Origin of the sequence: Dyadobacter sp. CY327 (assembly GCF_021390415.1) — a bacterium.
Classification (GTDB): domain Bacteria; phylum Bacteroidota; class Bacteroidia; order Cytophagales; family Spirosomataceae; genus Dyadobacter; species Dyadobacter chenhuakuii.
Window position 1 is genome coordinate 230,686 of record NZ_JAJUXJ010000005.1, and the last position, 115,343, is coordinate 346,028.

Sequence of the window (115,343 nt, forward strand, 5' to 3'; positions counted from 1 at the left end):
TTCTATTTTACGCTGCAGAATCGGGTTGAAGCTTTCCTCCCACTCGGTTTCGAGAAATGGTATGACATTGCCACCCAACGACAAGATTTTCCCCTCCACATGCTGGCTCACTTCATGATCTTCGTCATCAAGCAAGGATATCAGTGCTTTAATTTCTCTCTGGTTCATTTTCCTCAAATCTGCATTTAACAACCAACGGATAAATAAAAACATTTTTTTTTTATGGACATCAAATTTTCTACTTTTGCCCGGAAAAAAAGCTGGCTAACGGAGCAGATTTTGAATGTTCAGATTCTATTTTTCCACCATCTATACCACAATATTTTTTTTAATTAAGCAAAGAGCACATGAAAATTCTTGTTACGGGAGGAGCCGGCTTTATTGGTTCTCACACTGTTGTTGAACTAGATAAAGCAGGATTTGAGCCAGTCATCGTCGACAATCTCTACAATTCAAATCTCGGCGTTCTGGAAGGGATAAAAAAAATTACCGGCAAGGATTTTCCGTTTTATGAAATCGATTGCAATGATTCTGAAAAGATCAAGGCGCTGTTTGAAAAAGAGAAATTTGACGGCATCATTCACTTTGCTGCTTATAAGGCCGTTGGTGAGTCGGTTGAAAAGCCGCTTAATTATTACGAAAACAACCTGATTTCCCTGCTTGTTCTATTGCGTGCGGCTCAGGAATTTAAAGTGCCCAATTTCGTATTCTCTTCATCGTGTACAGTTTACGGTCAGCCAGATGCGATCCCGGTAACTGAAAACACGCCCCGCAAACCTGCCAATTCACCTTACGGTAACACCAAGGCAATCGGAGAAGACATTATCCGCGATTATGTGTATGCCAAATCCGGTGTAAAAGCAATCTCACTTCGTTATTTCAATCCCATCGGCGCGCATGAATCATCCTTGATCGGCGAGCTTCCGAATGGTGTTCCGAGCAATCTGGTGCCGTTTATTACGCAAACTGCCGCCGGACTTCGCAAGTCACTTACCGTTTTTGGAAATGATTACGACACGGCGGACGGAACTTGCATCCGCGATTTTATCCATGTTGTAGATCTTGCAAAAGCGCACGTGAAAGCACTTGAACTTTTGGATGAACAACAAGAAACAGACTACTATGATGTCTTCAATGTTGGAACAGGAGAAGGTTACACGGTTCTTGATCTGATCAACACATTTGAAGAAGTGAATGGTGTGAAACTGAATTATACCATCGGGCCACGCCGCGAAGGAGATGTTGAAAAAATCTACGCGCAGTCTGATAAAGTGAATAATGTAATGAAATGGCATGCCGAAAAAACCATGGCGGATGCTTTGAAAGACGCATGGAATTGGCAACTAAAAATAACAGCTCAACAATGAAAAAGATCTTAATCACAGGTGGTGCAGGTTTTATTGGTTCACACGTAGTGCGCCGTTTTGTAAACTTTCATCCGGATTATCATATATACAACCTCGACGCCCTGACCTACGCGGGTAACCTTGAAAATATAAAAGACATTGAAAATGCGCCTAACTACACATTTGTAAAAGGCGACATTGTTGATGCTGAATTCATTGACAAGCTCATTAGTGAAAATGATTTTCATGGCATTGTTCACTTAGCGGCTGAATCACATGTGGACCGGTCTATTTCCGATCCGATGTCATTTGTTATGACCAATGTGGTGGGAACCGTAAATCTTTTGAATGCGGCCAAAAAAGCATGGAAAGATGATTTCACAGACCGTCGTTTTTACCATGTCTCTACGGACGAAGTTTATGGTGAATTGCACGATCCGGGCACATTCTTTACTGAAACAACAAGTTACGATCCGCGTTCGCCTTATTCGGCCTCGAAGGCTTCTTCGGACCATTTTGTAAGGGCTTACCACAATACTTATAAATTGCCGGTTGTTATTTCCAATTGCTCCAACAACTACGGACCAAACCATTTCCCAGAGAAGCTGATCCCGCTGATGATCCACAACATTATTCAGCAAAAACCACTTCCTGTTTATGGAAAAGGCGAAAATATCCGCGATTGGCTTTTTGTAGAAGACCACGCCATTGCTATTGACGTGATTTTCCATGATGGCAAAAACGGCGAAACCTACAACATCGGCGGCCATAACGAATGGAAAAACCTGGACCTTGTCCTGTTGCTTTGCAGCATTATGGATCAGAAACTGGGCCGCGAGAAAGGGGAAACCGAAAAATTGATCACTTACGTGACAGACCGCGCCGGCCATGACCTGCGCTACGCGATCGACGCCACCAAACTCTCTAACGAACTTGGCTGGAAACCTTCGCTGCAATTTGAAGAAGGACTTGAAAGGACCGTAGATTGGTATCTGAGCAACCAGGAATGGCTCAATAACGTCACTTCGGGCAATTACCAGAAATATTACACCGAAATGTATTCGGACAGATAGTTCACCCAGACGCGTAGTCAGCAGGGACAACTCATTAATTTACGCTTACCAACGATCTCATAATGAAAGGAATTATTCTGGCCGGTGGATCCGGGACCCGTTTGCACCCATTGACATTGGCAGTTAGTAAACAGCTTATGCCTGTTTATGATAAACCAATGATATACTATCCGTTATCAATTTTGATGTTGGCGGGGATCCGTGAAATACTGATCATTTCAACACCCCACGATCTGCCGCATTTTGAGAAATTATTAGGAGATGGCAGCCGCCTGGGTTGCGAATTTACCTATGCCGTGCAGCCAAGCCCGGACGGACTTGCTCAGGCATTCATTATCGGTGAAGATTTTATTGGAAATGATAAAGTTGCCCTGATTTTGGGCGACAACATATTTTACGGTTCAGGACTTTCACAGTTGCTTCAATCCAACAATGACCCGGATGGCGGCGTGATTTTCGCTTACCAGGTGCATGATCCTGAGCGCTATGGCGTTGTGGAATTTGATAAGGCCAATAATGTGCTTTCGATCGAAGAAAAACCGGAAGCTCCTAAATCCAATTACGCGGTTCCGGGCCTTTATTTCTATGATAATGATGTGGTGGAAATCGCCAAAACGATCCCTCCTTCCCCACGTGGCGAGCTGGAAATTACAGACGTTAACCGGGTTTACCTGGAACGCGGCAAATTGAAAGTTGGCGTTTTGAACCGCGGGACTGCCTGGCTCGATACGGGAACATTCCAGTCATTGATGCAAGCCGGACAGTTCGTCCAGGTGATCGAAGAGCGCCAGGGCTTGAAAGTGGGCTGCATTGAGGAGATCGCTTACCGGATGGGCTTTATCAATGCAGAACAATTGCGTGAAATCGCCAAACCATTGGTTAAAAGTGGTTATGGAACCTATCTGGAGCGCATTGTTGCCAATGTCTGATTTCACGGTCACATTGCGTTTAGTCAAGCATTAAGATAAGATGAAGTTTCTGGCAGAGGAAATTGAGGCGTATTCCCTAGCACATACGGAGGATGAGAGTGCATTGCTGAAGTCTTTGAATCGGGAGACGCATGCAAACATTCTAAATCCGCGTATGCTGTCCGGGCATCTTCAAGGCAGGTTTTTGTCGATGATATCCCGGATGATCCGTCCGGACAACATTCTCGAGATCGGTACTTATACAGGATATTCTGCGTTATGTCTCTGCGAAGGACTGAATGCAGGCGGTAAGCTGATCACCATCGACATTAATGAAGAGCTGGAAACTTTCACGCGCCGCTTTTTCGCCCATTCTCCTTTCGCCGATTCGATTGATTACCAGATTGGTAAAGCAACCGACATTATACCAACACTGAACGGGACTTTTGACCTGGTCTTTATCGACGCCGACAAGATCAACTACACGAATTACTTCAATCTTTGCATAGAAAAAGTGCGGACTGGAGGTTTTTTAATTGCCGATAACGTACTTTGGAGCGGCAAGGTAATTCAGGACGATATCAAAATTGACAAGGATACTCAAGCGTTACTGGACTTCAACAAGATGGTTCACGACGGCAGCCGCGTTTCCAACATTCTGCTTCCTATCCGGGATGGGTTGATGATTCTCCAGAAATTATAATTCACAAAACACATTCAGCCAAGCATTTACAATTTATGGCCAGGACTTTCATGAATAACATCAAGTACATTACAGTTGCCTGGATGCTGCTGCTTATTGCCAACAGCAACGTCATTGCCCAAGCTTACCCGGAGATTCCTTCCAGCATTTCGTTTGGTGGAATTAATGTTAAGCTGGACAGGAGTGCCCAGGACATTATTGAAGAAGATGTAAAAAACCTGATGTCCAATAAGAAGTTTTGGGAAGAAAAAATGGACCGCGCCGTGCTTCATTTTCCTATCGTCGAGGGCATATTAATGGATGAAGAAGTTCCTATTGACTTTAAATATCTGGCCGTTCAGGAAAGTTCTTTCCGCCCGGACGTTGTGTCTTCTTCCAATGCGGTGGGTTACTGGCAATTCAAGCCGGAGACAGCGAGGGAGTTGAATTTGCGGGTTGATAATGATGTAGATGAAAGGAAAAACATCAGCGCTTCCACACACGCGGCAGCCTGGTATCTGAAAAAGAATAATCAGCAATTTAACAACTGGGTTACAACACTTTACTCCTATTATCAGGGAGCAGGCGGTGTAAAAAAGGTGGTTCCGGCGGACTGGGCGTATGCTCGGGAAGTGACATTGACAGGGAAAACAGACCGCTATATGCTGAGATTTTTTGCACATAAAATCGCGTTGGAAGCTGGTATTGAGAAATATAAAACAGCTAACAAACTAGTGCTTCTCGAAGCGGATTATGGCAAGGGTAAAACACTTGATGATATTTCTGCATCATTGGGCGTCTCTTCTACTGATCTAAAAAATTTCAACAGGTGGCTGACGGACGATAAAATCCCCAACGACCGCCAATATCTGGTAACCATCCCGGTTCCGGCCGATCAGCTTGCTTCGGTTCGTGAAAAATTATCATTGCCACCTCAGCAAACCGCTGTTGCGTCTGTTTATGAAGACACCGGCTACCCTGTTTTGAAAAAAATGCCTGCAAATTCATCTGATCCTAATGGTCCGGATTTGTATGAAATTAATGGTTTAGCCGGAGCACAGGCACGCGCCGGTGACAAGCCCAAAACATTGGCAAAAGCTGGCAGAATGAGCGCACCTAAGTTTATGCGCTTCAATGATATGGTTGCCGAAATGCAGCTGATTCCTGGTCAGGTTTATTATTTGGCCAAAAAACACAAAAAGGCATCCACACCATTTCATACAGCCAGACCCGGCGACACCTGGCACAGCGTATCCCAGCAATACGGTATCCGTCTGGTAAGCCTTTTAAAATACAACCGCACAACAAGCCGCAACTATCCGATCCAGACCGGTCAGGTTTTGTTTTTGACCAAAAAGAGACCTAAAAAACAGCCGATAGAGATCATTGCACCTCCACAACCATCACCTGGCAAGAGGGATTCGGTTATTGCTAAAAGAGAGGATGTTATCGCCGCCGCGCCAGCAGCTAATACTAATGTAATTCCTGACAAACCCTCGGGACGGAAAAAATATACGCCTGTGTTGGTTGAAAAGAAAGAAGAAACGGCCAGCGCACCAGCCACAGCGAATCCTCCGGTAACGAATGCGCCGGTTGCAGCTGCCACGCCTGCTGCTGCCAACATTCAGACGAATCCAACCGTAAAAACCGCTACGAACGTGCCTGCGTCAGTTCCTACCGAGCCGGTGAGCCAGCAAGCGGGTGATCGCGTTGTGATTATTACGCAGGACAATGCGGATACATCTTTCAAATCGGCCGAGGAAAGGCCTGTGGCTACTTCCTCGTCTCCTTCGAAAGTGGTGACGCCCAACGATACGCGTGCTACTTCCGAAACTTCGGTTTATATGAAACAAAGGGCTGCGGCAGAGGAAAGAGCTGCGAGAGAAGCCGCTGCGGAGACAAAAACGGCTGCACCGGAAAAGCCGGCTGCAACAGAAAAGGCTTCGTTCCATACCGTGCAATCGGGCGATACGTATTTTAGCATTGCCAGCAAATACAACCTGACATTAAGAGAGCTCATCGCTTTGAATAAAAATACACCGGGCAGATTGGTCGTTGGCCAGCGGCTCAATGTAAGCAAGGGGGCGCCTGCGGAAACAGCTAGCGCTGCGCCAACAAGAGAAACGCCTGCCAAAACCACCCAGGAGCCTGAGAAAATCACAGTCGTGCGCACAGAGCCAGCTGAAACATTCAAAACACCCGAAGAGATCAAGCACGAAACCCGCACAGCGGCCAGTTCGGGAAGTGAATATCATGTGGTGCAGGGCGGACAAACCTATTACAGCATTTCGAAGGCTTACGGCTTGTCTGTGAAAGAATTATATGACCTTAATGATCTGAATGGCGCTTCTCCGTTGAAGTCAGGACAGCGTTTAAGAGTTAGAAGAACGGATTCAGAAGCGCCTGCTGCTGTTGCTCCATCGTCAGGCTCGCGTTCCTCGGGAACACAAACGCATACGGTGGCTGCCGGTGAAACACTCTTCCGCATTTCCCAAACTTACCACACAAACGTGGAAGACATTAAGCGACTAAACAATATGTCTGGAAATAGTGTTATGGTGGGACAAAAGCTAAAAATCCCGCAACAATAATTGATATGATACTCATTGACAATACATGTATTAGTGATGACATTGAAGACCAGCTGTTTGTCTGCAATCTGGACAAATGCAAAGGTGCTTGCTGTGTGGAGGGAGATTCGGGTGCGCCGCTGGACGAAGATGAGCTTGCTATCCTCGATGAGATCTACCCGCACGTTGAGCCCTATCTGACACAGGCAGGCAAAGATGTCATTGCGAAAGAAGGTACATATACCAAGGATTGGGACGGCGACTATGTAACGCCTATCATTAATGGAAAGGAATGTGCTTATGCCCTATATGACGAAAGAGGCATTTTAAAATGCGGCATCGAACAGGCTTATAACGATGGGAAAATTGCTTACAAAAAGCCCATCTCCTGCCATCTGTACCCGATAAGGGTTACTAAATACGAACAATATCACGCGCTGAATTACGATCGCTGGGAAATATGCAGTCCTGCGTGCACCTTGGGTGCGGAACTGGGTGTTCCGGTTTATAAGTTTCTTAAAGATCCGCTCATCCGCGCTTATGGGCCGAAATGGTACAATCAGCTTACGCAGGAAATAGAGGAGCGCAGAGAAAGCCGACTAAGAGAGCATGAAGCAGGGAAATGATTTTTTCACTGATGTTTACGATGTAGTAAGGCAAATTCCGGCTGGCCGAGCTACCTCCTATGGTGCAATTGCCGCTTACCTCGGCTCCAAACGCGGCGCCAGAATGGTGGGCTGGGCCATGAGCAGCGGATATACCGAACACGGGCTTCCTGCTCACCGGGTTGTGAACAAGCAAGGGGAATTAAGCGCGCGGCACCTTTTTGAGACGCCTACCACTATGCAGGAGCGACTGGAAAGTGAGGGCGTGGAAGTGAAGGATGGCCGCATTCAGCACTGGGAAAAATACTTTTGGGATCCTGAAAAGGAACTTAGTTAACAAAAGAAAGGCTCTTCATCCATTTCGGACAAAGAGCCTTTTCTATTTTGAACCTTATGTTATTGCAGGGAGATCAGTTTCTCGCTGGTGCTCTTGATTTGCACTTCTTTTACCAGTTTTTCTTTGTTATAAAACAATTCAAAGTAGTAAACTCCGTCATTCATTTCTTCCAGATCAAATACGCGGCGGTATTTTGCATCATTGTTATCAAAAACTTCGGAGTAGAAGACGTTTCCGCCTTTGTCCTTCAAGATGATTCTCAGTGTTTCGTCAGCTGCTTTGTTTACCGAAAGTTTAACCTTGTTTGTCTCTCTTACTTTGTAAAGAGCAGCGTCAAAAGCCACTGCATTTGCAGCAGTCTTTTCTTCATTATTTTTCTTTTTGTCTGTTGTAAATGATGCAAGAGACAAAGTGAGCGCCAGTGCGCAGAACAAATTTGAAATGTTTGAAATTTTCATGGCTAATATAGTTTTCTTGTTATGACCGTACATCTGCACAGTTGAACTATATATAAAAAAGGATGTGCCAGGTCCATTTTCAAAGAAAACTTCACTGGCACATCCTTAATATAAGCACCTATATTTCAGACACTTAAAATAAGTTCTAAAAATATCACAAGTCCATTCCCAACTTTTAAAGCTGTTCATAACCGAACATTACCAGGTAAAACCGAACGGTTTAGAAGTTATACAAAACCAAGATTATATGGTTTACCCTGATTTAGAACAACGTTTAAATCTCTTATCTCACAAGAGGATTTGGGGTGTATCGTTTCGCTTTGGGATCATGCAGCAGCCACAGGCCGATGAATGTAATCAAGCCATTGATGATAAGCCGTTCAAAACCGAATTTATAACCATTAAACCACTCAGCAGAGTGATCATTGATAATGTAGGTAATAATGGGTGCTAAAATGCAAACCAGCGGAACCCATTTGTCTTTGACAGGTCTTTTTAGAAATGCGCCGAAAGAGAATAATCCCAGCAAAGGTCCATAAGTGTAACCTGCCAGATCAAACACCGCGGTGATCACTTCCTTGCTGTTAAGCTTATTGAAAATCAGGATAACCAGGTAAAATACTACCGAAAATCCGACATGCACCCAGAATTTAATGGTCGAGCGCTGCTCTTCCGGCCTTTTTTCAATGTTCATGAAATCGATGCAGAATGCTGTGGTCAACGCAGTCAATGCAGAGTCGGAGCTGGCATAGGTCGCTGCCGTAATGCCAAGCAAGAATGTGATGCCAACAACCAGACCTAAGTGGTTCAGGGCCAACATCGGATAGAAATCATCCGATTTGGCAGGTGCCGGAATTCCTTGCGCTTCCGCATATACGTAAAGCAGCGCACCGAGTGACAGGAACAAAAAGTTGACGATCACGAGCACAATCGTGAACCAGAACATGTTCTTCTGCGCCTCACCAATGTTCTTACAAGTCAGGTTTTTCTGCATCAGATCCTGATCCAGACCTGTCATAACAATGGCAATGAAGACCCCGGCAAAGAACTGTTTGAAAAAGTTCTTTGGATCATTCGTGTCCCAATAGAATATCTTGGAATAACCGCTCGTCTGAACGCGGTTCCAGATGTCGCCGAAACCATCCAGATTAAGCTCGCTGGAAACGAGCATAATGGTCAGAATAACGGCTGTTATTAGGAAAAAGGTCTGTAATGTATCTGTAACAATAATGGTTTTGACACCGCCTTTGAATGTGTAGATCCAGATCAGGAAGATGGTTATCGCCACAGCCACTTCAAACGGAATCCCTAATGGCTTGAACAATGCGAGCTGCAAAACTTGTGCTGCAACATAAAGCCTTACTGCTGAGCCAACTGTACGAGAAAGTAAAAAGAATCCCGAGCCTGTTTTATAAGACCAGAAACCAAACCGCTGTTCGAGATAGGAATAAATGGATATGAGGTTCAACCTGTAATAGAGCGGCATCAGCACTGTCCCTATCACCAGATAACCCAGAATGTAGCCTATAACAACTTGGAAATACGAGAATTGAATGTTCACAACCGCCCCCGGAACCGAAACAAACGTCACGCCGGACAAAGAGGTCCCGATCATTCCGAAAGCCACCAGATACCACGGCGACTGCCTGTTTGCGGTAAAAAATGTATTGGTATCCGCCCCTCTGGATGTGTAAATGGAAACTGTTATAAGCATCCTGAAATACGCAACCAGGATGGCCAGAGATATATATGGATTCATTAAAGCGGCTTATAGTGGGTTATTTGTGAATTTTAGCAGCTGATTAAAAGGTCCTTAAAACTTCCGATAATCTGCGTTTTTGTTTAGATTTGCTAATCAAACAGAAATTTGGTTGTTATGCAAGCGCTTACAGACACTGAGGTAGAAATTCTGGATAAAACTGTTGAAACGGATGTTCAGAAATTAGTTATCTACAACGACGATGTAAATACATTTGATTGGGTGATAGATACTTTGATGGAAGTTTGTGGCCATACCAATGAACAAGCCGAACAATGCACGCTGATCATTCATTATAAAGGCAAATGCTCCGTAAAAGAGGGCGCTTTTGAAGAATTGACCGGCATGCGCAATGAAATCTGCCGCCGCGGAATCTCCGCAGAAATCCACTAGTCTCACTCAACTTTTCACATGAATTATCCCTCACGTCTTATTGAGGAAGCCGTAAGTGAAATCTCCCGTTTGCCGGGTATAGGAAAAAAAACAGCGCTGCGTCTGGCATTACATTTGCTTAAAAGAGAGGAGGAACAAACCAGATCCCTTTCCGAGGCGCTGATCAACATGCGTACCAAAACTTCGTATTGCAAAAAGTGCCACAATATTGCCGATGACCGGCTATGCAACATTTGCAGCAGCCCCAGGCGTGACCATTCGATCATTTGCGTGGTTGTAGATACGCGAGATGTGCTGGCAATCGAGTCAACCAACCAATATAAGGGGCTTTATCATGTTTTAGGGGGAATTATTTCTCCGTTGGAAGGAATTGGCCCTTCGGACCTGCAAATTGATTCTTTAATAAAAAGAATAGAACATCCGGAAGATTCAGAACCTGTAAAGGAGATCATTCTGGCCCTAAGTCCTACGATGGAAGGCGATACGACTGCTTTTTATTTACAGAAAAAACTGAAATCGACGGGTGTAAAGATGAGTACGATTGCCCGGGGCATCCCTATCGGCGGAGACCTCGAATATGCGGATGAAATCACCCTTGGGCGCAGCATCGTGAGCCGGGTGGCATACGATTAAGAACTAAACACTTTACCAAAAGACTGTTATGAATAGAACCGACTTCCTAAAAACATTAGCAGGCAGTTCATTGGCTATGAGCGCATTGTCCAGCCAGGCATTTGCAAAATCAGAAGAAGGCCTGCAAGCTGAAATGGCACCATTCAAACAAGCTCCACTACCGTACGATTTTGGTGCTTTGGAACCGAGCATTGATAAGCAAACCATGGAAATCCATTACGGCAAACACCATGCGGCATATGTGAAAAACCTGAACGACGCTGTAAAAGGAACGGAATACGAGAAAAAATCGCTCGATGATATCATTAAATCCATCGGCAAAGCACCAGCAGCGATTCGCAATAATGGCGGAGGTCACTGGAACCATACTTTTTTCTGGGAAGTAATGGGACCTAAAAAGGCTGCTGCACCAGCCGGCCCGGTTGCTGATGCAATCAATGGTCAGTTTGGGTCTATGGATAAATTTAAAGAAGAATTTGCGAAAGCAGCAACAACGCGTTTTGGTTCCGGATGGGCTTGGCTGGTGGTGAAAGATGGCAAACTTGCGATCGGCTCGACTCCAAACCAGGATAACCCATTGATGGATGTATCTGACTTTAAAGGAACGCCTATCCTGGGTTTGGACGTTTGGGAACATGCTTATTATCTGCATTATCAAAACAAACGCCCGGACTACATTAAAGCATTCTGGGATGTGGTAAACTGGGATAAAGTGGCTGAAAAAATGAAGAAGGCTTAATATTAGTACATTATATTATAAAGAAGGGGTTACCGATCAATGATAGGTAACCCCTTCTTATTTGCTTACAAAATTACTAATTGCAGTAACTGCTGATCACTTTATATGCCTGCTGGTAACCCAGCTCCCCTGCCCTGCTCAGGTCCAGACAGCCATCATTAATCTCACCAAGGCTGTTTTTCAGGATTCCTCTCAAATAATATGCTTCCGGATAATCTGAACGCAATTTGATTGAGCTGGAAAAATCCATGACGGCGCCCATCTGGTCACCCGTTGCGGAACGGATCATTGCGCGTGAGAAAAATGCTGTGCTATAAGTAGGGTTAAGCTCAACAGCCGTCGTCAGATCCTGAATAGCGCCCTTCGTCTCGCCCACCTTCGCCTTGTTTATGCCCCGGACAAAGTATGCCTGGGCCCTGTCATCGCTTAAATGTTCTATCTTAATGTTCTGCTGAACCTGATCTCTTAATCCGTCCAGCGCTTCGCGGTTAATTTTACCAGCGTAGGCTATCTTTTTAGGATCGCCTATATAGCTGTTTTTCAAATCAATAGATGTTGAAAGATCTGATATTGCGCCACGTGTATCATTGAGTTTGCCCTTGGCATAACCTCTTCCATAAAATGCCTGATAGTTTTCAGGATTTAATTGAATGGTTTTGTCAAAATCAATGATGGCGCCCTGATAATCCTCAATTTTATTTTTGGCAAAACCGCGCTTTTCGTAAAATTCGCTCTCATTAGGACTCAGTTCAATGGCACGCGTAAAATCTGCTGCTGCACCCTGAAAATCGCCTAATTCAATTTTTGCTAACCCCCGGCCTGCATAAGCGCCTGTTCTTTTAGGGCTCAATTCTATCACCCGTGTAAAATCGGCCAGGCTGCCCGCATACTCCTGCAAATCCTGCTTGCAATTTCCCCTTGCATATAAAGCCGCAAGTTCATCGGGGTTGAGCGACAATGCGCGATCGAGATCTGTAAGTGCGCTTCTGTGCTTTTTCAATTTGGCATAGCTCACGCCTCTGTTGTAGTAGATCTTCGGATCTTCGGCATTCAATTCCAATGCTTTAGAATAATCTTCAATGGCCGAAGAAAAATCATCCTGCAAGCTTTTGCTTACGCCGCGGCTCTGGTAATAAAGTGCTTCTTTGGGATTGAGCTCAATGGCGCGGTTGTAGTCCTGAACAGCCCCGCGGTAATCTTTCAGATTTGCCTTCGCCAGCCCGCGATTAAAATAGCTCGGCGCATGTTCAGGACTCATGGAAATTACTGTGGAATAGGCTTGCATAGCGCCGTTGAAATCCCCTGTTCCGGCTCTTGTATTCCCTTCTTCAAAAAATTCCGCAGCCGATCGTTGAGCAAAAGTGGAGCCAGGTAAAAGGATTGCAATGAAGGTAATCAGACCAAAAAATAAAACTTTCATGAATGTAAAGCGTTTCCTCAAATCAGATATGTTTTTTATTATCCTATAAAAGTATTCAAATTCCTACTACGCATCAAAAAAACAAATGCCCTATTTTTCGAACGTGGTTTTTGAGGAAGGTTATTGAGAATATGGCTACTTTTAACGGACCAATTGCAGTTTTGGAAACTCATTTTTCATTTATTCCACACCATTATGACCGCTAATTCAAGGAAATTTTTTCTCATCGTCCTGCTCATCGTCGCAGCTGCCGCCGTTTATTATTCATTTGTTAAACCCATTGATAACAAGGAAGCTAACGTAGAAAGCGCTGCACCCGGACAAGCAGAAACAGCCTCCGTATACTTGTCGGAACTGCGAGATCTGGAAGGTAAACCGGTGGCTATGGATGAAGATAAGCTGGTGTTTGTGAATGTATGGGCAACCTGGTGCGGCCCTTGTAACATGGAGATGCCGGGCATTCAAAAACTGTATGATAAATACAAAGCCCACGAAAAGGTCGCATTCTACATTATCTCAGACGAAGATGCTGAAACAGTGAATCCGTTCATTGCGCGTAAAGGTTATAAGCTGCCGTTTTATCAGTTTGCGGGAGCATACCCACCTGCCCTGGACGGCAATGCGATCCCCCGGACTTACATTATTTATAAAGGCAAAATATTGGTCGAAGAAGTAGGCGCTTCACAATGGGACCGCCCTGAAATCACGGATCTGATCGATAAGCAACTGGCTGAAATATAGATCTTACTGGACGCAAAAAAAGCGCTGATCATCATGACCAGCGCTTTTTTTGTGTTAATCTATTCCTTATTCAACGATGAAAGTACCTTTCATCAATGCATAGTGACCTGGGAAACTGCATATGTAAGTATATGTTCCTTTTGCAGGTGCAGTAAATTCAACTGTGTCGCTTTCGCCGCCACCAACAAGTTTGGTATGCGCAAGGATACTTGCTTTTTCTGATGCAGGAATGTATTCCGTTTCTCTTGCAGCAGCCGCTTTTGAACCGAATGCAGCAACGTCAGTTCCTGGCTTCAACAAAACCCAGTTGTGGCCCATTGCAGCCTTAGCAAGTTTTCCGGAGTGTGTCAAAGTAAGCTTCACTTTTTGTCCGGCTTTCACTTTGATCTCTTTCAGGTCAAACTGCATTGCGTCACTTCCTTTTATTACGATGGTTTTAGCTTGTTTCACATCGCTAACAACTGCTTTGGCAGGCAATTTAGCCTCAGCAGTGTTCATTGTAACCGCTCCGAAAGCCAAAACTGAGGCAAGAAGCATTACGCCATACTTCGTCGTTTTCATATTAAGAGTATTAGTAAACTTGATTGTTTGATAATTAACTGGTGCAATTTACGACGCGGTATTTAAAAAAAACAATCCATTAACATTTGTTTGATAAATAGATCTTAAAACAGGATTTTATATTGATCGCGCGCCGCTCTTCCTACGCAAATCACGGACAGCACCATCATATAATGGTTAATATCGACGGGATCCATCGGAATGGGAAGCTTTCCGGATTTCGTAGATAAAGCGAGCAGCATCATTGAAAATATCACCCATAGCGCACTTTTCTGACGGCTCGCCAGCCCTACACAGGATATCAGCAATGTGATCAGGATGGCCAGCGATTTGATAATGAGGCCAACATATTCTACACGAAACCAGGTGATGCAATACATAAGGAGTAATCCCAGCCCAATGGTGGACGCGAAAAAGTAAGTCCCGGCCCGATAGCGCATAATGAGGCACCAGGATGCGGAAACGAGGCAGAATGCGCCTAATGTCATTTCACCTGCCGTGATGACCCCGTACAATTTTTCGAAACTTTCTACGCCCACGTACACAAGCAAGTCGGTGAGGGCAACGAGCGCAGTGAAAAACAGAAATATGCCCCAAAGCCACCTGCTGATAAACGGCTGTGTCCGGAAATACCGGGAGAAAATAAATATGCTGGTAAAACTTAAAACCAAGTTAGAAAATATATGTGGACTGCTGAGTATCTGCATAAACCTGCTTAATATTGTCAGAAAAGCAATTTACAAATTCTGGCTACATTTTGCTACTTCGTGCTTTTCGTTCTACTTTTACCAAAAAAACTGATTTACCAACATGAGCGTTTTAGTTAATAAAAATTCTAAGATTATAGTTCAGGGATTTACCGGATCGGAGGGCTCTTTTCATGCCCAGCAAATGATCGAGTACGGTACTAATGTCGTAGGTGGCGTAACTCCGGGCAAAGGCGGCCTTTCTCACTTGGAAAGACCTGTTTTCAACACCGTTGACCAGGCTGTGCGTGCTACCGGCGCTGATGTATCTATCATTTTCGTTCCGCCGGCTTTTGCTGCTGATGCTATAATGGAAGCTGCTGATGCTGGAATTGGCGTTATCGTTTGTATTACCGAAGGTATTCCTACCAAGGACATGATGCAGGCAAAAGAATATATCAAAAACAAAAATTGCCGCCTGATCGGACCTAACTGCCCGGGTGTTATTACCGCGGAAGAATGTAAAGTGGGCATTATGCCAGGCTTTATTTTCAAGAAAGGAACCATCGGCATCGTGTCAAAATCAGGAACGCTTACTTACGAAGCGGTTGACCAGCTGACGCGCGCCGGACTTGGACAAACAACTGCAATCGGGATCGGTGGTGACCCAATCATTGGAACTACAACCAAAGAAGCAGTTGAGTTACTAATGAACGATCCTGAAACAGAAGCAATTGTAATGATCGGTGAAATTGGTGGAAGTATGGAAGCGGATGCAGCCAACTACATCAAATCTACTGGAAACAAAAAACCTGTTGTTGGTTTCATCGCCGGACAAACTGCTCCAAAAGGACGCAGAATGGGCCACGCTGGTGCGATCATCGGCGGTGCTGACGATACGGCTGAGGCTAAAATCAGGATTATGAAGGAGTCGGGTATTTTTGTAGCCGAGTCACCTGCATTGATTGGCGAAACCATGCTGATCGCACTTGGAAGAAAATAGTAATCTGCTTACATATCACTTGATAAGAGGGCTGGGGAAACCCCGCCCTTTTTTATAACAATGAAGTCCATATCTTTTACGCTTTTTTGGGCTTTTCTAATAGCTTTTTCCATTTCCGGGACATTCGCTTCCGGTGCGGCCAAGGTCAATCCTCCCGAACAATATTTCCCGGTTTACGATTACCAGAACGACTGGCTGGTTTACAATCCCCAATACAAGAACTACGTCCATTTCTCCCAGGGCGTAAATGAAGGCGCGCGCTATGTGAGCCTGTATGTTGATCTGGTGAAGAACCGCCGTTATGTCCTGCTTTTAAAAGCGGAAACGGAGAGTTACTTATTCCTGGAAGGATCACTTCAAAACAAAATTAACAGAAATGAGTGGCAGGAACTGAACATTGACAGCGTCTATAAAATCTACAAAAAGGACGAATTGCTGCTCACTATTTACGGCAGTGCAGGGATCGGAGATAAATCTGTGCTGCTTTGTAACAAAAAGAAATTAAATGACCCCACGACGATTGAACAGGCTGGGCGGAATTTTATCAATATCAAACCCATCACATTTACACCGTTCGGTAACTTTGCTGCAATTTCTCTGATTCTGATCCTGATACTCAGCGTGTGGATTTACAATGCTAATCCCCTGTCCTTTATACGTTTGATTAATCCTATTGAGTTTTTCAACAATGACCCAAGGGACCAGCTTTCAAAGATTAACAAGCCTTATAGCAACACGGTAGTTTTCTTTGTCATCATCACATCCATGCTGATGAGCTTCATAGTCGTTTTCTTTTCGGCCAATAAGCTTAATGTATTTTCTGTCAGCACGATATTGTCTGAAAAGTCTAATACACTAGAAATTCTTGGTGACTTCTTTATCCTTTCCGCGATCTTCTTTCTGCTTACTTATGTCAAATACATCTGCATGGTGATGGCAGGAAATATGCTGAATCTGGATAAGCAGGTTGACATTATCTTTCTTAAAATAATACAATCCTCTTACCTCTTTTATGCAGCATTGTTTCTGTTCGTTTTCACGCTCAGTTTCAACCACATAAACTGGCTGACCGAGATGCGAATGTATGTTCTGGCCCCATTTTTGCTATTCTATTCCGCGAGATTCCTGGCCTTGTACATTGTCACCAAGCCGCCGGGCTCGTTGATTAATCTGTATTTATTTTCGTACCTTTGCGTCATTGAAATAATCCCGCTCATTGTCGGCATAAAGTTTGCTTTGTAATTGCAGAGAGTGAAACGGAACTTAAACTAATGAGGATTATACATGAGTGATACCATCAATTTTGATCAGGAGCGGCTTAAAAAAGTAACCAGTCTTTTAGTTAGTCAATCCAGACCAGCCGACGAGAATTCACCTTATTATGAATTGGCCAAAAAGTATAACATCAAAGTAGATTTCAGGCCGTTTATACAAATCGACGGAGTTTCTTACAAAGACTTCCGTAAACAAAAAATCAACATTCTGGATCATACTGCGGTCATTTTCACAAGCCGTAACGCCATTGATCATTTTTTCCGGATTTGTAACGAGGGAAGAGTTGAGGTGCCGGCAACAATGAAATATTTCTGCATCTCAGAACAGACTGCCAATTATCTTCAGAAATACATTGTCATTCGCAAAAGAAAGATCTTTACAGGCACCAAGACGGCTGCCGAACTGATCGAGCTGATGCGGAAACACAAGAAAGAGAAATTCCTATATCCATGTTCGGACGTGCGTAAAAACGATATTCCGGAGTTTGCAGATACGGAGGAGTTCCACTTCACTGAGGCTACCATGTATCAAACAGGCTCAGCCGATCTTTCTGACCTGGAAGATGTTTACTACGACATTATAGCGTTTTTTAGTCCGTCCGGGATCAAATCATTATACGACAACTTCCCTGACTTCAAGCAAAATTATACCAGAATTGCGGCTTTCGGCCCTACAACGGCAAAAGCGGTTACAGATGCAGGACTTTTTCTGGACATTCAGGCACCTTTGCCAAATGCCCCATCCATGACCGGCGCGCTTGACCTTTATATCAGGCAAGCGAACAATGTTTAGACCGAATTTCGTCCAAAAAAGCCCCGGAAAATTTCCGGGGCTTTTTTGTTATTTTATCAATTTTTTTAAGCAATATGCGTTATAAATAAAATCCGAAAACTCCCAGCGTGTTCCTTAACCAAACCCACAGGCATGACTTTGACTTTTATTATTCGAAGTATTAAATATATCCGGCTGCTTGCAATAATACTCCTGACCACCAGCGGTGCGATGGCACAGAAAGACGCACAATTCAGCTTATTTTCTCTTAACCAGCTTTACCTTAATCCAGCAGCTGCCGGCGCAGACGGGCTTACGAAGTTTCAGCTCACGCACAGAACGCAATATGCTGGCTATCAGGGAACAAATATTTCGGATGAAGGCGGTGCATTGTCAACGCAACTTTTCTCATTCAGTATGCCTATCAAGAATTTCGGGATAGGCTTTTATGCGCTGAATGACCGCAGCGGCCCGCGTACGGATCAGGATTTCAAATTGTCAGCAGCATATAAGATTCCGGCTTTTGGTGGCAATTTTCAGGTTGGGGCTAGCGCAGGATTATTCAGGCAATCAATCGATTACAGCAAATTAAGATATCAGGACTTGGATGATCCGTTGATCCCAACCGGAAACATTTCAGAAATCAATCCTGATTTTTCTGTTGGGGCTCGTTTTGAGAATGAAACATTCTATGCAGGCGTATCTTTAAATCACTTACTGGAACCAAAATATCAGCTCGGATCAACAACAGCGACTAACCCATTACCGAAGACATTATACTTCAATGCAGGTCTAAATATCGAATTGGGTTACCTTCTTGATATACAGCCAATTGTTTTATTAAAGTCCGACATCAGCACGTTCTCTGCCGAGGGCGGCGCAACGGTTACCTATAACAAACGTTACTGGATCGGCGGAACTTACAGACAGCAGGACACCTATTTTATCGTGATGGGGGGGATTTATCTGCTACCGGATCAATCGCTTAGGCTATCCGGAGCGTATGATCTTGTATTAGGAGGAAATGATTCCAAAGCACCGTCGTCTTTCGAAGTGATGTTGTCGTACGCGCTGCCATCTCCGAAGTTTGGCAAGAAGACAATCATCCGGACGCCGCGTTTCAGGTTTTGACATCACTGTTGACAGGCTCCGTATATAGTACTATGGAATCCGGAAATTATTTAAAATACCGTGGATTTTGGCAATTATTAAACGGTTTTTGTAAACCAGCAGGTAATTGAAAGTGATCAGTTTGCGAAACTTTAATTTATATTTGTAAAATAATCTTGCCTTATACCATTTATCTTATTCTTACGTTTACTCGATAAATGCAGGCTTGGTGATCGATTGGGGAGGTTCACAATATAATTTCTCCCAGATTTTGCTGAGCGTGAGATTGTTATTTTTGTTTTTATTTCAAGTATACTATATATCACCAGTCGACGTTTTTAGGCTAACATTTTATTATTCAAATTTTACAAAAACACTATGAATGTGAAAGTGTTCTATCGGGATGGAGTCAAAAGCCTGCTTTTGGTAGCCGCTCTTATGCTGATGCAAAGTTGCGGGTTTATTAAGAGTAAGTTTGGCAAGGGAGGACAAGAAGAAAGCGGGATTCAAAACGGGGAAATTACAGCGACAGCCCGTAAAGGTTACAAGCAGACAACTCCGGCTGGAATGGTGGTAATCCCATCAGGTTCCTTTGTAATGGGACAGGCCGATGAAGATATAGCTTCTTCCATGAACAACATGAACCGGCGCGTGACGATCAGCTCATTCTTTATGGATGATACGGAGATCACAAACAACGAATATCGCCAGTTTGTGAATGCCTTGCTGGTTGACTCGGTTTCAGTTTTGGGAGAAGAAGAAATTATGTCCAAATACTATCCTGATACAACAGCATGGAAAAAAGACTTTGCATATTCTAACGGTGACCCGTTTGTTGAATATTACTATCAACATCCAGGATTCGATACTTACCCGGTTGTAGGTGTTAGCTGGCAAGGTGCTCAGTACTTCTCTAAATGGCGTACTAACCTTTTGCATGACTTTCAGAACAAAGAAGGACAGTTCAACTCGACAGGTTTCCGTCTTCCGACAGAGGCAGAATGGGAATGGGCAGCAAGAGGCGGACGTGCAGTTGCAAAATATCCATGGGGTAATCCTTACACTATGAATGCAAAAGGATGCTTCCTGGCGAACTTCAAACCACAACGCGGAAACTATGATGCGGATGGCTATCCTTACACAGGCCCTGCAAATGCATACAATCCAAATGACTTCGGCCTTTATAACATGGCAGGAAACGTTGCTGAATGGACTTCGGACGCTTACACAGACAATGCAACAGCGATTGTCTGGGATATGAACCCAAGATATGACAATCCAGACGAACCCCGCAAGGTGGTTAAAGGAGGTTCATGGAAAGACATTGCTTACTACCTACAGACCGGCACAAGAACGTTCGAATACGAAACTGAGCGTCGTGCATTTATCGGCTTCCGCTGCGTAATGGATAATGTTAATGACCGCGGAGGTGCCCGTGCACGCCGTCGCTAGATAGAATCTCTTCGAAAAAGAAGCAGCGTTTCAAACACTGCTTCTTTTTTACGACCTTTTCAAAACACTTTTCTTTATCAATATCTAATTTTTTCACTGTAACTGATTTCAATAAGTATGGCTAAGAATAGCGGACCTAATTTTTTTTGGGATAAACTGGTACCAACAATATATAGCGCAGGTGCTGCCGTTGTTATTTTGGGAGCGTTAGCGAAAATTCAACACTGGGACTTCGGCGGCCCTTTACTTACTGCCGGTTTGGGAACTGAGGTTCTTATTTTCTTACTTTATGCACTTCAAACACTAACACAATCTTCTGACCGCGATCCGGATTGGACCCGCGTTTACCCTGAGCTTGCTGACGATTACAATGGCCCGGCAATCACGCGTGGTTCTACATCTTCAAGCGGTGTTACTGCTAAGCTGGATAACATGCTTGACAATGCTAAGCTCGGTCCTGAAGTTTTCGACAGCCTTGGAAAAGGTTTCAGAAACCTGTCTGAAACAGTTGGTAAAATAAGCGATCTGACCGATGCAACCGTTGCTACTAATGATTACGCAAGAAATGTGAAAAGTGCGTCAACTGCGATCAATGATATGAATAAATCTTATGGAGTTGCTATCAGCGCGATGAGTTCTATGGCTGATGCTACCAAGGATGCACAATCATATCGTGAGCAGTTTCAGCAGATCACTAAGAACATGGGCGCGCTGAATGCAGTTTATGAGCTGGAATTGCAAGACACAACCAAGCATTTGAAAGCAATGAATGCGTTCTATGGCAACCTTACTACTGCGATGGAAAACATGGCTGACGCTACCAAAGAATCACAAGTGTTTAAAAATGAAATGTCCAGACTAACGAACAACATCTCGTCTCTGAATGGCATTTATGGTAATATGCTGACTGCCATGCGTGGTGGCAATGCATAATAAATTATTCAATCACTGATAACTGATTTCTGAATATATGGCAGGTGGAAAAGAAACACCCCGTCAAAAGATGATTGGCATGATGTACCTGGTACTTACTGCAATGCTCGCGTTGCAGGTAAGCTCAGCCATCATAGAAAAATTCATTCTTCTGAACAATTCTTTGGAACTATCCTCCGGAGCAGCTAATAAAATAAACCAGGAAACTGTACTTAAAATAAAAGCGGCAGTTGAAAAAGCGGGAAACCGTTCAGCTGACGTTGCCGTAATTAAACAAGCCGAGGAGGTTCGTAAGTTTACAGCAGACATTACCAACCAAATCAATGCTTTAAAGCAAGAGATCATTAACAAAGCAGGTGGCGGATTTAATGAGGAAGGTGGAATTAAAAATCCTCAGGAAGAAGCTAAGGTTGCCGAATTGATGATTGCACAAGGTAAAAGAGGTAAAGCATATGGCTTGAAGCAAACGCTTAATGCTTACACTGCTCAGCTTAACCAGTTGTCGCCAAACAAGTTTCAAATGCTTGCGATGGACGGCAGAGAAGATCCGAGTGTGAAAGGAAATAAAGACCAACGCAATAAGGATTTTGCTGAACTAAATTTTGAATCGACTCCTGTTGCAGCTGCATTGGCGGTTTTGAGTCAGAAACAAACAGACATTCGCCGCATGGAAGGTGAAGTCTTGAATTACCTTGCAAGCAAGGTTGGTGCAGCAGACGTTAAATTTGACCGCGTTCTGGCAATGGTTAGCGCTGATGCAAAAACCGTTGTTGCAGGTACGAAATTCAAAGGACAAATGTTCATCGCAGCTTCTGCTTCTGGAATAACACCGCGTATGAGCTTGAACGGCTCACCTGTAAAGGTTGAAAACGGCGTTGGTATGATCGAATTTACTGCGCAAGGCGGCGGCTATAATGCAGAGGGCGTTGTACGGAAAGAACTGCAAGCTCGCATTACTATCCCTACTCCATCAGGACGGGATACAACTTATACAATGAACCAGGAATACTTCGTTGTGAAACCTTCCTACCAGATTGAAACAGGAACACTTCCTCCTTTGTACCTGGGTTGTGCTAATAAACTAAGTATCCAGAGCCCGGCATTGGGACCACTTTGGGCACCAAGCTTCTCAACTGACGGTGGAGAAATTATCCAGAGCGGACAAAAAGGAAAGTTCACGATCGTTCCTAACAAAGCGCAGTTGAATATTACGGTCAGCAATGCTGGCAATGTTCTGGGTTCCGAGCCATTCAGAGTTAATAAAGTGCCTAAGCCTTCGCTTGAAGTGAGAGTTAATGGTGCAGTATTTGACGAACGTAAAGGAGCACCTGCTTCGGGAGCACGCAGCATTCAAGTGATTGCTGTTCCAGATGAAAGTTTTAAAAACTTCTCGCCGGAAGATGCGAAATTCAGAGTGTCTCAGGTTGAGGTTTCTCTGGCCAGAGGAAACAGAAGAATTGGTGGAGTTACATTGAACGGCGGTGGCGGATCAATATCGTCATTGGCACAACAAGCGCAACCTGGCGATCGTTATGTGATCTCAATCCTTAAAGTAGAGCGTCAGAATTTCAAAGGCGCTGTGAATGAAGTTGAAATGGGTAACCAATACAGACAGGTAACCTTATACTAATACGTCAATTTTAATCGTTGATTGGGCAATACAACCTTATGTATGTTATGAGAAGAATGAACGGAAAAACGATTGCATGGTCATTACTTTCTTTGTCTTTGGGCACAGGCGCTGCTTTTGCTCAGGAAAAAGAAGATTCCACAGCGAATCAGTTTTCATCACGCCCGATTGCTGACGGCGATGTCCTGATGAAAAGGACGCTTTGGAGAAGAGTCGATCTTAAAGAGAAACAAAATGTTTCAATGTTCTCTAAAAATAATGAGATCACACGTTACCTGTTGGAGGCTGCAAAAGCAGGTTTAATTGACGCTTATACAAATGACTCATGTGCTACTAAAATTGATGGTGAAGAGTTACACAAACGTATATTAATCCCAAATCAAACTGCTGGGTTATCTGCTGAGGAAATAGCAGCTGGCTTTGGTGAGCCTGCAAAAACGGACGATGGCTGGGGTGCTAAACCAAAGGCAGATCCAACTAAGACCGCGGCAGCCGCTGATGACGGATGGGGTAACACCAAAAAGGAAACCAAAACTGAAGCAGCAGCGGAAGATGATGGCTGGGGTCCTCCAAAGAAAAAATCAAGCAAAAAAGGTGCTAAAACAGAGGTTGCAAAAGCAGAGGAACCCGTTGTTGAGCAGCCTAAGGTTGATAGCAGCTTCCAAACCCAGATTGCCTCTACTGAGGAAGAGTATTTCCCTGAGCAGTTGAGCATTTTGGAAATTAAGGAAGATTGGACATTTGACAAAAAAAGATCACGCTTGTACAATGACATTCAAACATTGACGATCATTCTTCCTTCGGAGCAAACTGCTACGGGTCTTGAATTGCCAGTTGCGTCTTTCCGTTACAAAGATGTGGAAAGACTGTTTAGAAGCGATCCTAAGAAATATATCTGGTATAACACCCATAATACTGCTCAGAATAAGAACCTTGCGGATGCTTTCGATTTGCGCCTTTTCTACGGCCGTATCACCAAGTATTCCAATGCGAACGACAGAGCGTTTCTTGACATCTACAATGGAGAAAAAGAAGCACTTATCAAGTCTCTGAACTACGAGCAAGAATTAATGGAACTTGAACACGGACTTTGGGAATATTAATCTCATAAGTTCATAGTAACAAAAAAAGGTTATCCGCGCTGGATAACCTTTTTTTGTTTGCTTCGTATCCTACTTTCTGGAAAGCTTGAATTGTAGCGTTTTTCCTAGCTTCGTTTTGTCTTCTGTCAAAGCTAAGGCTGCGATTGTCTTTTCGTAACTTTTGAGAACCTCGGCACTCATTCTTCCAGCCGTGATGCCAGGAATGATCACAACACGCACGTCCTGAAATGATCTGTCCGGAGCAGTTTTGATATTTTCCTCAGACCAGCCTCTCTGAAATATATCTACGAAAAATGTGCCTTCCTGAATCCCATGCACAAAAGTAAATTCGCTAGCTGTGCTCGTTGTTCCGGTTCCAAAAACAACCACTCCTGGCAATGGCCAGTATACATTTTGAGATTTGATATAAACCAAAATTGCAGAAGATTGAAAGAGGCTATCTTCCTCAGGCGTCAGATCATTGTAGCCTATACTGAAACTTCCACTTGTATCCGTTTTGACTGCACCAGAGGAGATAATAAATGCCCCCCCACCTGAGCCCGTGCCGTTCTGCCCAGCCGGTCCCGCTGGCCCAGCTGGTCCTGCCGGGCCGGCTACGCCTGCATCGCCCTTAGGCCCTACATCACCCTGCTCGCCTTTGCAGCCAACCATAAATGCCATTGACCCGATCCAGGCAAATAGTAATAATTTTTTGAACATAACTTGCAATGTTTAGAATGTGAATTAAAAATAAGAAAGAAAAATGTTAGAGCTTATTACGCTGGCCGATTCAATATGACGAGAACAAGGGCGTTTTTTCCATAAATTATACAAAAAAAATTATTAATCCTTCTCGCTGTCAAAAGATTGCAAAACCGGCATGATACTATTGCCTAAATATGATAAAAAGTGATGTGTACAAACTGCTGATATGTAAATTCGCGACGAAATAACATTGAATCAAAAGCGCTTGAATGTCTGAAAGCCAACAGAAATACCTGATCATCATTGCCGGCCCTACGGCAGTTGGAAAAACCGCATTGTCCATTCAAATAGCCAAAGCGCTTAATACGGAGATCATATCCGCCGACTCGCGGCAATTTTTTAGAGAACTTAACATTGGCACAGCGAAGCCAACAAACGAAGAGCTTTCGCAAGTCAAGCACCATTTTATCAACTCGCATTCTATTTCAGAAATTTACAGCGCCGGGGATTTCGAACGCGATGTATTGACATTACTGGAAACGCTTTTTGAGACGCACGATTACGTCGTGATGACCGGAGGTTCGGGTTTTTATGTGAAGGCTGTTTCAGAAGGCTTAGACGACCTGCCCGCACCCTTGCCGGGCCTGCGAGATTCTTTGACCCAAAAGCTTAATGAAAAAGGACTTGAGGTGTTGCAGCAAGAGATTCGTGAAATAGATCCGGCGTTCGCTGTTACGGCAGAAATTAACAATCCTCAACGCGTAGTGCGGGCATTGGAGGTATTTTACACAAGCGGCACGCCAATCAGTCAATATCATTTAAAAAACATCACTAAGCGGCCCTTTCAGCAGATCTTGATCACTATGGACAGAGATCGTTCCGAACTGTATCAACGCATTGACGACCGGATGGACATAATGCTTGCAGAAGGGCTTGTTGACGAGGCGACAGCATTGCTTCCATACAAATCCCACCATGCGCTTCAAACGGTCGGGTACAAGGAAGTTTATGGTTATCTCGACAATGCGTATGACGAAAAGGAAATGATCCGGCTACTGAAACAGAATTCAAGGCGGTATGCCAAGCGGCAACTGACCTGGTTCCGTAATCAAGGGAAATTCGAATGGTTCCAGGCCGACGAATATGAAAAAATCCTGGCCTACATTCAGGCCAGGATTCAGGATAATAATACTTTGTAGGAAGATGTTACTCCAACTCACGATAGGCAAGAATCCCGCCCAACACGTTCCTAACATTTGAAAAACCCTGTGATTCCAGGAAACGGGCCGCTTTTCCGCTTCTTGCTCCCGAACGGCAGTGAATAATGATCTCCTCATCTTTCAGAGATTCAAGCTCGTCCAGATGATCGGGCAACTCACCCAATGGAATCAGTTTCGCGCCCAGATTGTCTTCTTCGAACTCGTGTTCTTCCCGAACGTCATAAAAATGCAGGTCTTCCCCTTTATCTAAACGTTCTTTCAGTTCTTGCACTGTAATATCCATAGTGTCTTCTTTTTGTTATTAATAAGATTATTGGACAAATAACATCTTTTGTGTAAATGATCGTTTCCCATCCGACGATTTAACAACATAAATTCCTTCACTCAACTGAACCACGGCGGAACGCTGGTCCTTTTCTGGAACAATGGTTTGAACCAAATGTCCCTGCATTGCGTAAATTTCGATTCTTTTTATAGAAGCATTCTCCCAGTTGATAACGCCTTTGTTCGGATTTGGGAAAAAGCGAATGTCGGTAGTCGCAACCGGTTCATTTCCTGTCACCACGCCCGCTGCTTTTTTTCCCAGATAAGGCCGGATCATGATACTGCCCTTCAACGCAGTTTCCTTGGCCCACTCGGTTCCTAAATTATAGAAAACCGCGTTCCTACCCAACATGGAGTTCCGGTCAAATCCTACTGTAACCGGCTGCTCGTTCAGTTGGAGCCAGCCCACATAAAATGTATCGGGGACAGCAACTGGTGTGCTGAATGCATAATCAATAAACCCGTTTCGTAAGGCTGGATATCTTGCTCCCACAGATCTTTGCGCGATCAGCTTGTCCGGTTTGCCGTTTTTGTTATCAAAGATCTGAATCGTAAATCCCTGTCCCGAAACATCTTTGTTAAACTGGACCATAGCAAGCCTTACGCCGCCAATTGTATCAGGCTTCGCCAATGTGTACTGGACAGCCACGCGTCCCAGCTTCTGATTTACCTGCACGCCATATTCTGCACTTCCATCGTCATATGCATAATAATCCGTCAAATCTACCCGCGAAGTGATGGAATCATTGGTCTTCAAATTAACTCCCGGAATGGTATCCGTGGTAGTTACCCAAAATTTAGTAATCAATTTCAAACTATCCAGATTGCTATTAATAGCCAGCGGAGCCGTCTTGACTGCCAAAGATTTAGATTTGAGCGACTCGACGTAAATCGACCTCTGAACATTCCGAAACAATTCAGTGCCCTTAGTCGCATCCCGGATGGTAAATGTGCTGGTCAGAATGTTGAAATTGTTGAAGTTATTCGCAACATCGGTCTTCACCGAATCCGAAATAGCAGCCTGGGGATTGACGCGATATTGCCGGAGCGGCATAGCGGTATATTTTTTCAAAAACGGAGAGATGGCTTTTCTCACCGCAACATCAAAAATGTAAGGTTGTCTTACTGACCGTTTTGTATTTAAATAAACATAATCCAAATGCCAGGTGTCGTAATAACCCGAATTACGCCCATAGGCCCGAAACCGGAACTGAAATGCATTATGAAAATAGTCTGGATCAGTAATCTTCACAAACTGATTCTTATAAACCGTATCTAGCTTGTAACCAACCTGCCGCCAGGCCGTAACCCAGCCATTGGTTTTACTCAAAAATTCAAGCTGGAAATAGTCACTGGAATCCGGCAGTTCACCCAAACCCTTTGCCAGCCACTGAAAACTAATGTATAGTGAATCCGAAGCCTTCTTTCCGGCCAGGTCAATGGGCTGAGAAGTTAATGTATCAGTAAAATTCTGAGTAAGCGGATTGACGAGATTATACGGGATTCCCGTTGCATTCAAGCCCTCAAAAGTCGCAATGTTGAGCGAGGGCTGCAAGCTGGAAAGTGTATTGTTAATGTAAACCCCACTTCCAGGAAGCCAGTTTGCCGTGTTTGGACTGGCCGTTTTGGTGGTTGAAAAATCATCAAAAAAAGGCAGGTTCAACGTTGCCCCGGTCCGCAATGTGCTTTGTGATCCGGCCTCCTCATCGGCATAGGAGCCGTTGATAGGAACGAGCTTTAATTGGGCGTATAGCAACTGACACTGAAAAAGCGCGAGGAGCAATGTCAGGATTATACGTTTCTTATTATCAAAATAAAATTTACTGTTCCGGTAATATATTCTCATTCCCAGTTGATTCAACTGCTTGTGGTGTGATCCAGAGATCGATTACATCTCCTATTCTTACATTATTTCCAGCGTCCGGGTTCTGTCTTACCACCGTGCCCGCTGCTTGTCCTTCCTCCGCCGGTATTTCCATCTGTTGCCCAACTTTAAGCCCCGCTCCTATCAGCGCAATTTTCGCTTCGTCCAACGGCAAGCCTAAAACGGACGGCGCTTCAAATTGTGCTGTTCCAAGTCCTTCCCCCAATTCCAGATCTACTTTCGAGCCCTTCGGAATTGCTTGTCCGGGTAAAATCTCTTTCCCGTTATACATTTGCCTCAAAACCGCATTCTGCGCCATATCCGGCACATAGGATATATTTCCTTCTTCAAGACCAACACTTTTCAGCAACATTTGCGCGCTGCGGTGCGTCATATCCGTCAGCTTCGGCATCTTGATCAACGGCGCGGTGCGTGATGAAACGGTCACATATATTTTCCGGCCTTCTTTTACTTTGGCTCCCGGCAATGGATATTGTGAAATGATGGTCAGCGGCGGCACATTAGCAACGAAAGTGCAATCTACTTCGTAACGCAGGTCGCGGCTCTCAAGAAATTCTTCAAGCTCGGCAACATTCTTTTTCTTCAAATCCGGTATGGTTACAGCCTCGCCATGATTGGTCGTAAAAGGCAGATAAACGAAGAAAAAACCCAGAAAAAGGACCAAAAGCAATGAAACTATAATTCCGATATGAATGAAAAGATCCGTTCTGGACTGAGTACTTATTTTGGCCATGTATTGTTAAAGCTCGAAATGTATAGACGGGTAAAAATAAACGTAATATTTCAGGATGCCAATATACTATGCGGTATATGACCCAAGAATTCTTTTAATGTACTTTCCTAGAATATCAAATTCAAGATTGACACGGTCACCTGCTTTCAGGCTATGGAAATTAGTAAATTCATAGGTGTAAGGGATGATTGCAACCCGGAACGAACTGGTTTCAGAATTAAAAACGGTAAGACTCACGCCATTGATACATATGGAGCCCTTTTCTACCGTCAGATTTCCGGTGGAGGCATCATATTCAAAATCAAAAAGCCAGCTGCCGTCTCGTGCTTCCACGGATGTGCACACAGCCGTCTGGTCCACGTGCCCCTGCACAATATGTCCGTCGAACCTGCCATTGGCCGGCATACAACGTTCCAGATTGACCTTATCCTGAATAGTCAGGTCACCCAGATTGGTTTTCAGCAATGTTTCCTCAATGGCGGTGACTTTATAGGTGTCTCCTTCCACGGCAACAACGGTCAGGCAAACCCCATTATGGCTGATACTCTGATCGATTTTAAACTCCGAAGCAATGGGTGATTGAAACGAAAAAGTTTTGTTAGTGCCTTCTGAATCCACTTTTAAAAGCGTTGCAACGGATTCTACTATTCCTGTAAACATTATCTTAGACGAAATTTTAAACACAAAGTTACGATTTATAACGTCTCTTTGCAGTACGAAAGGCGCTATTGATGTGGGTAAATCTTTTCAAATCCACATAGTTTGCGAACTTTGCACGAACGCAGGAAACCAGCATTCCTTTTGCCTAACATATCCTTTATAACATTAATGAAAAAAGTCTTATTTATTGATCGCGACGGAACGATCATCGTTGAACCGCCCACTGATTTTCAGGTAGACTCATTAGAAAAACTCGAATTTTTACCCAAAGCAATATCCGCACTCCGCAAAATTGCAGAAGAAACTGATTATGAGCTGGTAATGGTAACCAATCAGGATGGCTTGGGAACGGATTCTTTTCCTGAACCCACCTTCTGGCCGGCGCAAAATAAGATGCTGCAAACCTTAGCGGGAGAAAATATACATTTCACAAACATTCACGTGGACCGCAGTTTCCCGGAAGATAACCTTCCTACCAGAAAACCAGGCACCGGAATGTTAACCTCCTACTTTTCAGAAGAATACGATTTGCCTAACAGTTACGTGATCGGCGACCGCCTTACCGATGTGCAATTGGCTGTAAACCTGGGAGCTAAGGCCATTTTATTTCTGGATCAAACCCCTGAAACGGGAATGTCCGAAGAAATGCAGAAAGCTACCAGCTATGTTTCAAGGGATTGGGATGCAATCTATGAACATTTGAAGCTGCCTTCCAGAACTGCGTCTGTTGAACGCAATACAAAAGAAACACAGATTAAAGTCGAGCTGAACCTGGATGGAAGCGGCAGATCTGACATTCATACAGGACTCGGCTTTTTCGACCATATGCTGGATCAACTGGCCAGACATTCCGGCGCCGACCTCTCGATCCATGTCGAAGGTGACCTGCATATTGACGAACACCACACCATTGAAGACACCGCGCTGGCGCTGGGTGAAGCTTACCGACAAGCCATTGGCGATAAGCGCGGGATTAGCAGATATGGGTTTTTGCTTCCTATGGATGAAGCGCTTGCCCAGGTTGCTATTGATTTTTCAGGCCGTCCGTGGATTGTTTGGGATGCAGAATTCAAAAGAGAGAAAATTGGTGAGATGCCGACGGAAATGTTTTTTCACTTTTTCAAATCATTTTCAGACACGTCGCTCTCTAATTTAAATATTCAGGTAAGCGGTGACAATGAGCATCATAAGATCGAATCGATTTTTAAAGCGTTCGCCAAGGCAATAAAAATGGCCGTCAGACGTGATTTAAAAGCACTCGACTTTATGCCTTCAACCAAAGGGGTCCTTTAAATTTTTAATTTATTGAACGGTTAAAGACATTTTTAGTTAATTTTGCTAACGTTAAGTAGTGTATAAATTGCTTTTTTATGGAAATGACAATCATAATGATCGTTTTTTATGTGGTTCTTCTTGGTTCTGCGTTCCTTGTAGGACGCTGGCTGGAAAACAATGAAAAACAATGGAAAGCCAAGTAAGCGTTATTAATTAATCGTATCACAAGTTGCTCAAATCGCTCTGTCTCATATTACTTACGGCCTTCCTCATCTGTAAAGCCACAGATGTCGCCAGTCTCTTGCTGGCCAAGGAAAAGTCATCTGTGGTTTGCGATACCGGCACTTGTGATAATGAAAAAACAGAAGTTGAGAAAATCAGCGACGACCAGTTGTTGATTTCTCATTCCCTACATTTTGATAAATCCCCTTTATCATTCCCCCTTTCGAAGTCTTTCTCCTTCTCTGCCGGATTTCCAAATGAAATCTCGCTGAAGCTGCTCTCGCCGCCCCCCGAACTGATCTGATTTTCTTGCATTTATTTATTCTGTGAGCATGGTGCTCCTGCGGATGTGTACATTTTACATTCGGCCAGGCGCATTGTCCAGATTCTCCTATTCTATAATTTATATTCAAAAAAAATCATGATCAAGTCGTATAACCAACTGTTTGAAAACAATAAAAAATGGGTCGATGCAACTAACGAGGAAGACCCTGAATTTTTCAACAGACTAGCAAACGGACAAAGCCCAAAGTTTCTATGGATCGGATGTTCTGACAGCCGCGTTCCCGCCAATGCATTAACCGGAACAATGCCTGGTGATATTTTCGTGCACCGCAACATTGCCAACATGGTCATTCACACGGATATGAGCATGCTGAGTGTGCTCGATTACTCTGTTAATGTGCTTAATGTGCAGCATATCATCGTTTGTGGACACTATGGTTGCGGCGGTGTTGCAGCAGCAATGGGCAACAAACAAGTAGGCCTTATCGACAACTGGCTGAGACATATTAAAGATGTGTACCGACTGCACCAGGAAGAACTGAACGCCATTGAGGACACTCAGAAAAGGACCGACCGGTTTGTTGAGCTCAATGTGATCGAGCAGGTGATGGACCTTGCCAAAACTTCCATCGTACAAAATGCCTGGGCTAACAAAAAGCCTTTGCAAGTGCACGGTGTCGTGTACGCAGTCGGCACCGGCGTTCTTCAGGATCTCGGCATTACAATGGACAGTGCAGACGATATGGAGAATGTATATCGGATGGACGTTCCGGTTATCGCCTGACATTAAGCAGCCCTCATTTAATATTAGACTCTTAGCGATAATCGTATGTCAGCAGATAAAAAAAGTTTGTTTTCCAACCTGAAGTACGATGTCCCGGCCGGACTCGTCGTTTATCTGGTTGCTTTACCATTATGTCTTGGTGTGGCGCTGGCCTCGACAGGACGCTCTGATCTCCTGTTTTCCGGAATCATTGCCGGGATCATTGGTGGAATCGTGGTTGGTTCCATTAGCGGCTCGCCCTTAGGTGTGGCTGGCCCGGCCGCTGGTCTGGTTGTGATCGTGCTCAATGCGCTGGATACGCTCGGGAGTTTCGAAGCATTCCTGCTTGCAGTGGTTTTGGCGGGGGTAATCCAGGTGATTGCTGGTTTCTTGAAGGCCGGGATCATTGGCTATTATTTCCCGTCGTCTGTGATCAAAGGAATGCTTGCTGCCATTGGTATAACCCTCATTTTGAAGGAAATACCGCACGCATTCGGGTATGACGCCGACTTTATGGGCGACGAAGCATTCAATCAGAAAGACGGACAAAACACCTTTACGGAGCTTTTTAACGCAGTAAAATACAGCAGCACGGGAGCCATCATTATTTCTGTGATTTCGCTCGGATTGCTGATGTTGTTCGACCGCCCGTTCATGAAGCGCGTTTCGCTTTTCCGGTTTATCCCGGGTGCATTGTTTGTAGTGGTCAGCGGAATCCTGCTGAACCTTCTCTTTTCAAAGGTGATGCCTGCCTGGACATTGGGCGGTGATCATTTGGTGCAGCTGCCAGTGGCGAGCAATGCGCAGGAATTTTTCAGTTTTTTCAAAACACCTGATTTTTCTGCAATTACCCGCGTTGAAACTTACACCATCGCTGTAACATTAGCGATCGTAGCGAGCCTTGAAACGCTTTTATGCGTGGAAGCAACGGATAAGCTGGATCCCTACAAACGCAATACGCCCACAAACCGGGAGCTGGTTGCGCAGGGTATCGGTAACATAACATCCGGGTTAATCGGTGGGTTGCCTATCACGCAGGTGATCGTGCGCAGCTCTGCCAACATTGATTCAGGTGGCCGGACCAAGATGAGCACCATTACGCATGGGTCTATTATGCTGCTTTCGGCTTTGTTTATTCCTACATTGCTGAACTACATTCCGTTGGCTTCGCTGGCGGCGGTGTTGCTGATGGTGGGTTATAAGCTTTCCAAGTTTTCGCTTTACCAGGGCATGTATAAACTCGGCAAAGAGCAGTTTATCCCGTTCATTGTGACCATTATCGCCATTCTGAGCACGGATTTGTTGAAAGGAATTGCCATCGGAATGGTTGTGGCGATTTATTTTATCCTTCGCAAAAACTACAAGCACTCTTATCATTATGTGAAAGAGAAACACCGCGATGGGGATGTGATCACGCTTATCTTGTCTGAGGAAGTTACATTCCTGAACAAAGGCAGCATCAGCGCAACACTGGACGACCTGCCCGACAGCTCAACAGTTGTCATCGACGGCAGCCGCTCCATGAACATAGATTACGATGTGCTGGAAATTATCCAGGATTTCAAAAAACATGCAGCACCGCTGCGTAACATTACGGTTGAAACCAAAGGAATTGAAGGCGTAGAAGTGGTCGGTGGCCACTGACATTGCTGAGATTCTGTAATTATATACGAAATAGCCGGCACCACGCCGGCTATTTTTTTGCACAAAAAATCCCACAACCGACGAGTGCCAGTGTGGGATAACGATTTGTAATAAGCCGATAAGCCGGTCAAAAATCCTTTAAGTCCTTATTTGTTCTTAAGGCGTTGGATAAGCATATCATTGAATGTACGTTCCGCCTTATATAATTCGATCACTTGGCTTGCCGTAATTACCTTTAAAAAGCGATTCTGATATTCTTTTTCAAGGTCCAGCTCCTTCTGACGCAAGTCCTGCACTTCTTTCAGGTTACCAAGCACTTGCTCGTCATTCTGCCCTTCTGCTTTTTTATCATTGATGATCTTCCTTTGCGCACGGTGAATTTCTCGGCGTTTTTGGGAATATTCATTGTAAACCGGCCAGAATCCTGTTGACTGCTCCGGCGTTAAATTCAGCCGGTTGGTAATAATAGCCACTTTCGCATCCTGAATCCGTTTTATTTCTTCCTCCGATTTCCGTTGCGCGCTTGCCGTAGTGATGGAAAGCATTGCTATGAAGAGGAGGGTTAACAGGTTTCGGTGTCTGGTAATAAGTTGTAAGTTCATTTTATAATTATTGTTAGGGTCAAATCGTCTCAGTGCCTGAAACTGATTCCTGTAATTGCTGGCGAAGAATGTCATCTTCTAATCCATCCAGGTAAAAAAGTACAGTAGAATCTGTGTCAAACGCCTTCTGAACAACTTTATGCTCGCTCAAATCGTAGTAACTGATATCCTGATCTTCGAGGTAACTCACTATGGATGCATTACTGATGCCGCTCAATGGCTCCTGCCCAAGTGATCCCTGGCGTTCGGGAACGGTTACCCATACCAGCACTAAAATCAAAGCCATAGCCGACACAAGCGCCAATGAACGCTGCCACGACCAGCCTATAACCGGCTTACGAACAGGTTCCGACGGGATTCTTGATTGGATCATCTGAGGCAATTTGTCAAAATAGTCCTCCGGAACCTGGAAAGGAACTTCCTTTTTCAGATCATCCAGTCGTATGCGCTTATTATCCATGATTATTTATATTTCCACTCTTGTAAATGTTTGACCAAACTAGTTTGCAATGGTTTAATCTGTCTCATTTAAATAATCCTCAATTTTTTTTGAAGCCCAATGATATGAAGCTTTTAGCGCACCCACCGACGTCCCGGTGATCTCCGAAATCTCCTCATAGGGCAGCTCTTCAAAATATTTAAGGTTAAAAACCAGCCTTTGCTTTTCTGGTAATTTTAATAATGCCTTTTGCAGTTTTAGCTGAATGGCATCGCCGCTCACCAGCGGATCCGCTTCCAGCTTTTCGCTCAGCTCACTTTCCACGTCATTGATTGAAATGAAAAAGCGTTTTCTTTTTTTGTTGAGAAAATTAATGGCTTCATTGCTCGCAATGCGGTAAAGCCAGGTGTAGAATTTGGAATCGCCACGGAAATTTTCCAGCGCCGTCCAGGCTTTGATGAACACATCCTGTGTAATGTCATTCGCATCATCATGGTCTACAACCATTTTCCTTACCAGCCAATATACTTTTTGCTGATACTTCCGCACCAGCTGACTGAAAGCGTTCCGGCGCGTTTCGGGATTTTCAAAAAGGGATAATAATTCTTCGTCAGACATTTAATCAATACTAATTCCCGAATCAACACAAGTCAATAATAGTTCATTTTTTGGTTCAGGGCAAATAAAATTTGAGTCCTGCAAAAAGTAAAACAGCGTTTCAACCTTTCGCAAGACTCAATGATTTCCGGCCGCAAAAAGCTGGCCGGGGACTTCAATAATCTATTTTTTTCTCTCGATAGCACGCTTAGCAGCTTCCACAATGTGCTTCGCTGTCAGGCCGTATTTCTCCATTAATTGTGTAGGCGTTCCGCTTTCTCCGAAGCTGTCGTTCACCGCCACGTATTCCTGAGGAACCAGTTTGTTTTTAACCAAAACCTGCGCCACGCTGTCGCCCAAACCACCAATGCGGTTGTGTTCCTCAGCAGTCACCACGCAACCTGTTTTCTCAATAGATTTCAGGATCGCTTCTTCATCCAAAGGCTTAATGGTATGAATGTTGATGATCTCCGCATTGATGCCTTCTGCTTCCAGAAGTTCACCAGCCTGGATTGCCTCCCAAACCATATGGCCCGTTGCGAAAATGCTCACATCCGTTCCTTCATTCACCATCCAAGCCTTACCGATCTCGAATTTCTGATCCGCATCCGTAAAGACAGGGATTACCGGACGTCCGAAACGCAGGTAAACCGGACCTTCGTAATCAGCGATCGCGATCGTTGCTGCTTTCGTCTGGTTATAGTCGCAAGGATTGATAACGGTCATGCCCGGCAACATTTTCATCATGCCAAGGTCTTCCAGGATCTGGTGCGTAGCGCCGTCCTCACCTAATGTAAGGCCCGCGTGTGAAGCACAGATTTTTACATTTTTATTGGAATAAGCAACGCTCTGACGGATCTGGTCATAAACACGGCCCGTAGCAAAGTTCGCAAATGTAGTAGCAAAAGGAATTTTACCGCCAATGGTCAAACCGGCAGAAACACCGATCATATTCGCTTCCGAAATACCGCATTGGATAAAACGGTCCGGATTTTCTTTTATAAATGGTTCGAGTTTCAGCGAACCAACCAGGTCAGCACAAAGTGCCACAACGTTTGGATTCTGCTGTCCCAACACATGCATTCCGGCCCCAAAGCCCGAACGTGTATCTTTCTTCTCAGTGAAGGTGTATTTTTTCATTGTATATAATTAATAGTCTCCCATAGTTTCTTCCAACTGGCCCAGCGCTGCCGCAAGTTGCTCATCATTAGGCGCTACGCCGTGCCATTTGTGGCTGCCCATCATGAAATCAACACCATAACCCATTCCGGTGTGCAGCAAAACCATAATTGGTCTGCCGTGTCCCATCCTGCTTTTTGCTTCGTAAAGACCTTTCAGCACAGAAGCCATATCGTTGCCTTCTTCGATAGAAATCACTTCCCAGCCGAATGCTTCGTATTTAGCACCCAGGTCGCGATTGTTCATTACTTTCACTGTCGGGCCGTCGATTTGCTGGCCGTTGAGGTCGATGAATGCCACGAGGTTGTCGATCTGGTGGTGCGGCGCGAATGTGGCTGCTTCCCAAACCTGGCCTTCCTGCTGCTCACCATCGCCCATGAGCACGTAAACATGTCCTTTATCACCGTTCAGTTTCTTCGCCATTGCAGCGCCGATCGCCACGGACATTCCTTGTCCTAATGATCCCGACGCTATGCGGATGCCTTCCAGGTGCTCGTGCGTGGTCGGGTGACCTTGCAGACGCGAATCCAGCTTGCGGAATGTTGCCATTTCTTCCACCGGAAAATATCCCTTGCGTGCAAGTGTGCTATACCAAACCGGTGAAATATGTCCATTGGAAAGGAAAAACAAATCTTCGTCCTTACCATTCATGTCAAAAACTGGCTTACCGTCCTGTTCTTTCAATTGCATACGCTCAAAATAAAGCGCCACAAGTAATTCTGTACAGCCCAGTGAACCTCCCGGGTGTCCCGACTGGCAGCCATGCACCATACGGACAATGTCCCTGCGAACTTGTGAGGCAACTTTCTCTAATTGTTCAACTTCCATGTTTATCGATTTTCTATTTATCAAATACGTTCTTTGAGCGTCCATTTTCTGCACGTAAATGTCCTATTATTACGGCTTTGAGAATGACTCTTTATTATTCACTTTTGTTAAGAATTTGATCAGTGTGATTCTTTGTATTCACTTTTTGAACAACTTCTTCAATGATCCCATTTTCATCAATGACGAATGTTGTGCGGACAATGCCCATATATTCGTGGCCAAAAGTTTTTTTCAAAGCCCAGACACCATAATCATTCACTATTTTCTGGTCAGTATCAGCGAGTAGCGGAAAAGGCAGGTTGAATTTCTTAATGAATTTCTGATGCGATTTCTCATCATCTGCACTTACACCCAAAACTTTGTAGTTCTTTTTCAAAAGCACATCGTAGTTGTCGCGGAGGTTACAGGCCTGAGCTGTGCAACTGGGCGTATCGTCTTTTGGATAAAAGTAAAGAATGACTTTTTCTCCTTTAAAATCAGAAAGTTTCACTTCATTACCATCCTGATCCTTAGCAGAAAACGCTGGGGCGGAATCGCCAACTTGAAGTCCCATACTTTTACTTTTTTCGTTTTTTCGTTTTTTTCCGCGCAACCGGCAGATCTTTCAATTCGGTTTGCAAGATAGTACTATTTCCTGCCCTATCGGTCACTTCAAGCGTTAGTTCGCCTTCAAATGGCACCGTTGGATCCATCTTTTCAGACCAGATATAGCCTTTTTTGGAATCAAAATTCATCAGCACCCATTCCCCGTTGACCAATGCTTTATAATGATCCACGCCGGATGTGGCATCGCCAATAAATCCGCGGATTCTGTCCTTACTATGCTCCACAAGCCGGATCTTAGGTGGAACGGTGTCTGCCTGGATAACAAATGTTCCGAGCTCCCGGGTTTCAAATTTGATCTCGTCATCCGCCCAGGCACCTCCCAAAAACCGATAGTAACCATCAATATAGCGGTAAACGCGCGTTCTTTCCTTGTTTTCAGGGACAGTTTCCGGCTTGAATGATACGGATATATAATCTTTGAGCGCTGTTCCCCGGTTGTTAATGGTCAGCGCATTGAAATTCTGCTGCCCGGTTAGGAATAAGGTGTCAAAAATACTCGTGTTGCGAAAATCCACCGACCATTTCTCAGCCTTATAACTGGATGCAACTGCGGGAAAAATCTGGCTTCGCAGAAAAGTTTTCACCGTCGTTTTGCCTATTTTGACTGAGTCAGGCATGTATTTCCTTAAATCTGTCAAAAAGACGGCCGATTCATCCGCATACAAATCGGGCTCTTTTTTCACTTCCTTACCATTGGAATACAAGGTTGCAAAAGGGATCGCGCTGCGGTAATATTTTGCTTTAATGACCAATGTATTTTCCTGCACATCGGTCTGAATGTATTCCGGATTTATTTCTACGTCGTAAACCGGAAGTGGCGGATTTTGCGGTTCACCTTTGATGACGAAAACGAGCTCGGACGCATTCTCGTAGGAATCGGTGATTTTAATGCGCACTTCATGAAGCAGTGTATCAGTAATGTTCAGCTTGCCGTTAATCGCATTGGTTTTGTATAAATTGAAATTATTACCGTCCGGAACGTAGCATTTGAGATAACGCTGCCCGGTTTTTTGCTCCGTTTCGTAGTCGATGAGGTTGTTATAATCCCTTGTAGCGGTGTTGGGGAAAATCTCAATGTTATAGGAAAAAACTTCATTTCCATCCATTTTAATCTCAATGCATTGCAAACCATAGCGAAACCCTGTGCCCGTCATCTGGTCATGCGCCACCATATCAATGCCCAATATTCCCGTTGCTGAAACCGTGTCGGCAAGCCTGTAAGAACCATCTTTCAGCTTAACCGGCGAGTAAACCTTCCGACCAAACTGACCGTTAAGCCGTCCATTAATGTCCAGCGGCCGGATCGCCAGATTGACAAATTTCGGAGGCGTAACATCCTTGATTTCATTAAATCCAAAATACAAAGGATTCAGAAAATTGTCCTTGGAATCGCGGATCTCAAAATGCAAATGTGGCCCCGCAGAACCACCCGTGTTGCCGGAAAGCGCTATGATTTCACCTTTTTTGAAGCTGAATTTTCCCGCCTCCGGAAAGAGGTCGATTTCGAATGTCTGTTTTTTATACTGCTCTTCGCGCACATAGGTCGCCAAAGGATCACTGAATTTCAATAAATGCCCGTAAACCGTTGTCTGACCATTGGGATGCCGCAAATAGATCACATTGCCGTAACCACTCCGCTGAACGGCCACTTTGTAAACATAGCCTTCCGCAGCCGCGTACACATTCAGGCCTTCGCGCTGCTCGGTACGAATGTCCAGCCCGGCGTGAAAGTGATTGCTGCGCAGGTCACCGAGCCCGCCGGCAAGCGAATTGGAAAGCCCCGGCCGGATCGGAAATTGGTAATAACCTTTTGGATACGTTTGTGTTTGGGCAAAAGAAGTCAGGCATAAGCCCATGAAGCCCGACAATAACAAACCAATACGGACCATTGCCCGAAAATGATAATGCATGAAAACGAAGTGTATGGATGAACGACCCTGCAACCGAATAGAAGATCAAGGTTTACCTAACGAATAATTCAAGCATCTTCTTGCCCTCAATGGACGCAGTAAGCTTGTCGCCGATTTGCACAGGCCCAACGCCTTTGGGTGTTCCGGTAAAAATCAGGTCGCCTTTTTTGAGCATAAAATATTTGGAGACAAAGGAGATCAGGTAATTAATGCGGTAAAGCATCATGGACGAGTTGCCGTTCTGGCGCTCTTCACCATTCACATCGAGGCTAAAATTCAGGTTTTGAATGTCTTCATAATCCGAGATCGGAACGAATTCAGAGACCGGTGCCGAACCATTGAATGCTTTTGCCAATTCCCACGGCAAGCCTTTGGCCTTTAATTCAGACTGCAAATCCCTGGCGGTGAAGTCGATGCCTACGCCTATCTCGTCGTAATATTTATGTGCAAACCGCTCTTCAATGTTCTTTCCTACGCGGTTTATTTTCACCACGAGCTCGACTTCGTAATGTACATCCTTTGAAAAATCGGGATAAAAGAAGGGTTCTCCGGCCCGCACCTGCGCCGTTTCGGGCTTCAAAAAAATTACGGGAGCGTCGGGTTTTTCGTTATTTAATTCAGCTATATGCTCGGTATAATTCCTGCCTACACAAATAATTTTCATTAGGAGCAAATAAAATTTGGAATGAGTAAAAACACAACAAAACTACCGTTATTCGCCAAATCTGCTTCGGAAATGTTTAATATTTTTGAGGAAAGTATCGTTATTAACAGAAAGCTTGCGCATGAAGATCCAAATTTCCCGACAACCTTATTTCTTAATCTGCACACTCGCATTAACCTTATTTCTAACTGCCTGCGACACGCTTCGGAAAACGCCGGAAAGATCGAATTCTTCAAGATATTCCCCGTCAAAATCGTCCCGATCGCGTGGCACCGTCGCACGAAGACCACCCGCAAGGACGCCGGCCAGAAAACCTGCAACATCTACGAAACCAACATATAGCAAGCCAGGCGATTTTCCTCCAACAGCGGTTCCGCAAGTGGTTGAGGTGGCGCGGACTTACGCGGGAACGCCCTACCGCTCAGGTGGAAATGATAAAAACGGTATTGATTGTTCCGGCCTGATCTGCTCCGTTTATTCCGAAATCGGTGTAAAAGTGCCTCGCATTTCCTGGCAGCAATCTGAGTTTGGCCGGGAAGTGAGCAGCATCAAGGACATTAAGCCGGGCGACTGGCTGTTTTTTGTACCCGAAGCCGGAAAAGAAGGTTATGTCTCTCACGCCGGCATTGTTACCGATGTCCGTAACCAGGAAGAAATTATGTTTATACACGCTTCCACATCGCGCGGCGTGCGGGAGGACAATCTTTTTTCCAATTATTTCAAAGGCAGGTTTGTAAAAGCGATGCGGCCGTTTTGATCCAATTTACTGGCCGTTCGATATTTTTCCATACACATAGGGGTAAAGTACTGGCTGACTGTCTTTTTTGCAACAATAATCAAAGCCAAAATCCTTTTCGCAACCTATGGAAACTACTATGGGCCCTCCGCCAGCCATCGGAGGCCGCGTCGTCCCGCTTCATGCAGCTCCGGACATTCCTGTTTACATTTACGCCACTGTTTTTGCTTCTTTTTGCGTCATAACCGGCCTCATCTGGGACATTTGCTGGCACATAAGCATCGGCCGCGACGGACTGCTATCTCCGCCTCACCTGGTTATTTATCTGGGCGCTGTGGTTGCAGGATTATTCTCGGGATATGAAATTTTACGTAAAACATTCTGGGGCAGCGATTTGGAAAAAGCCGCCAGTGTCAAGATATGGGGCTTTTTTTATAGCTCACTCGGCTCTTTATTCTGCGTTTGGGGTGCATTAGCCATGCTCACTTCCGCCCCGTTCGACGACTGGTGGCATAACACTTACGGGTTGGATGTTACGATTCTGTCCCCACCGCACACTGTGCTGCTTTTGGGCATGATAGGCATTCAGTTTGGTGCCCTAATCAGCGTTATCGCAGTCAAGAACCAATTGAAGCTCAGGCTTGCGCATTCTTTTGAAAAAACAAAATCTTGGGACAAAAGACTTTTCTGGCTTTTCGCATTGTCTGCGGGCTTTCTGCTCACCATTTGGTATACATTGCTTTCTGAAAGTCTGGGCCGGATGTGGATGCACCATTCCAGCCTTTACCAATGTGTTGGCGCAGGATTTCCGCTTTTTTTAATGGCTATCGGAAAAGCGGTAAAGCACAAATGGGCGATTACCGCCGCGACGGCCGTTTACACAATATTAATGTTGATGACCCTTTGGATCATTCCACTCTTTCCCGCCGAACCCAAGCTAGGCCCGATCCTGAATCACATTGATCACTATCAGGGATTCCAATTTCCACTTCTGCTTATTATTCCAGCCATAACCATTGATCTTTTGCGTAATCGCTTCGGTTATATGAATGATTGGAAGCTTACATTGCTTCTGGGAAGCGCCTTTATCATTGTTTTTTCTGTATTTCAATGGTTTTTCGGATCATTCCTGATGGAATCGCCCTATGCCAGGAACTGGTTTTTTGGCAGCCATTACTGGTATTTCGGCAACAGCCCCGACTGGGAGTATCGCTACAAATTTGGCCCGTGGCTGGAAACGACATCTGAACTGCTGCAAGGACTAGGCATTGCATTGATCGCCAGTTTGATTTCAACACGTATTGGTTTGGCCTGGGGTAATTGGATGCATAAAATTCAACGATGAAAAATCTTATCTTAATCATCATGCTTTTGGCTGTTGGTATGACAGCAAAAGCGCACGTCGGAAGTGCTGGTGTGCAAATGCAGGGACAGGCGGGCCCCTATAAAGTGCTTGTGAGCGTGGAGCCGCCCGATGTGATTCCAGGGACTGCAAAAATCACGGTTTTTATCGAAAATGGCATTGCTAAAAAAGTGCTTGCAAGGCCCATTTACTTTTATTCCGGGGACAAAGGCGCTCCATCACCCGACGAACTGGCACAGGTTGCAGGGCAAACCGGACAATTTCAGGGTGCCGTTTGGCTGATGGAATGGGGATCGTCCTCCGCCCAGATCCAGGTTGAAGGCGAACAGGGAAAAGGTGAGCTGATCGTTCCTATTGTCGCAGTGTCCACGGCGGAACGGGAAATGCCGAAACATTTAGGGATTGGTTTGAGCATTCTGGGAGTGTTGCTGTTTTTGTTAATGATCACCACCATTGGCGCCAGCGTCAGCGACGGCATTTTAAGGCCAGGCGAGACATTGACATTTGCGCAAAAAAGAAAGCGCTGGGTGAATATGGGGATTGCAACCGTGCTATGTTCAGTCATTTTATACGGCGGAAGCAGCTGGTGGGATAGCTGGGCGGAAGAATACAAGCAATGGCTTTACCGGCCGATCCAGGGAAACGCGGCCATTTCAGAGAACGGTGATCAAAGGGTTTTTCAGTTAAAAATTGACACAACAGGCTTTCACTCGCAGCGTCGTGGCAGTATGCTCAGCACATTGATCCCGGATCATGGCAAGCTCATGCATACTTTTCTCGTGCGCACGCCTGGAATGGACGCTTTCGCCCACATTCACCCGGAACGCAAGGATAGCACGACATTTGAAGCCTATTTACCCAAATTACCAGGCGGGAAGTATCTTGTTTACAGTGACATTGTACAACGATCGGGTTTCGCGGAAACCATTGTAGACACCATCGACATTCCGGAGCAGCAAGCAAAAAGCAACCCGCTTCAAGTGACCGCAGAGGAAGACACTTATGTCGTGACCGATCCGATCGACTCTCCGGGAGCAGTGCCATTGGATGAGAATGTAGTAGTTTGCGGCAAGCCCGGCACAAAAACGGTCTTTAAAGATGGCTCCTATGCCGTTTGGGAAGGCAAACCTGACAAGCCGCTGGACGCAGGAAAGCCGTATCAGCTGACATTTGAATTTTTCAATCCCGATGGAAGCGCCTGTTATCCCGAGCCATATCTTGGCATGACTGGCCACGTGGCGGTTGTTCGTACGGATGGCTCCGTATACATTCACCTGCATCCGACCGGCACATTTGCGATGGCGGCTGAAAAGTCATTCAAGGACCGCATGGCCGATACCGCAACTACGGTTAAAGCCCCCGCGCCCGCCATTTTCCGGGATAGCATTGACCGTTACCTGGCTAAATTAAAGGCTATGCCCATGGAAGAAAGAGAAGTGTTCCTGATGACCGAAATGGGAATGTATGATGTTAAGGACGGCGCAATGTCCGGCATGGATCATGGCAACCGCATTTCATTTCCCTATTCCTTTCCTAAGGCAGGACGTTACAGGATATTTTTGCAATTGAAAAGAAATGCAAAAGTGCTCACAGGCGTGTACGATGTAAAAGTGAAAGACGCTGTTACATTATAAGCACTTATAACAGCCTTTTCAGAACAAGTCCTGAATTTGCTGAAAAGACATCTCCCTGTAATTTTCTATATAGAGGTTGCAGGGAGGTAACTCTTCCTTCGTATGCGAGCTCAGGACGCCTACCACACGCATTCCCGCGTTGATCGCAGCCGAAACACCGGAAAAAGAATCTTCAAAAACAACACATTGATCCGGTTCCACGCCCAGATTTTTAGCGCTGGTAAGATAGACTTCGGGATCCGGTTTATGCTTCCTGACATTTTCACTGGCCATTATAGAGCCTAAATACGCCCTGATAGGCACTTTGCTCAGGATCAGGTCCAGGTTTGCCAGCGGCGCCGACGTCGCTACGCCAAGTTTCGCACCATTACTTTTCAAGTCGTTGATAAAAGCGACAATTCCTTCGATGGGATCAATGTAAGGCTCGTAGATCTGGCGGAACAAGCTTTCCTTTTCATCTTCCATTTTTAGAAGCTCGTCTCCTTCTACCACCCTGTTTAAAAAGTGGCTGAGAATGTAGCTGTTGCTTTTCCCAAACATATGTGCCGCAAATTCTTCGTCTGTCGGAGCCAGGTCGCGCTTTGAAAAAAATTCGCGGAACGCCATGGAGTGGTAAGGGTTGGTATGGCAAATCACGCCATCCATATCAAAAATGACTGCTATTTCCTTTTTCATCGCGCAAAGATAAACAATCAACAATTTCTGAATGTGAATCGAATCACTTTTCGGGCAACGTCGTATTTATTCTTTATAATATAGCTTGGTAAACCGCGAAACGAGACCGATATTTAACGCAACGGAACATTACACTTGACATATTTAACAGCAGTTCGGCTTCTTTTTATGTCACCGATTGCATTTTATAAGGTTATTCTGTTAAATTTACTATACCAACCTCCCGCTATTTGCAAGAATAGCAAGCTAGATTTGCCGGATCATTATACAGTTGGCTTTTCTTGCAATAATAATATGACAATGTATGAGTGAGTTAGAACCAATCAAAAATGGAGTGGACCGCCAGTCAGTTGCAAGACGAAGCGAGAACATGACTTCGCTGGAAGCGTATGATAAATATGGTGCAATGGCTTATGGCATCATTTTGCAAATTTTGCCGCAGGTCCATTTGGCTCAGGAAGTGTTGGTAAGTGTATTTTCCTCACCCCAATTACAGGCTTGCAACAGTTACCCTTTCAGCTTTGTTGCTTGTGTTATCAAGCTGGCCCGGGCCAAGGCTGTGGAAGCCAAGCGCAAGGTAACGGCGATTGCACCGATATCTGATCCTTCTAACACGTCGGATACATCACCTGCGAAAATTTTTGATCTTTCATTCTGCCAGGGTTTTACGCCGGAAGAGGTTGCACAAAAACTCAATATATCGAAATCCGAAGTTCTTCGTTCTTTTCATGAATATTTCAAATTATACCGTAACGCTTAATCATCAGGGCATATAGTGGAAATACAGGATTTTATTGAGAGCGGAATCTTAGAGGCACACTTGTTGGGATTGACCAATAAAGAAGAGAAAGAACTCGTACAATATATGGTACAGGAAAATCAGGAGATCCAGGATCATCTGGTTGATATCGAGAAGGATCTGACCCGTTATTTTAATGGTTCGGCGACGACGCCTCCTACTGCAATACGCGAAATAATTCATCTGAGAAGTACGCAAGACCACTTCCGGAAGGAAAAACATACATTCAAAAACAAGGCAGCTAACGAAGACAACAACACGAAATTCCTTGATGTGGAGGTAAATGACACCCATATCAAAGTCCACAAATTCTGGCGTCCAGCCTTTATCGCCGTATTTATTTTGTCCAAGATTTTCCTGATCGCGGGGCTGTATTATTACTTCAAAGCGGTTAATCAGGAGGAAGAATTACTGAGGCTTAAAACAGAGATTCACCAGGTCAAATAGTCAGACCATATTCATAAAACAAGCCGGAAATCACATCGTGATCTTCCGGCTTGTTTGTTTATATTTGAAAAATTAAACACATATTATATTTTATGAAAGAGAGAGAAAGGATAAGTAATCTGGAAGAGTTAATGGCTGAAAACCTGATCCGATTAGATCGGCTTGAAGCTGGGCAAACTGTTATTCATCGAAGTGTAACAGATCTTAACAAGATTGTTTTTAAGAACTCGACTGACATCGAGGTCTTAAAGCAAGATGTCGCTTACCTGAAAGAAAACATGGCAACGAAGCAAATGTTTAATACTTTGCTAGAAGCCATGACAAATGGCTTTGACCGAACCGACAGGCAATTCTCTAAAATGCATGATGAAATGGTGTTGTTACGGCAAGATGTCAATGTGTTGAAAGCCAGGTAAGTCTCCAAAAACCGCTAAATTACTACGTTCCTCAATTTTAAAATAGATACATGTTTCCGTTTCGCGTTGGCCAGGGTTATGATGTGCATCAGTTGGAAGAAGGCAGGCCGTTCTGGCTGGGCGGGATTTTGATCCCGCATTCACACGGCGCAAAAGGCCATTCAGATGCGGATGTCGTGTGCCACGTCATGTGCGACGCGTTGCTGGGCGCTGCGAACATGCGAAACATTGGTTACCATTTCTCTGATACAGATCCGCAATGGAAAGGCGTTGACAGTAAAATATTGTTAGCCAAAGTGCTGGAAATGATCCGTGAAAAAGGCTTTGAAGTGGGTAATGTGGATGTCACAATCGTGTTACAAAACCCAAAGCTTAATCCGCACATCCATGAAATGAAAACTTGCCTATCCGCCGTCACCCAAATTCCCGAAGAAGACATTTCCATCAAAGCAACAACTTCTGAACAGTTAGGATTTGTAGGCCGCGAGGAAGGAATCGCTGCACATTGCGTTGCATTGATATATTTACCAAGCTTGTTTCCTATAAATACTTCGCATTAACCAAACCCTTGAAAAAACGCCTTCATGAAAAAACTTCTCCTTGCTCTCACCATTGTTATTGGTTTCACATTTATCGCTTGCGCTCAGGAAGGCGGCCAGGTTACACAACCCATTGGCTTTGAAGAATACGATCCAATCTCAACGTTGAAAGTAGAGGAGCACATTACCAAAAGAGCTAAGTTTCCCTTTATCGACGTCCATAACCACCAATATCAGATGCCTACGCAGGATCTGAAAGCGCTGACAAAAGAAATGGACGCGCTGAATATGGCTATAATGGTCAATTTGAGCGGTCGCGGTTGGTCGCAGGAGTGGGAAGAGGGAACGGCTACATTGAAAGGCTCACTGGAAAATGTTGCGAAGAATGAGCCAAAAAGAATCGCAGTTTTTACCAATCTCCAGTTCAAAGGTTTCGGAGAGAAAGACTGGTCGGCTAAGGCTGTTGCGCAACTGGAAGCGGATGTAAAAATGGGCGCTAAGGGCTTGAAAATTTACAAAAGTCTTGGTTTTAGCGGCATTAAGGATGATAAGGGCAATCGTGTTGCCGTGAGTGATCCGCGCTTGCAGCCTGTCTGGAAAAAATGCGGTGAGCTGGGAATCCCGGTTCTGATCCATACTGCCGACGTGCCGTCATTCTGGGATCCGATGGACCGCTACAATGAACGCTGGCTTGAACTGAAAACCCATCCAAACCGCCGACGCGGCGCAAAAGATCCTGTTCCGTTTGATTCGCTGATAGCCGAGCAGCACCACATTTTCAAAAGCAATCCTAAAACGACATTCATCAATGCGCATATGGGCTGGTATCCTAACAATTTAAAGAAACTGGACAGCCTGATGGTCGTTTTTCCTAATATGTATGTTGAAATTGGCGCAGTGATTGCGGAACTGGGCCGTCAGCCGCGGGCTGCCAAAAAGTTTTTTGATAAGTATCAGGACCGCGTGTTATTTGGTAAAGACAGTTGGGTGCCAGCCGAATACGCGACCTATTTCAGGGTTTTGGAGACTGAGGACGAATACTTTCCCTATCATAAGAAATACCACGCATTCTGGAGAATGTATGGGATGGGCCTTTCAGACGAAGTTTTGAAAAAGCTGTATTACAAAAATGCATTACGCATCATCCCAGGTCTGGACAAAAGCCTTTTCCCTAAATAATTATCTCATTTAAAGGCTTTTGCCTCTTTAATCAGGGACCTGTACTCAGCCTTTCCAAGGCATTTCTTATAATAATCTTTGGTTTTGCCCTTGTTACCGGCGCGTGAAGCAACTCTCGCCAGGCCTGCGTAAGCCATTGCATGATATTCTTTTGTGTACTGATCATCATGCGGCGTCTTCAAAGCCAGCAAATATTCACGCTGGGCCGAAGCATCGTCCTTTTCATGTTTCTCGTGCAATAAGCCCTGAAAAGTCCGCCAGGCGACGGGGTAAAAACCCTGTGTGTGTTTCTTTAACATTGCCAGTTCCTTATTTGCCTGCTCATATTTAGCCGCCAAAATCAGCGATTCGATGTTTTTCATCAAGAAAAGCGGATTTTTGGGATATAAATCAATGAGCCTGTCTGTATAGTAAACGGCTTTGTCTGGTCTTGATTCGTATTTGAGATAAATGTGTGAAATGTAAAAATTAGCTTCCGCACGTGTTATCGTACCCACTTTGGTAGCATTATCTATTTGCTTTAAACCTAATGCCTTATCCCCACTTTTAAAGAAAAGCATGAGCGGCTTCACCATGGAATGTTCCTCGGGATACACTTCAACATAATAGTTATACATGCCCGAAGTGAAGTAAAATTCAGGGTTCTTGTTGATCAGTTTCAGGCCTTCAACAAATGCGTTATACGCCTTTTTGCCCTCCCCTGCCGCGTTCATCATTTCACCCTTGTAATTGTACATCATAGCCATATAACCGCGGGCAACCATCGTGTAAAATACTGCTTCCGGGTCAAGACTGTTCTTTCCGTACTTCTTATTAATGGCTTCAAGGCATTGATCCAGCTTGTGAATGTATTCCTTCGATTTTGTGGGATTATCCTTGATCGGTAAATGTTTCCAGAAAAGCACAAACGAGTCCAGAATGTAGGAAACGGGGTGATTAGGATATTTTTTTTGAACCTGATGCATAAAAACCTCAGCCTCCTCAAACTCGTAATTGTATATTTTGTCCAGGCTCTGCTGAACATGTTTTAACGATGCCGGGTCATTCAGAAGTTGGGCAGGTGCAGGAAGCGAACAGAGTATGAGTAAAAATAAAAAAAGAAACCGAAGGGTATTTTGCATGGCATGTACTATAAACTCAAAATGGTTTGGTGGAACCGCACCGGAACATTAGCTTTGTTAATAACCGCAAAACAAGATGGCGGGTTTCAAAAAATAATCTACTCACTGATATTATGATTCGTTACGAGCAGTTCACCCTGGATAATGGCTTGAAAGTTTTTGTTCATGAAGATTTTTCAACACCAATGGCTGCCGTAAATATCTTGTACAATGTTGGTTCACGGGATGAGGATGAAGAGCGGACTGGATTTGCACATTTATTTGAACACTTGATGTTCGGCGGCTCCAAAAACATTCCCAGCTACGATATTCCGGTCCAGAATGTAGGTGGGGAAAACAATGCTTTCACTTCACCCGACATTACCAACTACTACATTACATTACCCGCAGACAATATAGAAACGGCTTTTTGGCTCGAATCGGATAGAATGATGAGCCTTTCTTTTGACCCCAATGTGCTGGAAGTGCAGCGCAAAGTGGTGATTGAAGAATTCAAACAGCGTTATCTGAACCAGCCTTATGGTGACATGTGGCTGAAATTAAGACCATTGGCGTATAAGCAGCATCCCTATCGCTGGGCAACAATCGGCAAGGACATTGACCATATAGAAAGGGCAACAATGGATGATGTTCAGGACTTTTTCTTCAGGTTTTATCGTCCCAACAACGCCGTAATGGTGGTTGCCGGAGCTATAAAGACCGCTCAGGTGCGTGAATTAGCCAATAAATGGTTTGGGGACATTCCTCCGGGTGCTCCTTATATGCGCAACCTGCCACGGGAGTCTGCACAGAATGAAGCGAGACATTTGGAAATCTCAGCAGCCGTTCCGTTAAATTCTCTGATCAAAGTTTATCACATGCCGGGCAGGTACGAAAACGGCTTCTACGCAACCGATCTGCTGAGTGATATTCTGGGACGTGGCAAATCGTCGCGTTTGTACCAAAGCCTTTTGAAAGAAAGATCTATTTTTAACAGCATCAGCGCCAGCGTTACTTCGTCACTTGATCCGGGTTTGCTTTTGATCAAAGGCAACTTAAATCCCGGTGTTAGTCTGGAAGAAGCAGATGCAGCCGTGACGGATATACTCAGCGAAATGGTGGCAAACGGCGCCAACGATGACGAGGTAACCAAAGTAAAAAACCAGTCGGAAGCTTCGCTGGCTTTCTCGGAAGTTGAACTCCTGAACCGTGCGATGAACCTGGCATTTGCAGCCAATGCCGGCAATGTAGATTGGGCCAACGAAGATGCGGAGATTATCCGGAATCTGACGTCTGCCGACATTCAGGAAGCAGCCAAATCCGTATTAAGGCCCGAAAATGCCTCTACGTTATATTATCGCGCAGAAGAAAAGCAGGTTGCGCTTGTCTGACAAGTCGCACCTGCCGTGCAGTAAGAAATAGCTTTTGTTAATCTTCGGGAAGAAAAGTGAGATAGCTGAAATTCTCCTCTTTGAACATTTCCTTTGCAATATCCTGCAACTGTAACGCGGTGATCTGCTCGATCTCGGTAAAGATTTCAGGAAGTGAATCCACGCGGCCCGTATCCAGCAAGCTTTTGGCCATCATCAGCATAAAGCTCATGTTACTCTCCTCAGACATTGCCAGTTGACCCATAAGCTGCACCTTGGTTTGATGCAGTTGCAGCACCGACAAAGGCACTTCGCGGATTTTTTTAAGCTCCTTATGAATCAGGGAAATGCTTTTGGTGAGCTGTTTTTGTTCTGTTCCAAAGAAAATACCCATGAAGCCAGTGTCCAGATAAGGGGTGTAATTTCCTTCAATAGAGTAAACAAAACCATATTTCTCGCGCAAAGAAAGGTTAAACCTGGAATTCATTCCCGGCCCGCCCAGCAGATTCACCAGCATAAAAAAGGACAATCTCCTGTCGTCAAGCAATGGATATGCCGGCTGGCCCATAGCACATTGCGCCTGAGAGATAGAGCGTTCTTTTTGCTGACTTACAGGCACATACGCCAATGGTGCCTGCCTGATCCTGGATGTTTTACGATGTGGAATGTTACCCAGATATTTCTCCGCTACCCGAATTACTTTCGAAAAAGGCAAACGGCTAACAGACGAAACGACAATGCGCTCCGTATCGATGTTGTCGTTGATAAATTGCATTAAATCCGCTTTGCCAAACGAGCCTACGGTTTCCGCTGTCCCTAATATATTATTTCCCAGGGCATGATCGGGAAAAATGAGCTGGTCAAAATCATCCTGAATGGCGTCTTCAGGAGAATCAATGTACATGGACATTTCCTCCAATATCACATTACGCTCACGCTCAATCTGCTTTTCCGGAAAAACAGAATGAAATGTAATGTCTGCCAGCAAATCCATGGCCTTATCGAAATGATCGTCGAGGACCGAGGCGTGGAAACAAATTTTTTCTTTGGTTGTATAAGCATTCAGTTCTCCACCCACATTCTCTAACCTGTTGATAATGTGGTAAGAACTGCGCTTTTCAGTTCCTTTAAAGGCCATATGCTCCCAGAAATGGGCAAGCCCCTGCTGATGTGGCAATTCATCGCGGCTTCCGATGTCGAGCATGATGCCGCAATGCGCGATTTGCGTATAAGGAACCTGCTTATGAGCAATGCGAATCCCGTTGGCAAGCGTATGTAAATGATAATCTTCTGTGATTGGTAGTGTGGTAGATTTGGGGTTACCCTGTTTCTGGACGTTATCTCTCTTCATTCCTTTTGAACACAAAATAGGCACCAATAATTTTCGGTGGTATCCACAAAATTACAGACTTTTGCTCTGAAACCCTTGAAAAGCACCAGTTATGCGCGTTGGATTTGATGCCAAAAGAGCTTTTGCCAATAAAACCGGACTTGGAAATTACAGTCGTTTTGTGCTCGATGCGCTTCTGACAAATGAAAAAGCACCAACTTACCTGGCCTACACGCCAAAAAACAAGGCAAAACTTTTTCCCGGTTTCCCGGAAAATAACATTCGCATTCCGCAGACATTCCTGGATAAAAAACTCTCAGCTTACTGGCGCTATGCATCGATTACGAAGCAGCTGAAAGCGGATAACATTGATGTGTTTCACGGGTTGAGCAACGAACTTCCGCAAGGATTGCAAAAGGCCGGAATTAAGTCGGTGGTTACGATACATGATCTGATCTTTGAACGGCTTCCGCATTTGTTCAAACCCATCGACAGGCTTATTTACCGACATAAATTCCAGTCGGCATGCCGCCGCGCGGACTCAGTTATTGCCATCAGCGAGCAGACAAAGCGAGACTTAATAGCGCTATACCATGTTGATAGTGAGAAGATCCAGGTTGTTTACCAGGATTGTAATCCTATTTTTAAACAAAGGGTTGAACAAAATAAAATAGAAGAGATCAGGCGCATATACGACATTCCGAGGCAGTACATTTTGTGCGTGGGAACATTGGAAGAGCGTAAAAATCAGCACCGGTTGGTGGAAGCATTCGCCAGCGTCGCCAATAATGATTTCCAGCTTATCCTTGTCGGAAAATCAACAAGTTATACGCCCAAAATTTTGGAATACATTCAAAAATACAACCTGGAAGAGAAGGTAAAAATCCTGCATGACGTTCCCACCGCACATTTACCAGCGCTTTACCAGGAGGCTGAAATATTCGCTTACATCTCTATTTATGAAGGTTTTGGCATTCCAATTCTCGAAGCATTGCACAGCGGAACGCCCGTTTTAGCAGCGAAAGGATCGTGTCTGGAAGAAGCTGGCGGGCCAGGAGGTTTGTATGCGGATCCCTATCAAAAAGTAGACATCAGCCATCAGCTAAATAAACTGATTACTGATGCCGCTTTAAGAAAACAGCTTGTAGAAGCCGGAAAACGGCACATTAGCCAGTTTTCCGGCGAAAATATTGCGCATCAACTTGTTGATTTATATCAAAATCTCCGCTGAATTATTTCTCTCTGTATTGCTCGATGATCCTGAACAAGGCTTTTTGTTTTTCCAGATCGGGGAAAAAGTCGAAAAGCTGCACATGCGCATCGTAATCGAGCGTTAATGCTGTTTCCAGGTTTAAAAGCGCTTCGCGATATGTGCCGCCGTGGATCTGATAAACGGCCATTCTGTAATAGAGGTCGGCTTCTTCGGGCATTTCGTCAATTGCAGCTTGCAAGAGGTCGCAGGCGCGAACGTAATTTCCCTGCTCAAACAGCACATGCGACCATTTCAGCCAGATATCCGGATTGGATGGCTCTATTTCCGCCGCCTTTTCGAATGCTTCAAATGCTGAGATGACATTACCAACTTTAAACTCAGTTTCCGCTAGCGCTAGCCAGTAATCCGGGTTTAATTCGGTGATCTGAATGGCTTTACGTAAAAACCCAACCGCCTCGTACCAGCGGCCCAGCTCACTGAAACATATTCCTAATCCATACCAGCCATCATCCCACTGTTTATCCAGCTTCACAGTCTGCCGGTAATATTTGATGGCCGTTTCAAATTGGCCCAGTTTCTCGTAGCAAGTGCCCAGGCAGCAGCAAGTTTCAGGCTGCTCGCCTTCGAGTTCTATCGCTTTTAAATATTGTTCTTTTGCGTCTTCGTACTTTTCGAGATTCATGTACGAATTGCCCAATTGGAAAAAGGCCGAAGCAAAATCTTCCTTTACCAATGTTGCGTATTCGTAAGCATTCACCGCATCCTCGTAACGTTCGAGCTTACTGAATGCTATACCCAGATTATACCAGGCATGATGCGAAAACGGGTCGCGGTCGACAAGCTCATTATAGTATTCGAGATGACTTTCCAGCTTCCCTACCAAATCCAGGCAATGTGCAAGTTCATATAGCGCACTCTCATTATTCAGGTTGTTCCGGAGCGACTTTTTATAAAACTTGATCGCCTCGTCATACTTACCCCAATTCTGATAAGTCTGCCCTATTTGAAAATATATTTCGTCCTGGTCTTCAACACGTTGCAAAAGATTTTCCAACACTTCAATGGCCTCTTCAAACTCGCCCATCATATTGGAAATGGCAACCTGCATGAAGGAAATTTCAATGTCGCCGGGGTGGAAAAGCGAAGCCCTTTCCAGAATCTCCATAGCCAGCTCATGTTCACCGCGGTTGGCATGCAGCTGCACCATATTAAGCAGGAGGTCCAGCGAGTAAGGATAATCCGACAACCCTAACTCACACGCTTTAAATGCTTTGTCCCAATCTCCTTTTTCAATGTAGTGAACCGTTACTTTTTCGTAAGTATCCAAATCAAAAAAAACCGGCTCACTCGTTTTAAGCATTCTTTCAAACCTGAGCAATGTTTCTTTCATATAATCCTTTCTTTCCCCAAAATTTTTCTCCATCATACGGACCGTCAGGTTAGATTTGAGGGCTAACGCACCACTAATTAATCAGAGAAAGTTATAAAATAAATAATCGTTATTCAAATCTTGCCAAGCAAACTTTCACTTACCCTGGCAACCGTTCGCTCAATGGGTTGGAACTCAAAATTCAATGCTTTCCGGATTTTCCCGTTGTCGTAACTGATCTTTCTGGCCGCAGATTTTGCCGTTTCTTTCGTAATTAACGGCTTTGTTCCTAGTAACCACGTCCTTACCGCTTCGAACCGCCAAATAATTCCGGCAAGTCCGGTACCCACCTTAAACGACGGCCTTTTTTTGTGCATTGCATCTGCAATAGTATTGAACAAATTCTGATAAGAAATGCTCCCGCCATTCAGCAAAAATCTTTCTCCGGAGATGTCAGATAACATAAGCTGGAATATAATGTCGGCAACGTCTTTTACGTCCACATAATTCGCGATGCCTTCTGTGTAAAACGGTTTTTCTTTAAAAACATAACCGAAAATCTGGGTGCTGCTCTTACTCCAATCCCCTTCACCCAGGATCAATGTGGGGTTGACAATCACCGCATTAAGCCCTTCCGCGATCCCACGCCACACTTCCAGTTCCGCCAAATGCTTGGTTTTCGCATATTCCGAATTTTCCGGGGAATCTTCCCAGCGATGATTTTCGTCCAGGACCACATCTTTTCCCGGAATGGCTTTCCGCGCGTCCGGCCTACCGATTGCCGCAATGCTGCTCACATGACATAATTTGCCGATTTTATATTTAAGACACACATTCACAACATTCGCAGTGCCCTCCACATTTACCTTATACATTGACTTCCGCTCCTTTGGAATAAAAGAAACGACGGCAGCTGTATGTACGACCATGTCCATATTCTCCACCGCGCTTTCCAGCGCGCTGATGTCCAGAATGTCCCCTTCTACCCAATGTATTTTTGAAGCAACATCCGCCAGCAGGCTTCGGTCAGAGTCGGGCCTGGCTAGGGCAAATACTTCATGATTTTCAGCAAGAAACTTTCGTGCAGTAGCGCTTCCGACCAAACCTGTCGCACCGGTAATTAGAATTTTCATATTTATTACAACAAAATATCGAGATCAAAGTTGGTTGTAAAAATGTGAAATCTTGCATAACAACAAAAAACCCTTTCCAAATCGCGCAGATTCGGAAAGGGCAAAACATATTTATATTATTGACTGTCTATAAACTTCTCACATTTTGCAAATATTTTTCAAGCGTTGATATCCTGGGAGAAAGGTCATCCATTTCGTTTAACTCGACTGCAAAGTCTGCTTTTAATCCTCCCTGAACGGTCTCGGGCCTATCTTTCATCTTTTGAATGAATCCAGGCATTGCCGCTTTGGCTTGCTTATGCAAATTTAAACTTTGCGCAATTTGCTTTTCAAATTCAGCAACGAGTGAACTATACTGATTGTCAGCAACATGGCTCTTAACTTTGCTGATTCCTTCAAAAATAAGTGCAAAGCGCCCACATTCCGAATCGATCAATTCTTTTGTTAAGAAGGAAATGAGCGCGTAATCATCTGACTTCATAACATCATAATCCATCAGAATTACCTTGGCATACTTGTTTCGAAAATGCCTGATCAGTAGTGAGTCCTCATCGTGGCTTTGCAAAAAACGCTTGTACGTCTGCACAACCCCATCTTTTTGAGCGCTTGTCAATCGTGCATGTTTGGTCGGTAACGAAATCGGAGCTATTTCATTCAGCCTTACTTTTACCGCACGTTCCGCATCAATCAACTCTTTTGTTATCGCTCCGTTCTTTGCAAGGAAATACGTTGGAAATAATTCATCGTCTTCGGTTACCGCCTTTTTAAAATTATAGCGTTTTTCCGCCCTTTTCAGATCACGTTCCTGATCGTCCGCGCATCCAAAAGCGACAAACAGAACAAAAGAAAGCATCATAAGCCTATTGTATGTGTATATTTTCACGTTGAAAAATTTATAAGTGATGTAAAATGCATTAACGCTCCAAGTTTATAAAATTTTATTTACACTTTACCAAAGTCCCGGTTCTGAAAGCGTTTTTGCTAATTTTACGTTTTTGGAATGCTGCGGAACTCAATAATGTTTTCAAAGCACCACCTCATTTATATTATTCGATTCATTAAAATGCCCATTTCCGATCCAAAACGATATACTGTTACCGCAGCACTGATTTATGCCAACGGCCCTATTCACATTGGCCACCTGGCCGGATGTTATATACCGGCAGATATATACGTTCGCTACCTGCGCTCCAAAGGGAAAGATGTTGCTTTTATCAGCGGAACCGATGAGCATGGCGTCCCGATCACGATCCGTGCAAAAAAAGAAGGCTTAACGCCACAGCAAGTCGTGGATAAATATTATGCACAGATCGACGCTTCATTTAAAGAACTGGGCATTTCGTTTGATATATACTCCCGGACCAGCAAGGCGGTCCATCATGAAACTTCACAGGAAATTTTCAAAGATCTGTACGATAAGAACGTCTTCGTTGAGGAAACAACCGAGCAATATTATGATGAAACGGCCGAGCAGTTCCTCGCAGACCGCTACATCGTCGGAACATGCCCCGTTTGTGCAAATCCTAATGCTTATGGAGACCAATGTGAGCGCTGCGGCTCTACATTAAGCCCGCTGGAACTGAAAGATCCGCGGTCGATGCTTTCCGGTGCAAAACCGATTTTGAAGGCAACCAAAAACTGGTATTTGCCTTTGGATAGCATGCAGTCTGACATTGAAAGCTACATCAACAGCCATAGCGAGTGGAAAACGAATGTTTTCGGACAATGCCAGTCTTGGTTAAAAGACGGCTTGAAACCACGCGCTATGACCCGCGACCTCGATTGGGGCATTAAAGTGCCGCTTCCCGATACAGACGGAAAAGTTTTATATGTGTGGTTTGAAGCGCCTATCGGCTACATTTCCGCAACAAAAGATTGGCTTATCCAGAAAAACGGAACTGACGAAGGCTGGAAACAATGGTGGCAACCAACCACACCGGGAGAGGAAACAAAGCTGGTGCATTTCATCGGTAAGGACAACATTGTGTTCCATTGCATCATTTTCCCGGCCATGCTGATGGCGGAAGGAAATTATATTCTGCCTGATAACGTGCCTGCAAATGAGTTTATGAACCTGGAAGGCGATAAAATTTCCACTTCAAGAAACTGGGCGGTATGGCTGCACGAATACCTGGAAGAGCTGCCCGACAAGCAGGATGTGCTGCGTTATGTGCTCACCGCTAACGCGCCTGAAACCAAAGACAGTGAATTCACCTGGAAGGACTTCCAGACCAGAAACAACAGTGAGCTCGTTGGCATTTATGGCAATTTTATCAACCGCGCCATTGTATTGACCCAAAAATTTTGTGACAGCAAAGTGCCTGCAAGAGGCGTTTTGCAGGAAATAGATGAAATTGCATTGAGAGATCTGGCCGAATTCCCGGCCCGCATTTCGGAATCACTGGAAACTTACCGGTTCCGGGAAGCGCTTACATTGATTATGGACCTGGCAAGATCAGGCAATAAATATCTGGCGGAAACGCAGCCATGGCATGCCATCAAAACGGATCCTGAGCGCGTTAATACAATTTTGAACATTGCTTTGCAGATCTCAGCGACATTATCCATCGTCTCGGAGCCGGTGCTTCCTTTCACAGCTGCTAAAATCCAGGAGCAATTAGGAATGACCAACACATCATGGGAATATGCCGGAAACCAGGATCTTTTAGCTCCCGGAAACCCTGTTTTGGAAGCGAAACTGTTATTCGAAAAAATTGAAGACCACGTCATTGAAAAACAAATTCAAAAACTGCACGACGCTAAAAGAATGAACGAGCTGGAAGGAAAAACGGTCACGGCGATAAAACCGGAAATACAGTATGATGATTTCGGAAAAATGGATATCCGGGTCGCGACCATTGTTGCTGCGGAGAATGTTCCTAAGAGCAAAAAGCTGCTCAAATTGCTCGTAGACATCGGCATTGAACAGCGAACTGTGCTTAGCGGGATTTCAGAACATTTTTCAGCCGAAGAAGTGATTGGCAAAAAAGTGCTGTATCTGGCAAACCTGGCGCCCAGGAAAATGATGGGACTGGAAAGTCACGGAATGATCCTGATGGCCGAGGACCGGGACGGAAGTCTGACTTTTGTGCAGCCTGGAAAAGAAGTGTGGAACGGCGGGACTGTCAACTGACCAGCCAAACCGGAAAGATAAAGGGCTCTTGGAAAAACCAGGAGCCCTTTTTTATGAACCTTTATTGAAATTCTCTTTTAACCTGATCGTACAATGAATAAACCTTATCCACCAGCACTTCACATTCACGGTCTGAAAACTGCTCGATGGTATTGCTTACTGCATTGGAAACAACTTTCCCCTCCTCGTTCACCTTCACCCCTCTTTGCTTGATTATACTCAGGATTTGCTCCCACTCTCCGATAAGGCTATCGGAAAAATACCGCGGTTCGATGATGTTGAAATATGCGGACTGGGATTTTAACTTTTGCTTAAGATGACCGGAAGTGTTTGAAACTCTAAGCTCTTCGACAAGTTTCGTGAGCTCAATATAAGCGAAGATGTTTGACTTTTTCATAACGTTGAGATTGGAGGAGTAATATATAAAATATGGTTGCTAAGATACAGAGATGAAACTCCTTTTTTTGCCAAAAAACAGAATGTTTACCCTATGTTAATATTAACTATTGGATGGATACAATTCCTCAAAGTTGTTTGCCATATGCTTCATTAACAAGACGAGACAGGAGTATAAAACCCGTTTTTCGGCCGCAATATACTCATGACACATAAAAAAACCCGACAGTTGTAACTATCGGGTGACATTATTTAATACAAATCAGCTGTTACCAGCGCTCTATATTTACTTTCCTGTGGTAGTCTCCCTGTTCGTCTCCGTAGGGAAGAAATAACACAAGATGGCGCAAAGTATCGTCATATTTTGCGGTTATATGCTCAACGTCAACCCCGTCGGGAATGACGAATGTATTGATGAAACGTATCGTTCTCCACTGCTCTTCATCGGACAGACTTTCCTGAGAAAATATGGGCAACAAGTGAAATAGTTTTAGATTATTAGTATTCTTTTTTCCTTTTACTACTTCCAATTGAAGATCTTCAACCTCGATGCCTGGAACCTTCACAACAACTTCAAAACCGTCCGATCCTCTATCAAGCTTTATAGCGGGCTCACTCATTCCACCATTGATCGTGTTGATGAAATCAATATTCATCAGCATTTCCTGGGGTATTTTCAGTTTGCTTTCCATAGCTATCGCGTTTAAGATTCACAAGTTTTATAGACTAACGAAAAACTACGTGCCAAAGATTATTTTTTGGTTAAAATTCAAAAATATAATCGCGCCGTATAAAAGCGTAAATGGCTTTTAAACCGTTTAAAACCTCATTTCCAGCTCGCATAACGAAATTATCCCAAAAAAACGGGGAATAGCTAAATGCCAAAGTTGCAGTAATGGCTCCCCATAGAGCGACAAATTGTCCTGTATTTTAATATTTTATAGCGTCTTACGATCAGAATGTCCCAGGTCACGATCCGGATCAATGCGGTCACGGACGAGTTGCTTGATTTCCTTAGGTTCCGGAAAGTGCCCTTCACGCTTCCTGTCCCAGACAATTTCCTCATTTAGGCTTATAATGTACCGCCCAGCAACTTCCGAAGGTGTCAGCTGAACCGCATGCAGGTCATCCGTGAATGTGGTGAGTAATTCCTGCGCCATCCACGCGGACCGCAGCAGCCAGCCGCATTTCGGGCAGTATTCAATGTTGATTGTGGGTTTCATGATGCTGTTACAAGCGATTTTGGCCTTCAAGATATCAAAAAAGCCGTGAAGGAGATCCCTCACGGCTTTCGAATGTTAACCTAACCCTTTGATCTTTTGAGAGAAACCTTCTGAAAATTTCTCCCATAACGCTCTACAAATGTCGCCTGGCATTTACAATCTTTTTAGCGTTATAATCCCTGATTTGTAAAATGCGTAACACGCATTTCGCGTCTTGGTAATACTCCCCAATGTAGCAAGTAGAATTACGTGTTTTTCCCAGAGGCGTATTTTAAAAGTTATTGACAGCCAAACCATTACCTTGAAACCGTTAACTCAATACAATCCGTTCTGCTTGGTGGTAATGCGGGTGGAGGTTACATTTACGTATATCAAGAAATTATAAAATTCTCTAAAACGTTTATGGATCCACGGAAATTTACGGGTAAAGAAGGACAGCTAATCTCAGCGGAACAAGCATTAAAAATTACTGAACCTTTCCAGAAAAGAGAACAGGAAATTACGCTTCGCGGCGAGAATTATGTAAAAGCGGAGTTTTTTGGAATACATAAATTCAACGAATTGATGAGCATTCACGGAGAAACTTGCGTAGGATTTCGCGTTTATTACGGCATTACGGAGGAGGAAGGACATGTGGTAGGTGAGAAATCAGCACTTAGCAGAGGCATGAAAAGACCAACTGCCAGACTAGTGCTCATACCCGTCGATGCCGACGGCAATGACCTTACCAAAACTGCCCGGCTGGGAGGAATGAAGGACATGCCCGCTCGGAAAGAAGCCATGACAGGCGGACCGCTTTGCCCGCACCAATGTTAGGCAGTGATAATTAACACACTATATGTTTGAAATTTTCATTTCGTATTGTTTCAGAAACCCGGTCTCATGCATAGCAGTATTTATCACACTAGTACCGCTAATATTAATAATTTTAAAAAAAGCATACATCGACCCCACCTTCCGATTACTGTTGGTTTACTTGACAGTGAAATTAATAATTGATATTATAATGGTTCGTTCGGCTGCTAATCACGAGAATAATATATTGTTTTTCAATTTAGCCATCCCCGTTAATTACGCTTTGCTGGGCGGAATGTTTTATTACAAATTCAATTCACGAACATTAAAAAAAGGGATTATAGGTTCAATGGTGGGCTTTTTAGCTTTCACAGTATGGGATATTCTTAATTCAAATCCAGTGATAAGTGACCTGCACAACCACAGGGCAGTATTATTTGCAAAAACAGTGGAAGGAGTTTTGATTATTACATTGATTTTGTTGTTTTTCTATGAACTGATAAAGTCTTTGCGCATTCCAAACCTGCTGACCTTTCCCTTTTTCTGGGTATGCTCAGGTTTACTGTTATACTATTCAAGTTTTATTTTTATTGCGCCAGTACTACATTATACGGCCACCTGGAATCATTCCGTTGACATGGGCTTAACTGAAACCATTCCAACTATTTTCGAAATAGTATGTGCGTTGTGCTTTGGCATTGGTATTTATCATTTTTCGGCGGGACATTATGCAAAACAGTGAAGAGTTGAAATGGGCGTTACTCATTGCCTCCCTGGCAATGCTGACCATGGCGTTCTGCATGATCTCTTTCGTGATGTATTATCAAAAAAGACGATTTGAGGAGGAAAAGAAGATCAGCGACATTGAAAAAAACTACAACCGACTTTTACTGGACACCGCGCTCAATTCAGAGGAAACCGAGCGCCGCCGCATTGCCCAGGACTTACACGACGACATTGGAACAATGCTGTCTCTCACCAAATTAAGCCTCAACCAGCTCAGTAAACTGGTGGCCAATAGCGGAAATGAGAAAGAGGACCAGATCATGAAAAAATCGCAGTCACTGGTTGAAGAAACCATTCTGCATGTGCGCCGGATTACGCGCGATCTGGTGCCTACAACATTGGAACGTTTTGGTTTAATGGAGGCAATAGAAGAATTTATTCATAAATTAGAAGAAGATAACAATCTCGCCATCACCTTCCAGGCCAACACCGACGACTTCCCGCGGCAGGGCCAGAAACTGGAACTTACGCTTTACCGTATTATGCAGGAACTGGTCAACAATGCGATCAAGCATGCCAGTTGTTCAAAAATAGATATTCGTCTGGAAATCAATGATCAGATGATTGGCCTGAAAGTGACAGATAACGGAGTCGGGTTTAACCCCGAGAAGATCAAAGAAAATAATCTGGCCGGGCTGGGCCTGTTGGGAATTGAAAGCCGGTTGGCCATTGTTAACGGAACAGTCCAATATGAAAAACCCGAAAAAGGCGGCGCGAGTGCATTTGCACAGATCCCCATGATGCCGGTTGCAGACAGCAAACCGGAACCTTTGCACCCATTCCGGCGCGAGCGCGTGAACATTTAATTGATATGAAAACCTTAAAACTCGGAATTGCCGACGACCATGAACTGTTCAGAAAGGGGTTTATCTCCATGCTGAGCGGCATTCCCGATTTCGAATTTGTTCTTGAAGCGGCCAATGGCCAGGAATTACTCGACCGCTTGCCTGCCAACACGCCTGATATCGTTTTTATGGATCTGCAAATGCCTGTTATGGATGGCATTCAAGCTACTGAGGCCGCTTTTGAAAGATTTCCCAACATTAAGGTCATCGTGGTGTCCATGTATAATGAGGACCGTTTCGTTATTCACATGCTGGAAAAAGGTGTACAAGGCTATTTATTAAAGGATACTAGTCCGGATGAAGTGGAAAAAGCCATTCGCCGCGTAGATGAAGAAGGTTTTTACTACAACGACTTCGTCTCCAAAGCCATGCACAGGAAAATGGTTACCAGACAGGTCAATAAACATCCGTTCTTTCCCAACGCCTGCAATGTTGCGCTTTCGTCAAGAGAAAAAGAAGTGCTGCAATTGATATGCGACGGCTTTTCAACTTCCGAAATTGGCGATAAGCTTTTCATCAGTGTGCGCACTGTGGAAGGTCACCGGCTGCGGGTCCTGGAAAAGACCGGCACGAAAAGCACGGCAGCAGCGGTGGCTTTTGCATACAAAAACCAATTATTGAACTAGAAATATTTCATATCGCTATTTAAGGAATGACACGCACCCAAATGCGTGTCATTCTCGTTTTCAGCTGGGAAACTCCTGTGATTTATTTATCTTTCAGCCAGTAACTCTGTAAGCGCTTATGAAAGTCCTCATTGTTTGCACGAATCATGAAACATTCCCTACCAAAACCGGCAAAACCGGCTTATGGCTCAGTGAACTGACTTATTTCTATGATGTGATGTCCAAACGCAGGGTTCTTATGGACATTGTTAGCCCGCTGGGAGGGAAAATTCCGATTGACGAACGCAGCCTGGAATTGAAAGATGAATGCAATGCAAAATATTGGGAAGATGCCACGTTCCGGGCCAAACTAGACAATTCACTTTCCCCTGCACAGGTCCGTTCTGCCGATTATCGCCTGGTGTATTTTGCGGGCGGTCACGGAGCCATGTGGGATCTGGCTGAAAATACAGACTTGCAGAACATCGTTAGGGACATTTACGAACGCAACGGAATGGTGTCCGCAGTCTGCCACGGCGTTTGCGGCCTTCTGAACGTGAAACTATCCGACGGCTCCTGGCTGATACAGGACAAATATGTAACAGGCTTCTCCAACGTGGAAGAAGCCTTGATGAGTTTTGTGAGCGAAGTGCCGTTTTATCTGGAAGACAAGCTGAAAGAGCGCGGCGCACATTACACCAAATCAATGATCCCTTTTATGGAATTCATTGAAATGGATGAACGACTGATCACCGGCCAGAATCCAAATTCGGCTAAGAAAGTGGCTTCCAAAGCACTTGAAGAGCTTTTTGAAAAATAATATTAGATTTTCAGATCTCCGAACAGCGAGCGGAAAGTAGGCAAAATTGCATCCTTATCAGAGACATTTGCGTCTTCAACCCCCCAGTTGATCGCCAGGTCCTCATCATTCCACAGAATGCCCGATTCGGATTCCTTATTGTAGATGTTTGTGCATTTGTAGGAGAAAATCGAATCTTCCAGTGCAACAAAGCCATGCGCAAAACCTTCCGGAACGTAAGCAATGTTGTTTTTTTCACTGCTTAACTCAAAAATTTCATGCTTGCCAAAAGTGGGAGATTCCGGGCGAATATCCACCGCAACGTCCAAAACCTTCCCAGAAATGACGCGAACCAGCTTTCCCTGAGAAAAAGGTGCTTTTTGGAAGTGAAGCCCTCTTACCACGCCTTTTTTCGAAAATGACTGATTATCCTGAACAAAGTTGGTAGGCAAACCTAATTGCTTAAATATCTGCTCATTATAAGATTCAAAAAACATTCCACGATCATCATGAAAAACACGTGGGGTAAGTTCGACTAATCCGGCAATGGAAGTTTCGCGAATCTGCATACAATATTATTCTGTTGGTTGGTAATGGTAAGTCTTAATCTTGGGACAAATTTATGAATCTATTGATAGAGGTTGTAATTTCGGCGCATTATTTCCAAAATCATGACCTACGAAGCGCTGTTTGAACAAATTTCCCAGAAAAAATCCTATCTCTGCATAGGGCTCGACACGGATATCAGGAAAATCCCTGCACATCTGCGTCAAGCGGCTGACCCTGTTTTTGAGTTTAACAAACAGATCATCGATGCCACTGCGGATTTTTGTGTTTCCTATAAGCCTAACATTGCATTCTACGAAGCATCCGGCTCAAAAGGCTGGGAAAGTTTGCAGAAAACAATAGAATATATTCCAAAAAGCCACTTTACCATCGCGGATGCCAAGCGTGGGGACATTGGAAATACATCCGGGCTTTACGCCAGAACGTTTTTCGATCCTTCGGCTTCGGGCCTTGAATTTGACGCGGTAACGGTCGCGCCTTACATGGGAAGTGACTCGGTGATCCCGTTTCTGGAATTTGAAAACAAATGGGTGATTCTGCTCGCATTGACGTCCAATCCGGGCAGCGGGGACTTTCAGCGTTTGGAGGCCAACGGCGCGCCTTTATATGAACAAGTCCTCAAAGCTTCACAAACCTGGGCTGGCGCAGATCGCATAATGTATGTTGTTGGCGCGACGCAAGCTGCTGAATTTGAGAAAATCAGAACGATCATTCCAGATCATTTCCTGCTTGTCCCGGGTGTGGGCGCGCAGGGAGGAAATCTTGAAGAACTATCCAGATTTGGCATGAACGCACATTGCGGCTTGCTTGTGAACGCCTCCCGCAGCATTATTTACGCTGGTAATGATGTCGATTTTGCTCACAAAGCAAAACAGGAAGCGCAGCTTTTGCAGCAGGAAATGGCCATTTATCTTGACAAATACTGCAAATAAACCACCCGAATTTTACCTTTAATCTCTCCAAACAATCCACCGCAATTGCTGATGCAACTTTCCGATTCCAACGCATATACCATACAAGGCATTGATCCTGAACATTTAATTGAAAAATTCGGCAGTCCGCTTTACGTGTACGACGGCGCAACGATCCGCCGCAAAACACAGGAGCTGCAACACGCATTTGCAGGCATTAATATGAAAATCAAATATGCCTGTAAAGCGAACACGAATTTGTCGATCCTTCGACTGATGCGCGAAATCGGCGTGGAATTGGATGTGGTGTCTCCGGGAGAGCTGGAAATGGGCATTATGGCGGGTTATACTGCGAATCAGATCACGTTTACCCCGAGCGGAGTTCCTTTCGAAGAAGTGCGTGCGGCTGTTGATGCAGGCGCGATCGTGAATGTGGACAGCATTCCGTTGCTGGAATGGTTTGGACAAACTTACGGAAACACCAGGCCGTGCCTGATCCGGATTAAACCCAATGTGGCCGCTGGCGGGAATATCAAGATCATGACCGCCCACGCCGATTCGAAATTTGGGATCTCCGTTTTGCTTCTGGATCAAATTCTTGAAGTTGTAAAGAAATACGACATTAAAATCATTGGCCTGCACCAGCATACCGGTTCAGACATTAAAGATGCAGAGCCGTTCCTGAAAGTGGCGGATATACTTTTTGAAACAGCCAAACATTTCCCTGACCTTGAAATCATAGACCTGGGCGGTGGCTTTAAGGTTTCCTACTTACCAGGTGACGAGATTACGGATATGGATTTGCTGGGAAGAAAAATTTCCGAGCGGTTCATAAAGTTCTGCAGTGAATACGGCCGTGAATTGCAGCTTTGGTTTGAACCAGGCAAATTTCTGGTGAGTGAATCCGGTTATCTGCTGGTGAATGCGACAGTTGTGAAAGAGGATCCGGCAAGAAACTTCGTCCATGTAAATTCAGGATTAAATCACTTGATCCGCCCGATGATGTATGGCTCTTACCATCACATTTTGAATGTTTCCAATCCTTCCGGCGAGCCAAAAACCTATAATGTGGTAGGTTACATTTGCGAAACGGATACATTCGCCACCGATCGAACATTGCCGGAAGTGAAAGCCGGAGATCTCCTAGCGTTTCTCAATGCAGGCGCTTACGGGTTAACAATGAGCTCAAATTATAATGCACGTGTCCGCCCCGCAGAAGTGCTGGTCGATCAAGCCGAAGCGCGCTTGGTGAGAAGGCGCGAGACGATGGAAGACCTGCTAAAAACGCAGATGGATTTGTAATTCAGTAGACATTTTGTCCTGATATCCCCTATTTTCATTTTTTTAATGCCAAAATTTCAGGCTTTCTGATCGGGCATATGATTTTTCATGGAGTATTGTAAACAAAGCAATATCTCCATGAACTTCAACCAATATACCATAAAGGCGCAGGAGATTATACAACACGCTGCGCAGATGGCCCAGGGCAACCAGCAACAGGCCATCGAAACGGGTCACGTCCTGAAATCAATTCTGGAAGAAGACCCTAACACTTCGCTATTCTTACTTAACAAGCTCAACATCAGTCCGGATATCCTGAATAATCGGCTGGAAAAGATTTTGGAAGGTTACCCGCGCGTAAGCGGCGGCCAGCCTTATCTGGGCAATGATATGGCGGCTGCAAGTGGCAAAGCGCAAAATTATCTGAAAGAATTTAACGACGAATTTATAAGCATTGAACTGCTCATCCTCGGCATCCTGGCTGGAAAAGACTCCACTGCGACGCTCATGAAGGAGGTCGGTTTTAAGGAAAAAGAACTTATTGACGCAATCAAAGAACTTAGAGGTAAAAATAATCCTGTGAAAGATCAAAATGCAGAAGCTAAGTATCGCTCACTGGAACGATACAGCAAAAATTTAAATGAATTGGCCAAAGCCGGTAAAATTGACCCGGTCATCGGCAGGGACGAGGAAATTCGTCGGGTTTTGCAGATTTTGAGCCGCAGAACAAAAAACAATCCGATTTTATTGGGTGAACCTGGGGTTGGTAAGACAGCAATCGTCGAAGGACTTGCGCAAAGGATCGTGCAAGGCGACGTGCCCGAAAACCTGAAATCAAAGATCATTGTATCCCTCGATATGGGACTTTTGATCGCGGGGGCGAAATATAAAGGTGAATTTGAAGAAAGGCTGAAAGCGGTTATCAAGGAAGTGACCGACTCGGAAGGCGAAATCGTTCTTTTCATTGACGAGATCCACACATTGATCGGAGCTGGCGGCGGCGGAGAAAGCGCTATGGACGCGGCTAACCTGCTAAAACCAGCCCTTGCCCGCGGCGAATTGCATGCAATCGGTGCAACCACATTGAAGGAATATCAAAAATATATGGAGAAAGACAAGGCGCTGGAACGTCGTTTCCAGGCTGTAATGGTCGATGAACCCAATATTCCTGATGCGATCAGCATTTTGCGTGGTATCAAAGAAAAGTATGAGCTGCACCACGGAGTAAGGATCCAGGATGACGCTGTGATTGCAGCCGTAGAGCTTTCCAATCGCTATATCAGCGATCGCTTCCTGCCCGACAAGGCCATTGACTTGATGGACGAAGCAGCTTCCAAACTCCGCCTCGAAATGGACAGTGTTCCCGAGGAGCTCGACGAACTGAACCGCCGCATTATGCAGCTTGAAATCGAGCGCGAAGCGATCCGTCGTGAACATAATAAGGACAAAGAAACAGTGCTTAATAAGGAGATTGCCGACCTGAGTGAGGAACGCAATACATTGAAAGCACAGTGGGAGAATGAAAAAGGCAAGGTTAATGAGGTCCGTACATTAAAAGAGCAAAGCGAACAGCTGCGCCTCGAAGCCGAACAAGCCGAACGCGCGGGAGATTTTGGAAAAGTTGCGGAGATCCGTTACGGCCGCATTCCCGAAGTGCAAAACAAACTGACCGAATTACAGCAATCCGAGCATGCTGAGAGTTTAATGCAGGAAGAAATTACGCCGGAGGACATTGCGGAAGTGGTTGCAAAGTGGACCGGCATTCCAGTGAGCAAAATGCTCCAAAGCGACCGCGAGAAATTGCTGCAACTCGAAAGTCATCTCCATAACCGTGTTGCGGGGCAGGAAGAAGCGATTGAAGTGGTTGCGGATGCGGTAAGACGGAGCCGGGCCGGTTTACAGGATGCAAAACGCCCGATCGGAAGCTTCCTCTTCCTCGGCCCGACTGGTGTGGGTAAAACTGAATTGGCTAAAACACTCGCAGAATATCTGTTCAATGACGAAAATGCAGTTGTCCGGATCGATATGAGTGAATATCAGGAGCGCCATTCGGTAAGCAGGCTGGTGGGTGCGCCTCCGGGATATGTGGGTTATGACGAAGGCGGACAATTGACCGAAGCTGTTCGTCGCAAACCTTACAGCGTGATCCTGCTGGATGAGATTGAAAAAGGCCATCCGGATGTCTGGAACATTCTTTTGCAGGTTTTGGATGAAGGCCGCTTAACTGATAACAAAGGCCGTGTTGCCAATTTCAAGAACACGATCATTATCATGACTTCGAACATTGGCAGCCACATTATCCAGGAGAAATTCGCCGAAGACGAAGGCTGGAACCACACACTGGTTGTGGAAGAAGCCAAACAAGCCGTTCTGGATCTGCTGAAAGCTTCGGTAAGGCCAGAGTTCCTGAACCGGATCGACGAGATCGTTCTTTTTGAACCGCTTACTTTGAAAAACATTCGTAAGATCGTTGATATCCAGTTTAAAGGCATTCAAAAGATGTTGCAAGACCAGGGAATCACGCTTGATGCAACGGACGAAGCGCTTACAAAACTGGGTGAGGATGGATTTGACCCTGCATTCGGAGCACGTCCTTTGAAACGGGTAATGCAGCGCCGGATCCTGAATGAGCTCTCCAAAGGCATATTAAGCGGACAGGTTGCTAAGGATTCTGTGATCATGATGGAGCTTAATTCCAAAGGCGATCTGATCTTCGAGAACGTCGGCAATGTAGAGATCTAAAATCTTGGAAAATTAATATTCAAACGAGCGGCAGCAATGCTGCTCGTTTTGTTTTTTCACTGGGATCACACTTTTCTCGGTTTGCACCACACCTGTTGAACGGGAACAACATTTCGTTGTGCAATTCGACACGTAATCGAAACTTCGCTTTTGGCATAATTTTTGTGCAATTTAATAATCAAATAATCTAACCCTTAAATCCCTGATAAATCCCGTGGAACAGTCATTAAATTCTATCAAAGTTGCTATTCTGGTGGCGGATGGATTTGAGCAGGTAGAAATGACCTGCCCCAGAAAAGTCCTAAATCAAAAAGGAGCAACCACTCATCTTATTTCCCCTAATAAAAACAATGTCAGGGGATGGAGTCATCTTGACTGGGGTGAAAAACACGATGTGGATGTGCCGCTTACGCTGGCGCGTGCCGATTATTATGACGCATTGTTATTGCCAGGCGGTGTTTTGGGAATGAATGCGCTTCGAATGAACAGCCGGGCTGTTGAATTTGTGAAGTCTTTCTTTGCATCGGGCAAGCCAGTTGCTGCCATTGGACATGGGCCGCAAATCCTGATCGATGCCGATGTAGTTTTAGGACGCATTATTACTTCCTACGGCTCCATCCGGCAAGACCTGGAAAATGCAGGCGCAAGATGGGTGGACCAAGATGTTGTAACCGACAACGGACTGATTACCAGCCGCACATCAGACGACATGTCTGCTTTTGCAGGTGCATTGACTAAACAGCTTAATCTTGAAGTTTTTCAATAATTAATCCTCATGTTGCAAATCGGGCATAAAACGATGCTCGATTCGCAACGAAGTTGCCTGTATCATTCACGTTTCGCGCCGAACTCCTATCTTTGCCCGCTCATTGATTTTGGCGTTTACATGGCACTTGTTTCTCTTTTGGGCGTTTCTGCCCGCAAATTCAATACTACTGTTTTATCGGATATCGACTGGAATGTAGAACCGGGAACGCATTGGGCGGTTATCGGCCCGAATGGCTCCGGAAAGACGATTCTGCTGGACGTTCTTGCGGGTAAGTGGCCTGTTGCGAAAGGGAAAATCAGCTATAATTTGCAAACTCAACTGCGGCAGGCGATTGAGCTTGTTTCTAATGATTATTCGTTCAACCGCATTGTAAGTGCCGGGGCGGAATACTATCAGCAGCGCTTTCACGCTTACGAAAGCGAGCGCGCGCCATCGGTAAGGGCCATTTTGACAGACCAGTTGAAACCCGTCGGAACGGTGAATGAAAACTCGGTGCAGCTGGCGCCAGCCACGGTCAGTGATGAAGAACTCAACAATGTTGCTTCGCTCCTATCTATCACGCATTTGCTTGATCACCCGTTTGTTACACTATCAAATGGAGAAACAAGGCGGATGCTTTTGGCTAAATCACTTTTAAAAAAGCCTGAGATACTAATCCTCGACAATGCATTCAGCGGCCTTGATGTGCATTCGAGGGAAGTGCTGCGCAATGCGCTGACGGAACTGGCGCAATCCGGCGTGACGATTATTATGGCAACCACTGCCACAGAGATTCCGCTTTGCATTACGCACGTGATGGAACTAAACGAGGGCCAAATTACAGTCCAACGCGAGATAAGAGATTATAAAACAGCTTCCGCAACGCACATTCACAACCCAAAGCCCGACCCGGAAAAGCTGGCTCATTTCGGTCTGCCACAGCACATTGACTTCAACTATGCTATTGATATGCGCGACATTCACGTTCGCTATCACGATCAGCTTATTCTCGATCATGTAAACTGGAAAATTGCAAAAGGTGAAAAATGGGCGCTTTCCGGTCCTAATGGCTCGGGAAAATCGACATTGCTCAGCATTATCACCGCCGATAACCCGCAGCGGTTCGCCAATGATTATGATTTGTTTGATCAAAAAAGAGGAGGCATTGGCGCATCGATCTGGGACATTAAGCAGAAAATCGGGCACGTTTCCCCAGAGCTGCACCTTTATTTCCCGAGAGAAACGAGTGTTTTCAAAACCATAGCTTCCGGCTTCTTCGATGCGACAGGCGTATTTTTCAAAAAATTAACCGAACAGCAAATCGAACGCGTGCATGAAGTGGCGGCGCTTTTGCATGTGGATCATTTGATTGAGAAAAAGTTTTCAGAACTTTCCAAAGGACAGCAGCGTATGGTTCTGCTGGCACGGGCTTTGGTCAAAAATCCGCCTTTACTGATCCTGGACGAACCTTGCCAAGGTTTGGACGCGGATGCGATCGAATATTTCAAAGCCGTGGTCGATGCGATTTGCGACACGCCGGAGCGAACATTGATTTACGTTTCGCATTATCCCAACGAAATCCCGAGCTGCGTTACCAAAACATTACGGCTCGAAAAAGGGAAAGTTTTGGAATGATCATTCCACATCGTCGGTAAGGGCCTCCATGAAAGAGATAACGCTGGCAATCTCGGGCTGCGTCAGGTTCAATTTATCGGCCGCCAGTGTCTGGTTGGGAACATCCAGCCCCAGTCCTGCCCCGCCGCCTTCGTTGTAAAACTCCATCACTTCCTGCAATGTTGTAAAAGCGCCGTTATGCATGTAGGGAGCCGTTTTGGCGATATTTCTCACGGTGCTGGTTTTAAATGCATTTTTCCACTGCGGAAACTGGTCGTGCACGCCCCTGCCCGGATCATTGTCCAGCTTCGCATTTTTCCATTTCGCATCCGTGGTCACACCCAAAACTTCGGATTCCGTGCGCTGGAAATCGGGTGGAACTGTTCCGTTGAATAATGGCACAAAGTGACAGGTCCCGCATTTGGCTTTGCCCATAAAAACATTGAAACCCGCCACCTGATCATCCGTAAGCGCCTTTTTATCACCCCGCATGTATTTATCAAAAGGCGAATTGAACGGATTTAATGAACGCACAAAAGCTGCCAGTGCATTCTGGATATGAACCGGTTTGATCACTTCCAGATCCGGGTAAGCTTTTTTGAAATCACGTTTATAATGTTCGTCAGTCGCCACCAATTTAGCCACATCTTCCATCGAACCGTGCATTTCGAGCTTATTATGGATCACATCCGCCGCCTGGTCTTCCAGCGACGGCGCACGCAGATCGTAAAATAATGCCTGCTGTAATGATGCATACATAATGCTCGGCGCATTGCGGCTAACAAACTTATTATCAAAGCCCTTGCTCGTTTTCAGCCCATCGGCATAAGCCTTTCCCGGCTGATGGCAGGAGCCGCAGTTTGTTTTGCCGTCGCCCGAAATCCGGCTATCGTAAAACAATGTTTTTCCCAATGCAACCCGGTCCGCCGTTGCGCTGAACCTGGCGTCGGACAGCAATGCCTCGGGATTGAATGCATTCTTATCGAAAATTGTAGCCGCCCTACCGCTCAAAAGCTTGCGGTCGTTCATGAACGGGATGCCAGCCGATTCCTGGTTCTGGTGCAAGGCATTGCAAAGCGGATTAATGTGGTCAGTAATGAATGCAGCGCGATCGAAGGCGTTGAAATTTGCACCCTTTTTCAAGAAAGCAATAGCCTCCTCAGCCTGCTTATCCAGCGCCGAAAACTGGGGCAAAGTACTTTTGTAAGGTTGTGTATATTGTTGAAATGATTTTAAAACAACTTCGCTCTCCGCCAGCGCATTGCCCGAAGCCGGCGTGTCGAATCCGGATATTCCCAGACTGATCAGCCGGAACATTTCCAGCCTTAATGCATCCAGAACATGCGAATCTGTGATCACAATGTCTTTCCAAAGCATTTTAATCCGCTTCACATTGACCTGCATCTTGCGCGAATGTCGCACCAGTTCTTCCTGATCCACAGGTTCATCCATATAAATCAACTCTTCAATCACCTGCAAGCCACCCGGCTCGAAAACTGCATTCTCCTCATCCTCAATCTCATCCAGCGGCGCACCATTGATCATTCTGACTGTGGTCGGAAAGAAATATTCGGCAAAAGCCTCTGTTTTTTTGTATTGAAGACGGATTTTGAGAAAGTCGTTTTGCAATGCTTTTTGCCCCGGTTTTGCCTTCACTTTTTCCAGAAACGCATCATTCATTGAAATCAGCGAGTCCAGGTCGGTGACAAAATGTTGATATACAATTTCATGCGGCTTCTGTTCCGGCTTGCATAACTGGAATGTGAAAACGGCGATGCCTGCACAAATGGCCAGGACAAATTTTTTCATGGTGAATGTAAAATAAGATAGAAGGCCCTCCGAAAAAGGCCTTCTATACGCTTGCTGAGAAGTGTTATTGCTGAATTCCGCGAACGATCACAGTTTGTCCGCCTTCTTTATTTGTAGAAATACCGCTGCCGTCAGCACCTTTGTATTTCTCGTCCTGCCACGTGTGCGGGTGCAGGTTGATCATGAATGTCTCAGGAATGCCCACAACATCCGAAATGTCGATCATAGCACCGTATTCCCAAGTGCTCAATGAATTGTTGCCTACGGAGTTATATTTCGTGTTAAATGCTGCGTCCTCTCTGCGGTGGTGCATTTGGAGCATGGCCTTGCTCTCTTTTGTAGCCAGGTTATACTGCCAGATCGTGCCGTCGTGGTCATTGTTTTTGTAGAATGAATCACCGTCTTCCTGCACGTAAACGAAGTTTTTCGTCACGCAAATGTTGTCAGGGTTCACGATGAAGCTGCCTGGCTTATCTTCGCCATCCATAATGATCTGCAACTTGCCTTTCAATGGGTTGGTTTCATCAAATTTCAGGTTGTAAACGCGTCCCCACATGTTTTTACCAGCCACAGGCGTTACCTTATCCGACTGGCTTACACCCGTTGCCGTGAAATAAATGTCACGACCCACGCCGTTTCCGCCTTTGCGGTAATCAATGTCTTCCACACGTGCAAACTGGATCATTTTCTTATCCACCGTCTGCGCTTGCAGCTCCGTTCCTGTGCTTGTTTTTACATTGTCAAAAGGAACAAATTCAACGTCGTAAGTCTGTCCTTTAACCATATCCGTTTCCACACTTTCCTGGTTTGTGCGGCGTAATGCATATAATTTACCATTGTTCAGGTCGCCTACCACGTCCGACACGTAAGCAACAAGCTGACCATTTGTATCGTCTTCACCGATAATTATTACCGTTTTGCCGGGAAATGCATCCTTAGGAAGCGGAACTGCGTTTTCAGCATTCCATTTACCAAAAGCACTTACGGTTCTTGTCTTGTTCTTTTTATCTGCCGGTGCAAAAGGATCAATCGCGTGCGTCATCGACTCCGAGTTGCTCTCGCCCGCTGTCAGGAATAATGGGCCGAAACCGTGTTCCTGCGGCGTTGCCATCGTTGCCGAGCACAATCTCCACTGTCCGCCTTCCGCGTCCACAATGTATTCTCCTTTAACGGGTTTCAATTCTTTATCCAAAAAAACGCGGGACACCGAGAAAAGGATCTCGTGGTTGTTGATCATCACAAAACCTTCGCCATTCGGGTTTTTCATGAAAGCGCCGCCGTCTGGCTGGGCACCGTAAATGAAATCAGGAGAATCCTGCAATTTGTCGTCGGAGCTGATCAATGTCGTGATTTTCAGATCTTCAAAACCTGGTAACGCACGCACCAATGAAGGGTTTACCGAGCGGTTGATCAGTTTAGAAGAATCGACCGGTGGATCATTGTGATCCTTAATGCAGCCGGAAAAGGTCATTGCGCCACAAACCAGCGCGGTAACGGCATTTTTTGGAATAGAATTAAAATTCATCGCCATGGTGAGATAGTTTTTTAACAAAACTAGCCGAACCACAGCTCTCCGGTTTTACCTGAATATTAAGCTATTATGAACAAAATTTAACATTAAGAAAACGAGTAAGGCGCTTAGGGACGCACTTTGACGGTTTCTTTTACAAAGCCATTTTTCAAATTCATCACAATCGACAAAGAGCTGCTGCTAAACCCCGGAACATACTGCGCACGCCCGTAACCAACCTCAAACCGCTTGATCCGCAGCCATGCGCCAAATGAAAAACCGGCCAATGCACCCCTGTTGGCAAGCCGCAATTCCTGCCTCCGCAAATGGTCGTAACCGAGCATAATCCTGAAATTAGGATGCAGCAATGCTTCGGCTCCGAGCGAAAGATGCCGGCCCAGTTTCTCTGCTATGCCCACTTTTCTCGCGATTTTGTTGCCATTATCGTCGTAAGTGAAGAAGAGGTTCGGATCATTATAGACCATATCGAAGCGGTTCAAATGATGCGCCGTCAGCGAAACGCGGATGGGCATATATTCCGGTTTGAATGTTAATCCAAGCCGCACGTCCAATGGCAATGCAGGATCATTTAAACTGGAAAAGTTCTGTTTCACAATTCCCAGATTTTTGACTACAAACCCAACCGTCAGATCCTGCTCGGGATGCTTGAAAACGCCGCCCCAGTCCAGCGCCACGCCAAACACATTATAAGACTGCACCGAAGCGCCTACAAATTTCAATGTTCCACCCACCGTAAAAGCACCCAATGTATGCCCATAACCCGCAGAAACGCCATAATCCGCCGCCCGGAACTCTCCTATTACATTGCCAATGTCATCCGTTTCGACCATTGTGCCATAGTTCAGATATTGCAGCCCAACCGCCCAAACGCCCGCAGACTTGCCCACGCGCCGCGCATAAGCGGCATTCACAAACCGCGTATCGGCCAGGTAAGGCATCAGGTTGACGGACACATTATTGGCTTTGGACGAGTCCAGTAAAGCAGGATTTTGGATAAAAAGGGCAGGATCGTTGCCCGAAATGGTGATGTGATTGGCGCCTAATGCCGTGCTTTGGGCCTGTGCTGGCAGTTGCAGGAAATCGAGCTTATTTCTTCCGCCGGTCGGTTGCGCTTGTGCTGTTTTTTGGAAACCAAAAAAAATTCCCGCCAAAAACAAAGCGCACATTCCGATCTGCCTCATAAGTCGCATTAATTTCCCGAATCAGTAAAATGACAGTATATTTAGATTCTCACAAGAACAAATGTAACCATATCGTCCGTATTACATGGGATCAGCATCTTCCGCCGCTTCAAAAAAAGAATTGTTAGATCAGAAAAATGCCGAGGCCGACCTGGGCGGCGGTGCGCAACGGATTGAAGCACAACACGCCAAAGGCAAACTCACCGCCCGCGAGCGGATTATGGTGCTGATCGACAAAGGGACATTTGAAGAAATCGGAAAGTTTGTGATGCACCGCAGCAAGGATTTCGGGCTGGATAAGGAACATTATCTGGGTGATGGCGTGGTGACGGGTTATGGAAAGGTGAATGGCCGGCTGGTTTACGTTTTTGCACAGGATTTCACCGTTTTCGGCGGCTCGCTTTCCGAAACACATGCTGAGAAAATTTGCAAGATTATGGACCTCGCCATGAAAAACGGCGCTCCGCTGATCGGTTTGAATGATTCGGGCGGCGCCCGGATTCAGGAAGGCGTGCTTTCGCTGGCCGGTTATGCGGATATTTTTTATAAAAACACATTGGCATCCGGGGTTATTCCGCAGATTTCAGCCGTGATGGGCCCGTGCGCGGGTGGCGCGGTGTATTCTCCGGCGATCACGGATTTTATATTAATGGTTGAAAATACGAGCTACATGTTCGTTACCGGGCCTAATGTCGTGAAAACCGTTACGCACGAGACCGTTACGGCCGAGGAACTGGGCGGCGCAATGACGCATGCGACCAAATCGGGCATCACGCATTTTGTCTCGCCCAATGAAGTTGAATGTTTGCTGAACATTAAAAAACTGCTCAGCTATATGCCTCAGAATTGCGAGGAAAATGCGCCGGGCATTCCATATGAGGCTCAAAATGAATCACGCCCGGTTTTAAACAACATTATTCCCGACAATGCCAACCAGCCATACGACATGCGCGAGGTGATCACGGAAATTGCCGATGCGGAGAGTTTTTTCGAAGTCCATCAGAATTTTGCAGAGAACATTGTCGTTGGTTTTGCGCGGATTGCAGGTCGTAGCATTGGCATTGTGGCCAATCAGCCCGCCGTACTGGCGGGTGTGCTTGACATTCATTCGAGCCAGAAAGCTGCGCGTTTTGTTCGGTTTTGTGATTGTTTCAACATTCCTTTATTGGTTCTGGAAGATGTCCCGGGCTTTTTGCCGGGCACCGATCAGGAGTGGAATGCCATCATTACCAACGGTGCCAAACTGCTTTATGCCTTCTCGGAAGCGACTGTTCCGCGGATTACCGTCATTACGCGCAAGGCTTACGGCGGCGCTTATGATGTGATGAATTCCAAACACATCGGCGCGGACCTGAACTTTGCATGGCCTACGGCGGAAATTGCAGTGATGGGCGCCAGTGGCGCCGCAGAAATTATTTTCAAACGCGAAATCGCCCAGGCCGAAGATCCTGCTGAAAAGCTCAGAGAGAAGATCGAAGATTATACAGAGAAATTTACAAACCCATATCGTGCCGCGTTCAGGGGTTACATTGATGAGGTCATTTATCCCGATCAAACACGCGAAAAGCTCATCCGGGCTTTTGAAATGCTGGAAAACAAAGTGGCTGTTCTGCCCAGAAAAAAGCATGGAAACATTCCGCTTTAAGATTAATATTCTAATTTCACTCCCAAGTTCATTTCCTAAACAACCTTAATTAATGAAAGAAGAAACAGGCACCTCTGCGTCCAGAAGGACCTTTATCAAAGGCTCACTGGCAACGCTGGCCACTTTTTCCATCGTTCCCCGCCACGTTCTCGGCAAAGGCTTCATCGCGCCGAGCGACCAGCTGACCAAAGCCATCGTCGGCACCGGCTCCATGGGCCGCGGCCATATTCCTTATGCAGGCACCAAAGTCGTTGCGCTTTGTGATGTAGATAAAAAACACCTGGACATTGCCGTCGGCATGGTGGATAAGGGCGTAAAAACCTTTGCAGATTATCGCGAGGTGATCCAGCTTCCCGAAGTGGACATTGTGCACGTGGCCACGCCGCCGCACTGGCACGGGATCATTGCCGCCGATGCAGCCCGCGCCGGAAAAGATGTATGGTGTGAAAAACCCATGACAAGGACCATAGGCGAAGGAAAAAGGCTCGTGGAAGCCGTGCAGCAGCATGGAAGGATATTCCGTTTAAACACCTGGTTCCGTTTTCAGGACAATTTTTACGGCATGCGCACGCCGGTTAAACCCATTAAAAAGCTAGTGCAAAGCGGCTTGTTAGGCTGGCCCTTGAAAGTGACGGTAAGCAAGCACACCGGTTTCGACTGGAAATTTTACTGGGTAGGAAACACCAATAATGCACCGCAGCCCGTTCCGGCCGAGCTGGATTATGAAATGTGGCTCGGCCCCGCGCCTTACAAGCCGTATAGCGAGCACCGCGTACACCAGACATTCCGTGGTTACTGGGATTACGACGGCGGGGGACTCGGCGATATGGGCCAGCACTACATTGACCCGATCCAGTATTTCCTGGGTAAGGACGACACCAGTCCGGTAAGCGTGGAAGTGGATGCGCCTCAGCAACACACCGAAGCCGTAGGAACCTGGCGGAGAATCACTTATACTTATGCGGACGGATGCCAGATTGTGCTGGACGGAGAAGCGAAAGATGAAAAAGTGGCTTACATCGAAGGTCCGAAAGGCAAACTTTACCCCAATTTCCAATCCGACATTCCGGACCTTGAAAAAAAACTCGCCGCATTCCCTGATCCCGAGCCACAGGTTACGGATTTTGTAGATGCCGTGAAAAACCGCAAAAAGTTTGCGCTGAACGAAGAAAACGGGCACCGTTCCTGCACCATTGTGAACATGGGATTAGCAGCATTAAGACTCGGCCGCTCCTTGAAATTTGACCCCGAAAAACAGGAATTTATAGACGATGAAGGTGCAAACCGGTTGATTAACCAGCCCATGCGTGGCCCCTGGACCATTTAATCAGCATTAAATTCGTTTGCATACATTCATTTCTATCCTTGACCATTCATGAAAAAACAAATATATACTATCCTGGCTCTCTGCATGTTACTCTCGCAGGCATGGGCACAAACGGACGATGCGATGGCCAGCAAAGCCAAAGCATTGTTATCCAAATTTCCTTCCCAGAACGAAGCCGCATTAAAGAAGAACATGGAAGAACTCGGCCAGCTCGGCAAGCCGGGACTCGTGCAGATCGCATCCATGCTCACGCCGCTCGGAAAGGGGGATAACACTAAAATTCAATACGCGACCGGCGGTTTTACTTACTATGCGTCACAAGCTGGCAAAGAAGATTTCCGAAAAATCGCCGCCGAGGCTTATGGCGAAGCACTATCGAAAGTAACCGACCCGGACAGCAAGAACTTCCTGATCTATCAATTGCAGACGGTTGGGAAAGATGAGTCTGTGGAGGTTTTGAAACCCTATTTAAAAGACGAAAGACTTTCCGGCCCGGCTTCGCGGACATTGGCGCGAATCGGTTCGCCGGTGGCTGGCGCTGCGTTGTTGCAAGGCCTGGAGGGCGCTCCTGAAAGCACAAAAATTGCGATTATTGAAGCATTGGGCGGTGCGCGTTATAAGGAAGCTGCGCCTATGATCGAGAAATCGGCTGTGAATGAGGATCTGCTTTTACGTAAAGTGAGCCTTTTTGCGCTTTCGGAAATCGGAACGCCTTCTTCTGAGGCAATTTTAATGGCTGCTGCGCAAAAGGCGAATTTCGGTTATGATGAGTCGGATGCAACGGCGGTTTATTTGAAATATTTAGTGCGCATGGCCGAAAATGGGAACGCGCCTGCCGCGGAAAAAGCTGCTCTGGCATTGCTCAAAAACACCCCGGACGTAAAGCAAACACCGACGCGGTCTTCCGCTTTGAAAATTTATTCAGACATTAAAAAACGCGAATCTGTGCCTGTTTTGGTAAATGCATTGCAAAGCGCAGATCCGGAATATCGCATTGCTGCATTGAAATTGGGACAAAAATACCTGATGGCTGACGGCACAACGCCCTGGCTCAATGCCATGAAAAAAGCCAAACCCGAAGTTCAGGCAGAGATCATCACCATGCTGGGCCACGCCACTTCGCTGGATGCATTGCCAACCATTCAAAAAGCATTGGCCGCGAAGGATAGCAAAGTAAAGATGGCTGCGATCTGGGCTGCTGGCAAAATTGGTCAGGAGAAAAGCCTTCCTGCATTGATTAATGTGCTGAAAAGGGCGAGTGCGGAGGAAGTTTCTGTGGTAAAAAGCAGTTTGCTTACCATTAAAGGGGAAGGCGTTGTCAATCAATTGGCGACAGTATTGCCAACATTGCCGGCCGCTTCGCAGGCTGCCGCCATTGACGTGATTGCCGCTCGGGAGGCGAATGCCAAGTTCAGCAATGTTTTCGCATTATTGAAAAGCCCGAATGCAGACGTTTTAAAATCGGCTTACACGGCATTGAAATCGCTGACAACTGCGAATGATCTGCCACAAATGTACATTTTGCTGAACACCGTAACGGACGCCGGGCAAATGGCGGCTATTCAAAAAGCGGTGGCTGCGGGCGTGAAAAGCGCTGGTGATGCGAAAGCGCAGACCGATATTATTTTAAAACAAATGCAGGCCTTACCTGCTGATAAGCAATCCAATTACCTCGCTGTTTTGGCAAGCATAGGCGGCAAAATGGCGCTTAATTCGGTGGTTTCGGCTTATAATAGTGGTGATGCAAAGTCCAAAAAGGCTGCAATCGCTGCATTATCATCCTGGTCGGATGCGAGCGCTGCGGGTGATCTTTTGAGCATTGCAAAAAAGGCAACGGATAGCGAAGAGCTTACCTTAGCATTGACTGGTTATGTGGCTGCGACTGCGAAATCGACTAAAACGCCGGTTAATAAGGTGATTATGCTGCGCGAAGCCATGACTTTGGCTAAAACTGATTCTCAGAAAATTGCGATACTGAAAGAGTTGCCCCGATTGAGAACATTCAATGCATTGCTTTTTGCAGGGAAATATCTCGACAATCCCGCAACAGAGCAGGCAGCTGCGCAAGCTGTTATGGCCATTGCATTGGCTAATAAGGGTTTCTATGGTCCTGAAATCCGCGATTTGCTGACTAAAACTTCTTCCCTACTAAAAGGAAAAGATGCGGAATATGCACGCGAGTCGATCAAAAGACATTTGTCGGAGCTGCCTAAGGATGAAGGTTTTGTGGCTCTGTTTAATGGAAAAGATCTTACTGGCTGGAAAGGCTTGGTTGAAAACCCGATTGCGCGTGGAAAAATGAGCGCGGACAGTTTGGCTTACAAACAAAAAAAGGCTGACGAAGCCGCCAATAAGGATTGGTTTGCCAAAGACGGCGAACTCGTTTTCTCAGGACACGGCGATAACCTGGCTACGGTGAAGCAATATGGTGATATTGAAATGTATGTGGACTGGAAAATCCAGAAAGACGGCGACGCAGGCATTTACCTGCGCGGAACGCCCCAGGTGCAGATCTGGGACACGTCGCGTGTGAGCGTAGGCGCGCAGGTAGGCTCCGGTGGATTGTACAACAACCAGAAGAATCCAAGCAAACCTTCGAAATTGGCTGATAATGCCATTGGCGACTGGAACACATTCCATATTACCATGATCGGTGACCGCGTTTCGGTGGATCTGAACGGGGAGAATGTGGTGGATAATGTGATCCTGGAAAATTACTGGGACCGCAACCTGCCGATCTTTGCCAAAGAACAAATTGAGTTGCAGGCACATGGAAATCAGATCAATTATCGCGATGTGTATGTGCGTGAAATTGAGCGACCTGAACCATTCAAGCTAAGCGATGCGGAGCAGAAACAAGGTTTCAAAGTGCTGTTTGACGGAACGGATATGTTCAATTGGGTTGGCAACCGCACCGATTATTTTATTGAAAACGGCGCATTGGTCGTTGATCCGAAGAAGGGCGGCAAAGGGAATTTGTATACCAAAGACGAATACAGCGATTTCGACTTCCGTTTCGAATTCCAATTGACGCCCGGCGCCAATAACGGTTTGGGAATCAGGACACCGATGGAAGGCGACGCGGCTTACGTAGGAACCGAAATTCAGATCCTGGACAATGATGCCGACATTTATAAGGACCTCCATGAATATCAATATCACGGCTCCGCTTATGGCATTATCCCTGCAAAAAGAGGATTTTTGAAACCCATGGGCGAATGGAATTATGAGGAAGTCCGCGTGCAGGGTTCCAAAATAAAAGTAACATTAAATGGCACCGTAATCCTGGATGGCGATCTCGCCGAAGCCAGCAAAAACGGAACCGTCGATCGCAAGGAGCACCCCGGATTGAAGCGCACCAGCGGACATTTGGGTTTCCTGGGCCACGGCTCGGAACTGAAATTCAGAAACATCCGGATCGCAGATTTAACCAAAACACCCGCCGAACCGCCCGTTGCTTCGAAAAAGAAGCGAAAGAAATAAGCGAACTGAAAAACTCCTGTCAACTGGCAGGAGTTTTTTTGTTTGGTATAAATTTATACTGAAATTAGTGTAAATTTGTTTTATGAAGCAGCGCGGAAAGAAGCCTTACTCAACATTGAATGAAACGGAACCTAAGACTTTGAACGAGCCTATGGGCGCGGTCGGTTATGGCTCCGCACCGGCAAGTATGATATTTAATACCCCGGCACGAAAACCTGAAAGTAAAATGACGGCAATCGAGAAAATGTATTTTGTGAAGCAAGGGATCAGCAAAGCGGACCTGGAAGGCTTTAAAGATCGGATTGGCATGGACTATGACCAGCTGGCCGCGACACTTTCCGTGGCGCGAGCAACGCTGATTAATAAGAAGGGTTCTGAGAAATTTAACCCTACGGTGAGTGAGAAGATCGTCGGGCTGGCGGATATATACTCTTATGGCTACGAGGTCTTCGAGGATGTGGACCGTTTTAACCGATGGATCTTTAGTCCGAACCGGGCATTGGGCGGGGAGGCTCCTTATGATCTTTTGGATAACCAATATGGCCGTGAAGAAGTCAAAAACATTATTGGACGTATTGATTATGGCGTTTATTCTTAATCCGCTATGATCGTTTACAGAGTAGGACGCACAAAATACGCACACGATTTGGAAGGAGAAGGCGCCCGGCTTTACGGCGGACGCTGGAATCACAAACTGACACCATGCATTTACACTTCAGCCAGCCGAGCGCTGGCATTGCTGGAATACACCGCCAACATTAACATTGATGATATCCCAAGGGCGTTGAGCATCACCACATTTGAACTCCAACCGTTTGACATTCACGAAATTCAGATCCCTGATCTTCCCGGCAACTGGCGTGACGCTCCGGCACCGGCTTCTACGAAAGATTTTGGAACAACATTATTGAGAAAAGCATCGCACGCATTCCTGCAAATTCCCTCTGCGATCCTGCCGGACGAATTTAATTATCTGCTCAATCCTTTGTTCAATCACCCGGATGCTTTTCGGATTCTGGAAATCAAAGACTTTGTTTACGATTTGCGGATTAAATTATAAAAAAATTTAAAAATGGCCTTGACGAACCGATTTGGGCATTTTTATTTAGCTTTGAGTAACGGTCGTAAAAATCTGTCGATACGTAAAGTATATCACTATTAAATGCTCTTTCCTTAACAGAAAACATTTACACCTAATTTGACAATGAAAACCAGTCACATCTTCCTTGCTGCATGCCTGTTACTTTCGTCGGCTGCTGCAAATGCACAGCATTCCCTGACACAGCTTTGGGCTTCGGAAGCCACATTGCCTGTTCCTGAGTCTGTATTTTACAGTGCTAAAAACAAAATTTTATATGTAGCGCTCATTGACGGAAAGCCTGGTGAGAAAGATGGAAAAGGCGGGATTGCGAAAGTTGGATTAGATGGAAAAATCGTTGCAAAAGATTGGATAACAGGACTGCACGCGCCAAAAGGCATGGGCGTTATGGGCGACAAGCTTTACGTTGCCGACGTGACTGATTTGGTTGAAATTGATCTAAAATCAGGAAAAATCTTAAAGAAACATGCCGTTGAAGGTTCCGTATTTTTGAATGACGTGACCATCGATGCAGAAGGAAATATCTACGTTTCGGATTCCAGCACAAAAAAAGTGCATATGATCAAAGACGGAAAGGTTTCGACCTTTCTTGAAGGCTTAAACGGTCCTAACGGCGTTTTGGCAGTTGGCTCGGACCTGCTGGTTGCTGATGCGGGAACATTGAAAAAAGTAAGCTCGACCAAAGAAATAAGCGTCTTGGCAGAAGGAATGGATAAAAGCACCGACGGAATCGAGCAGGTTGTGCCGGGTGAATACATTGTTTCGTGCTGGGCGGGTGTGGTTTACTACGTCAATTCTGACGGAACAAAGCAGGAATTGCTGAACACGAGTGCGGATAAAACGAATTCGGCTGACATTGGCTACGATTCGGTGAAGAAAATCGTTTATGTGCCGACTTTTGGCAAAAACAGTGTTGTAGCTTATCAGCTAAAATAAATATATTTATAACCTAAAAATTAAATTAAAACAAGTCGTTTCCATGGACATTTTTGTTGGGAGTCTTTCTTTTAAATTGAAGGAAAGCGAATTGCGTGAAGCTTTCGAAAAATTTGGAACAGTGAGCTCCGCGAAAATTATCATTGACAAGATTACACGTCAGAGCAAGGGTTTCGGCTTTGTCGAAATGCCGGATGAAGAAGAGGCAAGGTTGGCGATCAACAATTTGAACGGAGCCGATATGTACGGAAGGCCGTTGGTTGTAAATGAATCGCAGAAGAAAGAAGCAAGAGGAGACGCAGGCGCGCCAAGGAGAGAAGGCGGTTTCAACAGAACGCCACGTCCTGACGGCGGCAGTTCCGACAGACCAAGCAGCGTACCTGGAAGCGGAAGCAGCACGGGCGGCGGATACAGCGGAGGCGGTGGTTTCAGCGGTGGAGGCGGTTACAGTGGCGGCGGAGGCTATTCCGGAGGCGACAGAAGCTCAGGCGGCGGAAGCAACGACCGATACAGAAGCAGCGACCGTGGACACAGTGGCGGCGGATATGGTGATAAAGGTGGATTCGGAGGCAAATCAAGATCTGACGACCGGTTTGGAAAAGGCGGAGGAGATTATAAAAAAGGCGGAGGGGGATCCAAAAACTACACCCGCAACATTGGCGATGACGATGATGATGATTGATTATAAATCATTGATCTATAAATAGAAAAACCCTGTAAGAAATCGTCTTACAGGGTTTTTTATTGGCAACAAGAGCAGGTTATGCAGTCGCTTTTACCTTATTATCTTTAAAGAAAAGCACAAATAGCACCAAAACAACAGCTGCAATGCCAGCTGGCACCATCCAGATGCTTGTCCAGTCTTTCACACCATTCACTGTGTACATATCAGCCACGATGCCCGCAAGCCACGAACCGATGCCCATTCCAATCCCGTAAGTCGCGATGGAGATAAGTCCCTGCGCAGATGAACGATATTTTTCGCCTGCTTTGCTGTCTGTGTAGATTTGTCCGGTAACGAAGAAGAAGTCATAGCAAACTCCGTGCAAAATGATGGCCATATAAAGCAGCCATTCGCTGGAAGCATCGCCGTAACCAAAGCCAATAAAGCGGATAATCCAGGCAATCAACCCAACGACCAGCATCCATTTAACACCTAAGCGGCTGAATGCAAGGGGAATTAAAAGCATGAAAATCACTTCGGAAGCCTGTCCAAGTGACATTTTGTTCTCCACATTGGTCATTCCTGAATCTGTCAGCGATGGATTGGCCATGGCGTAATAGAAGGACAACGGAATGCAGATCAGCAGCGAGGAGATGAAAAAGATAGCGAATGAGCGGTCTTTGAAAAGCGTGAAGGCATCCAATCCCAAAATGTCTGAGAATGAAGTTTTGGTGCTTGGTTTCGGCGGGGTGTCTGGCAAAAAGAATGAATAAACGCCCAAAAACGCAGAAGCGACCATTGAAATCTTAAAGATCATTACATCATCTCCAAAGCCATAATAACCGATAATGTTGGAAACGACAATCCAGGAAACCGTTCCCATTACGCGTATGGCAGGGAAATCTTTCTCTGAATTGGTCACCTGCTGCATTGCGATCGAAGTCGTCAGAGACATCATTGGCGCGAATGAAATACAATAAGCCAGGATGATCCAGAAGAAGTTGTCCGGATCGTCAACGCCTGTGAGAACGAAAAGCAATGCGGCACCTGCAAGGCTCAACACGCCCAGCACTTTTTGTGCGGCAAAATAACGGTCGGCGATCATTCCGACGAAGAATGGAGCGATGATCTGCGCGATGGAAAAGGCCGCATAGGCATTCCCAACTTGCGCGCCGGTTGCGCCCAGTGCCGTGAACAAATATTTACTCATTTGACCGTACCACGATCCCCAGATAAAATAGAGGAGGAACATCATGGCCATCAACTGAAAACGCGTTGTGTTTTTCATAAAAGGGATAGGAGTTTGATTGAGTAATTTTTAAAGTGTTATGGGTTACTTTTTAACGATTTTTTGGAATTCATTCAGTTTCAAAAGCGCCTCGATGGGCGATAATGTGTTCACATCCACCAGCGATAGTTTTTCTTTCAACTCTTCCATTCGCGGATCGGCTGGTTCAAAAATGCTTAACTGGAAGTTGTTTTTAGGAATTTCCTTCACCCGCTTTTTGTGCTCGTGTGTGACGTGGTCTTTCTCCAAATGATGCATGATCTCACTCGCGCGCAACACGATCAGCTGCGGCATGCCCGCGATCTGCGCTACGTGAATCCCAAAACTATGCGCGCTTCCGCCCGGTTTCAGTTTGCGAAGGAAAATCACTTTGTTATCCACTTCCTTCACCGCCACATTGAAGTTCTTAATGCGCGGAAAATCTTCGGTAAGCTGATTTAACTCGTGGTAATGTGTTGCAAACAATGTTTTTGGCTTGCAATCAGCCTGATTATGGAGATATTCCGCTATTGCCCAGGCAATGGAAACACCGTCATAAGTGCTTGTTCCTCGTCCGATCTCGTCCATTAGCACCAAACTCCGGTCGCTCAGGTTATTGAGAATGCTGGCTGTTTCGGTCATTTCCACCATGAATGTACTTTCACCGCGGCTCAGGTTGTCGCTCGCTCCTACCCGGGTGAAGATTTTATCCACTAATCCAATGTTTGCGGATTTGGCGGGCACATAGCAACCCATTTGTGCCATGAGCACGATTAATGCAGTTTGCCGCAGCAACGCAGATTTTCCGGCCATGTTAGGACCAGTAATGATGATGATTTGTTGTGAAACATCATCCAAAAACAGGTCATTCGGCACATAACTTTCTCCCACGGGAAGTTGCTGCTCGATAACCGGATGCCGTCCATCCTTGATATCCAGCTCATTGCCTTCGCTGATGACGGGTTTTGTGTATTTATTTTTTCGCGCAACCGTAGCGAATGAGCTCAGCGCATCCAGCGTGGATATCACCAGTGCATTCTGCTGCACCGTGCCCACATATTCAGCCGCCATAGACATTAACTCGCTGAAAATCCGGTATTCGATCGCTGAAATTTTATCCTCGGCATTCAGGATTTTCTCCTCGTATTCTTTGAGCTCGGGCGTAATGTATCGCTCGGCATTCACCAGTGTTTGTTTCCTGATCCAATCAGCCGGGACTTTATTCTGATGCGCGTGCGTAACTTCCAGATAATACCCAAAAACCTTGTTATAAGCGATTTTGAGTGATCCGATGCCCGTGCGTTCTATTTCCCTGTTTTGTAGTTTGATTAAAAAATCCTTCCCTTCGTACGAAATGGCATGCAACTCGTCGAGCTCAGGATCAACGCCACTTTTCACAATGCGCCCATTGTTTGTCAGCAGAGGGGCGTCCTCACGGATTTCGTTTTCAATTTTATTAACTAAAAAACTGCAAGGATTAAGCTGATCCGCATATTTCTTCAATATCTCAACGGCCTGCGTAGAAATTTCCTTCTTCCCTGCCTTCTTGGATTTTTCTTCTTCCTGGTTAATAATGCCGGAAATCAGCTCCTTAACCGGACCGATTTGTTTTAACGACTTTTTCAGCTGCACTAATTCACGGGGATTGATTCGCTTCACGGCAACTTTGGAAATAAGTCTTTCCAAATCCCCTATTTGCTTCAAATGCCCTATAATCGCATCATGAAGGTCTTCATTTTCAAGAAAATGCTCGACCGTATTCAACCGGTCTTCGATAGCCAGCTTGTCTTTTAATGGCAAAACAATCCATTTCCGAAGCAAACGCGCACCCATAGGCGTTACGGTCTGATCGAGAATTTGTATCAAGGGCACGCCACCTTCCTGTTGCGGGTAAACGAGTTCGAGATTACGAACAGTAAAGCGATCGAGCCAGACGTATTTTTCCTCCTCCAAACGCGTAATACGGCCAATGTGGCCCACTTCCTTATGCTCCGTTTCGCGCAGATAATGCAGGATGACGCCCGCTGCAATGATCCCCATCGGCAGCGCTTCAATTCCGAAACCTTTTAATGTCGTTGTCTGAAAATGTCCGATCAGCTGCTCATAGCCATATTCGTAGCCAAAGCACCAGTCGTCCAGTTGGAAAGAGTGATATTTCCCTCCGAAAAGCTGATTAAATTCCTGTTTGTGTCTTTTGCAAAATAGCACTTCGGCGGGGCTGAAACCCTGTAACATTTTATCAATGTAAGCCGCATTGCCCTGGGCAGTCATAAATTCCCCCGTAGAAATGTCCAGGAAAGCAAGTCCGTAAATGTTGTCGGGTCCAATGTGGACAGCCGCCAGATAGTTGTTTTTACGGGTGTCGAGCACATTATCATTCAGCGAAACACCCGGCGTAACCAGCTCGGTAACACCTCTTTTTACAATGCCTTTGGCTGCGGCAGGATCTTCAAGCTGATCGCAAATCGCCACGCGCTCGCCCGCACGGACCAGCTTGGGAAGATAATTATCAAGGGAATGGTGTGGAAATCCCGCCAGTTCTTCGTGCGCACCGCCATTGTTCCGGCGGGTAAGCACGATGCCCAGAATTTTAGAGGCACGAATGGCGTCTTCTCCGAAGGTTTCGTAAAAATCCCCCACGCGAAACAGCAGCAGCGCGCCCGGGTACTTGGCCTTGATCTCGTTGTATTGTTTATTAAGCGGAGTTTCTTTTTGTGCCTTTGCCAACTATCAGCCTTATTTTAAGAAAAGGATATGTACAAAATTAAGCCTTCTCTCCGGTTTGGCAACATTGGGCCAAGGTTTTGTGAAAGCAGCAGTTATCTCAATCGTATACGCGGCGCACGTCTTTGGCCGTAACTTCCCACACGTCCCCTGGTTTAGGAAATTCACCCGTTTTATCAGCGAGAGAAATTTTTCCAATTGACCAGCGCACGAGCCGCAATGTTGGAAAACCGGCCGCGGCGGTCATGCGTCTTACTTGCCTGTTTTTGCCCTCGCCTATGGAAATGGAAACCCAGGAAACAGGAATGTTCTGGCGGAAACGGATGGGTGGATTGCGTTCAGGCAATGTTGGTTCGTCAATCGGCGAGATTTCCGCAGGGAGCGTTAAGTGCTTTTTGCCGTTAATCGATATTTGCACGCCGTCGCGGAGCCTTGCGCATGCCTCCTCAGTAATAGTGCCTTCAACCTGCGCATAATACGTTTTGGAATGTTTGTTTTTTGGATCCAAAACCTTTGTTTTTAGGAAATTATCATTGGTAAGCAGCAGCAATCCTTCACTATCCGCATCCAACCGCCCAACGGGATAAATGTCTTTGGGAAACTCAAAATCAAGATCCGCAAGCGTAGGATGATCGCCTTCACGAGAAAATTGTGAAAGCATTCCGAATGGCTTGTAAATGAAGAAGTAACGAAACAAATTGAAAGGAAATTAGGATGATTCAGCGCTGTTATTTTAGAAGCGCGCCTGGATTTAGAGAAAAACCGGGCAAAATATCTTCTCCTGTAAGCGTCACATCCAATGTATCATGAATGACAATAGATTGATCAGCTTTGTAAACATGAATTTTGTTATCAAACCGATCGATCAGCCAGCCAAGCTTGGTGCCATTGGCGATAAACTCATTCATTTTATCCTGTAAATAACGCAAGCCATCAGACTTAGATCGGATTTCAACTACGAAGTCAGGGCAAACATGCCCAAAAGTTTCCAGCTCGTCTTTAGAAAGCGCGTCCCATTTTTCGCTTGTCACGAATGAAACATCCGGCGATCGTACTGCGCCATTAGGTAATGTAAAACCAGTAGACGAATCGAAAACTTTGCCTAAATGATTTTCTCTATTCCAGATCCCCAGTTCGATTAAAACCTGGGAATTGAATTCACCTGTAAATATTCCGGTTGGAGACATAAGTATAATATTTCCTTGCGAGTCCCTTTCGAACTCTAGTGTGTCGTTCATTTGGCAAAACTGGAAGAATTCTTCTTCACTCATCAGGTCGCCCATCTTCATAGTTACCGGCATTGGCATGTCCATAACGCTTTTGGTTTGAATCTTGCTTTAATCAAAAATACGAAATTTATGAGTCGGTGCGCGAATATGGCGATTCAATTTCTAACCACACCGGACAATGGTCCGAGTGGACGGCGTCATTTATTTGCCGGCTGGAAATGATGCGATCTTTCAAACTATCGGCAACAGAAATGTAGTCGATGCGCCAGCCTTTGTTGGTGCCGCGGGCGCCTGCGCGGTAAGTCCACCAGGAATATTCGCGCAGTTCGGGATTTTTGAAACGGAATGCGTCGGTGTAGCCGTTACTGAACCATTTCGTCATCCATTCCCGCTCCTCGGGGAGAAAGCCGGACATTTTCTTATTCCTGACCGGATCATGAATGTCGATTTCGTTATGCGCAATGTTGTAGTCCCCGCAAATGATGAGGTTAGGGCGTTCTTTTCTCAGCTCAGTAACCCAATCAAAGAAGTCACCCAAAAACTGAATTTTCACGCCCTGGCGAATTTCCCCGCTTGTTCCCGAAGGAAAGTAGCAGTTCAAAACAGTGATATCTCCAAAATCCGCACGCAAAATCCGGCCTTCTGCATCATAAGCTGGAATGGCGCAACCTGCGGAAACCATATCGGGCTGGATTTTGGAAAACATCGCAACTCCGCTATAACCTTTTTTCTCTGCCGCATGCCAGCCAATGAGTTCATAGCCAAGCGATTCCAAGCCAGACAGATCTACCACATCAGGCGTTGCTTTCACTTCCTGGAAACACAAAACGTCAGCAGAAACCGTGTTTAGCCATTCAACCAGACCATTCCGCAATGCGGCACGAATCCCGTTGAGATTGTAAGTAAGTATTTTCATATCAGCTATTTATGAATTTTGCTTTCGCACAAAGAAATACTTTTTCCTGTAAAGTAGGATTTCCATTTTCCAGGCGCAGCGGGATCTTTTTCCACCATCCAAACTTCGAATAAACCTGCCGGAAGCTTTGTCCGATATAGCGAGTATTGATATTCAGATCCGTAATAAGTTTGTTTTTTCAAAAATTGAGCAGGGGAATTCGGCACGGGAAGTGCGGGTAAGAGCAGGGTGCGGTTTTCGGAAGCCAGAGCAAAATAAACCGGGTTTCCAATCCCATTATCGTTTGCCTGAATACGCAGGAATTTGACCGGAATATTATTGCCATCATTCAAATAACTGACCTTAACCTCCACTTTGCCCCTGTAACGATCCGCTTTTTGTCCGGTTTCAGCAATCAAATGCTGGTGGGATGGAAAGTCTTTATATTGATCGAAATTGAGCAGATTATTGGCATTTAATGTATCGATCAGATTGCTCATTCTGGTGGGATGGTTCCAGAATGGAATGTCCCCGAAATTATCGCCCGTTGTCAGGAAGGTTTTGTGGTTTTTCCAGTAAAAACTGTCGATCACAAGATCCTCGTGGAACCGTCGGATACTGGCAACCGACGTATAATAACTCACAAAATTCAGCGATACAAAGCAAACCAAACCAAGTAATACGGCAATGTGCCTGAGGTTTTTGATATTCTTGACCAAAATCACAACACATATATACACCGTTGCCAGCAACGCAACCCCGAAAATCATGTAACGCCGGGAAAATATATTGCCGCCATACATCACATACGTGTTGATAGGCCTGCTGATCACGAACATTGCACCTGTTCCCATGGCGAACATCATTGCACCCCACAAAAACCAATCGCTCCAGAGCGGTTTTTTATTTAGCAAAAGTCGCAATACCCAAATACAAAAAACAAGCAACATGCCCGCACCCAGTAACACGCACCAGACCATATCGGCGTAAAACGTGTTGATAACCGGATGTATAACGTCCAGGTAGAGCGCGTTGCCCCAGAAGGCAAACACAAAAATGAGGTTAAAAATCGGATGCGGCCAAACGGAGCCGGTGTGTGATGGAATAACCTGGTAATCAAACAAAAAGTAAAAAAGCACAATGGCCACGGCGACGGCAAGCCAGATAGAAAGCAGCCTGAATCTTCTCTGTAATCCCAGGATCAGCGCGCCGATGATCCAGGTGAGGATGCCGCTTCCGCTTGTAAATGTGGTTAAAAGCGCAGCAGCGATCCCTAAATACCAGCCTTTCTGATCATTCCTTGCAATTCCATAAGCGGAAAGCAATGCGAAAAAGATTAGGGGTGTATTCTGGATTGCGGCGATTCCCCAAACGGCGTTTTCAAAATAAACCAGATTGAAAAGCACGTAAGGAACGGGAATGAAGTAATACCAGGAAACCTGCTCTTTTTTGAATGACAAGAAAAGCAAATAAAAAATGCCCAGCAACGCGAGGTTACCGAGCAGTATTTCAGTTTTGACATTGACCGTACCCGTGAAAAAGTACATGATCAGCATCACAGTCCTTTCAAATGCAAAACGGTGCTGATTGACCTGCTCGAAAAGCACTTCGATCTTGCCTACAAAACCATTAGCAACATGAAAATTATGGATCGTTTCCAGCAGATTGAAGTCATCCGTGTAAGGAATATTCAATGTGTAGGCTTCCAGAATGAGATAAAAATAGACAACCGGTGTAATGATCAGGCCTATTCCCGACCATTTTCGCAATGTAACTTGGCCTCTGTAAAAGCTTATTCCAAACAAAACAAGCAGAATAATGACCAGGCTGAAATATTGAAAGAGATAAGGGTTGTCTACAAGTATTCTCAAAACTGTGTGATTTAAATTTAGCGTGCGAGCATCTTACTCGTAACTTCTTTTTCGAATGTAATATATCCGGGATAATTAACTTGTTTTCCGGCTACATCAAGCGTTGGGCGGATTTTTACCTGGAATTTCGCGGGTTTTGCGTCGCCTTTGCCGGTCAGCGCCATGATCATGTTCACGAACTCATCGCGCGTTTTGTCATTGGAAAGCAACTGGTAAGCATTTGTATTAAGCCTTACGGGAACTCGTGTAGGGCTGGTTCCTGGCATTACTTCAATCAGCTGGCTCAGGTAGCCGTTGAAAATCTCGTTATTGGTAAGCAGCACTTTGTATTCCAACTGGTTGATCGCGGCGCGTTTCTTGGTTGGATTTGTAATGTCAATGTTCACCCTGAGATCCAGAGGCACATTTTTTCTTAAAAGTCCCATCGCAAGTCCCGGATATTTCGCCAGGTCAAAATCGCTGAAACTGCGGATATTCTTAAATTCCCGAATGTCAATTCCGGCCAGATAAACGCTATCGACCGAGGCAATGTCGTATTTACAATCGCCAAATGTTGTCGCATCGGCAACCTGGCGGCCTACTCCGCAACTGGAAAGCGCACCGGCTACAATCATGAGTACAAGGACCCAAATGTTCTTTTTCATTATCAAAATATTTTTCGCAAGTTAAACAGTAGGTATCAGAACGCATGCAACGTGCAACGATTATTAGTTTGTGACTATATTTTTTGCACGCCTTCACCCAAGCGTTTACATTTGCCTACTTTTAAGAAAATAAAAACTACAAATATGGCGAGCTGGTATTTAGGGAAAATTCGGTATCAAAAAGAGGATGAGGCGGGAAGTCTAAAAACGATCAATGAAGTTTATCTGGTGGATGCCGTTTCGTACACGGAATCCGAAGCCAGGCTTTACAAGCAAATCGTTACCGGTGCCAGCGATTTCAGCGTAATGAGCATTTCACGGATGCGTCTAGCCGATTTGTTCGCTTTCGAGGAAGGTGAACAGTGGTTTAAGGCGAAAGTGATCTATTTTTCAGTTGATGAAAAAAGCGGCAAAGAGAAGAAAATCATCAATCAGATGCTGGTTAATGCCGATGGCATTCAGCAGGCGCTAGACAGGATCAACGAAAGCATGCGGAATTTCCTGATCCCCTACGAGACGACAGACATTGTGTTAACGCCGATTCTGGACGTTTTCCCGTACACAGCGGAAGAAGACGAGCAAGAAATCCCGGCCAATATGCGGCCATTATCAGAAGTAAAAGCGGAACGCGCGGAAGCAGAAGCCGTTGCAGAATAAAAGAAAAAACATTTCCGTCCCTTTAAAGGGACGGAAATGTTTTTTCTTTTATTCTGTTTTGAATACTGTGTATCCCTTCGTTGACACCGTCTGCGGATCACGCCCGAAGCTTTTCAGTTTCAAAATTGTGTCTTTGGAATTAATCTCGGCAACGAGCTGATTAGGCTCCAAAAGATGCATATAATCAAACGAAATCGGCATTGCGACCGCACTTTCTACGAATTCCAATCCATAGAGTGGATATACATTAAAAGGCGTTTTGGCCAGCCAAACCGTATCCTTGTTCTCGGAAGTGGCAAAGCTCACATTGTATTCCAGGCTTTCGAAACCAAAATCATCCCTTTTGTTTCCCGTTGCTGCCCAGTAGGTCGAGAAATCTTCTCTGGCTTGTGCTTTGGTGTCCGGCCCGGGCTTCAATGCGCCCACCGCCTCGTTAATCCTCATTTTTTTACCATTCTCATCCGCGCCGCAGAAAATGTATTTCCCATCCGGAAACCCGATTACAAAATCGAAGTCCTTACCGCCTTTTCCAAAGCTGTTTTCTTTCTTGAAACACATCCCGCCACTCACCGGGTCAAGGTAAATGGTGATGGTGCCTTTGGTTTGATCGGCTTTATTTTCGTAATCATACACCAGCGAATGGCTGAAATAATACTGGCCTTTGGCAGGCTGCCACTGCGCAGCGCGTTGTTTATCAGCCGGGATTTTCTTCGCAACCTGGGCGAAGACAGGCGCGCCATAATACAGCGCACAGCACATTATAAGTAGGGAAGCAAAAAATCTTTTCATCATCATAAGTTGTAAACGGCGTGCAATCTAGAAAGAGATTGCTAAAAAATCACGCCGGTGAATGTAAATTGCAGCGCATTTAAAATTCCGCATGAACTTTCATTTTGAGAAAAAGACGATTCCCCTGCAAGATGGCCGCCGCGCCTATTTTTCATCGGATTATCATCTTGGCGTCCCGTCCCCGTTGCAGAGTCGCGAGCGCGAAAAGCGCATTGTAAGCTGGCTGGAATCCATTCAGCACGATGCGCAGGTGATATTTCTAGTAGGTGATATTTTTGATTTTTGGTTTGAATACAAAAAGGCAGTTCCCAAGGGTTTTGTGCGGTTGCTGGGGAAACTGGCAGAGCTTTCCGACAAAGGAATTGAGCTCATTATCTTCACCGGAAACCATGATATGTGGATGTCGGGCTATCTGACAGAAGAAGTTGGCGCTGCTATTTACAGAAATCCTGTCTCGTTTACATTTGATACAAAAGGCACTTCGAAAACCATGTTAGTAGGCCACGGCGATGGACTCGGGCCGGGCGACAGCACTTATAAGTTTCTGAAAAAGGTTTTTGAAAACCGTTTTTTCCAAATGATCTTCCGTATTGTTCATCCGGATGTGGGCATGTGGATTGCGATGGAATGGTCTAAAAGAAGCCGGATTGCCAACGTGAACAAGGGCGAAGAGCGCTTTATTGGCGCGGACCATGAATGGTTATTTCAATATTGCAGAGAAGTTGAGCAAACGCGGCACCACGATTTTTACATTTTCGGGCACCGGCATCTCGTCCTGGATATGCAGGTCAATGCGCGATCTCGTTACATTAATCTCGGAGAATGGGTTTCGCAGCAACATTTCGCCACGTTTGACGGCAGCAATCTGACATTGAAAAAGTTTGATCCTGTGCTGCTTTAAATATTACTGACCGTTTTTCTTAATATCATTATCAGGCATGGGAGGGATAAAGTCCTGCTTTGTAATGTTCTCGCGGGGAGCCGCGTTGAGGTCTTTTCTCCAATCTTTTTGTTTCAAATCACCCTTCTTAACGGATTTGATGAAGTTGGCCCAAGCGAATGGGTTCAGGAATGGAAATGTGGTCGCAAAGCCTTTATTACCCGATGATTCACGCCCGAAAAGTAACTGGTCCATCGAATAGCGATAATTGGTTTGTGCATTGTTAGGCACCTGCGCAGCCATCCTGTTAATGTAGTCCGGGTCTGTGCTTCTTGCCAACGCATCCCTATCCGCCTGATCGGGCAGTTTCAAATCGAGGAATGCTTTCTTGAATTCTTCTTCTGTTGAATAGGGATAAATGGTCACGCCGGAAAGCGTTACCACATCTTCTCTCAGCGCTACAATGGCCGAGTAAATATCTGAATTATAGCTCCTTGGGATAACGTGATATTGTTTTTTGAAACCTACATAACCAAAAACAATGCTATCGCCCGGAAAAACTTTAATCGTGAAAGAACCGTCGCTTCTGGATAATGTTCCCCGTCCCGCGTTTACAATGAAAATCGTTGCCCCAGGCAGGATTTCGGTGGTTTTGCCGCCTACGACCATCCCTGAAAACACAATTGCACTTTGTTCACCCTGCGCATACGAATCCCGGACTCCAGTTACACCTGCAAGTATCAATAAAAATATAAAAAGACTCCGTTTCATTTCCAGATTGTTATTCCAAAATCAATGTTAAACCAAATGCATTTGTAATCGTTGCTAAACTTTTGTTCCTGTTTTAAAAACGACTTACCGCCTCACGGATTGCCTGCTGAACAGACTTACTCGTGTTACTAGGAAAAAAGCTTTAAAAAAGTGACGATAAACGGAGCCGAAAGAAGCAGACCATCAAACCGATCTAAAAAGCCTCCGTGACCCGGAATACTACTTCCCGAGTCCTTAATGGCAATGCTCCGCTTGAAAAGGGACTCTACCAGATCGCCGTAAGTGCCTACTACCACAATAATGGCCCCGATGCAATACCATTTCCAGGGTTCGAAGGTACGGAAATAATAACCGAGGGCAAAGGCGATAAACGCCGCGAACACCGCACTTCCCATCGCACCTTCCCATGATTTCTTGGGAGAAATGCGCTCAAAAAGCTTTCTTTTCCCAAATTTCGTCCCTGCAAAATAGCCGCCAATGTCCGAAGCCCAAAGCAAAAGCAAGCTCCCCAGTACAATTTCATAATTATAATTCCCGCCACGCATCGCCATCACAATAATAAGGGCAAATGGAAGCGCCACGTAAATGATGCCCAGAAACGTAAAACCAATGTTGGTAAAGGGTTTCAGATCATTCTTTTTATACAGCTTGATAAAGAATATCATCGATAGCAACGGGCTGATTATGAAGTAATTTTCAAATGGCACAATGTCTTGCTCTATCAGATACGCAAGTAACATCATGACTGTGCCACAGAATGTTCCATAATATGTCAGCGGCTGGTTTCCGTCGAGGCCAAGGAGCTTGTAAAATTCCAGTTGGGTAAGCGAGCTGATGGTGCAAAAAAGGAGCAGGAAGGTCAATTCATTGTAAAGGATGCAGCTAATGATCACAAATACACCTGCCAGAGCAGTGATTGTCCTTTGCTGTAAATTATTCAGATTCGTTAAGCGCTCCTTCATTCGTTATTATCATTTGGGCCTGTGAAAGATCACCAGCCGGCACGTGCACTTCATACATTCCGAATACCGGATAATTGCTGTCTTTTTTGTCAACGATGACAGCTGCAATTCCGTTTTGTTCTAAAATTTCACGGGCAATATCAGCCCGCATCACCTGTGCGCTCTGATAAGCCTTCACCCAATTTTCAGCCATATATAATTAAGATATTGATTTAAAACTCCTTATCCATCAGTAAAGGCTCTTTCTGCATCGCGCTCGTTTTCCGTACAGAAAACAATATGCCAGCAGAAACCAGCAACGAAGATAAGATCAGCATCACCGGCATCGACTTCGTTTCTTCCACATCGATGCTCACCGCACCAATGTTGTTGAGATACATCATCACAAGCACGAAGCCGTTATTGACAAAATGGGCGAGTATAGCCACCCAGATATTTCCCGTCCAGTAATATAGGTAACCAAACACTGCCCCCAACATCATCCGGGGCAAAAATCCGTAAAACTGGAAATGGATAGCACTAAAAATAGCCGCCGCAACCCAGATCCCCACATGCGGGTTTCCCCAAAGCTTGATCAGCTTAGTCTGAATAACCCCGCGAAAAAGCACTTCCTCGCCCAGTGCAGGCAATAAAACCACCACAAACAATGCAACCAGCAATTGGCTAAACTGTGTATATTCCGTCATAAAAGCCGTCATCACCGAAAGCTGATTCTCTTTCTCCTTCATCCACAATTCCAGCTCCGACAATGCATCCGGCAGCTTCATGGCTGCATTCCATTCTATAAACTTGCTGTTGACCGGAATAAAAGCCAGAACAAGCAAAAAAGCCAGTAACCAGACCCTGAAAGCGGGTTTGGGACGGAAGTCAAATTCAGCGATCGATTTACGATCTATATAAATCCAGAAAACAAGCGAAGGAAGCAGGTAGGAGAAGAAATGGACCGTGCCCTGCAGCAACATTAATGCATACCAACCATTGGGAACTTCGCCCGGGTTGCTTAGTAATTGGGTCAAAACACCGGTAATGCTGCTGGTATCCATATGCAAATAAAGCGCAAGCACCATAACCGCCAGGATATTGCCCACCGCCATACCAATGAGCACAAAGCCAATGAGGACCAACAAACTGCCTCCTATGCCGGGTACACGGGAAACTAACTGAATAGGGTTACTATTTTGCATAATTGATGTAAATTTACAGTTAATTATGAATTTAAAAATAAGGAATAGGCGTCAGCCTTTGTGAGATGGTAAAAATCGGAAACATAGCGTTAGGTGATTTTCCACTGCTTCTGGCACCGATGGAGGACGTAAGTGACCCTCCTTTCAGGGCGGTTTGCAAGGAAAACGGTGCGGATCTGATGTACACGGAATTTGTATCGTCGGAAGGATTGATCCGCGATGCGGCGAAAAGTGTGCTGAAGCTTGACATATTTGAATACGAGCGGCCGGTTGGCATTCAGCTTTTTGGCAGCGACATTGAAACCATGGGTTCATGCGCCGAGATCGCATCCCGCGTAAATCCCGACCTGATCGATATAAATTATGGCTGCCCGGTGAAAAACGTGGCTTGCCGCGGCGCCGGTGCTGCATTGTTGCAGGATATCCCTAAAATGGTCAAGATGACCGACGCGGTGGTGAAATCGACCCATTTGCCGGTAACCGTGAAAACCCGACTAGGTTGGGACGAGAATACAAAAAATGTGCAGGAAGTTGCGGAACGCTTGCAGGATATCGGCATTCAGGCATTATCCATTCACGGCCGCACGCGCGTACAAATGTACAAAGGCTCGGCAGATTGGACACTGATCTCAATGATTAAGGACAATCCGCGCATTACGATCCCGATTTTCGGGAACGGCGATGTGGATTCTCCTGAAAAGGCATTGGAATACAAAAATAGGTTCGGCGTGGACGGCATCATGATTGGCCGCGCAACGATTGGCAATCCCTGGATCTTTAACGAGATCAAACATTATATGAGAACGGGCGAAAAGCTGGCTCCGCCTACAATGGAACAGCGCGTGGCCGTTTGTCGCAAACACCTTGAATTCTCGATCCGCTGGAAAGGCCCGGTTGCGGGTGTTTTTGAAATGCGCAGGCATTATACCAATTATTTCAAAGGACTCGATCATTTCAAACCCTTTCGCATGCGGCTGGTTGAAGGAATGACCTATGAAGAGCTCGACGGGATTTTACAGGAAGTTGTCCACGAATACAGCGAAGCATTATGCTGAAAATCGCTGTATCCGACGCGCCGGCAACCGAACATGGTGACGACGCGGCTACCGGGCATGTTTTTGAGATCAATAAAGAGCAGAACAACCTGTCCATAAGCGGCGAAACGTTTGATGGCGACATTACGACGCTTGGCAACAATCATTTTCACGCCATTTGGAAAAACAAATCCTACAACATTGAAGTCCTCGAACACAATGCTGCAGAGAAAACATTTCACCTGCTCATCAACGGCCAGCACATTCATACCAAAGCAAAAGACGAGCTGGACCTGCTGCTGGAAGGAATGGGATTGCAAAACACCAGCATCGCCAAGATTAATAATGTGAAAGCACCCATGCCCGGACTCATCCAGTCCGTCGCCGTTGCCGAAGGCGATACGATCCAAAAGGGCGACACATTGCTCGTGCTGGTAGCCATGAAGATGGAAAACACAATCAAATCTTCCGGAAACGGAGTGGTGAAGACATTGAAGGTTGCGGCTGGTGAAATCGTTGAAAAAAACCAGGTATTGCTCGAGTTTCAATAAATTACTTGTTAATCTTAACTTCCTACGCTTATTTTTACGGTCGAAAACACCTATCTCACAATCATGCCCGAACCAAAATATAAACGTTTACTACTGAAACTGAGCGGAGAAGCACTAAATGGCGGCGACAAAGGCCAGGTTATTGACTTCAACATTCTTGATAATTATGCCCGGGAAATCAAGAGAATTGCCGAAGTAGGCGTTCAGATTGCAATCGTGATCGGAGGAGGAAATATTTTCCGCGGCGCATCCGTCGAAAAATCGGGCATCGACAGAGTGCAAGGCGACCATATGGGCATGCTGGCCACCGTAATTAATGGTATGGCCATTCAGAGTTCACTTGAAAAACATGGAGTAAACACGCGTTTGATGTCTGCGATCAAAATGGAGCAGGTTTGCGAGCCTTTGATCCGCCGCCGCGCGATCCGTCACTTGGAAAAAGGACGGGTTGTTATTTTTGGCGCCGGAACGGGTAACCCCTATTTTACCACAGACACAACAGCCGGACTTCGTGCGATTGAATCGGAATCCGAGGTGGTTTTAAAAGGAACACGTGTAGACGGTGTTTACACAGCCGATCCTGAAAAAGACCCGCTTGCTACGAAATACACCCAACTTACCTTCGACGAAGCATTGTCTAAAAATCTGAAAATCATGGATTTGACGGCATTTACACTTTGCAAGGAAAACAATGTTCCGATCATCGTTTTTGATATGAACAAGCCTGGTAACCTGTACGATTTGGTGATGGGCGAAGAAGTGGGAACATTGATATCTAACTAGCAGTAATACAATATATTATTACAAAATAATGGAAGAAATAGAATTATATCTGGATGACGCCAAGGACACCATGGAAGGCGCCATCAAGCACCTGATCATTGAACTCGGTAAAATACGCGCCGGAAAAGCATCTCCTCAAATGCTGGAAGGCCTTCAGATCGATTATTACGGTTCCATGACGCCATTGCAAAATGTGGCAACGATCAACACGCCTGACGCCAGGACGATCGCGATCAGGCCGTTTGAGAAAAAAATCATCAATGACATTGAAAAAGCGATCCGTAACGGAAACCTGGGTTTTGCACCTTCCAATGATGGGGAAATGATCCGTATTTCGGTTCCGCCATTGAACGAAGAACGCAGAAGAGAACTGGTGAAACGTGCGAAAAACGAGATCGAGACTGCGAAGATCAACATCCGTAACATTCGCCAGGATGCGAACAATTCATTGCGCAAGCTGACGAAAGAAGGCATTGCGGAGGATTTAGTTAAGCTAAGCGAAGACCGCGTTCAGAAACTGACCGATGGCTTTATCACCAAAGTGGAGCAGATTTTCAATGCGAAAGAAAAAGAGATCATGGAAGTGTAGTGATTTAATATCAATAGCCTACCAACAAAAAATCCCGCTTCCGCGGGATTTTTTGTTTACTATCATTTCTAAAAGTATCTCTTATTTTGAGGCGCTGAAACTTTCAAATCCTCTATGGTTGGATTCTTCGTAAAGTCTCTCCTTAGGCAGGTTGCGGAAGTAATCGTAAGTGATACGCAAACCTTCTTCACGGGTAACTTTTGGCTCCCAGCCAAGGATTTCTCTTGCCAATGTAATGTCCGGCTGACGCTGTTTCGGATCATCTTGTGGCAAGGGTTGATAAATCACTTTCTGATCCGTTCCGGTCAACTTGATAATTTCCTCAGCAAACTCTCCGATCGTAATCTCAGCAGGGTTACCAATGTTAACAGGCAACGAATAATCGCTCATTAGCAATCGATAAATGCCTTCTACAAGGTCGTCTACATAGCAGAATGCACGAGTTTGCGTTCCGTCACCGAACACCGTAATGTCCTCGCCTCTCAGCGCTTGTCCGATGAATGCCGGCAATACGCGTCCGTCGTTGAGGCGCATTCTTGGTCCGTAAGTGTTAAAGATCCTTACAATGCGCGTTTCCAGCTCGTGGTAACGGTGGTAAGCCATCGTGATCGCTTCCTGGTAACGTTTTGCTTCGTCGTAGCAGCCGCGTGGCCCGATCGGGTTTACGTGGCCCCAGTAATCTTCGGTTTGCGGGTGAACCAATGGGTCACCGTACACTTCGGATGTGGAAGCAATGATAAAACGTGCTTTTTTAACCCGGGCAAGCCCAAGCAGGTTATGTGTTCCCATCGCGCCCACTTTCAGGGTTTGGATAGGGATTTTTAGATAGTCAATAGGACTGGCAGGCGATGCAAAGTGCATGATGTAATCCAGCTCTCCCGGCACGTGTACAAATTTCGTAACATCGTGGTGGTTAAACTCAAAATTCGGATTTGGCATCAAATGCTCAATGTTGCGCATATCCCCTGTGATGAGGTTATCCATCCCGATCACATACATGCCTTCTTTCAGGAAGCGCTCGCAAAGGTGTGAGCCCAGGAAACCCGCCGCTCCGGTTATTAATACACGTTTCATTTAAAATGAGATAGGTTTAATGTTGAAATTTGACTTCCTCAGGCCGGAACGACTTTTTCGCGTCCAATGCTGAAATAAGTGTAACCCATTTCGCGCATTGTTTCCAGTTCATAGAGGTTTCTTCCGTCAAAAACTACTTTATTTTTAAGCAGCTTACCCATTTTTTCAAACTCAGGTGTACGGAACTGCGGCCATTCTGTGAAGATCATTAGTGCATCTGCATCATCCAGGGCTGCATATGGTGTATGGCAGAAAGTTACTTTATCGCCAAGTATGTTTTTGACATTCGTCATCGCTTCCGGATCGTAAACAGTCACTCTCGCGCCGCCTGCCAGCAATGCCTGAATGTTTTCCAAAGCCGGTGCTTCACGGATATCGTCTGTATAAGGCTTAAATGCAAGTCCCCACACAGCGATTGTTTTATCTTTCAGACTTCCTCCGAAATAGTTATCAACCATTGGCAACAGCTTTTTCTTCTGGTCATCATTCACATCCATTACTGATTGCAGGATGCGGAAATCGTAGTTGTAATCTTTTGATGTTTTGGCAAGTGCCTGCACGTCTTTCGGGAAGCAGCTTCCGCCATAACCGATTCCGGCGAATAAGAAACGCTTTCCTATACGGCTGTCTGTTCCGATACCACGACGGATATCGTCCACATTAGCACCCACTTTTTCGCAAAGGTTTGCGATTTCGTTCATGAAAGTGATTTTCATGGCCAGGAATGAGTTGGCAGCATATTTTGTCATTTCAGCAGAACGCTCGTCCATGAAAATAACAGGGTTACCCTGGCGAACCAATGGAGCGTACAATTTCTCCATCACTTTCTTCGCTTTTTCAGAGGAAGTTCCAACCACAACACGGTCTGGCTTCATAAAATCCTCAACAGCAACACCTTCACGCAGGAACTCGGGGTTAGAAACCACATCGAATTCAACTGTTGCATTGGCTGCGATGGCTGCATGCACTTTTTCAGCAGTTCCTACAGGAACAGTGCTTTTATCAATAATTACCGCGTATTGTTCCATAATATGTCCCAGATCGTCGGCAACTTTCAGGATATATTTCAAGTCGGCAGAACCATCTTCACCCGGAGGCGTTGGAAGTGCAAGGAAAATAACCTCTGCATCCTTAATTCCTTCTGCAAGATTGGTTGTGAACACCAAACGACCTTCGGCAACATTGCGATCAAAAAGCACGTCAAGACCCGGCTCATAAATGGGAATTTCGCCTTTTTGCAAACGTTCAACTTTTTTGACATCAATGTCAACGCAGGTTACCTGATTGCCCGTCTCGGCGAAGCATGTTCCCGTAACCAAACCTACGTACCCTGTTCCTACAACTGCGATTTTCATAAAATGTGATAATTATTATATAGCTGTTTTGAGACTTATTAATTAACGTTAAATATTTGTACTTAACCAAGACGGCTAGCTTTTGGGGTATGCAAAAGTAACTTTTTTTAAATGAATCTTCACCTCCTCTTGTAGGATTTGTTCGTTTACGGATGGTGATTTTTATACAAATCTTACTAACATTGAACAACACAATATAATCATCAGCAAATATGGACTTACTAAAAGAGGATTCAGTTGAAAGCCAGCGGGAACAAACCTGCGACCTGATCCGTGAGACAGTCAAAGACTTTACAGCGATCCATATAAAGCCTTATATCAGAGAGTGGGACGAAGCACAGCAATTCCCTAAAACATTGTTTCACAGCCTGGGCGAACTTGGTCTGATGGGCATGCTGGTGCCGGAGCAGTACGGCGGATCCGGATTAGGATATAAAGAATATGTGACGGCGATCATTGAGCTCTCCAAAACAGATCCTTCAGTGGGATTATCCATGGCTGCGCACAACTCGCTTTGCACAAATCATATATTAATGTTCGGCAGCGAAGAGCAAAAACAAACCTATCTTCCCAAACTCGCATCCGGCCAGAACGTAGGCGCCTGGGGACTTACGGAACCTAATACAGGCTCTGACGCGGGCAATATGCAGACCGTGGCCGTGCGTGACGGCGACGACTGGATCATCAACGGCTCCAAGAATTTCATCACCAACGGGAAATCAGGAGATGTTGCTGTAATCATTACCAGAACCGGCGAGCCCGGCGACAAGCACGGCGCCACGGCATTCATCATTGAGCAGGGGACGCCAGGGTTTACATCCGGTCGCAAAGAGGACAAGCTCGGCATGCGCGCATCCGAAACTGTGGAGCTTATTTTCCAGGATTGCCGCGTTTCCGACCGGCAGCGGCTGGGTGATGTAGGCGATGGTTTTATCCAATCATTAAAAGTCCTGGATGGCGGCCGGATCTCCATTGCCGCATTGGGCGTAGGCACTGCACTGGGTGCCTACGAAGCCGCGCTGGCTTATTCCAAGGAGCGCAAGCAATTCGGGAAAGCGATCTGTGATTTTCAGGCGATTGCCTTCAAGCTGGCCGACATGTATACCGACGTTCAGGCATCGACATTGCTTACTTTTCACGCTGCAGCATTGAAGGATGCCGGACAAAAAGTGGCACTGGCGAGCTCAGTTGCCAAATATCACTCTTCCGAAACAGCCGTAAGGGTCGCAAATGAGGCGGTTCAGATTTTTGGCGGATACGGATTCGTGAAGGATTATCCAGCCGAAAAGTTCTACCGCGACAGCAAGCTTTGCACCATTGGCGAGGGCACAAGTGAAATTCAAAAAATGGTTATATCAAAAGAAATATTAAAATAGTAATATAGCCGCAACCATCCATCCCCATCTTAAGCCGACGAGCAAGTTTCCGTAATACTGATGCAGGAAGCAGTAGGAAGGAAGTCATGTTATGGCTATTTTCGCAATAGACCATAACCTGACTTGATATGACCACTCCACTTATCGTGTTGCTTGTCCTTGTAGTGTTCACGATCCTGATGACCGTGAAAGTGATCCCACAGCAAACCGCTTACATTATGGAGCGGCTGGGTAAATTCTACGCCGTCCTGCAACCCGGCATCAACTTCATCATCCCGTTTTTCGACCGCATTGCTTATAAATACACGCTTAAGGAAACCGCCATCGACATTCCAGAACAGATCTGCATCACGCGTGATAACGTGCAGGTGCGTATGGACGGTGTCATTTTCATTCAGGTGATTGATCCTAAAAAAGCTGCTTACGGCATTGCTGATTATACATTTGCCGTGATCCAGCTCGCGCAAACAACCATGCGCAGTGAAATAGGAAAACTTGATCTCGACAAAACATTCGAAGAAAGGATGACCATTAACCGCGCCGTCGTGGAATCCATCGACGAGGCGGCTACGGGCTGGGGTGTGAAAGTTTTACGTTACGAGATCAAGAATATCACGCCACCCCAGAGCGTTTTGATTGCTATGGAAAAACAAATGCAGGCAGAAAGGGAAAGAAGGGCTGTAATTTTGCAGTCCGACGGTGAGAAGCAGGCGGCGATCAATGTTGCCGAAGGTCAGAAACAAAAAGTGGTTTTGGAATCGGAAGGTCTCAGGCTGAGACAGATTAATGAGGCGGAAGGGGAAGCAGCGGCGTTGCGCTCGGTGGCGGAAGCCACAGCGGAAAGCATCAGGCTGGTGGCCCAGGCCATTCAAATGGAAGGTGGCGTGGAGGCGGTGCAGCTCAAAGTGGCCGAAAATTATGTGGAACAATTTGGCAAGCTGGCTAAGGCAGGCAATACGCTTATTCTGCCCGCCAACCTGGCAGATATGGGATCGTTGATCGCCACCGCGCTTACTGTTGTTAAATCAGAACAAAAGAAATAGTATGGATTTGTCTTTGCCGCAAATATGGCTCATCGTCGGACTGATCATGCTAATTGCAGAACTGGTCAGTGTTTTACTTGTTTTCGTGTTTTTCGCGATCGGTGCATTGTTCACCTCCTTGCTGGCCGCCATAGGCCTGCTCGGCAGCACTGAAAGTCAGATTATTGCTTTCTCTGTTATTTCACTGGTCTCTATGCTTGTGTTACGCAAGCATGCGCGGCGGTTGCTGGACCGTAAAGGCGCGGCGGAATACAATGAATTTGTAGGTGAAACGGCCATGGTAATCAAGGACATTCCGGCCCAGGGGGAAGGAAAAATCTATTACCGTGGCGCAGAATGGAAAGCTAACTCCGAAAACCACACCTCCATCACCGCCGGAAGTAAAGTGGTGATTAAAAAAGCTGACGGAATTCTGCTCATTGTCGAAGAATCCTGAATAAGGTCAAACAGAAATATTAACAGAAAGAGGCTGCATAGCAGGGATCATCTCCCCTATGCAGCCTCTTTTTATGCAACAACTTACTTCTTAATCGCCTCCTCCACCGGATTTCCAATGTTTCCGCTTGCTGGCAAAATGTGCAGCAATGCAGAAATAGTAGGCGCAATGTCCGAAACCGAAGTCCGGCGCAACGTTTCCCCTTTATTTATCCCCCAACCAAACATAACGAAAGGCACCTGCGTGTCGTAATTGTAGGGTGTTCCATGGGAAGTTCCCGTCGGCGTTCCGTAAAACCATCCCGGCTCGGCAAGGATCTGAATATCGCCGCTGCGCTTTGCATTCACATTGTTTTTGTATAGTTCAAGCTGATAGGTGTTCAAAGGCGCCTTTCCCATATCCGTCAGGTTCAAAACGTCTGCTACGCCAGGGACTTTAAGCAATGCTTCCCGTATTACTTCTGTCGCCATAGCAACGGTTATTTTATTTTTTTGCAAAAGGGCGTGATCGAAATACAACTGGTTATTTTCTCTGCTCAGAACGTATTTTTCTTTACCAAATGCGTCATCCAATGCTTTATCGACGGTCGCATTTACAACCCTGCGTTCGACCAGCCCGGCAGGAAGCTTATGCGCCGCTGCAAATCCCGGAACGTCCACAACGCCGTGATCGGCTGTCAGGAACACGGTGTATTCGCCCTTGCCCACCCAGCTGTCCAGGAAGCCGAAAAGCTCCGCGAATTCGCGGTCCAGGCGCAGGAAGTCGTCTTGCTGTTCCACGGAGTTGGGCCCTACCCTATGCCCGATCTTGTCTGTCGACGAAAAGCTGATCGCCAGGAAATCCGTATCCTTTCCTTTCCCCAGATTTTCTCCCTTAATCGCCTCAATGGCCATTTCTTTCGTAATCGTGTTGCCCCACGGCGTATCCGTTACCACACCAAATGCATCGCCAGCCAAACCAGCCAGATCATAGGGAAAAACAGGCCTTTTGGCACCAGGCAATTTGCCTTCCCAATCTACATCGTCCGGTGAGCTTTGTCCGTAACTATCCGCAGAAAGCAGCAATTGCCAGCCTTTTTGCAGATAGGCAGAAGGCATTTTTTTGGCATTATAATCCTTCACCCACTGCGGCAGGTCGTCCATATAATAGGTGCTCGTCACCCAGTTACCGGTTTTGGAATCAAACCAATATGAACCGTTGGCTGTATGCCCGCCAGGCAGGATAGAGCCTCTATCCTTGATCGCTACCGCAATCGTTTTGTTACGGAAGTTGGTAGCAATCCTAAGCTGGTCAGACACCGTGCTTGTCAGCAAGTTCCTCGGCGACATTTTGCCCACCGATGTATTATTGCTTCCTACCGTTTTCACTGTGCTGTCTTCCACGCAATAAATGCTTTGCTTAGTAATAGGGTCAAACCATTCATTGCCCACGATGCCGTTGATCGCAGGCACCGAGCCCGTATAGGCCGATGCGTGACCGGCAGCAGTCACGGTTAGTGCATAACTGTAATGATTGTTCCGGCAGTTGAAACCCTCATTCATCATTCTTTTAAAACCACCCTCCTGATATTGATCGTAATATCGATACAGATAATCGTAACGCATCTGATCCACAACAATACCAACCACGAGTTTAGGCCGCGCGAGTGGCGATGATTTAGTCGTTGTTTTTTTAGGGGTTTGGGCAAATGCAGATACAGAAAGCAGCACCAGCATTGCTTTGAAGCAAATTTTTCTCACGGTTTAGGAATATTTATTAAACAAAAAACCTTGCAACCAATAAAGACTGCAAGGCATAAAACTACTTTTTCAATGCTTCTTCAACGGGGTTGCCCACATTGCCGCTCGGCGGCAGGATGTGCAGCAATGCAGAAATCGTCGGTGCAATGTCCGCAATGGTCGTCCGGCGCAATGTTTCACCTTTATTCACACCCCAACCGTAAAGCAGGAACGGCACGTGCGTATCATAATTATAGGGCGTTCCATGATCTGTTCCCGTTGCATACGAAGATGCGAACCAGCCCGGCTGCACAATTACCTGAATATCTCCGGTCCGCTTCGCGTGAATATTGTTCTTATACATTTCCAGTTGATATGTATTCAAGGGAGCACGGTTAATGTCCGTCAGGTTCAAGACATCGGCAACGCCTTCCATGGGCAGCAATGCGGTGCGCACAACCTGGTAAGCATCAGCAACGCTTACCTTCTTTTCCTTCAAAAGCGCCTTGTTAAGGTAAAGCTGATAATTTTCAAAAGCCGAAATGTAATCGCCTTCTCCATAGGCATCATTCAATGATTTCACAACAGCGCGCGTCAATGCTGTCGCACTCATTAAGCCAGCGGGCAGCTTGTTTTCTTTCCAGAATGCAGGCACATCCATAGCCCCGTGATCCGCTGTCAGGAAAACTGTGTAATTGCCCTTTCCAGTCCATGTATCCAGGAAATTAAATAGGTCAGCGAATTCCATATCCAGTTTCAGATAATTATCTTCCTGTTCAACAGAATTAGGTCCGAATGCATGGCCGATCCGGTCAGGCGTTGAAAAGCTTACGGCCAGAAAGTCGGTATCCGCTCCCTTACCCAGATTTTCACCCTTAATAGCCGCAATCGCCATATCCTTGGTCATGGTGTTGCCCCACGGAGAAGTGGTGATCACTGTGTAAGCATCACCGGCAGTTCCTATAAGCTCATGCGGGAAAATGGATTTTGGCTCGCCGGAAATTTTACCTTCCCAAACCACATCATCCGCTGTGCTCTGCGTGTATTCTTCAACGGGCAACAATAACTTCCAGCCCGCTTTGGAGTATTCCGAAGGCATTTTTCGATTATTGTAGGCAGTCACCCAGTCCGGCAGGTTGTCGCGGTAATACGTGCTTGTTACGAAATTCCCCGTTTTTGAATCAAACCAGTAAGCGCCTGATGCGGCGTGTCCGGCCGGTAAAATGGAAGCTCGATCCTTAATGGCTACACCAATTGTTTTTGAACGAAAATTGGTTGCAATCCGCAACTGGTCCGTTACGGTGCTGGTGAGCAGGTTGCGCGGCGACATTTTGCCTACTGCCCCATTGTTGCTTCCTACGGTTGCTACCGTGCTGTCATCTGTGCAGTAGACGGTTTTGGCGGCTTGCGCATCGTACCAGTCATTCCCGACAATGCCGTTAATGGCTGGCAGCGAACCTGTGTAAACAGCCGAATGTCCTGCGGCGGTGACGGTTAATGCATAATGATAGTGGTTGTTCCGGCAATTGAAACCCTCATTCATCAATCTCTTCAAACCGCCTTCTTTGTATTTGTCGTAATAGCGATACAGATAATCATAGCGCATCTGATCCACCACGATGCCCACAACCAGCTTCGGCCGGGCAAGTTTGCCAGGGTTAGCCGTGGCAGGTTTTGTTTTGGATTGACTAAAAACGGAGGGGCTGATGATGAGTCCTGCAATCAGTAATCTTAATGTCAGGTTTTTTATCAATTTCATTGGAGAGGCATTGTAGCGATAAAGGTTTCCTTATATACTGGGCAAAGATAAAGATGTACTGCTTTAAAAGCAGAAACCGGCAGCAATTTGCCGCCGGTTTAATTCTTCCTTAATATTAAATGCCTCTATTTTTTCTCGCTTCCACCCAGCGGTGCAGGCGCAGCGGCAGCAGGCGCTCCTTTTTTGGCCTTTGCAAAATCGCCCGCCTTAATGATTACCAGCTTGTTGTAATCAATGTGTTTATTAAATGCAGATTTGATTTGCTCCGGGGTCAATGCTTCGATCTTCTTCTCAAAATCTGCATCCCACTGCATAGTCCGGTTAAGGTAAAGGTTGTTTGCCAATGTGTTGGTCAGTGAAGCATCCTGCGAGCGTCCTACCTGCCGGGATTGCAGGTAACCCGATTTCGCCGCCTTCAATTCTTCAGCCGTAAAACCTTCCTTCATTGCTTTCTCGATCTCTTCTTTGAATGCAGCTTCCAGTTTCTCTGCATTTTGAGGTGCGTAAATCGCATAGGACATAAATGTGCCGCTTTTATCCAAAGAACTTGCAGAGAATTGTGATCCTACACCATAGCTTAACCCATCTTTCTGGCGAATGCGTGTGGCAAGCCGGGAGTTCAAAAAGCCTCCGCCCAACAGATAATTACCGATCACCAATGCCGGATAATCGGGGTCTGTGTCTTGCAGAGGCATATTAAGGCCCGCTATAAACATGGCGTTGGCTTTGTCCGGCGTTTCCACCATTTTATTTTCTGCTTTCACAGCTACATAAGGGGAAGCAACGCGGGTAAATGGTTTCGCACTTTTCCAGGTTCCGAATTCGTCATTAATGATCTTTTGAAGTGCCGCTTTGTCAAAATCCCCTACAACCGTTGCGGAAGCATTGTTGGCACCATAAAAATCTTTGTGGAACTGCTTGATCTGGTCAATGGTCGTGGCTTTAATGCTCTCCACATCTTCATCAAATGTTCCCACGTAACGAATGTCCCCTTTTGGATAGGGCGTTACAATGCGGCGATACTGGTTGAATGCAATCGCCTGCGGCTCACTCCGCTGCGATTCGATTCCGGCCAGTTCCTCCTGTTTTAGTTTTTCAAATTCTGTTTCATCAAAAGCAGGGTTTTTCAAAACTTCCGCCACCAGCTTCATTACAGCAGGCAGGTTTTCTTTTGTCGTTTCAATGTTCGCCCCAGCCTGGTTATTAATCCCGAAGAAGCTAACCCGCGCTTTCAGCCGGTCGAATTCGTCTTTCAGCTGCTGTCTCGTCTTTGTTTTTGTGCCCTTATCGAGCATGGACCCCGTAAGATCGGAAATGGTCGCTTTGTTCATCAGGCTCTTTTCATCCCCGTAGCGCAATATGATTTTGGCTGCGACAACGTTGCCTCTGGTCGTTTTGGGAAGCAGGGCTATTTCAATGGCATTAGGCTTTTCAACGCGCGTCGTGCGGGATTCCACATTCATTGGCGACGGATCAAATGCCTCTCCTTCTGCTACAACGGCTTCACCTTTATAGCCTTTCACCAATTCCGCTACATTCGGCGCTTCCGGGATTTCAGCCCTTACCGGGTTGGATTCCGGCACGAATGTTCCTAATGTGCGGTTGGACGGACGGAAATAATATTGTGCAACGCGGAAGACGTCCTCCGGCGAAACTTTCCGAATGTTATCCCGGAAAAGGAATGCCAGCCGCCAGTCGCCAGTTGCAATGGCTTCGCTGATACTCAATCCTACCCTTTCGGAATTACGGAATTCCAGGTCCCAGTTTTTCAGAATAGTCGTTTTCGCACGTTCAATGTCTTCTTTGGAGGGTTTCAAAACAGCAGCCGAATCCAATGTGGCTGTAAATGCTTTTTTGGCTTCATCCAGCGATTTTTCCTTTAAAACCTCGGCTCCAAAAAGCACAAATCCCGGATCAAACAACTGAAAGCTGAATCCGAATTCAGATGAAGCCTTCTTTGTATTCACGAGATTTTTGTAAAGCCGGCCGTTGGGTTCAGCAGTTAATAGCTCGGTAAGCACTTCCATGGCGGGATAGTCGGCATGCGAGCCGGGCATAATGTGGTAAGCTGCCATCAGCATTTGCACATCGCCTGTCCTTTTCAGCTCCACAAAACGCTCTCCGTCCTGCGTCGGTTCAGAGGTGTAAGATTTGGGTAATACACGTTCCGGTTTTGCGATTTTACCAAAATAATCATTGATCATTGCCAACGTTTTGGCTTCGTCAATTTTTCCGGCAACAGTCAGGACTGCATTGTCCGGCTGGTAATATTTTTTATAAAAAGCCTGTAAATTTTCAATCGGCACCCTTTCAATGTCGGAGCGGTTTCCGATGGTTGATTTTCCATAGTTATGCCAAAGAAATGCACCCGAAATCACACGCTCCATTAAAACGCGGAACGGGCTGTTTTCTCCCGATTCAAACTCATTGCGCACCACGCTGAATTCGCTGTCCAGGTCTTTCTTGGCGATGAACGAATTCACCATCCTGTCAGATTCCAGGTCGAGCGCCCATTTCAGGTTTTCTTCGGTTGCCGAGAATGTTTCGTAATAATTGGTGCGGTCATACCACGTTGTTCCGTTCGGTCTGGTTCCATGCTCTGTGAGCTCCTGTGGAATGTTAGGATGCTTGGGCGTGCCTTTGAATACCATGTGTTCCAGCAAGTGCGCCATGCCTGTTTCGCCGTAACCTTCATGGCGAGAACCCACCAGGTAAGTGACATTCACCGTAATAGTCGGCTTGGACGGGTCGGGGAACATGAGCACTTTCAGCCCATTTTCCAGATTGTATTCAGTGATCCCTTCCACAGACGTGACCTTTTTCACCCCTTTCGGCAGATCCTGCGAAAAGGACGGAGCGGCGATCAGGGAGGTTAGCAGCAGACCGATAACAGCTTTGCCACGGAATGCATTTCTTCTTTTAAAATTCATGACCATATCCAGAAGATTATGTAAGATTTAGATTGCATGAAAATAACTCAGATTCCGGCATTTAGCAATGACTTAGGGATAAATGGCGAAATAAAATCCGGTGCAACAGAATGGCAACGTTTTGGTGTATAGGCTTCAACTGCAATACATATTTTCCGGTGTCAGTAGGAATTCTGGGAGAAGAATAGCAGTTTTAACTTATATGATTTAATTAAAATAAATGACGCCGATCAAAAGTATAACCCGCCTGCTATTCCTATCTGCCATCATTATCCTGGCGGGCTGCGCCTCGGGCATCCCCATTTCAACCAATACAAAATATCCTATTGAAGTGCTTTATGATAACCAGCCCCTGGATCGGCCCTATTCGGAGATCGGGGTTGTGGAAATTACCAGTGAAGACTCGCTTACCGCGCGTCAAACGCAGGATAAGCGCATGATGTATCGTGGTAATGATGCCAAAACCAAGGAGTTGCTTACTGCGCGTTTGGTCATCAAGGCCCAAAAAATCGGTGCTGATGCAATTATCAACGTCAAATACAAGTATTACACCAGCGTAAAAAGTGAGGGCTATATGCTCAGCGGGCTGGCCGTGAGATACCGCGGTGAATAATTTCAGCGCGTCGGATCCTTTTTAGAGATCATTTTATTGACCGTCGTGTCCTGCCTGGTTGTATCGGCAGGCACATAG

The 115,343-nt window shown here is 45.5% G+C and carries 112 protein-coding genes (2 of these 112 only partly in view); 62 read left to right on the forward strand and 50 right to left on the reverse strand.

Features of this window, described 5'->3' with window-relative positions:
• A protein-coding gene (locus tag LZG74_RS14545; RefSeq protein WP_233797279.1) for a transglutaminase-like domain-containing protein crosses the window boundary here: on the reverse strand, positions 1 to 168 show its beginning. Its footprint begins 681 nt before the window's first position; 168 of the gene's 849 nt are visible here — the first part of the coding sequence; its start codon is at positions 166 to 168; the stop codon falls past the left edge of the window.
• A 179-nt stretch (positions 169 to 347) separates the two neighbouring features.
• Here LZG74_RS14545 and galE point away from each other — a divergent pair, with 179 nt between their 5' ends.
• The 7 genes from galE to LZG74_RS14580 all read left to right on the forward strand — a co-directional run bounded on the left by galE (position 348) and on the right by LZG74_RS14580 (position 7,521).
• Positions 348 to 1,367 carry a UDP-glucose 4-epimerase GalE gene (galE, locus tag LZG74_RS14550; protein ID WP_233797280.1) on the forward strand — a complete coding sequence of 340 codons (1,020 nt, stop codon included), beginning with the start codon at positions 348 to 350 and terminating at the stop codon, positions 1,365 to 1,367.
• Entirely contained in the window at positions 1,364 to 2,419 is a 1,056-nt protein-coding gene (gene rfbB / locus LZG74_RS14555) for a dTDP-glucose 4,6-dehydratase (RefSeq protein WP_233797281.1), read from the forward strand. The genes galE and rfbB overlap by 4 nt, the downstream gene beginning before the upstream one ends.
• Positions 2,420 to 2,481: 62 nt before the next feature.
• Positions 2,482 to 3,348: a glucose-1-phosphate thymidylyltransferase RfbA gene (gene rfbA, locus LZG74_RS14560; protein ID WP_233797282.1), complete on the forward strand. Its 867-nt coding sequence runs from the start codon at positions 2,482 to 2,484 to the stop codon at positions 3,346 to 3,348.
• A 40-nt stretch (positions 3,349 to 3,388) separates the two neighbouring features.
• On the forward strand, positions 3,389 to 4,030 hold the full coding sequence (locus LZG74_RS14565) for an O-methyltransferase (RefSeq protein WP_233797283.1): 642 nt from the start codon (positions 3,389 to 3,391) through the stop codon (positions 4,028 to 4,030).
• A gap of 50 nt (positions 4,031 to 4,080) precedes the next feature.
• Positions 4,081 to 6,600, forward strand: coding sequence for a LysM peptidoglycan-binding domain-containing protein (locus LZG74_RS14570; protein WP_233797284.1), 2,520 nt, complete (start codon positions 4,081 to 4,083; stop codon positions 6,598 to 6,600).
• Positions 6,601 to 6,605: 5 nt separating this feature from the next.
• Positions 6,606 to 7,205 (forward strand): DUF3109 family protein, encoded by a 600-nt coding sequence (locus tag LZG74_RS14575; protein ID WP_233797285.1) that lies wholly within the window; start codon positions 6,606 to 6,608, stop codon positions 7,203 to 7,205.
• Entirely contained in the window at positions 7,189 to 7,521 is a 333-nt protein-coding gene (locus LZG74_RS14580; RefSeq protein ID WP_233797286.1) for an MGMT family protein, read from the forward strand. Before LZG74_RS14575 ends, LZG74_RS14580 begins: the two co-directional genes overlap by 17 nt.
• Before the next feature lie 59 nt (positions 7,522 to 7,580).
• Here LZG74_RS14580 and LZG74_RS14585 read toward each other — a convergent pair whose 3' ends face one another.
• Both LZG74_RS14585 and LZG74_RS14590 read right to left on the reverse strand, forming a co-directional pair.
• Positions 7,581 to 7,979, reverse strand: coding sequence for a hypothetical protein (locus LZG74_RS14585; RefSeq protein WP_233797287.1), 399 nt, complete (start codon positions 7,977 to 7,979; stop codon positions 7,581 to 7,583).
• Between the two features lie 283 nt (positions 7,980 to 8,262).
• Positions 8,263 to 9,738: a sodium:solute symporter gene (locus LZG74_RS14590; protein ID WP_233797288.1), complete on the reverse strand. Its 1,476-nt coding sequence runs from the start codon at positions 9,736 to 9,738 to the stop codon at positions 8,263 to 8,265.
• 117 nt (positions 9,739 to 9,855) lie between these two features.
• On the opposite strand from LZG74_RS14590, the gene LZG74_RS14595 reads away from it, so the two are divergent.
• The 3 genes from LZG74_RS14595 to LZG74_RS14605 are packed head-to-tail and all read left to right on the forward strand — an operon-like array spanning position 9,856 to position 11,503.
• Positions 9,856 to 10,131, forward strand: a complete 276-nt coding sequence (locus LZG74_RS14595) for an ATP-dependent Clp protease adaptor ClpS (protein ID WP_233797289.1) — start codon at positions 9,856 to 9,858, stop codon at positions 10,129 to 10,131.
• 18 nt (positions 10,132 to 10,149) lie between these two features.
• Complete coding sequence (gene recR, locus LZG74_RS14600; RefSeq protein ID WP_233797290.1) at positions 10,150 to 10,764, forward strand: recombination mediator RecR; 615 nt, start codon at positions 10,150 to 10,152, stop codon at positions 10,762 to 10,764.
• A gap of 28 nt (positions 10,765 to 10,792) precedes the next feature.
• On the forward strand, positions 10,793 to 11,503 hold the full coding sequence (locus LZG74_RS14605; protein ID WP_304488687.1) for a superoxide dismutase: 711 nt from the start codon (positions 10,793 to 10,795) through the stop codon (positions 11,501 to 11,503).
• Between the two features lie 76 nt (positions 11,504 to 11,579).
• On the opposite strand, the gene LZG74_RS14610 is transcribed toward LZG74_RS14605, so the two are convergent.
• The gene (locus tag LZG74_RS14610) at positions 11,580 to 12,923 is read right to left on the reverse strand and encodes a tetratricopeptide repeat protein (RefSeq protein WP_233797291.1); all 1,344 of its coding nucleotides are present in this window, start codon (positions 12,921 to 12,923) and stop codon (positions 11,580 to 11,582) included.
• A gap of 195 nt (positions 12,924 to 13,118) precedes the next feature.
• Here LZG74_RS14610 and LZG74_RS14615 point away from each other — a divergent pair, with 195 nt between their 5' ends.
• Complete coding sequence (locus LZG74_RS14615) at positions 13,119 to 13,664, forward strand: TlpA family protein disulfide reductase (protein ID WP_233797292.1); 546 nt, start codon at positions 13,119 to 13,121, stop codon at positions 13,662 to 13,664.
• Positions 13,665 to 13,730: 66 nt separating this feature from the next.
• Here the strand turns inward: LZG74_RS14615 and azu are convergent, their stop codons facing one another.
• Both azu and LZG74_RS14625 read right to left on the reverse strand, forming a co-directional pair.
• Positions 13,731 to 14,225, reverse strand: coding sequence for an azurin (gene azu, locus LZG74_RS14620; protein WP_233797293.1), 495 nt, complete (start codon positions 14,223 to 14,225; stop codon positions 13,731 to 13,733).
• A 104-nt stretch (positions 14,226 to 14,329) separates the two neighbouring features.
• Positions 14,330 to 14,932 carry a hypothetical protein gene (locus LZG74_RS14625; RefSeq protein ID WP_026628451.1) on the reverse strand — a complete coding sequence of 201 codons (603 nt, stop codon included), beginning with the start codon at positions 14,930 to 14,932 and terminating at the stop codon, positions 14,330 to 14,332.
• Positions 14,933 to 15,035: 103 nt separating this feature from the next.
• On the opposite strand from LZG74_RS14625, the gene sucD reads away from it, so the two are divergent.
• The 8 genes from sucD (at position 15,036) to gldN (ending at position 24,188) form a co-directional block, all read left to right on the forward strand.
• The gene (gene sucD, locus LZG74_RS14630) at positions 15,036 to 15,914 is read left to right on the forward strand and encodes a succinate--CoA ligase subunit alpha (RefSeq protein WP_026628452.1); all 879 of its coding nucleotides are present in this window, start codon (positions 15,036 to 15,038) and stop codon (positions 15,912 to 15,914) included.
• A gap of 60 nt (positions 15,915 to 15,974) precedes the next feature.
• Positions 15,975 to 17,156 (forward strand): DUF4271 domain-containing protein, encoded by a 1,182-nt coding sequence (locus LZG74_RS14635; RefSeq protein ID WP_233797294.1) that lies wholly within the window; start codon positions 15,975 to 15,977, stop codon positions 17,154 to 17,156.
• Between the two features lie 42 nt (positions 17,157 to 17,198).
• Positions 17,199 to 17,981 carry a uroporphyrinogen-III synthase gene (locus tag LZG74_RS14640; protein WP_233797295.1) on the forward strand — a complete coding sequence of 261 codons (783 nt, stop codon included), beginning with the start codon at positions 17,199 to 17,201 and terminating at the stop codon, positions 17,979 to 17,981.
• Between the two features lie 132 nt (positions 17,982 to 18,113).
• A complete protein-coding gene (locus LZG74_RS14645; protein WP_233797296.1) occupies positions 18,114 to 19,091 on the forward strand; it encodes a type IX secretion system membrane protein PorP/SprF in 978 nt (325 codons plus the stop codon).
• Positions 19,092 to 19,448: 357 nt separating this feature from the next.
• Entirely contained in the window at positions 19,449 to 20,522 is a 1,074-nt protein-coding gene (locus tag LZG74_RS14650) for an SUMF1/EgtB/PvdO family nonheme iron enzyme (RefSeq protein WP_026628456.1), read from the forward strand.
• A 117-nt stretch (positions 20,523 to 20,639) separates the two neighbouring features.
• Complete coding sequence (gene gldL, locus LZG74_RS14655; RefSeq protein ID WP_233797297.1) at positions 20,640 to 21,455, forward strand: gliding motility protein GldL; 816 nt, start codon at positions 20,640 to 20,642, stop codon at positions 21,453 to 21,455.
• A gap of 37 nt (positions 21,456 to 21,492) precedes the next feature.
• Complete coding sequence (gene gldM, locus LZG74_RS14660) at positions 21,493 to 23,085, forward strand: gliding motility protein GldM (RefSeq protein ID WP_255699299.1); 1,593 nt, start codon at positions 21,493 to 21,495, stop codon at positions 23,083 to 23,085.
• A gap of 38 nt (positions 23,086 to 23,123) precedes the next feature.
• The gene (gene gldN / locus LZG74_RS14665) at positions 23,124 to 24,188 is read left to right on the forward strand and encodes a gliding motility protein GldN (RefSeq protein ID WP_233797298.1); all 1,065 of its coding nucleotides are present in this window, start codon (positions 23,124 to 23,126) and stop codon (positions 24,186 to 24,188) included.
• Positions 24,189 to 24,257: 69 nt separating this feature from the next.
• Here gldN and LZG74_RS14670 read toward each other — a convergent pair whose 3' ends face one another.
• Entirely contained in the window at positions 24,258 to 24,887 is a 630-nt protein-coding gene (locus LZG74_RS14670; RefSeq protein WP_233797299.1) for a hypothetical protein, read from the reverse strand.
• A 254-nt stretch (positions 24,888 to 25,141) separates the two neighbouring features.
• Between LZG74_RS14670 and miaA the strand changes: the two genes are divergently transcribed.
• Complete coding sequence (miaA, locus tag LZG74_RS14675) at positions 25,142 to 26,071, forward strand: tRNA (adenosine(37)-N6)-dimethylallyltransferase MiaA (protein ID WP_233797300.1); 930 nt, start codon at positions 25,142 to 25,144, stop codon at positions 26,069 to 26,071.
• Between the two features lie 7 nt (positions 26,072 to 26,078).
• Here the strand turns inward: miaA and LZG74_RS14680 are convergent, their stop codons facing one another.
• From LZG74_RS14680 to LZG74_RS14695, 4 genes are all read right to left on the reverse strand, one after another.
• Complete coding sequence (locus LZG74_RS14680; protein ID WP_233797301.1) at positions 26,079 to 26,375, reverse strand: rhodanese-like domain-containing protein; 297 nt, start codon at positions 26,373 to 26,375, stop codon at positions 26,079 to 26,081.
• A 27-nt stretch (positions 26,376 to 26,402) separates the two neighbouring features.
• Positions 26,403 to 28,262, reverse strand: coding sequence for a T9SS type A sorting domain-containing protein (locus tag LZG74_RS14685; protein ID WP_233797302.1), 1,860 nt, complete (start codon positions 28,260 to 28,262; stop codon positions 26,403 to 26,405).
• Positions 28,237 to 29,034 (reverse strand): PASTA domain-containing protein, encoded by a 798-nt coding sequence (locus tag LZG74_RS14690; protein ID WP_233797303.1) that lies wholly within the window; start codon positions 29,032 to 29,034, stop codon positions 28,237 to 28,239. The genes LZG74_RS14685 and LZG74_RS14690 overlap by 26 nt, the downstream gene beginning before the upstream one ends.
• Positions 29,035 to 29,100: 66 nt before the next feature.
• Positions 29,101 to 29,694, reverse strand: coding sequence for a riboflavin synthase (locus LZG74_RS14695; RefSeq protein WP_233797304.1), 594 nt, complete (start codon positions 29,692 to 29,694; stop codon positions 29,101 to 29,103).
• 168 nt (positions 29,695 to 29,862) lie between these two features.
• Here LZG74_RS14695 and hisB point away from each other — a divergent pair, with 168 nt between their 5' ends.
• The 4 genes from hisB to LZG74_RS14715 all read left to right on the forward strand — a co-directional run bounded on the left by hisB (position 29,863) and on the right by LZG74_RS14715 (position 33,883).
• Complete coding sequence (gene hisB, locus LZG74_RS14700; protein ID WP_233797305.1) at positions 29,863 to 30,987, forward strand: bifunctional histidinol-phosphatase/imidazoleglycerol-phosphate dehydratase HisB; 1,125 nt, start codon at positions 29,863 to 29,865, stop codon at positions 30,985 to 30,987.
• Positions 30,988 to 31,198: 211 nt separating this feature from the next.
• Positions 31,199 to 31,495 (forward strand): hypothetical protein, encoded by a 297-nt coding sequence (locus tag LZG74_RS14705; RefSeq protein ID WP_233797306.1) that lies wholly within the window; start codon positions 31,199 to 31,201, stop codon positions 31,493 to 31,495.
• 117 nt (positions 31,496 to 31,612) lie between these two features.
• A complete protein-coding gene (gene can / locus LZG74_RS14710; protein WP_026628467.1) occupies positions 31,613 to 32,260 on the forward strand; it encodes a carbonate dehydratase in 648 nt (215 codons plus the stop codon).
• A 45-nt stretch (positions 32,261 to 32,305) separates the two neighbouring features.
• A complete protein-coding gene (locus LZG74_RS14715) occupies positions 32,306 to 33,883 on the forward strand; it encodes a SulP family inorganic anion transporter (protein ID WP_233797307.1) in 1,578 nt (525 codons plus the stop codon).
• Between the two features lie 146 nt (positions 33,884 to 34,029).
• Here the strand turns inward: LZG74_RS14715 and LZG74_RS14720 are convergent, their stop codons facing one another.
• The 8 genes from LZG74_RS14720 to LZG74_RS14755 all read right to left on the reverse strand — a co-directional run bounded on the left by LZG74_RS14720 (position 34,030) and on the right by LZG74_RS14755 (position 40,708).
• On the reverse strand, positions 34,030 to 34,485 hold the full coding sequence (locus LZG74_RS14720) for a hypothetical protein (protein WP_233797308.1): 456 nt from the start codon (positions 34,483 to 34,485) through the stop codon (positions 34,030 to 34,032).
• A 19-nt stretch (positions 34,486 to 34,504) separates the two neighbouring features.
• On the reverse strand, positions 34,505 to 34,945 hold the full coding sequence (locus tag LZG74_RS14725; RefSeq protein WP_233797309.1) for an ash family protein: 441 nt from the start codon (positions 34,943 to 34,945) through the stop codon (positions 34,505 to 34,507).
• Between the two features lie 54 nt (positions 34,946 to 34,999).
• Positions 35,000 to 35,542: an RNA polymerase sigma factor gene (locus LZG74_RS14730; protein WP_026628471.1), complete on the reverse strand. Its 543-nt coding sequence runs from the start codon at positions 35,540 to 35,542 to the stop codon at positions 35,000 to 35,002.
• Between the two features lie 162 nt (positions 35,543 to 35,704).
• The gene (locus tag LZG74_RS14735) at positions 35,705 to 36,661 is read right to left on the reverse strand and encodes a transketolase family protein (RefSeq protein ID WP_233797310.1); all 957 of its coding nucleotides are present in this window, start codon (positions 36,659 to 36,661) and stop codon (positions 35,705 to 35,707) included.
• A 9-nt stretch (positions 36,662 to 36,670) separates the two neighbouring features.
• Positions 36,671 to 37,528 carry a transketolase gene (locus LZG74_RS14740; RefSeq protein ID WP_026628473.1) on the reverse strand — a complete coding sequence of 286 codons (858 nt, stop codon included), beginning with the start codon at positions 37,526 to 37,528 and terminating at the stop codon, positions 36,671 to 36,673.
• Between the two features lie 94 nt (positions 37,529 to 37,622).
• Complete coding sequence (gene bcp / locus LZG74_RS14745) at positions 37,623 to 38,081, reverse strand: thioredoxin-dependent thiol peroxidase (protein ID WP_233797311.1); 459 nt, start codon at positions 38,079 to 38,081, stop codon at positions 37,623 to 37,625.
• A gap of 4 nt (positions 38,082 to 38,085) precedes the next feature.
• Positions 38,086 to 40,044: a M23 family metallopeptidase gene (locus LZG74_RS14750; protein ID WP_233797312.1), complete on the reverse strand. Its 1,959-nt coding sequence runs from the start codon at positions 40,042 to 40,044 to the stop codon at positions 38,086 to 38,088.
• 52 nt (positions 40,045 to 40,096) lie between these two features.
• Positions 40,097 to 40,708 (reverse strand): fumarylacetoacetate hydrolase family protein, encoded by a 612-nt coding sequence (locus LZG74_RS14755; RefSeq protein ID WP_233797313.1) that lies wholly within the window; start codon positions 40,706 to 40,708, stop codon positions 40,097 to 40,099.
• A gap of 121 nt (positions 40,709 to 40,829) precedes the next feature.
• On the opposite strand from LZG74_RS14755, the gene LZG74_RS14760 reads away from it, so the two are divergent.
• The 3 genes from LZG74_RS14760 to LZG74_RS14770 all read left to right on the forward strand — a co-directional run bounded on the left by LZG74_RS14760 (position 40,830) and on the right by LZG74_RS14770 (position 44,441).
• Positions 40,830 to 41,465, forward strand: coding sequence for a C40 family peptidase (locus LZG74_RS14760; protein WP_233797314.1), 636 nt, complete (start codon positions 40,830 to 40,832; stop codon positions 41,463 to 41,465).
• 106 nt (positions 41,466 to 41,571) lie between these two features.
• Positions 41,572 to 42,789: a hypothetical protein gene (locus LZG74_RS14765; RefSeq protein ID WP_233797315.1), complete on the forward strand. Its 1,218-nt coding sequence runs from the start codon at positions 41,572 to 41,574 to the stop codon at positions 42,787 to 42,789.
• Complete coding sequence (locus LZG74_RS14770; protein ID WP_233797316.1) at positions 42,786 to 44,441, forward strand: hypothetical protein; 1,656 nt, start codon at positions 42,786 to 42,788, stop codon at positions 44,439 to 44,441. The genes LZG74_RS14765 and LZG74_RS14770 overlap by 4 nt, the downstream gene beginning before the upstream one ends.
• Before the next feature lie 18 nt (positions 44,442 to 44,459).
• Here LZG74_RS14770 and LZG74_RS14775 read toward each other — a convergent pair whose 3' ends face one another.
• Positions 44,460 to 45,116, reverse strand: a complete 657-nt coding sequence (locus LZG74_RS14775; RefSeq protein ID WP_233797317.1) for an HAD family phosphatase — start codon at positions 45,114 to 45,116, stop codon at positions 44,460 to 44,462.
• Positions 45,117 to 45,420: 304 nt separating this feature from the next.
• On the opposite strand from LZG74_RS14775, the gene LZG74_RS14780 reads away from it, so the two are divergent.
• From LZG74_RS14780 to LZG74_RS14800, 5 genes are all read left to right on the forward strand, one after another.
• Positions 45,421 to 45,876, forward strand: a complete 456-nt coding sequence (locus LZG74_RS14780; RefSeq protein WP_233797318.1) for a hypothetical protein — start codon at positions 45,421 to 45,423, stop codon at positions 45,874 to 45,876.
• A gap of 15 nt (positions 45,877 to 45,891) precedes the next feature.
• The gene (locus tag LZG74_RS14785) at positions 45,892 to 46,362 is read left to right on the forward strand and encodes a hypothetical protein (RefSeq protein ID WP_233797319.1); all 471 of its coding nucleotides are present in this window, start codon (positions 45,892 to 45,894) and stop codon (positions 46,360 to 46,362) included.
• A 92-nt stretch (positions 46,363 to 46,454) separates the two neighbouring features.
• The gene (locus tag LZG74_RS14790; protein ID WP_233797320.1) at positions 46,455 to 46,778 is read left to right on the forward strand and encodes a hypothetical protein; all 324 of its coding nucleotides are present in this window, start codon (positions 46,455 to 46,457) and stop codon (positions 46,776 to 46,778) included.
• 50 nt (positions 46,779 to 46,828) lie between these two features.
• Positions 46,829 to 47,338, forward strand: coding sequence for a 2-C-methyl-D-erythritol 2,4-cyclodiphosphate synthase (gene ispF, locus LZG74_RS14795; RefSeq protein WP_233797321.1), 510 nt, complete (start codon positions 46,829 to 46,831; stop codon positions 47,336 to 47,338).
• 24 nt (positions 47,339 to 47,362) lie between these two features.
• Positions 47,363 to 48,496, forward strand: a complete 1,134-nt coding sequence (locus LZG74_RS14800; protein WP_233797322.1) for an amidohydrolase family protein — start codon at positions 47,363 to 47,365, stop codon at positions 48,494 to 48,496.
• A gap of 5 nt (positions 48,497 to 48,501) precedes the next feature.
• Here the strand turns inward: LZG74_RS14800 and LZG74_RS14805 are convergent, their stop codons facing one another.
• Positions 48,502 to 49,617 carry a lipopolysaccharide assembly protein LapB gene (locus LZG74_RS14805; RefSeq protein ID WP_233797323.1) on the reverse strand — a complete coding sequence of 372 codons (1,116 nt, stop codon included), beginning with the start codon at positions 49,615 to 49,617 and terminating at the stop codon, positions 48,502 to 48,504.
• A gap of 113 nt (positions 49,618 to 49,730) precedes the next feature.
• Here LZG74_RS14805 and LZG74_RS14810 point away from each other — a divergent pair, with 113 nt between their 5' ends.
• Positions 49,731 to 50,987 carry a pitrilysin family protein gene (locus LZG74_RS14810; RefSeq protein ID WP_233797324.1) on the forward strand — a complete coding sequence of 419 codons (1,257 nt, stop codon included), beginning with the start codon at positions 49,731 to 49,733 and terminating at the stop codon, positions 50,985 to 50,987.
• A gap of 37 nt (positions 50,988 to 51,024) precedes the next feature.
• Here LZG74_RS14810 and LZG74_RS14815 read toward each other — a convergent pair whose 3' ends face one another.
• On the reverse strand, positions 51,025 to 52,317 hold the full coding sequence (locus LZG74_RS14815) for a pitrilysin family protein (protein ID WP_233797325.1): 1,293 nt from the start codon (positions 52,315 to 52,317) through the stop codon (positions 51,025 to 51,027).
• Between the two features lie 91 nt (positions 52,318 to 52,408).
• Between LZG74_RS14815 and LZG74_RS14820 the strand changes: the two genes are divergently transcribed.
• Entirely contained in the window at positions 52,409 to 53,527 is a 1,119-nt protein-coding gene (locus tag LZG74_RS14820) for a glycosyltransferase family 1 protein (protein WP_233797326.1), read from the forward strand.
• Between the two features lies 1 nt (position 53,528).
• On the opposite strand, the gene LZG74_RS14825 is transcribed toward LZG74_RS14820, so the two are convergent.
• The 3 genes from LZG74_RS14825 to LZG74_RS14835 form a co-directional block, all read right to left on the reverse strand.
• Positions 53,529 to 54,935 (reverse strand): lipopolysaccharide assembly protein LapB, encoded by a 1,407-nt coding sequence (locus LZG74_RS14825; protein ID WP_233797327.1) that lies wholly within the window; start codon positions 54,933 to 54,935, stop codon positions 53,529 to 53,531.
• 77 nt (positions 54,936 to 55,012) lie between these two features.
• Positions 55,013 to 56,011 carry an SDR family NAD(P)-dependent oxidoreductase gene (locus LZG74_RS14830; RefSeq protein WP_233797328.1) on the reverse strand — a complete coding sequence of 333 codons (999 nt, stop codon included), beginning with the start codon at positions 56,009 to 56,011 and terminating at the stop codon, positions 55,013 to 55,015.
• 127 nt (positions 56,012 to 56,138) lie between these two features.
• A complete protein-coding gene (locus LZG74_RS14835; protein ID WP_233797329.1) occupies positions 56,139 to 56,867 on the reverse strand; it encodes a hypothetical protein in 729 nt (242 codons plus the stop codon).
• Positions 56,868 to 57,074: 207 nt separating this feature from the next.
• On the opposite strand from LZG74_RS14835, the gene metG reads away from it, so the two are divergent.
• Complete coding sequence (metG, locus tag LZG74_RS14840; RefSeq protein WP_233797330.1) at positions 57,075 to 59,144, forward strand: methionine--tRNA ligase; 2,070 nt, start codon at positions 57,075 to 57,077, stop codon at positions 59,142 to 59,144.
• Between the two features lie 61 nt (positions 59,145 to 59,205).
• Here the strand turns inward: metG and LZG74_RS14845 are convergent, their stop codons facing one another.
• The 3 genes from LZG74_RS14845 to LZG74_RS14855 all read right to left on the reverse strand — a co-directional run bounded on the left by LZG74_RS14845 (position 59,206) and on the right by LZG74_RS14855 (position 60,763).
• Positions 59,206 to 59,541 (reverse strand): hypothetical protein, encoded by a 336-nt coding sequence (locus LZG74_RS14845; RefSeq protein WP_233797331.1) that lies wholly within the window; start codon positions 59,539 to 59,541, stop codon positions 59,206 to 59,208.
• A 268-nt stretch (positions 59,542 to 59,809) separates the two neighbouring features.
• Positions 59,810 to 60,232, reverse strand: a complete 423-nt coding sequence (locus LZG74_RS14850; RefSeq protein ID WP_233797332.1) for an Hsp20/alpha crystallin family protein — start codon at positions 60,230 to 60,232, stop codon at positions 59,810 to 59,812.
• Between the two features lie 246 nt (positions 60,233 to 60,478).
• Positions 60,479 to 60,763 (reverse strand): SelT/SelW/SelH family protein, encoded by a 285-nt coding sequence (locus LZG74_RS14855; protein ID WP_255699315.1) that lies wholly within the window; start codon positions 60,761 to 60,763, stop codon positions 60,479 to 60,481.
• A 402-nt stretch (positions 60,764 to 61,165) separates the two neighbouring features.
• Here LZG74_RS14855 and LZG74_RS14860 point away from each other — a divergent pair, with 402 nt between their 5' ends.
• From LZG74_RS14860 to LZG74_RS14880, 5 genes are all read left to right on the forward strand, one after another.
• Entirely contained in the window at positions 61,166 to 61,579 is a 414-nt protein-coding gene (locus LZG74_RS14860; protein WP_233797334.1) for a hypothetical protein, read from the forward strand.
• A 166-nt stretch (positions 61,580 to 61,745) separates the two neighbouring features.
• Positions 61,746 to 62,300, forward strand: coding sequence for a hypothetical protein (locus LZG74_RS14865; protein WP_233797335.1), 555 nt, complete (start codon positions 61,746 to 61,748; stop codon positions 62,298 to 62,300).
• Positions 62,287 to 63,150: a sensor histidine kinase gene (locus LZG74_RS14870; protein ID WP_233797336.1), complete on the forward strand. Its 864-nt coding sequence runs from the start codon at positions 62,287 to 62,289 to the stop codon at positions 63,148 to 63,150. Before LZG74_RS14865 ends, LZG74_RS14870 begins: the two co-directional genes overlap by 14 nt.
• A 5-nt stretch (positions 63,151 to 63,155) precedes the next feature.
• Positions 63,156 to 63,815: a response regulator transcription factor gene (locus tag LZG74_RS14875; protein WP_233797337.1), complete on the forward strand. Its 660-nt coding sequence runs from the start codon at positions 63,156 to 63,158 to the stop codon at positions 63,813 to 63,815.
• Between the two features lie 118 nt (positions 63,816 to 63,933).
• A complete protein-coding gene (locus tag LZG74_RS14880; RefSeq protein WP_233797338.1) occupies positions 63,934 to 64,614 on the forward strand; it encodes a type 1 glutamine amidotransferase domain-containing protein in 681 nt (226 codons plus the stop codon).
• A gap of 2 nt (positions 64,615 to 64,616) precedes the next feature.
• Here the strand turns inward: LZG74_RS14880 and rfbC are convergent, their stop codons facing one another.
• Positions 64,617 to 65,162 (reverse strand): dTDP-4-dehydrorhamnose 3,5-epimerase, encoded by a 546-nt coding sequence (gene rfbC, locus LZG74_RS14885; RefSeq protein WP_233797339.1) that lies wholly within the window; start codon positions 65,160 to 65,162, stop codon positions 64,617 to 64,619.
• A gap of 102 nt (positions 65,163 to 65,264) precedes the next feature.
• Between rfbC and pyrF the strand changes: the two genes are divergently transcribed.
• The 5 genes from pyrF to LZG74_RS14910 all read left to right on the forward strand — a co-directional run bounded on the left by pyrF (position 65,265) and on the right by LZG74_RS14910 (position 72,477).
• Entirely contained in the window at positions 65,265 to 66,092 is an 828-nt protein-coding gene (pyrF, locus tag LZG74_RS14890; protein ID WP_233797340.1) for an orotidine-5'-phosphate decarboxylase, read from the forward strand.
• A gap of 51 nt (positions 66,093 to 66,143) precedes the next feature.
• The gene (gene lysA / locus LZG74_RS14895; RefSeq protein WP_233797341.1) at positions 66,144 to 67,373 is read left to right on the forward strand and encodes a diaminopimelate decarboxylase; all 1,230 of its coding nucleotides are present in this window, start codon (positions 66,144 to 66,146) and stop codon (positions 67,371 to 67,373) included.
• 117 nt (positions 67,374 to 67,490) lie between these two features.
• Positions 67,491 to 70,094, forward strand: a complete 2,604-nt coding sequence (gene clpB / locus LZG74_RS14900) for an ATP-dependent chaperone ClpB (RefSeq protein WP_233797342.1) — start codon at positions 67,491 to 67,493, stop codon at positions 70,092 to 70,094.
• A gap of 214 nt (positions 70,095 to 70,308) precedes the next feature.
• Positions 70,309 to 70,860 (forward strand): type 1 glutamine amidotransferase domain-containing protein, encoded by a 552-nt coding sequence (locus LZG74_RS14905; RefSeq protein WP_233797343.1) that lies wholly within the window; start codon positions 70,309 to 70,311, stop codon positions 70,858 to 70,860.
• 9 nt (positions 70,861 to 70,869) lie between these two features.
• The gene (locus tag LZG74_RS14910; protein ID WP_233797344.1) at positions 70,870 to 72,477 is read left to right on the forward strand and encodes an ATP-binding cassette domain-containing protein; all 1,608 of its coding nucleotides are present in this window, start codon (positions 70,870 to 70,872) and stop codon (positions 72,475 to 72,477) included.
• On the opposite strand, the gene LZG74_RS14915 is transcribed toward LZG74_RS14910, so the two are convergent.
• The 3 genes from LZG74_RS14915 to porQ all read right to left on the reverse strand — a co-directional run bounded on the left by LZG74_RS14915 (position 72,478) and on the right by porQ (position 76,977).
• Entirely contained in the window at positions 72,478 to 74,265 is a 1,788-nt protein-coding gene (locus LZG74_RS14915; protein WP_233797345.1) for a cytochrome-c peroxidase, read from the reverse strand.
• 64 nt (positions 74,266 to 74,329) lie between these two features.
• Complete coding sequence (locus tag LZG74_RS14920; protein WP_233797346.1) at positions 74,330 to 75,796, reverse strand: PhoX family protein; 1,467 nt, start codon at positions 75,794 to 75,796, stop codon at positions 74,330 to 74,332.
• A 107-nt stretch (positions 75,797 to 75,903) separates the two neighbouring features.
• Entirely contained in the window at positions 75,904 to 76,977 is a 1,074-nt protein-coding gene (gene porQ / locus LZG74_RS14925; RefSeq protein ID WP_233797347.1) for a type IX secretion system protein PorQ, read from the reverse strand.
• Positions 76,978 to 77,062: 85 nt separating this feature from the next.
• Between porQ and LZG74_RS14930 the strand changes: the two genes are divergently transcribed.
• The 7 genes from LZG74_RS14930 (at position 77,063) to LZG74_RS14960 (ending at position 86,149) form a co-directional block, all read left to right on the forward strand.
• Positions 77,063 to 78,622, forward strand: coding sequence for an acyl-CoA carboxylase subunit beta (locus LZG74_RS14930; RefSeq protein ID WP_233797348.1), 1,560 nt, complete (start codon positions 77,063 to 77,065; stop codon positions 78,620 to 78,622).
• A gap of 52 nt (positions 78,623 to 78,674) precedes the next feature.
• Positions 78,675 to 79,949 carry a Gfo/Idh/MocA family oxidoreductase gene (locus LZG74_RS14935; protein ID WP_233797349.1) on the forward strand — a complete coding sequence of 425 codons (1,275 nt, stop codon included), beginning with the start codon at positions 78,675 to 78,677 and terminating at the stop codon, positions 79,947 to 79,949.
• Positions 79,950 to 79,997: 48 nt separating this feature from the next.
• Positions 79,998 to 83,432, forward strand: a complete 3,435-nt coding sequence (locus LZG74_RS14940; RefSeq protein WP_233797350.1) for a family 16 glycoside hydrolase — start codon at positions 79,998 to 80,000, stop codon at positions 83,430 to 83,432.
• Between the two features lie 82 nt (positions 83,433 to 83,514).
• Positions 83,515 to 84,030 (forward strand): antitoxin Xre/MbcA/ParS toxin-binding domain-containing protein, encoded by a 516-nt coding sequence (locus LZG74_RS14945; RefSeq protein ID WP_233797351.1) that lies wholly within the window; start codon positions 83,515 to 83,517, stop codon positions 84,028 to 84,030.
• A gap of 6 nt (positions 84,031 to 84,036) precedes the next feature.
• A complete protein-coding gene (locus LZG74_RS14950) occupies positions 84,037 to 84,492 on the forward strand; it encodes an RES family NAD+ phosphorylase (RefSeq protein ID WP_233797352.1) in 456 nt (151 codons plus the stop codon).
• A gap of 144 nt (positions 84,493 to 84,636) precedes the next feature.
• A complete protein-coding gene (locus LZG74_RS14955; RefSeq protein ID WP_233797353.1) occupies positions 84,637 to 85,467 on the forward strand; it encodes an SMP-30/gluconolactonase/LRE family protein in 831 nt (276 codons plus the stop codon).
• Positions 85,468 to 85,510: 43 nt separating this feature from the next.
• Complete coding sequence (locus LZG74_RS14960) at positions 85,511 to 86,149, forward strand: RNA-binding protein (RefSeq protein ID WP_233797354.1); 639 nt, start codon at positions 85,511 to 85,513, stop codon at positions 86,147 to 86,149.
• Positions 86,150 to 86,228: 79 nt separating this feature from the next.
• Here LZG74_RS14960 and LZG74_RS14965 read toward each other — a convergent pair whose 3' ends face one another.
• From LZG74_RS14965 to LZG74_RS14995, 7 genes are all read right to left on the reverse strand, one after another.
• Positions 86,229 to 87,419, reverse strand: a complete 1,191-nt coding sequence (locus tag LZG74_RS14965; RefSeq protein ID WP_026628515.1) for an MFS transporter — start codon at positions 87,417 to 87,419, stop codon at positions 86,229 to 86,231.
• 45 nt (positions 87,420 to 87,464) lie between these two features.
• Positions 87,465 to 90,125 carry a DNA mismatch repair protein MutS gene (gene mutS, locus LZG74_RS14970; protein WP_233797355.1) on the reverse strand — a complete coding sequence of 887 codons (2,661 nt, stop codon included), beginning with the start codon at positions 90,123 to 90,125 and terminating at the stop codon, positions 87,465 to 87,467.
• A 97-nt stretch (positions 90,126 to 90,222) separates the two neighbouring features.
• On the reverse strand, positions 90,223 to 90,819 hold the full coding sequence (locus LZG74_RS14975) for a pseudouridine synthase (protein WP_255699306.1): 597 nt from the start codon (positions 90,817 to 90,819) through the stop codon (positions 90,223 to 90,225).
• Between the two features lie 31 nt (positions 90,820 to 90,850).
• Complete coding sequence (locus LZG74_RS14980; protein WP_233797357.1) at positions 90,851 to 91,435, reverse strand: Uma2 family endonuclease; 585 nt, start codon at positions 91,433 to 91,435, stop codon at positions 90,851 to 90,853.
• 43 nt (positions 91,436 to 91,478) lie between these two features.
• On the reverse strand, positions 91,479 to 92,267 hold the full coding sequence (locus tag LZG74_RS14985) for an exodeoxyribonuclease III (protein WP_233797358.1): 789 nt from the start codon (positions 92,265 to 92,267) through the stop codon (positions 91,479 to 91,481).
• Between the two features lie 5 nt (positions 92,268 to 92,272).
• Positions 92,273 to 94,117 (reverse strand): hypothetical protein, encoded by a 1,845-nt coding sequence (locus tag LZG74_RS14990; RefSeq protein WP_233797359.1) that lies wholly within the window; start codon positions 94,115 to 94,117, stop codon positions 92,273 to 92,275.
• Positions 94,118 to 94,134: 17 nt separating this feature from the next.
• Positions 94,135 to 94,761 (reverse strand): hypothetical protein, encoded by a 627-nt coding sequence (locus tag LZG74_RS14995; protein ID WP_233797360.1) that lies wholly within the window; start codon positions 94,759 to 94,761, stop codon positions 94,135 to 94,137.
• 144 nt (positions 94,762 to 94,905) lie between these two features.
• Between LZG74_RS14995 and LZG74_RS15000 the strand changes: the two genes are divergently transcribed.
• Positions 94,906 to 95,418 carry a DUF4494 domain-containing protein gene (locus LZG74_RS15000; protein WP_026628522.1) on the forward strand — a complete coding sequence of 171 codons (513 nt, stop codon included), beginning with the start codon at positions 94,906 to 94,908 and terminating at the stop codon, positions 95,416 to 95,418.
• A gap of 48 nt (positions 95,419 to 95,466) precedes the next feature.
• On the opposite strand, the gene LZG74_RS15005 is transcribed toward LZG74_RS15000, so the two are convergent.
• The gene (locus LZG74_RS15005; RefSeq protein ID WP_233797361.1) at positions 95,467 to 96,207 is read right to left on the reverse strand and encodes a hypothetical protein; all 741 of its coding nucleotides are present in this window, start codon (positions 96,205 to 96,207) and stop codon (positions 95,467 to 95,469) included.
• A gap of 91 nt (positions 96,208 to 96,298) precedes the next feature.
• On the opposite strand from LZG74_RS15005, the gene LZG74_RS15010 reads away from it, so the two are divergent.
• Positions 96,299 to 97,108 carry a UDP-2,3-diacylglucosamine diphosphatase gene (locus LZG74_RS15010; RefSeq protein ID WP_233797362.1) on the forward strand — a complete coding sequence of 270 codons (810 nt, stop codon included), beginning with the start codon at positions 96,299 to 96,301 and terminating at the stop codon, positions 97,106 to 97,108.
• Positions 97,109 to 97,111: 3 nt separating this feature from the next.
• On the opposite strand, the gene LZG74_RS15015 is transcribed toward LZG74_RS15010, so the two are convergent.
• The 4 genes from LZG74_RS15015 to LZG74_RS15030 form a co-directional block, all read right to left on the reverse strand.
• Positions 97,112 to 97,858: a carboxypeptidase-like regulatory domain-containing protein gene (locus LZG74_RS15015; RefSeq protein WP_026628525.1), complete on the reverse strand. Its 747-nt coding sequence runs from the start codon at positions 97,856 to 97,858 to the stop codon at positions 97,112 to 97,114.
• 128 nt (positions 97,859 to 97,986) lie between these two features.
• Positions 97,987 to 98,820 carry a phosphatidate cytidylyltransferase gene (locus LZG74_RS15020; RefSeq protein WP_233797363.1) on the reverse strand — a complete coding sequence of 278 codons (834 nt, stop codon included), beginning with the start codon at positions 98,818 to 98,820 and terminating at the stop codon, positions 97,987 to 97,989.
• A complete protein-coding gene (locus LZG74_RS15025; protein ID WP_026628527.1) occupies positions 98,792 to 99,013 on the reverse strand; it encodes a putative signal transducing protein in 222 nt (73 codons plus the stop codon). The genes LZG74_RS15020 and LZG74_RS15025 overlap by 29 nt, the downstream gene beginning before the upstream one ends.
• A 19-nt stretch (positions 99,014 to 99,032) precedes the next feature.
• Positions 99,033 to 100,004: a CPBP family intramembrane glutamic endopeptidase gene (locus LZG74_RS15030; RefSeq protein ID WP_233797364.1), complete on the reverse strand. Its 972-nt coding sequence runs from the start codon at positions 100,002 to 100,004 to the stop codon at positions 99,033 to 99,035.
• A 65-nt stretch (positions 100,005 to 100,069) separates the two neighbouring features.
• Between LZG74_RS15030 and dusB the strand changes: the two genes are divergently transcribed.
• From dusB to frr, 4 genes are all read left to right on the forward strand, one after another.
• Positions 100,070 to 101,059, forward strand: a complete 990-nt coding sequence (dusB, locus tag LZG74_RS15035; RefSeq protein ID WP_233797365.1) for a tRNA dihydrouridine synthase DusB — start codon at positions 100,070 to 100,072, stop codon at positions 101,057 to 101,059.
• A complete protein-coding gene (locus LZG74_RS15040) occupies positions 101,053 to 101,589 on the forward strand; it encodes an acetyl-CoA carboxylase biotin carboxyl carrier protein subunit (RefSeq protein ID WP_233797366.1) in 537 nt (178 codons plus the stop codon). The genes dusB and LZG74_RS15040 overlap by 7 nt, the downstream gene beginning before the upstream one ends.
• A 63-nt stretch (positions 101,590 to 101,652) precedes the next feature.
• A complete protein-coding gene (gene pyrH / locus LZG74_RS15045) occupies positions 101,653 to 102,372 on the forward strand; it encodes a UMP kinase (protein WP_026628531.1) in 720 nt (239 codons plus the stop codon).
• A 28-nt stretch (positions 102,373 to 102,400) separates the two neighbouring features.
• Entirely contained in the window at positions 102,401 to 102,961 is a 561-nt protein-coding gene (frr, locus tag LZG74_RS15050; protein WP_233797367.1) for a ribosome recycling factor, read from the forward strand.
• Between the two features lie 81 nt (positions 102,962 to 103,042).
• Here the strand turns inward: frr and LZG74_RS15055 are convergent, their stop codons facing one another.
• A complete protein-coding gene (locus tag LZG74_RS15055) occupies positions 103,043 to 104,035 on the reverse strand; it encodes a UDP-glucuronic acid decarboxylase family protein (protein WP_026628533.1) in 993 nt (330 codons plus the stop codon).
• A 38-nt stretch (positions 104,036 to 104,073) separates the two neighbouring features.
• Positions 104,074 to 105,390, reverse strand: a complete 1,317-nt coding sequence (locus LZG74_RS15060) for a UDP-glucose/GDP-mannose dehydrogenase family protein (protein ID WP_233797368.1) — start codon at positions 105,388 to 105,390, stop codon at positions 104,074 to 104,076.
• A 212-nt stretch (positions 105,391 to 105,602) separates the two neighbouring features.
• Here LZG74_RS15060 and LZG74_RS15065 point away from each other — a divergent pair, with 212 nt between their 5' ends.
• The 3 genes from LZG74_RS15065 (at position 105,603) to LZG74_RS15075 (ending at position 108,245) form a co-directional block, all read left to right on the forward strand.
• Positions 105,603 to 106,766 carry an acyl-CoA dehydrogenase family protein gene (locus tag LZG74_RS15065; protein ID WP_233797369.1) on the forward strand — a complete coding sequence of 388 codons (1,164 nt, stop codon included), beginning with the start codon at positions 105,603 to 105,605 and terminating at the stop codon, positions 106,764 to 106,766.
• Positions 106,767 to 106,894: 128 nt separating this feature from the next.
• Positions 106,895 to 107,809 carry an SPFH domain-containing protein gene (locus LZG74_RS15070; protein WP_233797370.1) on the forward strand — a complete coding sequence of 305 codons (915 nt, stop codon included), beginning with the start codon at positions 106,895 to 106,897 and terminating at the stop codon, positions 107,807 to 107,809.
• A gap of 1 nt (position 107,810) precedes the next feature.
• Positions 107,811 to 108,245 (forward strand): NfeD family protein, encoded by a 435-nt coding sequence (locus LZG74_RS15075; protein ID WP_026628537.1) that lies wholly within the window; start codon positions 107,811 to 107,813, stop codon positions 108,243 to 108,245.
• An 83-nt stretch (positions 108,246 to 108,328) separates the two neighbouring features.
• Here LZG74_RS15075 and pafA (LZG74_RS15080) read toward each other — a convergent pair whose 3' ends face one another.
• The 3 genes from pafA (LZG74_RS15080) to LZG74_RS15090 form a co-directional block, all read right to left on the reverse strand.
• On the reverse strand, positions 108,329 to 109,960 hold the full coding sequence (gene pafA / locus LZG74_RS15080; protein WP_233797389.1) for an alkaline phosphatase PafA: 1,632 nt from the start codon (positions 109,958 to 109,960) through the stop codon (positions 108,329 to 108,331).
• 85 nt (positions 109,961 to 110,045) lie between these two features.
• The gene (pafA, locus tag LZG74_RS15085) at positions 110,046 to 111,722 is read right to left on the reverse strand and encodes an alkaline phosphatase PafA (RefSeq protein ID WP_233797371.1); all 1,677 of its coding nucleotides are present in this window, start codon (positions 111,720 to 111,722) and stop codon (positions 110,046 to 110,048) included.
• Between the two features lie 125 nt (positions 111,723 to 111,847).
• A complete protein-coding gene (locus LZG74_RS15090; protein ID WP_233797372.1) occupies positions 111,848 to 114,658 on the reverse strand; it encodes a pitrilysin family protein in 2,811 nt (936 codons plus the stop codon).
• Positions 114,659 to 114,872: 214 nt separating this feature from the next.
• Between LZG74_RS15090 and LZG74_RS15095 the strand changes: the two genes are divergently transcribed.
• A complete protein-coding gene (locus LZG74_RS15095; RefSeq protein WP_233797373.1) occupies positions 114,873 to 115,265 on the forward strand; it encodes a hypothetical protein in 393 nt (130 codons plus the stop codon).
• Between the two features lie 2 nt (positions 115,266 to 115,267).
• Here LZG74_RS15095 and LZG74_RS15100 read toward each other — a convergent pair whose 3' ends face one another.
• Positions 115,268 to 115,343, reverse strand: partial view of a translocation/assembly module TamB domain-containing protein gene (locus tag LZG74_RS15100; RefSeq protein WP_233797374.1) — the 3' end only. It continues 4,514 nt past the right edge of the window; only the last 76 of its 4,590 coding nucleotides appear in the window; the start codon falls outside the window, past its right edge; its stop codon occupies positions 115,268 to 115,270.

Coding starts and splice junctions, on each gene's coding strand:
- gldN (WP_233797298.1), top strand. CDS start 23,124: ATGTATGTTATGAGAAGAATGAACGGAAAAACGATTGCATGGTCATTA.
- LZG74_RS15055 (WP_026628533.1), bottom strand. CDS start 104,035: ATGAAACGTGTATTAATAACCGGAGCGGCGGGTTTCCTGGGCTCACAC.
- LZG74_RS15020 (WP_233797363.1), bottom strand. CDS start 98,820: ATGAAGGAGCGCTTAACGAATCTGAATAATTTACAGCAAAGGACAATC.
- LZG74_RS14950 (WP_233797352.1), top strand. CDS start 84,037: ATGATCGTTTACAGAGTAGGACGCACAAAATACGCACACGATTTGGAA.
- frr (WP_233797367.1), top strand. CDS start 102,401: ATGGAAGAAATAGAATTATATCTGGATGACGCCAAGGACACCATGGAA.
- LZG74_RS15070 (WP_233797370.1), top strand. CDS start 106,895: ATGACCACTCCACTTATCGTGTTGCTTGTCCTTGTAGTGTTCACGATC.
- ispF (WP_233797321.1), top strand. CDS start 46,829: ATGTTTCCGTTTCGCGTTGGCCAGGGTTATGATGTGCATCAGTTGGAA.
- LZG74_RS14870 (WP_233797336.1), top strand. CDS start 62,287: ATGCAAAACAGTGAAGAGTTGAAATGGGCGTTACTCATTGCCTCCCTG.
- LZG74_RS14910 (WP_233797344.1), top strand. CDS start 70,870: ATGTTGCAAATCGGGCATAAAACGATGCTCGATTCGCAACGAAGTTGC.
- LZG74_RS14605 (WP_304488687.1), top strand. CDS start 10,793: ATGAATAGAACCGACTTCCTAAAAACATTAGCAGGCAGTTCATTGGCT.
- LZG74_RS14735 (WP_233797310.1), bottom strand. CDS start 36,661: ATGAAAAAATACACCTTCACTGAGAAGAAAGATACACGTTCGGGCTTT.
- LZG74_RS14860 (WP_233797334.1), top strand. CDS start 61,166: ATGGATCCACGGAAATTTACGGGTAAAGAAGGACAGCTAATCTCAGCG.
- LZG74_RS14640 (WP_233797295.1), top strand. CDS start 17,199: ATGAGTGATACCATCAATTTTGATCAGGAGCGGCTTAAAAAAGTAACC.
- rfbB (WP_233797281.1), top strand. CDS start 1,364: ATGAAAAAGATCTTAATCACAGGTGGTGCAGGTTTTATTGGTTCACAC.
- LZG74_RS15065 (WP_233797369.1), top strand. CDS start 105,603: ATGGACTTACTAAAAGAGGATTCAGTTGAAAGCCAGCGGGAACAAACC.
- LZG74_RS14820 (WP_233797326.1), top strand. CDS start 52,409: ATGCGCGTTGGATTTGATGCCAAAAGAGCTTTTGCCAATAAAACCGGA.
- LZG74_RS14590 (WP_233797288.1), bottom strand. CDS start 9,738: ATGAATCCATATATATCTCTGGCCATCCTGGTTGCGTATTTCAGGATG.
- LZG74_RS14670 (WP_233797299.1), bottom strand. CDS start 24,887: ATGTTCAAAAAATTATTACTATTTGCCTGGATCGGGTCAATGGCATTT.
- LZG74_RS14760 (WP_233797314.1), top strand. CDS start 40,830: ATGAAGATCCAAATTTCCCGACAACCTTATTTCTTAATCTGCACACTC.
- LZG74_RS14780 (WP_233797318.1), top strand. CDS start 45,421: ATGAGTGAGTTAGAACCAATCAAAAATGGAGTGGACCGCCAGTCAGTT.
- LZG74_RS14955 (WP_233797353.1), top strand. CDS start 84,637: ATGAAAACCAGTCACATCTTCCTTGCTGCATGCCTGTTACTTTCGTCG.
- LZG74_RS15010 (WP_233797362.1), top strand. CDS start 96,299: ATGAACTTTCATTTTGAGAAAAAGACGATTCCCCTGCAAGATGGCCGC.
- LZG74_RS15005 (WP_233797361.1), bottom strand. CDS start 96,207: ATGAAAAGATTTTTTGCTTCCCTACTTATAATGTGCTGTGCGCTGTAT.
- LZG74_RS14965 (WP_026628515.1), bottom strand. CDS start 87,419: ATGAAAAACACAACGCGTTTTCAGTTGATGGCCATGATGTTCCTCCTC.
- LZG74_RS14755 (WP_233797313.1), bottom strand. CDS start 40,708: ATGAAAATTATTTGTGTAGGCAGGAATTATACCGAGCATATAGCTGAA.
- LZG74_RS14815 (WP_233797325.1), bottom strand. CDS start 52,317: ATGAAGAGAGATAACGTCCAGAAACAGGGTAACCCCAAATCTACCACA.
- LZG74_RS14565 (WP_233797283.1), top strand. CDS start 3,389: ATGAAGTTTCTGGCAGAGGAAATTGAGGCGTATTCCCTAGCACATACG.
- clpB (WP_233797342.1), top strand. CDS start 67,491: ATGAACTTCAACCAATATACCATAAAGGCGCAGGAGATTATACAACAC.
- LZG74_RS14995 (WP_233797360.1), bottom strand. CDS start 94,761: ATGAAAAAGAACATTTGGGTCCTTGTACTCATGATTGTAGCCGGTGCG.
- dusB (WP_233797365.1), top strand. CDS start 100,070: ATGGTAAAAATCGGAAACATAGCGTTAGGTGATTTTCCACTGCTTCTG.
- sucD (WP_026628452.1), top strand. CDS start 15,036: ATGAGCGTTTTAGTTAATAAAAATTCTAAGATTATAGTTCAGGGATTT.
- gldL (WP_233797297.1), top strand. CDS start 20,640: ATGGCTAAGAATAGCGGACCTAATTTTTTTTGGGATAAACTGGTACCA.
- LZG74_RS14875 (WP_233797337.1), top strand. CDS start 63,156: ATGAAAACCTTAAAACTCGGAATTGCCGACGACCATGAACTGTTCAGA.
- LZG74_RS14855 (WP_255699315.1), bottom strand. CDS start 60,763: ATGAAACCCACAATCAACATTGAATACTGCCCGAAATGCGGCTGGCTG.
- rfbC (WP_233797339.1), bottom strand. CDS start 65,162: ATGCAGATTCGCGAAACTTCCATTGCCGGATTAGTCGAACTTACCCCA.
- LZG74_RS14985 (WP_233797358.1), bottom strand. CDS start 92,267: ATGAAAATACTTACTTACAATCTCAACGGGATTCGTGCCGCATTGCGG.
- hisB (WP_233797305.1), top strand. CDS start 29,863: ATGAAAAAAGTCTTATTTATTGATCGCGACGGAACGATCATCGTTGAA.
- LZG74_RS14765 (WP_233797315.1), top strand. CDS start 41,572: ATGGAAACTACTATGGGCCCTCCGCCAGCCATCGGAGGCCGCGTCGTC.
- LZG74_RS14930 (WP_233797348.1), top strand. CDS start 77,063: ATGGGATCAGCATCTTCCGCCGCTTCAAAAAAAGAATTGTTAGATCAG.
- can (WP_026628467.1), top strand. CDS start 31,613: ATGATCAAGTCGTATAACCAACTGTTTGAAAACAATAAAAAATGGGTC.
- LZG74_RS14810 (WP_233797324.1), top strand. CDS start 49,731: ATGATTCGTTACGAGCAGTTCACCCTGGATAATGGCTTGAAAGTTTTT.
- LZG74_RS15075 (WP_026628537.1), top strand. CDS start 107,811: ATGGATTTGTCTTTGCCGCAAATATGGCTCATCGTCGGACTGATCATG.
- LZG74_RS14770 (WP_233797316.1), top strand. CDS start 42,786: ATGAAAAATCTTATCTTAATCATCATGCTTTTGGCTGTTGGTATGACA.
- LZG74_RS14715 (WP_233797307.1), top strand. CDS start 32,306: ATGTCAGCAGATAAAAAAAGTTTGTTTTCCAACCTGAAGTACGATGTC.
- LZG74_RS14830 (WP_233797328.1), bottom strand. CDS start 56,011: ATGAAAATTCTAATTACCGGTGCGACAGGTTTGGTCGGAAGCGCTACT.
- pyrH (WP_026628531.1), top strand. CDS start 101,653: ATGCCCGAACCAAAATATAAACGTTTACTACTGAAACTGAGCGGAGAA.
- LZG74_RS14880 (WP_233797338.1), top strand. CDS start 63,934: ATGAAAGTCCTCATTGTTTGCACGAATCATGAAACATTCCCTACCAAA.
- LZG74_RS14800 (WP_233797322.1), top strand. CDS start 47,363: ATGAAAAAACTTCTCCTTGCTCTCACCATTGTTATTGGTTTCACATTT.
- LZG74_RS14580 (WP_233797286.1), top strand. CDS start 7,189: ATGAAGCAGGGAAATGATTTTTTCACTGATGTTTACGATGTAGTAAGG.
- LZG74_RS14935 (WP_233797349.1), top strand. CDS start 78,675: ATGAAAGAAGAAACAGGCACCTCTGCGTCCAGAAGGACCTTTATCAAA.
- pafA (WP_233797389.1), bottom strand. CDS start 109,960: ATGCTGGTGCTGCTTTCTGTATCTGCATTTGCCCAAACCCCTAAAAAA.
- LZG74_RS14980 (WP_233797357.1), bottom strand. CDS start 91,435: ATGGACATGCCAATGCCGGTAACTATGAAGATGGGCGACCTGATGAGT.
- LZG74_RS14960 (WP_233797354.1), top strand. CDS start 85,511: ATGGACATTTTTGTTGGGAGTCTTTCTTTTAAATTGAAGGAAAGCGAA.
- LZG74_RS14680 (WP_233797301.1), bottom strand. CDS start 26,375: ATGGATATTACAGTGCAAGAACTGAAAGAACGTTTAGATAAAGGGGAA.
- LZG74_RS14570 (WP_233797284.1), top strand. CDS start 4,081: ATGAATAACATCAAGTACATTACAGTTGCCTGGATGCTGCTGCTTATT.
- LZG74_RS14625 (WP_026628451.1), bottom strand. CDS start 14,932: ATGCAGATACTCAGCAGTCCACATATATTTTCTAACTTGGTTTTAAGT.
- bcp (WP_233797311.1), bottom strand. CDS start 38,081: ATGGGACTTCAAGTTGGCGATTCCGCCCCAGCGTTTTCTGCTAAGGAT.
- LZG74_RS15025 (WP_026628527.1), bottom strand. CDS start 99,013: ATGGCTGAAAATTGGGTGAAGGCTTATCAGAGCGCACAGGTGATGCGG.
- LZG74_RS15040 (WP_233797366.1), top strand. CDS start 101,053: ATGCTGAAAATCGCTGTATCCGACGCGCCGGCAACCGAACATGGTGAC.
- LZG74_RS14635 (WP_233797294.1), top strand. CDS start 15,975: ATGAAGTCCATATCTTTTACGCTTTTTTGGGCTTTTCTAATAGCTTTT.
- LZG74_RS14695 (WP_233797304.1), bottom strand. CDS start 29,694: ATGTTTACAGGAATAGTAGAATCCGTTGCAACGCTTTTAAAAGTGGAT.
- LZG74_RS14945 (WP_233797351.1), top strand. CDS start 83,515: ATGAAGCAGCGCGGAAAGAAGCCTTACTCAACATTGAATGAAACGGAA.
- LZG74_RS14610 (WP_233797291.1), bottom strand. CDS start 12,923: ATGAAAGTTTTATTTTTTGGTCTGATTACCTTCATTGCAATCCTTTTA.
- LZG74_RS14685 (WP_233797302.1), bottom strand. CDS start 28,262: ATGAGAATATATTACCGGAACAGTAAATTTTATTTTGATAATAAGAAA.
- LZG74_RS14825 (WP_233797327.1), bottom strand. CDS start 54,935: ATGATGGAGAAAAATTTTGGGGAAAGAAAGGATTATATGAAAGAAACA.
- LZG74_RS14690 (WP_233797303.1), bottom strand. CDS start 29,034: ATGGCCAAAATAAGTACTCAGTCCAGAACGGATCTTTTCATTCATATC.
- gldM (WP_255699299.1), top strand. CDS start 21,493: ATGGCAGGTGGAAAAGAAACACCCCGTCAAAAGATGATTGGCATGATG.
- LZG74_RS14615 (WP_233797292.1), top strand. CDS start 13,119: ATGACCGCTAATTCAAGGAAATTTTTTCTCATCGTCCTGCTCATCGTC.
- LZG74_RS14730 (WP_026628471.1), bottom strand. CDS start 35,542: ATGTCTGACGAAGAATTATTATCCCTTTTTGAAAATCCCGAAACGCGC.
- LZG74_RS15090 (WP_233797372.1), bottom strand. CDS start 114,658: ATGGTCATGAATTTTAAAAGAAGAAATGCATTCCGTGGCAAAGCTGTT.
- LZG74_RS15060 (WP_233797368.1), bottom strand. CDS start 105,390: ATGAAAATCGCAGTTGTAGGAACAGGGTACGTAGGTTTGGTTACGGGA.
- LZG74_RS14720 (WP_233797308.1), bottom strand. CDS start 34,485: ATGAACTTACAACTTATTACCAGACACCGAAACCTGTTAACCCTCCTC.
- LZG74_RS14775 (WP_233797317.1), bottom strand. CDS start 45,116: ATGAAAAAGGAAATAGCAGTCATTTTTGATATGGATGGCGTGATTTGC.
- pafA (WP_233797371.1), bottom strand. CDS start 111,722: ATGAAATTGATAAAAAACCTGACATTAAGATTACTGATTGCAGGACTC.
- LZG74_RS14650 (WP_026628456.1), top strand. CDS start 19,449: ATGAATGTGAAAGTGTTCTATCGGGATGGAGTCAAAAGCCTGCTTTTG.
- LZG74_RS14845 (WP_233797331.1), bottom strand. CDS start 59,541: ATGAAAAAGTCAAACATCTTCGCTTATATTGAGCTCACGAAACTTGTC.
- LZG74_RS14595 (WP_233797289.1), top strand. CDS start 9,856: ATGCAAGCGCTTACAGACACTGAGGTAGAAATTCTGGATAAAACTGTT.
- LZG74_RS14920 (WP_233797346.1), bottom strand. CDS start 75,796: ATGGCGATGAATTTTAATTCTATTCCAAAAAATGCCGTTACCGCGCTG.
- LZG74_RS15095 (WP_233797373.1), top strand. CDS start 114,873: ATGACGCCGATCAAAAGTATAACCCGCCTGCTATTCCTATCTGCCATC.
- LZG74_RS14645 (WP_233797296.1), top strand. CDS start 18,114: ATGACTTTGACTTTTATTATTCGAAGTATTAAATATATCCGGCTGCTT.
- LZG74_RS14750 (WP_233797312.1), bottom strand. CDS start 40,044: ATGCATTATCATTTTCGGGCAATGGTCCGTATTGGTTTGTTATTGTCG.
- LZG74_RS15030 (WP_233797364.1), bottom strand. CDS start 100,004: ATGCAAAATAGTAACCCTATTCAGTTAGTTTCCCGTGTACCCGGCATA.
- porQ (WP_233797347.1), bottom strand. CDS start 76,977: ATGAGGCAGATCGGAATGTGCGCTTTGTTTTTGGCGGGAATTTTTTTT.
- LZG74_RS14850 (WP_233797332.1), bottom strand. CDS start 60,232: ATGGAAAGCAAACTGAAAATACCCCAGGAAATGCTGATGAATATTGAT.
- miaA (WP_233797300.1), top strand. CDS start 25,142: ATGTCTGAAAGCCAACAGAAATACCTGATCATCATTGCCGGCCCTACG.
- LZG74_RS14805 (WP_233797323.1), bottom strand. CDS start 49,617: ATGCAAAATACCCTTCGGTTTCTTTTTTTATTTTTACTCATACTCTGT.
- recR (WP_233797290.1), top strand. CDS start 10,150: ATGAATTATCCCTCACGTCTTATTGAGGAAGCCGTAAGTGAAATCTCC.
- rfbA (WP_233797282.1), top strand. CDS start 2,482: ATGAAAGGAATTATTCTGGCCGGTGGATCCGGGACCCGTTTGCACCCA.
- LZG74_RS14575 (WP_233797285.1), top strand. CDS start 6,606: ATGATACTCATTGACAATACATGTATTAGTGATGACATTGAAGACCAG.
- LZG74_RS15015 (WP_026628525.1), bottom strand. CDS start 97,858: ATGAAACGGAGTCTTTTTATATTTTTATTGATACTTGCAGGTGTAACT.
- LZG74_RS14585 (WP_233797287.1), bottom strand. CDS start 7,979: ATGAAAATTTCAAACATTTCAAATTTGTTCTGCGCACTGGCGCTCACT.
- LZG74_RS14915 (WP_233797345.1), bottom strand. CDS start 74,265: ATGAAAAAATTTGTCCTGGCCATTTGTGCAGGCATCGCCGTTTTCACA.
- LZG74_RS14740 (WP_026628473.1), bottom strand. CDS start 37,528: ATGGAAGTTGAACAATTAGAGAAAGTTGCCTCACAAGTTCGCAGGGAC.
- LZG74_RS14725 (WP_233797309.1), bottom strand. CDS start 34,945: ATGGATAATAAGCGCATACGACTGGATGATCTGAAAAAGGAAGTTCCT.
- azu (WP_233797293.1), bottom strand. CDS start 14,225: ATGAAAACGACGAAGTATGGCGTAATGCTTCTTGCCTCAGTTTTGGCT.
- pyrF (WP_233797340.1), top strand. CDS start 65,265: ATGACCTACGAAGCGCTGTTTGAACAAATTTCCCAGAAAAAATCCTAT.
- lysA (WP_233797341.1), top strand. CDS start 66,144: ATGCAACTTTCCGATTCCAACGCATATACCATACAAGGCATTGATCCT.
- LZG74_RS14940 (WP_233797350.1), top strand. CDS start 79,998: ATGAAAAAACAAATATATACTATCCTGGCTCTCTGCATGTTACTCTCG.
- LZG74_RS15000 (WP_026628522.1), top strand. CDS start 94,906: ATGGCGAGCTGGTATTTAGGGAAAATTCGGTATCAAAAAGAGGATGAG.
- metG (WP_233797330.1), top strand. CDS start 57,075: ATGCCCATTTCCGATCCAAAACGATATACTGTTACCGCAGCACTGATT.
- galE (WP_233797280.1), top strand. CDS start 348: ATGAAAATTCTTGTTACGGGAGGAGCCGGCTTTATTGGTTCTCACACT.
- LZG74_RS14790 (WP_233797320.1), top strand. CDS start 46,455: ATGAAAGAGAGAGAAAGGATAAGTAATCTGGAAGAGTTAATGGCTGAA.
- LZG74_RS14835 (WP_233797329.1), bottom strand. CDS start 56,867: ATGATGCTTTCTTTTGTTCTGTTTGTCGCTTTTGGATGCGCGGACGAT.